Origin of the sequence: Trichocoleus sp. DQ-A3, assembly GCF_039961975.1 — a bacterium.
Taxonomy (GTDB): Bacteria; Cyanobacteriota; Cyanobacteriia; order Cyanobacteriales; family FACHB-T130; genus FACHB-T130.
In genome coordinates, this window is sequence record NZ_JAMPKC010000004.1 from 403,701 (window position 1) to 503,569 (window position 99,869).

A 99,869-nucleotide genomic window follows, 5' to 3' on the forward strand; every position below is an offset into this window, starting at 1 on the left:
CCAGACAGTCCTTCTGAAAACAAATCCAAAGATAACCATCAAGATTTCAGTCATCAGAATCTCATTAATCACGCTTCTGACTCTTGGTTTTTACAGTCGGAATTTAATCCTCAAAATCATTTCCTTGAGTCTTCGCATAACAGCTACGGAGTAGCTAGGGAAATATCAAATTTTAAAAGTCAAAATTTTCTCTACACCATCCCCGATTTATATCAAGAACCACAACTAAAATATGCAGTCCCTGCTTTTGAGACAACGCCTATTCGCTCTATTCTGATCGTGCCTCTCAGTTATCATCAGCAATGCGTGGGGTGTCTCACCATCTTCCGGCATGAGATGAATACAGAAACCCTATGGGCAGGTCGTCAGAATCCCGACGAACGGAATGTCCGCCCCCGCCAGTCATTTGAAGCATGGCGAGAAATCACCCAAGGACAGGCTAAAGAGTGGACACAAGAAGAACTCAAGCTGGCTCAATCGGTGGGAATCCACCTCTACATGGCAGTAATGCAAAGGCGAGTAGAGGATACAATCCGACATCAGGCGTCTCATGACCTCTTAACGGGTTTGCCCAACCGGCTGTTATTCAATGACCGACTCTCTCTAGCGCTGGCAAGCACTCATCTGAATTGCGGCGATATGCTGGCAGTGGTGTTTCTCGACCTGGATGGTTTCAAAACGATTAACGACACGCTCGGTCATGCCGTAGGCGATCTACTGCTGCAATGTGCGGCTCGACGCCTCACAGATTGCCTGCGAGAAACCGACATTGTTGCCCGTTGGGGTGGGGATGAATTCACCATTATGCTCTCCCCAATCACTTGTTTGGACGATGTTACCAAGATTGCGAAAAGAATTCTGGGTGCCCTAAACGTTCCTTTTCATTTTGAAGATGTAGAGACTTATCACGATACCTCTTTACACATCAAAGCGAGTTTGGGGATTGCTTTAGCTCCTTATGATGGGGAAGACGCAGAAACGCTGTTAAAAAACGCCGATGCTGCGATGTACAGAGCCAAGCAACAAGGGCGCAATAATTATCAGCTATATACACCAGCCCTAGGGGCAAAAGCACTGGAACGGCTGAAATTAGAAAACCGACTTTACAAAGCCTTAGAACGTGAGGAATTTCTGTTGCACTACCAGCCGCAGGTAGACTTAAAAACAGGTCAAATCGTGGGCATGGAAGCGCTGATTCGCTGGCAATCTCCCGAACTAGGCTTAATTCCTCCTTATCAATTTATTCCTCTGGCAGAAGAAACGGGTTTGATCTCTCCGATTGGAGAATGGGTTTTGCGAACAGCTTGCAGGCAAAATCGTCTTTGGCAATCACTTGGAGTGCCGCCAATCCGGATTGCCGTGAATCTTTCAGGGCGTCAAGTTCAGCAACCCACTTTAGTAAAAGTTGTTGAGCAAATTCTAGCTGAAACTGAGTTGGAACCTCGTTATCTGGAACTCGAAATTACTGAGAGTATTGCAATGCAAGATGTGGAATGGACAATTTCTGTGTTGCAGAAGTTGCAGGAACTGGAAATTCACATTTCAATGGATGATTTTGGGACGGGTTATTCTTCACTGAGCTATCTAAAACACTTTCCGCTCAATACGCTAAAAATTGACCGCTCATTTATTCGCGATCTCATGACGAATACTCATGATGCTGCGATTATTAAGGCAGTTATGGCACTGGGTCACGGACTCAATTTAAAAGTGATTGCTGAGGGTGTTGAAACAGTAGAACAATTGGATTTTTTGTACTCAGTTCAGTGTGATGGTTTGCAGGGTTATCTGTTTAGTCCCCCGGTTCCGGCGGAAGCGGCAACAGAGATCCTGAAATCTAAAAGGTTAAAAAATCAAAGTTAGAGATTCTCAGTTTGTAGGACAGGGCGATGTTATCAATGATTCTGGTGTACTCTAACGCGAAGAGCTGCGTCTAGCAGTATCCCTTGACGCGATCGCGTCCCTCTTTTTTCGCTTGATATAGCGCTTCATCGGCTGCTGCAATCAGCGCTGCCGGTGAAGAGGTTAAACTGGGAACTATGCTGGCGACACCCAGACTCAGCGTGACGTAGGGGCTAACTGGGGAGTGGACGTGGACAATCTCTAAGCTTTTGACCATTGAACGGATCGACTCGGCGATGTAATTGGCACCCGCAGAGGGAGTGTTGGGCAAAATTAAGGCAAACTCCTCGCCTCCATAACGGGCAACTAAATCGGTTGAGCGCTTTAGCATCAACCGAATCGCACCAGCAACCTGTCGCAAACAGCTATCTCCAGCTTGATGACCGTAGGTATCGTTGTAAATTTTAAAACAGTCAATATCGCAGAAAATCAGCGATATTGGCGCTTGTTCTCGTCCCAGCCGCCGCCACTCTTGGGCAAGATATTCGTCAAACCTGCGCCGATTTGCCACCTGAGTTAAGCCATCCAGAGAAGCGATACACTGCAACTCCCGGTTGGCTTCCTCCAGCTGTTTAAAGAGGGAAGACTGCTGAATTGCGATCGCTAACCCGACGGACAATTGTTGCAACAACTTAATTTCATAAGGCTCCCAGTGACGAGATCCAGAGCATTGATGGACGCAGAGTATCCCCCACAAATGAATTTTGGCGGCTGGATTGGATAAAGAGGGACGGAGTGGGGCGGGATTGTTGCTATTCGATTCATTATTCGCTTCTCGGTTGCTTCCTCCCTGTTCCCGAATCAAGATTGGCACCATCAAATTTGCCCGAATTCCTGCCCCTGCGAGTAACTTCACGTAACTCGCAGGCAGATCCGCTTGGTAAATATCATCCACCGCTGACACATACCCGGTGGTTTGAAATTTTTGGATATATTCCGTCTCAAAGCAGGGGTCATACAGCGAGACATCCAGAATCGATTCACAACCGGGTGCAACAGATTCGACGACAAAGCAGGCACCGCGAGCATCGAGCCGATAGAGAGCAACTCGTTCGGCTGGCAGAAAGTTTCGCACCTCTGCAACCGCTGTGTTGAGGATTTCGTTTAAATGCAACGATTGGCGGATGCGCCCTTGTATTCTTCCCAGCAAGCGCTCTCGCTCAATAGAAGAGCGTAATGCCTCCTCAGTTCGCGTCCGTTCTGTAATGTCAAGAAAACTCCAAACCCTGCCAATGATTTGTTCGCCGAGTCGGTACGGTGTGGAGTAGCGCTCAAAGATTTTCCCGTTTTTTAATTCCAGAATGTCGTATGCCTTAGTTTCTGGTTGCCTGGAAAGTTCCCAAACCTGCTTTAGAAAGGCTTCTGGCTCTTTTAACTGGTCTTTAAGAAAGACGATTTGTTCGTTAGCGCGAGGCGAGCCGATTAGGTCTTCGGGAACCTCCCACATCTGAAGAAACTTCTGATTGTAGCTGACAATATCTCCTTCTAGGCTGACTGCAACGATGCCGTCAGCAGTTGATTCAAGCGTGGCGCGCAGCAGAGAAAGCGATTTCTCAACTTTTTCCTCTGCGGTTTTACGCTCTGTAATCTCAATGTAAGCGATCGCAACGCCATAATCTTTGAGAGGAATGGGAATCGCAGTGACGTTAAGCCAGGTGATTTCATCCTGGTCATTTACAATCCCGATTTCTCGATTTTCAATCACTTGATTTTCTTTTAACGCCCGAACGCTAGCAAATTCTTCCGGTGGCATCGAGCTGCCATCCGGTCGAGCGATTCGCCATTCTTTGCTGTCGCACCTTCTATTTTTATGGTTTTCAATAGATAACTTTAGAATTCTTTCTGAAGCTTGGTTGGCTTCAACAATATTGCCGTTATTATCGGTAATGGAAATGCCAATTGGGAAGCATTGAAAAAGAATTTTATATTTTTCTTGACTTTCTCTTAACTCAGTTTCTGCTTGCTGGCGTTGGCTAATATCGCACGAAACAGCGATAATTTCTTGCACTGCTCCTGTATCCGGATGGCGGATAGTTCGGAGCGTAGTTTTAAACCAAATGTAATAACCTTGCCGATGACGAATTCGGTAGCTAATTGTGTTGATTTCTTGAAAATTTAGTTGAGTTGGATGTTCTCTTAAAGCAACCGGATCATTCTGAGCAAATTGCTCTATCAGGACTAAATCTTGCGGATGGCAAAATTCAAGCACCGAGCGTCCCAGAAGTTCATCCGGCTTATATCCCAGTAAAATACTGCATACAGGTGAAACGTAGAGGTAAACACCTTCCGGAGTATGAGTGGAAATCATGTCGGTGCAGTCTGATGCCAGCAATCGGTCACGAGTTTCCCGCTTAGACAATTCTAAGTTTGAATAGCCGAACAAGTTTTCCGGTTTTGGGTTATGGCGATCGCTAACGACTGGCATCAGACTGGTTGGCGTCATGATTCCGACCAGTTGACCGGATTCATCCTCTACAATCAACAGATGGCGAATCTGATGGTGGTAAAATAGTCGGCTGATGGTTTGAATATCTTGTACTTGGGATTCGTTCAGGGTAATCAGCGGCTGGTTCATTAGTGCAGCGATCGCTACACCTTTAATGTCTCTACCTAAAGCCGTGACTCGAACCAAATCCCGTTCTGTAAAAATTCCGATGGGGGTTGGTTTCGCTAGTTGTGTTGGTTTTTCCGCTGTTACCTGCTCTTCTACCACGATGACACAGCTAGCCTGCGCCTGACTCATCAATGCGATCGCTTCTGTGGCTAGCGTGTCAGGAGTTACCGTCAGAGGGTTGCGATCAATTGCTTGATGGAGCGGTAAAGCGTAAGGGTAGAGCATAGAGAACACATTATTAGTTTCTTTAATAGAATTAACCATTCTTATTAATTATTTTAAATTTTAATTGAACGAAGCGGAACCGTTTGCTGGGTAATGTGGTAGGGAGTAAGCATAGATGTGGCGATTGAATCGCATCTGAGTAAACGACTATGGCTTTACAGATAGCTTTTTAAGCAATGAAACAATTGTATTTTGTAATAAAAAAACCAGCTAGCTAAAAATTCTCACCAAATAAAGGGCTGAAGGCATTAACATTCTTTATCAACTTTCCTGCCAAACCCGGACAAGACAGCAATTAACTTATAAAAAAAATCTGAAATCTGCTGCCAAGGGTGCCTTAAAACAGAATGGTATTTCCTCAAAGGTTAACCCGATCCGTCGCATTGCCAACGCTAGTTAGTCAAAAATCTTCGCTCTATCACTGAAAAGCTAGCTATGTTCGTACCTACGAACCCCTTTGCCTCATGTCTCTTAGAGAATTAATTCCAGCAGCCAGCACAAAAAATCAACCGATCTAGAACAATCCTATTTGAGTTGTGAGATGCTAGCGGTTCAAATCCCCAGCTTCTCCTTCAAACTCAGGAATCTCGCCTTTCTCGAATCCTTGAGGACTGCTTTAATTAAGTTTAGATATTTCTTTCTTGAAACAGGTCGAAAAGTATTCGCTGGCTTTTATCCTCAACAATCAAAAATTTTATCAAATCTCCCTTTTAACCTTATTTTTTCGCTTTAGCATAATTTTCAAAAAACTTTGTATTTATTGGAACAAAATACTCGTAATGCTAAACGCCTATAACCTTTCACGAAGTAAACCATAAAAACTTATAATTAATAAAATTATTTTTTTAGTTTACTAAACTTATTAATATATTGTGGTTGTTGTCTTGTTTGAAAAAACGATCTAGTTTAAACAGAGGTACTCAGCCCTGGGCTTGGCAAATTAAACGAAGGCGCATTGCTGAATGCCGACAGCTAAACACATATCCAATTCTAGAAAATTTAAAAATCCTAAAATGTTTGACTTTCTTAATCCAATCCTAGGGCGTCATCCAGAACGTAACAAAGCCAACGTTGAAATCTATACTTGGCAAACTTGCCCCTTTTGCATCAGAGCCAAGATGTTGCTCTGGTGGAAGGGCGTCAACTTTACTGAGTATAAAATTGATGGTGATGAAGCAGCCAGAGCGAAGATGGCTGAACGTGCCAACGGGCGTCGAAGCGTGCCGCAGATTTTCATCAATGAGCAGCACATTGGTGGGAGCGATGACCTCTATCAACTGAATACAGGCGGACAATTAGACCCCCTACTGGCTCAACCCGCCGTTCAAGGCTAGAATCAGCCAATACAGGTGAATTTCGTTTATATAGTCGGTACGGGCACAAGCGCATGGCTATTGAAATTCCGCCACCGGAAATTGAGGACTCTGCTTACCTAGTTCACCGACAATGGATGATTCAAGCGCTGGAACTTGCCGAGAAGGCGGGTGATGCTGGAGAAGTACCAGTGGGAGCAGTAATTGTTAGTGCAGATAATAACTTGATTGCAGAGGGTGAAAATCGCAAAGAACGTGACAAAGACCCGACTGCCCACGCCGAAATTTTAGCTCTTAGAGCTGCTGGGCAAGCAATGCAGGACTGGCACCTTAACGAATGCACGCTCTACGTCACCTTAGAACCTTGCCCCATGTGCGCTGGTGCGATCGCGCTAGCACGTCTGCGACTTCTCGTTTACGGTGTGGACGATCCAAAAACTGGCGCGATTCGTACCGTTGCCAATATTCCAGATAGCGCTTGCTCTAACCACCGCTTGCCGGTCATAAGTGGTATCTTAGAGTCTGCCTGCCGCCAACATCTGCAATCTTGGTTTGCCCAGCGGCGCTTAAAAAGTCAAAAGTAAAAAGGCAAAAGGCAAAACAAAAAAATTGCTCTTATTTATGTTTACTTTTACTCTGCTAATGACAGCATGAGAACTGTCCTTCTACTAGAAGACAGATGCCGTAATCATACATAAGCTGGAATTATGGATGCTGTGAGAAGTTTTATTCGTGATGACTCAGCCCGACCCCTCTGAACAAACGATAGAGACACCAAAACCTGTCAAGGTAGTTCCTGTTACTTCCCGTGTTTTACCTTGGCTAGCTTCCTTAGGCTATAAGGTGACAAAATATCTTGTCATTCCCTTTTACTTTGGTAAAGCCGAAGTCACCGGACAAGAAAATATCCCCGCTACCGGGCCGGTGATCCTAGCTCCTACCCATCGCTCTCGCTGGGATGCGTTTGTCGTGCCTCATGCGGCTGGACAACCTGTGACGGGTCGTGACCTGCGGTTTATGGTGTCAGCGGATGAAATGAAAGGGTGGCAAGGCTGGTTTATCAGCCGCATGGGAGGGTTCCCAGTAGATACCCGAAATCCGGGAGTTGGCACTTTTCGTCATGGCGTCGAAGTTCTCCGCCAGGGAGAAGTGCTAGTCATCTTCCCGGAAGGCGGCATCTACCAGGATACGCAAGTTCACCCCCTCAAGACGGGTTTGGCGCGCATTGCCTTGCAAGTGGAATCCAGCCAACCAGAATTGGATGTCAAAATTGTGCCGATTAGCGTCCGTTACGGCAGCCCGGTGCCGCATTGGGGATGCGGTATCAAAGTTAACATTGGTGAGCCGATCTCAGTCGCGAATTATTGCAGCAATACGCCAAAACAAAGTGCGAAAAAACTAACCGCCGATTTAGAAGCGGCGCTTAAACAGATAGATGGATGCGAAGTAGAAGAGGCGGATACGCTCTCTACTGCTCCCCCTTTAAATGAAGTATCGGGCGCTCAGTCATCGTTTTAACCTTTCTATAGAAATTCTCATTCATTCGCAAACAAGAGCTTTTAGGGAATCAGTAATGGGAGACGGCTCATTACTCACGACCATTACCGCTATTTCTATCTATCCAGCAACATACTCTGATTGCCGATAAAAGACTGAGTAGGGGCACTGCTGTGCCCCTACTCAGATGCCCAAGGTTAATTCCCAGCTGTTCAAAGTTCCTGTATCCATCTGGGCATAATCCACGACCCACAACTGCCAGATGCCTGCTACGGGTTTGTTGAGAAGTTGCTGGAGTGCGGGTGTATTTTGCAGCGTGTAGGTGGCTTGCAATTGAGTTGTAGAACCCAGAGTGCGACCTTGCAACAGCACCGTAATTCCGTTAGGACTCCTCACGCTAACTTCGATATCCCCCAAAAACTGGTGTTGAATGTTGACGCTGACTTGGATATCTCGTAAGGGACTGGCGTAAGTTACGTTAATTGGGCTGGTAACGCCTTGGGAGTTGTAGTCGGGAATGGGGACGAGGTTGTCGTTGCGTCCGTGCAAGGCTTGCGAGGCTTGCGAAGGTTGGACGCGCTGCTGTTGAGCAGCTTGAACAGCTTTAAAAGCGTTGACTTTGCCATAGCCGAACCACTGAGAGAAACCGTTTGCATCGTAACTGCCCAATCGAAAAGTCAATTGGGGGTCGGGGTCGGGGTCAACGACTTTGTCAGCGGTTTGTTGCAGAATTTGCCTAACTTCTGTTGCAGTTAAATCGGGATTAGCTGACAGAATGAGGGCAGCGACACCTGCGACCACGGGACAAGCACTAGAGGTACCGCCAAAGTCACTGGTGAAGTTGCTGCTGTCGTAGCCAGCGGCTCCGAGTCGGTCAGTGGTAAAGATGCCCAATCCAGGCAGCAATGCTCTGACTTCGGGGGCGGTACTGACATAGCCGGTTTGTTCAAACCACATTCCCGGCGGGGCATTGTTACTGGGGGCACAGACAGAGACGTTGGTTCCCCAGTTACTGTAGGCAGATTTTTTGTTGAGGCTGGTACAAGCAGAAACTGCGATCGCATCTGGATGAACGGTGAAACCGCCTAGCCACTGGGTAGGGCCTTTTAGCAGGTTATTAGGCCATCCCTGCTCGTTAATCGTGCCACTGATGGGACGATTTGCATTCCCGGCAGCAAAGACGATGACGCAGCCTTTACCGTCTCGTCCTTGGGTCGCGGCACGAGTTAGGGCGGCGCGTTGCCGCAGAGACAGGGGAAAGTAGACGGCTGCTGGCCCCCAGCTACAGGAAATGACCGCAGCACCGTTGTTGGTAGCCCAGTCAAAGAGTTGTTCGATGGTTTCGTCATCCAGATAGCCGGTGGTGCGGAGGGGCATCAGGGCACAGCCTGGGGCAACTCCCACAATGCCGGTGCCGGTTTCTTCTGCGACTGCAAGCCCAGCACAGGCGGTTCCGTGGTTTTCATTGTCGTCTCCAGGTAGCGGCAAGAAGTCTTGTTCTTTGAAGTCTTTAGGAGCAACAATTTTGCCGGTTCCCTGAAAATCTGGGTGGTTGAGGTCGAAGCCATCATCTGCCACTGCGACAACGATGGAACGGATGCCTTTGGTGATATCCCAGGCTTTCTCAACCGAAATGTGAGAACCGGCTGCTATCTGAGATCCGCCAAGGTTGTTGAGATACCATTGCTTGGGATAGAGGGAATCTTTGGGTCGGTAGTGCTTTTCTTGTCGAACAACGATATTGGGTTCGGCGGTAAGTACCTCTTGTCGCCCCATTAAGCGGTTGGCAATTTTAATGGGATTTTCCCGTGCTTGCGGACTGACCTCGAAGACGAAGGTGTTGGGAATACCGCTAACGGGTCGCAGCAATTGTAAGCCAAATAATGATGCGATCGCTCTTTGGGTTTCTTCATCCACCGATGGGGCAAACTGAATAGTCACCTGATCCGTTAGGTAAACTAACGTTTGCGGATTCTCTTTAAGTTTATAGACATGACTGGCAAAGGCGACGTCCTCAGATTCTCTTGCCGCCTGCATGGCTTCGTCCCGTTGGGATGGGTCAACAATAAATTCTTGTAGGGGAGGAGTCATCCCGCTTCTACCGGGGATTTCCTGGTGTGCTTGGGCGGGAATGGTTTGCGCGAACTCCTCAGATGCAGCGTCGGAGGTAGCGGGGCGGACCGTGAAGCGATCGCTCACTTTCTCCAATGCCAGTTCTTCACCCCCCCGCTGTAAAATACGACCGACGCTTTCTTCTGGCACACTAGCCGCAGATTGGTCATTGCTCATTGGTAAACAGCTAAGTTTTAATTTTTTATTTTTATTCTCTATAGCAATTCTATTCTTTTTGTAACATCATAGTTTCTCTTGATTCTTCCTTTCTGTTTTATCAATATTGTATTTTTAATCCCAATGAAATTTTTAGATTTCTTGACAATTATTGCAAATTACTTTATTGTCTGCTAACAAGTTTTACTAAAATCAAAAAATCGGTAGTTCAACTAAAAAACAGGTGATTTTAGATTCGCTTTCCACTTTAATTGTTCCTCCTAAATAAGCTACCATTTTTTGAACCAATGCCAGTCCTAGACCAGTTCCGCCATGCTTCCACGGGTCATTACTTGGAATGCGGTAGAACTTATCAAAGATTCGGGGAATTTCATCTGTAGGAATTTCGATTCCAGAATTAGTCACTTCGAGCTGAAGCTTTTCTGATTTAGCATGGACAGCTACCTTAATTTTTTCTCCTTGCGGAGTATATTTACAAGCATTATTCAGCAGCTCGGTGAGGATGCGTGCTAAACAGAATGGATCGGAGATTAGAATCGGCAGTTCTTCGGGAATCTCTACTTGTAAGATTTGCTTGTGTTTGTGGGTTCGCTGTTCAAAAGGTTCTACGATATGGGGAATCCAGTCTTGTAGATGAATCGCTGTTTTTTCTAAAGGATGCGCCTCTGCATTGAGTTGCTGTAAGTGGAGTAGATCGTTAATCAGATTAATCTCTCGGTCACACTCATTATTTAACAGCTCAAAATAGCAATAACCTGGGTGTCTCTCCGCACTTTTATTAGCGATTTCATCCCGCCAATTGCAGGTTTCTTCCATAATCACTTCCAACATCTGAATTGCCATTTTCATGTTGGATACGGGGGTGCGTAACTCATGAGAAACCGTACTCAAAAAATCATCTTTGAGAAAATTGAGTTTTTCTAATTCCTCAACTTGAGCCAGTGAAGCTTGGTAAAGTCGGGCTTGGCGAATTGCGATCGCGCATTGATTAGCAACCTGCTGTAATAAGCGAATCTCTAGTTCGTTAAAAATATATTCCCGATCGTTTAATAACCACAGATCGCCCAAAACCCCTTGGTCATCAAAAATCGGACAAGCCAAAACTGAAAATTCACCGGAAACCGGCTGAATTGGGTTAGGGCCTATTTTGCAAAATTGTAAATGCTTTCCTTGCAATAGTTGGGAGTAAATCGCCGGATTACTTGCCATTTGGATTTCGCTTCCCTCAGATGAAGGCATGGAAAGCGTGTACTCATAGCAAACCGTGGAAGTAGCCCCATTAATGTCATATAACGCCGTATCGCAGTATGTAACTCCCAGCACTTGTGCTAATTCTTGCACGGCTGTTTGCAAAATTTGGCTCTCATCAAGGCTGTCACGCACTTTATCAGTAATTCGTTTGAGCATCGCTTCAAATTTGAGAGCTTGCTGCAACTGGCTGGTGCGTTCCTGTACCTGGTGTTCGAGGTTTGTGTTGAGCCGCTGCACCTGTTGGTAAAGTTCAGATTGTTGAATCGCGATCGCTACCTGAATTGCCAACGAACTGAGAAAATCAATCTCCCACGGTTGCCAGTGCCGAGGTTGCGAACAGTGATGAGCAATCAACAGCCCCCACAACTGAGTGCTATCCGTGCTAGGGGCTATTTGGGAACTGAGCGAAGGTTCCTCCCGGCTCGCCGGTTCCCTTTCCTCAGCCCTGTTTTGCAAGATGGGCACTACCAAATTAGCTTTGACTTGAAACTGAGACATTAAATCGATGTAACACTGTTTCAAGCCAGCGTTGTAAATATCCTCCGTAGCTCGGATACGTCCCTGTTTGTAAGGCTTGACATAGTTTTCGGCAAAGCATGGATCTACAATGGTTTTCCCTAAGATAGGAGTCCAGCGCTCATCTACAGATTCCACCTCCACCATGCCACTCCAATTTGGATTGAAGCGATAAATCACCACTCTATCGGTCTGAAGAAATTGCCGCACCTCGCTGGCTGTAGTATTGAGAATTTCCTCTAGATTCAGAGATTGGCGGATGCGCTCCAGCATCGCTCCCATTAGCCGTTGTCGCTGATTTTGCTGTCGTAATTCTTCCGCTGCTCGACTCGCTTGGAGGAGACGACGCATCCGTTGGCGCAGCACTGCCCAGTGAACCGGCTTAGTCACGTAATCGGTAGCACCTGCCTCAAACGCCTGATTGACAGATTCTCGGTCATCAAGACTGGTAATGATTAAAACAGGTGTGCGATCGCCTTGAGGAAGTGATTTTAACTGGCGACAACAACTAAAGCCATCCAGAATCGGCATCAACGCATCTAGCAACACAATATCTGGATGTAGGCTGATGTAAGCAGCTAAGCCTTCCTCTCCATCACTTGCCTCTGCCACTGTGTAGCCTTCGTGTTCAATCATGGCGCGCAGCTGCATCCGTGTGAATTTGTCATCGTCAACAATCAGGACGAGGTAGGAATCTGGTTCGGTGCAAGTAATATTCATTGCTGACTTGATTGTGCTTCCATCTGCAAAGCCGTTTTCACTTTTTCATACTCTGTTTCAATCTGTACAACAATTTTGGATGCACCCGCAATTTCTCCAGTCCGGCTCATCGCTTCTAGCTGTTTACACAAAGTAGCCAGTTGTACTGCCCCAAGAGCGGCACTGCTGGCTTTCAAAGTATGAGATGCTTGCCTGAGCGCGATCGCATCTTGGTTACTCACTGCTGTCTCCATTGCTTGCAGCAGTTTGGGAGCATCTTCTAAATAGCAATGAATCAATTGAGTCAATAAATTTGAGGCTTTCCCTCCCACTGTTTTAGCAAATGCTTCCAGGATCTTCGCATCAATAGGAGTACTGAATGATAATGTTACATCGCTACCCTGTCCGCACTCAGTATTCAGTGAAGTAGTGGCTTCGCCCTCTCTTTTTTTGACTTCCCCAATCCCCGACTTCCCTGCACCTTTGTACCCCTGCACCTCAGTGCCCTTGTACCTCAGCAAAGCCTGAACTAACTCTTCCTTCCGGAGCGGCTTGCTGATATAGTCGTCCATGCCAGCTTCCAGACACGTTTCGCGATCGCCTTGCATGACATTCGCCGTCATAGCAATAATCCAAGGTTTTGCGCTCCCATCGGTTGCCAATTCTTTTTGGCAGATGTTACGACTCGTCTCTAAACCGTCCATTTCTGGCATCTGCACATCCAGCAGCAGCAGATCGTAGGGTTGACCCCGCAAAGATTCCAGCACTTCTAACCCATTGTTAACAACATCGGCTCGATATCCCAACTGTTGAAGTATGTGCAAAGCAACCTTCTGGTTCACCCGATTATCTTCGGCGACAAGAATTCGGAGGGGAAGACTTTCGGCAAAGGGGAGCTGAAACTCAGGGAAAGTAAAGGGTGCGCGATGCACCTTGATCGGCTCTCGTACCAACAGATCGCTCAAGGTATTGTAAAGCTGAGATTGTTTAATCGGCTTATTCAGGAAGGTTGCAAATTTTACTCGATCTAACTGTTTCCCCCCCGGTTCCTTGCCAAACGTTGTCAACATCACCACGGGTAATGCTTGAGCGTTCGGTAAGGAGCGAATTTCTGTCGCTAGGCTCAAGGCGTCCATCCCTAAAATTTGCCTATCGAGAATCACCATATCAAAACGCTCTCCTTGCCGAAGCCAGTTTAACGCCTGGGCACCCGATTCAGTTGCCTTCGGCATCATTCCCCAAGATTGCGTTTGCAAAATCAAAATCTGGCGGCTAGTAACGTTGGCATCCACAATTAATAGCCGTTTTCCAGCTAACTGCGGCTGGACAGCATCGAGTTCAACAAGTGGACAGCCAGGAAAATCTCGGACGACGATCGTGAAATAAAAGGTGGAGCCGCGTCCCACTTCGCTTTCAACCCACATCTGACCCGCCATCATTTCACTCAAGCGTTTGCTAATCACCAGTCCCAAGCCGGTTCCCCCATATTGACGGGCGGTAGAGGCATCAACCTGGCTAAACGACTTAAATAAACGATTGATTCGGTCTGAAGGAATCCCAATTCCGGTATCTTTGACGGAAAATTGGATTTCGTAATAGGTTTTAGGGAATGAATCAGGGGCAATGGATGATTGGTTTTCTGGCCGGTGACTAATTGCTGACTCCTGATTAACCATTACTTCTGTTGCTGTTACAGAAACCACGACTTCTCCAGCAGAAGTAAATTTAATTGCATTACTTAGCAAGTTCACCAGAATTTGGCGCAGTCTGATTTCATCTCCTAGCACGATGCTAGGTGTTCCTGTCTCAATTCGGTAAGCAAGTTCTAAGCCTTTTTCAAAAGCATGAGGAGCCAGTAAATCTAAGGCAGCTTCAATGCAATCTAACAAATTTAAAGGTTGTTCTTCTAATTCCAGCTTGCCAGACTCGATTTTTGAAAAGTCGAGAATGTCATTAATAATTTTCAGTAAGGAATCGCCACTGCTACTGATAATCTCGACAAACTTTCGTTGCTGGAACGTTAGTTCTGTATCCAATAGCAAGCTTGCCATCCCGATGACTCCGTTCATCGGAGTGCGGATTTCATGGCTCATCATCGCCAGAAATTCGCTTTTAGATCGCGTTGCTTCCAGTGCTGCCATCCGTAGAGCGACTTCAGCTTGTACGGCTTTTTGAGCGGAGAGTCGCAGTTCCAATTCATCAATGACGATGGCGGCTAAGTCTTTGAGAGTTGCCTTTTCTGCTTCGGTCACTTGACGGGGTTGAGAGTCGATTACACAAATAGTGCCTAAGTTGAAACCATCGCGTGTCTGCAAGGGAGCCGCCGCGTAAAAGCGAAGTCCAAATTCCCCAGATACTAAGGAATTTGCTAATGTCCGGGGGTCTACTTCGGCATTCAGAACGGTGTAAACGTCTTCTTGCAAAATCGCACTGGCACACAGTCCAGGTTCGCGTTCAATTTGCTGAACTTCTAGCCCATGATGGGATTTAAACCAGATCCGGTCGTGGTCAACGATGCTAATAATGGAAATCGGGACATTAAAAAACCGGGCAGCTAGAGCTGTAATTCGGTCGAAGGCTCCATCTGGAGGTGTGTCAAGAATGTCGTAGCGACGCACTGCGGCGAGTCGGTCAGCTTCGTTATCGGGAATCATTGTTATATCAACTATCAATGGATTGTCTGGCTGACATACCTGGGGGTAGACACCACTTTCATCCTTCTCTACATTCTTGCGGTTATGTCAATTTATAATTTTTGTTTTTAGAATTGCTCGGAAACTAGCAACCCAGCCCATGCTAATTCCTGTTTGAGGGCTTTGAGTTGCTGTTGATCCACAAGTAGCGCGTCTGAGCCTAGCGTTAAATTGCAGGGGGGTTGGAATGTTGCGCGAGTAGAGATCGCTTTAAAAACGACTGCATTGGGACACCATAGTACAACTACTTTAGCAAGTTCCACGATCGCTATTTTCCACTTCTCTGCCCAGGGGAGTAAAGGATAAATAAAGTGTGTTTCCGGGTATACAACCGTCAGTAACAAAATAGCGATCGCTCTTTTGTTGTGCCAACCGAATCTGAAGCCAAGTTCGGCAATGCTTTGTTAAAGTTGGTTACAGATTGCTGAAATAGCCACTCGTCCTGAAAAACTATCCAATGACTATTAGCAAAAACTTCTACATCTCAAAAGAAGATTACCTAGAGGGAGAGCGAGTCAGCCCTATCAAACATGAGTATAGGCGAGGGCAAGTCTATGCAATGGTAGGGGCAAAGAAGCCTCATATTATTATTGCTGGCAACTTAGTTACTTTGTTCAATAATCACCTTGAACACGCCCCCTGCATTGTTCTTTCTTCAGATATTAAAGTCAGGCTTGAGTCAGCAGACTGCTATTACTATCCCGATGTTGCAGTAACTTGCGATGAGCGGGATACAAACTCTACAGACGACTTCATCCTCTATCCCATTTTGGTCATTGAAGTGCTATCTCCCTCAACAGCAGCTTTTGACAGAGGAGAGAAATTTGCTGACTATCAAACGTCGCCATCTTTACGAGAATATGTGTTAATTCATCAATCTCAGATAAGCGTCGAGTGTTTTCGCCTTTCCGATTCAGGCGATTGGGTTTCTCAAATTTACCGCCAAGGAGATGAAGTTTACTTCGCAAGTATCGATTTTCGCTGCGATATTGCTTCCATCTATCGAAAAGTCCCTGGACTTCAGAATGCTAATGCGTGAACATGAGAGCGATCGCTCTTTGGTCAAACCAACGGCATCGAAAAGAAGTTCCACAATCCTCTGTTGAAGCTAGGGTACAATTTGCCAAAATAGGTGCGAAAGCAAGGGGGGTGCTTTTCCAGGAATAACTATAACTATTCCTGCCTTGGCCCATTGTCCAAATTCCGAGCATTGTCAAAGTGTTCAATAAAAGCTGCAACAGTTAAAGGATTATCAATTCGCACCCCTAACTCTCGCTCACGGCTTTTAGCATCTGAGGCTAGAATGTTATGGCTGCCTACCATAATAAATGAATGGTCACACACCAAATATTTTTCATGAGTTCCTAATAGTTTTAATCTAAACTTCCCCCGATAGTTATGTTCTAATTTCTCTAGAGTAGGAAGAGCGCTGTATCCATCCCAGTGGCGGTGTTTTTCTTTTGCTACTGAAATAAACTCCGAACGGCTCATTTTTTTGGGTTGACTAGGAAATATATCACTTAGGTGGCCCCAACCTATATCAATCAAACCGCCTCCTTCAAGGATTCTAGTAAACTTCTGCAACACTTGAAAATCGATACCATACTGCGTGAGCCAAGGACTAACAATAATTATCCGCTCTTTAGTCTTGTCTAAAGCTTCCATTAAGAGGGTACGACTAGCGACACGGTCAATTACCAACTGAATAATTCCCTTCTGCTTGATGCCGTGCAGTTCAATATTATCTAACTTAGTGTTTTTTAAGTTAGCTCCACTTAAGTTTACATCAGTTAAATCTGCATTACTTAAATCAGTTCCTGATAAATTTGCGTTGCTTAAATCGGCGTTCCTTAAATTAGCTGAGTTGATTTTGGAGTTAGTTATATTAGACCAATCTAGTTTAACTCCAAGTAAATCCGCTTCACTGAGGTTTGAACCGCTTAGGTAAGCCCCACTCAGATTAGCATTTCTTAGGTTAGCATTTCTTAGGTTAGCGTTTCTTAGGTTGGCAAAATTGAGCCTTTCAAATTTTGCCATATTCAGATTTTCCCTTTTCAAGTTTGGAATACTCGATTTATCAAAATATATTTCACATAAATCTTCAGTAATACTTAAGTCAGCATTTCTTAAGTTGGCATTACTCAGGTTAGTATTTTCTAAGCTAACGCCAATTAAGTGAGCAGATGTCAGATCAGCATTACTCAGGTTGGCTCCATCTAAGTTGGCAAAACTCAGATCAGCATTACTCAAATTGACACCTTCTAAATTGAGTCGAGCTAAATAGGCATCACTCAGATTGGCACTTTCAAGGTTGACTTTAGTAAGATTTGTGTCTTTCAATTTAGCATAAGTGAGATTAGCACCAGTAAGGTCTGCACCACTTAAATTAGCATTGCTTAGGTTGACATTGCTTAAATTTGCAAATTTTAAACAAGCATTACTCAAGTTGACATTACTCAAATTTGCACTATTCAAGTTACATCCATTTAAAACAGCTTCCTTTAAGTCACAACCACTCAAATCTGCATGCAACAAATAAGCATTAATCAACGTGCCACGTCGTAATCTGGTACGTTGAAGCTTTGCATAGGCTAGGTTAGCCAAACTCAAGTCAGCATTCCACATATCTGCTTCGCTTAGGTTGGCACAACGCAGATTTGCACCTATAAAAATAATGCGTCGTAATTTACTTTTACTTAAATTAATGTGGCGCAGCCTAGCACCATAGAAATCTCGTTTTCCTGCTGCGTAAAGCTCTAGAATTTCGCTACAATTCATTAGGTTTTGGAAGCTAATTTTTTATAGATGCACTGACGTTGAATTTTTTATAAAAGTAGCTTTTTAATAGTATAGACATAGAGAATTCCCAATTAAGTTAGATTGTTCCTCATTTGTCATAAAAATGATGGTGCAGTTATCATAGGCTCTGAGGCTCCAAAGCTGTTTAAAGAAATGAGAAGCGATAATGCAAAATAGGGAACATCTCGATCTACTTCGTCAAAAAGATGTGTCCGCGTGGAATCAGTGGAGAAAAGAATATCCTCACATAGAACCGGATCTCATGGGAGCCAACCTGATGGGAATGAACCTCAGTAGGGCTAATTTTAGCAGAGCTAACCTCAGTCAGGCGTTCCTTGGTGGGGCAAGCCCAGAAGCAAGCCTAAGCACGGCAAATTTCAGCGAGGCGAACCTCCGTAATGCTCATCTGAACCAAGCCAACCTAACTGGGGCAGACCTGACTGGGGCAGACCTGACTGGAGCAGACCTGACTGGGGCAGACCTTGAAAATATTTCTTGGGATCAGAGTACGAAATGGAAGAATGTAAAAGGGTTTGAGACAGTCAAAAATATGTCAAAAGCCTTAAAACAAAAGCTAGGGATAGGGTAGAAGCCGCCTACTTGAAGGTGGCACTGTAGGCGATCGCATTCTTTCCCTCTAACTCCATTTTTCCAAAACCGAAACAGCACGGGAAGCGATTGCTCCTGTCTTAGTCAGGGTAGTTAGTCCTACAGCAATACTTAATCAGTTATACATATTTCTGCCCGTCTCATTGAGCAGTTGTTTTGATTAAGTTGAGGCTATAGTCATACAAGTATAAAAATAGTTTTGAGCATGACCACACAAACCTGTCCCATTTGCAAAACTGAGGTGACTCCTTCTCTTCGATACCCGGAATACATTTGTAGTGACTGTCGCAGTAAAGCGACAGATATTAATGGCAGAAAACTGCATTTTTACAATAGTTCCATGTCAGGTGGATACATCGCATATTATGCAGACAGCAACGACGAAGAAGAATACAAAAGCCACTTCTGCTATATAGATGGAATCAAATGCAGAGCTGACGAAGGAAGGGTTGGGGGTATAGTGATTGAAGTATATTCAGGCTAAGAACCTAATTGCAGAAATCGCTGCCTCACACCTTTTCCTTTTGTGGCGATGTGATGCCGCGCTTAGTCAAATTTTCTTCGAGTTCTCTAATAAATTCAAAGTCCTCCTCCGGCAAAGGCTGACTTCCACCCCCCAAGAAACCCTCACCGATAGAAGACTTCTTCTTCAGGAAAGCGAACGCCCGCCGGAACTGATCGGGAGTTGCCTCAATCGGCGCATCAAAGTGGCAGGGAATAATTCGCTGGAAATTCCAGCTTGCCACCTCGTCCGCCCAATCAAGGACTGCTTGAGGCGCTTGGGTTAAAATGAACGATTGCAGAATCGGTGCCACGAACGGGCGACCGCCCCCTCGCAGCGCCTCAAAGGACTGCTGCCACTGATCCTTCCATTTAAAGGGAAACCAACCGAAATACGCCTTCTTTGACCGATCCGGTGCTTTCAGGGCATCGCGCAAAGCCTGCCTCTGCCCGCTCATTTCCAAGGCACTAGGACGTAGGTACAGAGCAAACAGCGCAATGCGCTGCCATCCCTTGCGACGATTTGCCTCAGTATCTTCAACCCGCTCTAAGGCGCTCTCTCTGGCGTGGAACAGCAAGGGATATGGGTCAACTTGGACAATCTCTGGCGGAGACTCTGGCACCGAAAGTACCGAATCTGTCAGCAGCAGTGTGCGCGATCGCTTGTGCAATAAAGCAACTTCTTCAAAGGACCCTCGCCCCAAGTCGATGCTCAGCACCGCATAATTAAAATCCTCAGCAAAGGGCGCATCCTTACTATTCTCCGGAAGTACGTGAGTCCGTTTGCTAGGGAAACCAAGCCAACTCAGCGGCAGATTCACCGGGAAGCTCCATTGGTTCTCCGTCACAAATACCTGTGCTACAGGAAAGCGTCTGGCAAACGGCCCCACGAAAACTTTGTGTTCTAAGCCAGAAGCGGTTGGCAGGATGATGTACTTAACGTCGCCGTATTTCGCTTCTAACTCCTGAACCAGCCGGATACACTCTTTGGTCGCTGCAACTGGGGCATAGACGAGAAGACCTCCTTCTGAGAGCTTAACGACGGTCATGCGAATCGGTACGACAGTGTAGAGGATGCCCTGCATCTGGTCAAAAGTCCAGATCGTGTCCTTCACGACTTCTTTGCGGATTGTCCGCCGCCGACTGTATGGGTAGAGTGGTACAGTCAGCCAGAAAGGCCATGACCAATCCCCAGGTTTGATACTCAAACTATCTTGTCCCTGTCCAAACAATGCCTTCAATAGGTGTATCTGGTGTGCCTTTTTTAGCGGTTCTATCCACTCCACGACCCCTTCCCCTTCTTCATGAATGCTGACGCCCGTGTTTGCCGAATTTCTAGCTGCTGGAGGAAAGCAAATTTTTGACTCAATAACTTATTTTTATCTAAAATCCAGACCCGCATGACAATTAGACTTTAAACAAACGCTCGTTTTCTACCCTATTAGGATCAATCCTTCCCAGATAAAGCAGACCTAACCCCCTCACAAGGGTAGGTTTTTTAGAGGATCAAGGAGTGGGAAAGTGGAGGAGTGGGAGAAAGCCGATTTTTCCGTTGATGATTCATCCCCTTGTCCCCTTTGCCCTTAAAAAAGGTTTACAGCAAATTACCCCGACTTTGCCACCGTGAGGACAACAACGCGGCTGTCTACATTGAGAACTTGGACTCCTGGGAATAAAGTAGTCATCGGCACCTTCCAATGGGAGTGACCGCAAATGACTAACAACTCGTTCGCTGTGGCAAGTTCAGCGCGAATTGACTGATTTCCGATGAGTTTCGCGTCTGGATCGTTGGGACCTTCGTGCAAAATTAGGATATCTGGTAACTCCTTGAGCAGTTGGCGAATAGCTTGATGAAAATCCTTTTCTGAACGACGCCAAAGTTTAGTCGGTTTGCCGATAATCCCTGAGATACCAGCAATGCGGAATCCATCAACCACAGCGATTTCACCATCTAAGTAGCGGATACCTCGCCCTTTTTTAAAGGTTTGAATTTCCTCTGGCGTGTTTCCCAAAATGTCATGGTTTCCTGCAACTCCAGCAACCCAGCGAAAACGATGACTGAAAGATTGCCAGACTTCGCGGACATCTCCCTCACCCCCACGCTTATCGCTTCGTGCGTAAAGATCGCCTGCCAAGATAATGCCTGTTTTCTGTGGGGATGGAATTCGTTCCAGGTTCGCTAAAGTTTCTAATTCTTCTGCGACACGATGACCGAGAAGGCGTCCATCTGTGGGATTGATACCCTGTAAATCACTAGCGATGATGATGGCGTCTAAGCCAGGTGGAAGTGAGTCAGCTTCTGCCGATAAAATCGGTAAAACTTGCTCAACCACATGGAGATGACCTGCCGCAGCAGCGGTAATAAAGGGGATTTCATGAATGGGTTGGTCGGAAATAGAAGCAATCCGCATAGGGCTTAAGGGTAGCGTTTGCCTTGAAAAGACGTTGTCATCTTGACGCCAGTTCAACTGCGAAATTGCTGCTATTCCTGGCACTGACCAATTGGGAGCAAGATGTAGGTTTATATCAAACCTACATTATTTAAACGTTTTATAAAAGCAGGGCGTCTACTGTATTGCTCCTGAATTTGGTTTAGGCGTGTCCGAAAAGCTAGCTTTTGGTTTTTATGGAGTGCTAAATCTTGGCAGCTTTAAAAGTAACTTCATCGCCTCATCATAAGCTTGCGCCTGAGAACTTTCTAGCAGCCGTTTGACATCTTTCTAAGCATCGGCTTCCCGTTTAGCTAACGCCTCTAACGCTTTGATATGTCTTACCTCGGCTTCTTGCCTTTGCCTAATCGTTTCCTATTTCTCTTGTTCTTCTGCCGCTTTAAATAACTGCTTGATAGTCTTTTGTGGCTGGCTTCCGAGTTAAGCCACAAGAATTAGTTCAGATAATTTATTGTTAATTTTAAGGGAAAGATTCGCTTCTTCTTGAGCAAGCCGCAGCAAAAAGATAATAGATGATGCGATCGCTATCGCTGCATCAACACGTTCAATATCCTGTTCGTGTACAAGATATTGAGGTGCTGGGAAATCGCTACAGATTGACGCCGATCGCGCGATCGCTCAATCACCTGTATTTAAACCAAAAATAGCGGATCGACCCTTAGCGGAACTCCTAGCGCCAGATGAACGGGGACGGTGGTTTCAACCAGCAGGGACAAGATGCAAGTTGACGGGACAAGGCTACAAATCCAATTGAAATCCTTGACTCCGCCCAAATTCGCAGTCCTTTATCAGATTAGATGGAATTGCTCTAGGGATATTTGAGCTTTTGCGCGTAAAATTTCCACCCTTATTTTTTATATTATTAAAGAATATTCGGAAACTTTTTTATAGTTTTGTCAATCTAAACAGGGCATGACTTTGGGAATTTATCAGCGGCTGGTCTTAAACTTGGTGAGTCCGACAATGTTAAGATACCCAAAGTTTGTCATCGTTCTGTTTTCAGCCCCCCAATAGGGTTATTTTATGGTATCTTCTGGAACTGCTCGACGCCTCGGTTTTACCTGCCTTGCTGGCCTACCTTTGACAGTGTCTTTGGCTCTGCTACAACCCGTGCAGGCTCAGAACCAAATGCCTGCTTTACCAGAAGACACCAGTCAAACACAACCAGACTTAACCGATCCCAACAATCTCCGCCCGATCGATCCGGACAGTGGCTTATTGAGTATGGCCGGAGGGAACCGTTTGCTGAGTGAGGCAGATAGTGCTGTATCTTCGCAAAACTATACTCTAGCGGCTAAGAAGCTCCAAGAGGCTCGTCAGGTTTTCAACCAGTTGTCCAATTTCTATCAACAACTGGGTTCTAGTTTTTCGGGAATTGATAATCGAGTTTACGAGAGCCAACGCCGCAAGGCTGTAGAAGCTGCTCAACTTCGAGATCGGGCAACTTATCAGCTAGCGCTGGTACATCGCGCGCAAAATCAGCCAGATTTGGCAGTACCTTTGTTAATACAGATTGTTCGCAGTCAGCAGCCGACACGGGATCTCGGCAAGAAAGCTTATCAGCAGCTGCTAGAAATTGGATTTATCGATTCTCCTGATTCTGCACCGGCTAATTCTTCGAGCGATCGCTCCAATTCATCTTCCTCTGCACCTAAACGGTAGATTAGAATTAGCAACTTGAAGTGATACGGGAGTTTAAATGGTTAGCCCAGATCAGGTAGAGGCGATGATCAAAGCCAAAATGCCAGATGCCCAGATTCAAGTTCAGGATCTGACTGGCGGTGGCGACCATTACCAAGTGACAGTGGTTTCGTCGCAGTTTGAAGGCAAAAGGCTTGTACAACAGCACCAACTGGTTTACGGTGCAGTGCAGCAAGCGATGGCTACAGAGGCGATTCATGCTCTAGCACTGAAAACCTATACTCCCCAAGATTGGGAGGCTGCTACCAAGCGAGGTTGAACCTGAATAAAAATTGCGTTCTCGCGCACTGGCATTACACTAGAAAATAGAGGCATTCCAAGCAGAACTATGACGCCAGAACTAAAAGAGCGGATTGACAGCTTGCTCAAAGAGCATAAGATTGTGGTCTTTATGAAGGGCAATAAGCTGATGCCCCAGTGTGGTTTTTCTAACAATGTGGTACAAATTCTGAATACTTTGGGCGTACCCTACCACACGATTGATATTTTGGACGACTGGGAAATCCGGCAGGGAATTAAGGAATATTCTAATTGGCCTACCATTCCCCAAGTTTACGTTGATGGTCAGTTTGTTGGCGGCTCAGACATTCTGATTGAACTGTATCAAAAGGGCGAATTGCAGGAAATGGTTGAAGTTGCCTTAGCTTCCTAAAGCTTTGGGATACGAACTGAAAATTCCCTCCTGGTTCTTCAAATTAAGAATCCAGGAGGGAATTTTTACTGGGTTTAGGATAACTTGCGACTAAATTTAAAAGCTCATTCAAAAGCTGTGCAGCCTAAATCATCCTAAATAAAATTATTGACTGGACTAGGACGTAAACGATACTAAGGGCGATCGCTCTTTTTTCAAATTTTTCCTTATCGGCTGTATAGAAATTCCGAAGCTGCTGAACGTCAAAGATAAACAGCACCCGGAAGATCGCTGTTGTCTACCCAAACCCGATCCCTGTGGGCAATTTAACCACATTATCCACAGGCAACGATGGCAAGGCTGATGCTGATAGCCTCAGCTTGACCAAAGCAGCTAACCCGAACTAATAATAGTCCGATTTAGGTTGAGTCTGGGTCATGTCAAAGTTGGATGGATCGTAAATGTAACGGGTAACTTCTTCTTCTAAGCGGTGGATGAGAAAGGGTTCCAGAACGTTAGAATGACGCATAGCTGCGAGATAGCCATCTAAAAACAGCCGCAAATCATCGAAACGATAACCCCGATTCCACATTTCGACGAGGGCGTCGGTGAGTCTTTGGTAGTAGCGGATGGTTTGAGAGTCCTGTAGCATGGTCGGAAGTATCAGGTTTGAATTAGAAGTATAAGGGGTGAAGTCGCAAGAAGGAAACTTTCGCTCTAAGCGGTTAGCTTTGATTCTGGCAACTCATTAAGGGCGCTAGGCGCTAGAAAACGCAAGCGTACTTCGGGTTTGCTTCAGTTAAGGCTAGTGTCTTAACCAGAACTACAGCGGTTTGGAGTTGCGGTGCGGAAACCGAAAACGAATGCACCCCAGTTTGGTGATGAGAGAACGCTTGGTTGTGTTCCTTGAAAATTAAGGGAATAAAACCAAAACTCATCCTTCCGGGAGCAGCGAGTTGCGCGATCGCTCTCACTTTAGTTTCATCGTAGAAAACTTGATCCCCAACGTCATGCCCCTGCCGAGCGATTTGTGCCATCTTTTCTAGCAAGCACTTGAATTTAGTCGTTAGCTGGTTTAAACCGCCGGTTGACAAAGACTGTCTCTGTACTAAGCAGAATTTTAAGCTTTTGTCAATAAAATTCCGGTTTTTTAACCACATTTCCGATTACCAGGATAGAGGTGCCTGTTGTCCCGTGCCTGGTATATCCAAAACGCGATTTGTCTCATGCCTTTTGCCTCACGCATGCCTTGTGCCTCACTCAGTGGGTTTCTAGTAGGAAAGACATCCTGCTTGCTTTAGCTAGGTATACTAATTTGGTCATCGGAAGCTTTTGGCATGGCATCGTTCAGTAAACTTGACTAAACGTTACCCTTCGTTAACTTTCATTTTACTGACTGCTTGGTGAAATGGCAGCTTTGACTTCAGACTCGCCCTAAATCTGTAATATTTCTTTTAAAGTATTAAAAATATAAAACAAAAGTTTGACTTTTAATAGAATTTTTTTAACTTTTAACTTTTAATTTTTAATTGTATAGCCTAGACCCCTCGTAGCCCTGGTTACAGAATCCTGACATAAGCTTTGTTAAGCTAAATCTCACCAGCTTGAAGGGAAGCATGCCACCGTGGGATCGATTTGCATTCAGATCATCGAGGGGAACCCGCACCTGCGATCGCTACTGGGCTGGCACTTACAGCAAGCAAGCTACTGGGTGTGTCAATCCGCTGGCGTTCATCAAGGTAGAGAAACGTTTTATACTCGCCAACCCGCACTCGTAATCCTTGATTCCGACCTGCCAGATGGCGATGGAATTGAATTTTGCCGATGGCTTCATCAACAAGGACAGGTACTCATCTTGATGCTGTCCGCCCGCAGTATGGAAGCCGATATTGTTGCTGGGTTAAAAGCAGGAGCCGACGACTATTTGACCAAGCCATTTGGGATGCAAGAATTTATGGCGCGGGTTGAGGCGTTAGTTCGCCGCGTTCGCGTCACAGCCGCACCGATATCCCTAGATTATGGCGACCTAAAAATAGACTTAGTGCAGCGCCGCGTCCGCTTCAAAGAAGAATTCATTGAGCTGACGCCCCAAGAGTTCAGCCTGCTTTACGTTCTGGCACAGGCTGGAGGAGTGGCGCTGAGCCGTTCCGAACTGCTGCGCCGTGCTTGGCCTGACGCTATCGATAATCCACGCACCATTGATACTCATGTCCTCTCACTACGCAAGAAGATTGAGACCGATCCTCGACAACCCAGCATGATTCAAACTGTCCGCAACGTGGGCTATCGGTTCAATCCAGAGATTCTTAAGGGGGCGGAACCAGTTGCCTCAATCATTGATAACGATTCCAAACCGCTCTCTGCTCATGCTACCCCTAGCATGGTAGGCGGACAAAATCGCCACCGCTAAGCTCGGATGCGGATAGATTATTGCCACCCGCCTCAAATCCAAGGCACTTCAGTTGTTGGGTAGATTTTCGGGCGAGGTTCCGGGATTCCCTGACTCTGGCGGATCGCTTCTTGACGACGAGCGATCGCCCACTGGCGTTGTCGCCACATCAAAAAGCCAGTGATAAATAGAACGGTGGGTGTCAAGCCAACGAACACATACAAAATCCGCATTCCTAGCCCACCATAAATCCCAATGTGCAAAGTAAACAGCTCATTCATAATCCGGGTTCCTAAAGGTACTGTCAGCGCATTTTCCACCCGCAAGACCTTCCCGCTGTACTGGTCGAGATAGACACGGCTACGACCATCTGGGCGGATTTCCTGGGGCAATTTCTTCGTGACCCTGACGATTCCATCCGGTTTACTAGCAAGAGAAATGAAGGTGGTTTTGCCTTCTGGCAACGCCGCATCAGCTTTGGGCAAAATTTCTTTGAGTGTCAAAGGTGACTTGCCCACTTGAGGTGTGGACGTTAAGGGAGTAGGTTGTGGCATCTGTGTTAGCCAGTAGATTGCTGGTTCGGTTTCCGCGTGAAAAATCATTGCGGCTCCTGTGGAAGCAATCAGGAGCAGAAACACAGCAGACACGATACCCCCGACCTTATGGAGGTCATAGTTGACCAGCTGCCAGGGAGCTTGCCACCTGATCTGGAAGCCGGAAAGGAGCCTTCTCCAACCAGACCATAAAATCATCCCAGAGACGCTCAGCAGCAACAGCAACAAGCCACAAATCCCAACGACTTTCTCGCCAACCTTGCCAGCGAGGAGAGAGAAGTGGATGTCATACACGAAAGTCATCAACGTGCGTCCCCACTGTTGTGTGCCGAGGATCGCTCCAGTGTAGGGGTTAACGTAAGCGTAGATAAACTCATCCTTCTTTGATTCCATCCCCACCGTGTATACCGAGTCTGGCTTTCGCGGCAGATCGATATAAGACAGCGTCAAGTCTGGATAGGCTGAGCGGACGATCTGTAAAGCTGAATCTGGGGATATGCGATCGCGCAGGCTCTCAGAAGCCGATTCGCCTTGCAGAGCAACCTGATGTAAATGGGAATTGAGAGCGCGATCGATCTCTTCGTGAAAGACTAAAGCGCTTCCCGTCAATCCGATTACAAGTATCAGAAGACCGAATATTACACCCACATAGCGGTGCAGTATCAATGCAAGTTTGCGTAATTTCATCAGCAAGACTTCCTTTGAATTTTGTCTTCTGGCTTCCTCAGGGCGGGTTTAATCTAATACTTTTCAGTAAGGCTAGTTCCTCTCAAATAGAGCTGAACAAATAGAGAAACATAGTCCCCCTCAAAAAAGGCGGTTGGGAGGATCTCCGAGCAATGAAACTTACTCATCGAAAAGTATTGAGCTTTAACCAGAATGGCGTTGAGGATACCAGATTAACCGCTTAGCCAGAGCCTAAAACATCAAAATTCCACCCCAAATGTCCCCAACAAAGTTAAAGGCGCTCCGGGGTAAACTAAGAAGCCCTGAGAATCGTAATATTTGATATCAAAGAGATTCTTGATATTCAGAGCAGCGCGGTAATTGTTCCGCCGATAGAAGATAGCGGCATCAGTTCTCAAATACGAAGGGATTTCGATGGTATTTGGAAGCTCCGCTTCCCGCGCCCCCACGAAATATACTCCAGCTCCAAAACCTAACCCTTGCAAAGCACCTCTTTGGAATTCATAAGTCATCCACAAGCTAGCGCTATTATTTGGCGCGTTAACCAATTCGTCCCCTTCAGGAATGCTCTCATCTTTGCTAACAAAAGCATCCATATGGGCATAAGATGCAATAACATTCCAACCGGGTGTAATTTCTCCCCTCACGTCCAATTCAATGCCCCGACTCTTCACTTCTCCCGCTGCAATCGAGAAGTCAGTATCATTGGGATCTGTCGTGGCAACGTTTGTCTTGGTTATCTGGTAGGCTGCCAGCGTCGTAGACAATCTTCCATCTAAGAATTCGCCTTTAATTCCGGCTTCGTATTGGGTACCTCTTTCAGGTTCTATTAGCTGTCCGTTCGACGTAAAAGCAAAAATATTTGGTCGAAAAGAGCGGCTGTAACTGGCATAGAGTGAAATCGGTTCTATCGGCTGATAAACAATTCCAACACGGGGTGAAAAGGCTTCAAAGTAACGGCTGGATTTTTCAGCTTCGCTTCCATTCAAAGCGTCTGAAACATCTTCGATGTCAAGATCGACCGAATCAAATCGACCGCCAATCAATAATTTCAGATTTGGCAACAATGTTATCTGGTCTTGTACATAGATACCTAACGTATTAGTGTTTTCTTCTCTGCCAAAGGCGTCACCGAAACTGTTTGGACGAGGAAACCCGTAAACTGGATTGTAAATATCAATTGAAGGAAAAGACGCTCTGCGTAATGTGTAGCCATTTCTAATTTTACTTAACTCAAGCCCAATGAGAAGTTGATGATTAATCGAGCCAGTATTAAATTTGCCTACCAAGTCTGTTTGCAGAGAATAATCTTCTCTGTTTTCATCAGAGTCATTATATCTTCGTCGTAAGGTGCGTCCATCTCCCTCTAATTGGAAGGTACGTGCTTGGACATTTTTACGCTCTGTATCAACGATTTGAGCTGAAAAAGCATTCCGGAGCCGCCAATTTTCGCTAAAACGGTGATCCAGAACATAACTAGCTTTATGGCTTCTATGGTTGTAACTGTCGTTGGGTTCTCCTAAATAACGACTAATGGGAAGATCAAACATCGCAGTTAGCGGTGGAAAGGCTCGGTCGAAAGTTCGATCGAGATCCAGGTACTCATACTCCAGGGTTAAGGTAGTTTTATCGGTAATCTTGAAGCTTAAGACAGGTGCAACCACGAAAAGCTCGCTGTCTACGAAATCTCTAAAACTACCTGAATTCTCATAGGCAACATTCAATCGATACAATACATTTTTGTCAGGATCGAGGGGGCCAGAAATATCTATCGATGGGCGATAGAAGTCGTAACTTCCAGCCGTAAATGAAGCGGCATAATAAGGTTCGCTCAGCGGTTGCTTGGTGATGTAATTCACAACACCACCCGGTTCAATCTGACCATAAAGCACCGAAGCTGGCCCTTTGAGAACTTCGACTCGTTCGATGTTGGCGACATCCGTTAATGAGTAAAAACCGCCATCGCTGAAACCATTTCTCAGGTTACTGGAGATGGCAAATCCCCGGATGGTGTAGTTATCAGTAGCGCCTCCATAACCCTCGCTTCGCACAACGCCACTGACGTTGCGTGCGGCTTCTGTGATTCTTACGACTTGTTGATCTTCAATCACCTGCTGAGGGACAACCTGAATCGACTGAGGAACGTCGCGCAAGGGTGTATCGGTTCGCGTGGCGGTTGTGGCGTCGATGACTCTATATCCGCCTTCTTGCTGACCCGTCACTACTATTTCAATTTCTTCTGGCTCTTCAACTGAAGCATCTGTATCTGGTTGGGTTTCGTCACCAGGTTCAGCCTCTGAAGGGGTCTGGGGCGACTCAGAAGGCTCAAAGTCAGTCGTCTCTGGCGTTTGGTTAGGAGGGGAAGCCTCTGCTGTTTCGGAGGCGGTTGTTAAGCTGAGTACCACTCCTTGCGGACTCGGCACGACCTCTGCGACTGGTAGTTCTGCGACGCCTTTGATCGTTACCCGAACACTGTTGCCATACAAGCGGTTTACGGTTAAAGAAGTTATGCCGAAAGCTGGGTTGTCCTGAGTAAACGTATCCCCTTCTGGAAGGCTTAGCTGGGCGTTAAGCAGGTCAATGAGCAGGGTTTGGTCATAGCTGGATGTGACCACTTGGGGCGCTGCTCCATTTGTCGTCTGCAAAATCACTTGCAAGCCGTCGGGTGTTGAGTTGAGTTGCACACCTGTTACTACGATATCAGCCCGTACTGGCTGAGCCACTGTCATGACAACTGAGCCTGCGAGCAACAAGCCAGGAAGTAATTGCTGTAGTTTCATTCCGTTTCCACACACCTAATTTATGCACCCAGGTCTTGGTTAACAAGCCTGATTTTTATTGCAAGTAATTATCATTAGTGTGGTTAAGATAAAACGACGCCTGTGCAAAAGTCAAGTGGAAAAATTTAGAGGCATCGCCTAAGAGAAAGATTGACAAATGGCTAGTTTTGGGCATTTGTTCTTCAGTAATTGGCTCAAGCTTAACTTCTTTAAACATTGGTTAAAGAAGTTAAGCAAGCGAATAATTGACAAAACCTCATAAAAGTGTTTTCTCTAATTAAGAAAGTTATTCAAGAAAGGCGAATTTAATCCACCAGCAGGCTGGTTTAGAGTGGAGAACGATTGCTTTTCGCTTTGTTAATAGATCCGATGGCTACAAAATATTGAGTCCTAGAGAAATCACGAGGGCGATCGCAGCCAATCTCTACACGCGCCAACTCTACACGCGCCAACTCTACACGCGAAACTAGAGTGTCTGAAAAATCAGCGAAAAAACCCTAACACACTTAGTGACTCCTGAAGCGCGACTCCTGAAGCGGCGGCGCAGGTCAAAAATCTATCACATCAAATTCAAAAAAACGCTGAGAGGCTGAGCGTCGCTCAGCCTCTCGATTCAGGCTATGGCTGAAGTTTTTTGATCAGCGCCAGTGCTTCTTTGGACTCATCTGGCTTGCCTTGCGTAGCAAAGAGTTCAGAGGCTTTCTGAAGGTCTTCAATCGCTTTATTATCTTCCTCTAGCTGAGCATAAGCGATTCCTCGCTGATAGTAAGCTTCTGCTTGATCGGGCTTCAGTTTGATAACTTCGCTGTAATCAGCGATCGCTCCGGCGTCGTCTTCTAACTCAGTCCGAGCTAGTCCTCGATTCAAATAAGCTTCATCATCCTTGGGATCGAGTTGCAACACTTTGCTGTAATCAGCGATCGCTTTCTCGTAGTCCTCTAGCTCAACAAGAGCTACGGCTCGGTTATAGTAAGCTTCCGTATCATTGGGATTTACTTCTAGCACCTTCGACAACAGATCGACGGCTGCCTTGTAGTCTCCCGCATCAAGTTTGTCCAAACCCTGTTGGAGCAGCGCCTCAGGATTCCCTTGGAGGCGGGGACTGCTGGGAGCAGGTGGTTTAATTTGAGGACTGGTAGACGCAGGCGGTTTAATTTGAGGACTGGTAGGAGCAGACGGTTTAATTTGGGGACTAGTAGGAGCGGGGGATGGTTTGATTTGAGGACTGGTAGGAGTGGGGGATGGTTTAGTTTGGGCACGAACTACAGGGTTCACTCCACCCACTCCGATAACAACTCCTAGAATTGCGATCGCTGTCTTGATGTTCATAAATCTACTTAGTGACGAGTGATTGGGTATTCAACAATCAGTTCAAGAGTCTATACCCACTCTGGTTGAGAGGCAATTATTCATTGTTCGTAGTAGCTGAACCCGATGATTCTGCTGAGGAAGGTGCAGCTCTCCGCCGCCGCGCCCGTGGAGCTTGTTGTGCCTGACTTGCTGAACCGGCTTCCAGACGCCGCTGCCGCCGCGCCCGTGGGGCTTGCCGTGACGGTCTAGAGGTCGAACTAGAGGCAGATTCGACCCGCCGCCGCCGTGCCCGTGGGGCTTGCTGGGACGGACTGGCAGCCGCAGATTCGACCCGCCGCCGAGAACGACGCGGCGTTTCTGAGGCACTCCTGGAAGAAGATGCTGTTTCCAGACGCCGTCGCCGACTAATCCGGCGTGTTTCCGACGCACTTGTGGAAGAAGATGCTGTTTCCAAACGCCGCCGCCGACTAATCCGGCGTGTTTCCGAGGCACTGGTGGAAGAAGATGCTGTTTCCAGACGCCTCCGCCGAGAACGACGCGGCGTTTCCGAGGCACTCGTGGAAGAAGAAGCCGTTTCCAAACGCCGCCGCCGACTAATCCGGCGTGTTTCCGAGGCACTCGTGGAAGAAGATGCTGTTTCCAAACGCCGCCGCCGCCGGGGAGTCGATGACTCCGAGCTACGGCTGGAAGATGCCGATTCTGTGCGACGACGTTCCCGAGAACGACGCGATCGCTCCGATCCTTCTAGCTGAAAATCAACTGAAGCCACAACCCCCTGTCGTCTACCAGAGGAAGAACTGAACTTCCAATTTCTTGCCGCTCTCACAGCAGCTTCATCAAGTTCGCTGTTACCGCTGGAACGCGACAGCCGAACATTGGTGACATTCCCTTTGTCGTCAACATCAACACTGACCTTGGATGCGCCTTCGACGCCTTGCCGTCTCGCATTGCTTGGATAGTCGGGCTTGTCACATTTAACGCAACCGATTCGGCTCGATCCCGATCTTCTCGAAGGACGTTCTTCATCCCTCTGTCTTAGCTCGGTTCTCGGTTTGAAATTTTCTGGAACTATCGCTACATCCCTTCCGCTTCCCGGTTCTTTGCTGGTGCCAGTGCCTCTACCAGAGCCACTGCCGGTACCTAAGCCATTGCCGATACCTGAGCCATTGCCCGAACCATTGCCTGTACCCGTACCCAAGCCATTGCCCGAACCATTGCCTGTACCTGTACCCAAGCCATTGCCTCTACCAGAGCCACTGCCGGTACCTAAGCCATTGCCGGTACCCAAGCCATTGCCGGTACCGCTTCCTTGTCCTGAGCCTTGAGTGCTGCTGCCCGTCCCAGAACCACTGCCTAGCAGGCTTCCCAATCCGCTTGCAACAGTAGATCCGCCGACAGCACTGCTTTTATCAGTTTGACTGCCACTATTTCCTGCACTTTCTTGAGTTTGTCTGGAGCCAGTGATTCCTCTAACCAAATCTCTAAATCTTTCAGATGTTTGTTGCTGGAAAGATGGACTCGCTTGTGTTGGCGCTGCTGGCTTGTCATTTTGTGAAGACGGCGCAACGGCAACCGATCTAGGCTGGGGAATCGGCTGCGAGTTACTTGTTCGATTGGGTTCGTCAGTGCGTTCCAAAGACGTCTTTTCTACTGGTGTGGGTGGCACGCTTGCCACTCGATCGGGATCGACTCGTTGCTCGACTCGTTTGGGCGTTTGAGAGGGTCGGAACGGAGGTAAATTTACTGCAAGCGGCTGTCGCACTGGCTGCGGTACCACTTCAGGGCGTGTAGGCGCGGGTTGCGACGCTACTAGTGGAGAGCGAGCGATCGCTTTTGGTTCCGTACGAGGTTGAGATGTTGGCGCAGCAGCACTGGTATCGGGTGTACTGCTTTGACTCGAACTCTCTGCTGCAACTGAACCTTCTTCCGATTCCTGCCTAGAACCCGTAAGTATGCGAGAACCTCCGGCTGCAACTGAACTTGCTGCCGATGGCGTCTGCTCTTGTTGATCTTCTTTTGGTGTATCTTCCTCTGGTTCCAAAGCTTCAAGATTCTCAGGATCGAGAACCACAACTTCCATTGGCTCTTGTGCAATGATGTCAGATGTTTTCACCCAACGATTGCTCGTCGCCAACGCCCCTATATGGAGTGCTAGGGAACCGATAAGGCTATAGGCAATAAAAGACCTCAGAGCCTCTTCTTCTTTTTCTCGCTGCTGAACAGCAACAGTTGACAAGCCCATATATTATTGCAAGTTATTTGCACTTGTTTGGTCAAGGTAAGATGCACTGAAGTAAATGTCAAGAGGGAGAACCAGGAAAATGGGCTGTCATCACCTTAGCCAAACCCTCTCCAAACCTTTCCTTGATAGGCTTCTCAACCTTTTCAACAGTTCCGTTAAAATTACTTAATAAAAATCATTATTCCCCAAGTTGTGGAGAACTGCTTGACATAGATTCTCATTAGGTTTAATTTCTCTTGAGAACTTCTATCAGCTTTAAGACTCAAGTAAGCTGGTAGGCTAAGCCTTGTTGAGTGCCCTAGAGAAACTTAGATGGGAATTAGTAATCTTTTTGCGGCGGGCGGCGTGGTCATGTGGCCACTCCTAGCATTTTCTATATTAGCGATCGCTCTCGTAATAGAGCGTTCAAGATTTTGGTATCGCATTAACCGACGGCAAGGTCGGGTTGTCCGAGATGTGATGAAGCTTTATCAGCACGATCCCGAAGCTGCTGTGCATCGGCTAAAGCAGAATGTTGACTTGCCGATTGCGCGAATCTTTTTGGCAGCATTGGAACTGGAACAACCCAATCCAGAAGAATTTCGATTAGCGTTGGAAAGTGAAGCGCAAGCAGAGTTACCGGGATTGAAGCGATTCAATGTGGTGTTTGAAACGATTATCGCCCTTTCCCCTCTGTTGGGGTTGCTGGGAACGGTTTTGGGATTGATTACCTCCTTTGCCTCACTGACGCTAGGGAGCGTAGGAGGCAGCCAGACAGTTGGTGTTACAGCAGGGATTAGCGAGGCGTTAGTTTCCACCGCCAGCGGGTTAATTGTTGCTATTTTTGTCCTTGTATTCTCCAATGCCTTTCGAGGGTTCTATCAGAGGCAATCGGCACACATTCAAGAGTACGGCGGTCAGTTAGAACTCTTATACCGCCGCCGTTATGAAAAAGGAGAGCCTTCTTATGCGACTACCCGATGAGCCGGATATCCCAGTGCAGATCAACATCGTGCCGATGATCGATGTGATCTTCGCTATTCTCACTTTTTTCATCATGTCCACGCTGTTTTTGACCCGTTCAGAAGGGCTATCGGTAAATTTGCCGAAAGCAGCGACCGGACAAGCTCAAAAATCGACACCTGTAACGGTGTCAATTGACGAGGAGGGAGAAATCGCACTCAACCGCCAGCCCATTGATTTAGAGGAACTGGAAACAGGAGTGCGATCGCTAATTCCATCTGAGCAGGAAACCCTTGTCGTGCTAAATGCTGATGAAGGAGTCAATCACGGTCAAGTCGTGGCAGTGATGGATCAATTGCGTAAAGTTAAAGGTGCAAAATTAGCGATCGCTACGAAGAAATAATCCGTCCATTGGGTAAAAGATTATTCGTTATCAGTCGATAGTCATTAGTTTGTTGTTACTAACTAATGACTCATCACTCATGACAACTCTTTTTAACCCCAATCTTGGGCGGCTTGGGCTTCCGCTTGGATGAAGCGATCGCGTAAATTAGCCCAGTCTAGTTGCGTTGCTGAGACATCCTCAAGCAACTGCCCATCCTGCAAATACAAAACCCGATTGCAAAAAATTTGGGCTAAATCTAACTGGTGATTGACCATCACCACTGTCGTTTTTCCCTCGTTGCAAACTTGCGTTAATACTTGCAGGACGTAAGCAGCACGACCCGCATCTAGGGCAGATGTTGGTTCATCAAGTAATAAAATTTTAGGTTGGACAACGAGGGCACGGGCAATTCCTATCAATTGCCGTTGTCCTTGCGACAGTTGCACTTCTGTCCGCCCTAACCAATCTTCTGGGATGTGTAGTTGCTCGCTCCATGTGAGCAATTGCTGCTGAATTACCTGTTTTGTGGCACCTTGCAAAACCAGAGGATAAGCTAAGGCATCTCTAACAGTCATTCCCAAAAGTTTTGGTTCTTGAGAAACTAGCATTACCTGCCGCCGCAACGGAATAACTGGAAGCTTTCGATAATCTTGATTTTCTAGATAAATTGTGCCAGCAGTGGGTTCTAATAGCCGGTTTAATAGTCGCAACAGCGAGGTTTTTCCGGCACCAGAAGGGCCAATTAAACACAAGCGATCGCCCGGAAAGACCTCAAACGAAATCTCCTTCAATAAATACTGCGAACCAACTGGCGCTGCAAGACTTACCCTTTCCAGCCGCAGCAAATTTTTTTGTGCTTTCGTGTCTTCGTAGTTCAAAAAATTATGTCAATTGTCCTTGTGTAGTCGCCATCCAAATTGTCCACGCATCTGTAACAAAAAGCAGCAGCGAGAACACTAACAAAATTATATACATCCAAGGTTGAGACAAAGGACGAACATCAGTTGTATCAATTCCCGTCTTGTCTTCCACCAGTTTAACTAACCGAGCAAAGCCAACGACCCGCATCGGTAGCAAATAAGCTTTTTGCTCTGACTTACTTATAAAGTAATAAACGATTCCACCTTGCCCTGTCGAGCGAAATTTTAAATCTTTGACTTCTGCCCAAGCTAACGACCAACCCTTGCGGAAGAAACCGGGAACCCAGCGAGGATAAGTGACCTGGATTTTTTCATCATCCACAATCACTCGTTCGCTGAGGACGCCAGATAACGGGACTAACCCTAAAGCAATTCCCAGCCACAGCAACCAAGGCGGTACGGGTGACGCAGATGCCTGTGAAAAAAACGGTAGCGGAATCGTCAGTGCCAGGTAAAGTGCTATCAACGTGATGCGAATCAGGGGGGAAATGCGAAAAACGAAATGACTGGATTGCGCTGATTCCGGCTGGGCTGATTCCGACTGTAAATCAAGATTTTGTGACACGCTTTATAACCCAAAATCTAAAATTTAAAACTGAAATTGTTTTATTTTTGCGGCGTCCAAACCGTTTGAGTGCCTTGTCCCCAAAATCCATCAAATTTGGTTACTTTGACATCTCCTAAAACCTGGGTTTGACAAGCTAAGCGACGGTTTGCCGTGGGAGAATGAGGAGGAAGCGATCGCCGGGTTTTATCTTTCCAATTGGCTTCGGAAACGTTTCCTTCTACTGCCACTGCACAGGTGCCACAGGTACCAATTCCCTGGCAGTTAATGATTTTTGCCTTGCCATTGTAGAGGTCAATGCCATTTTCCAATAGCACTTTACGCAGATTAGCCCCCGTGTTGCACTCAAACGTTTTTCCTTGAGCTGTTACCTTTGGCATAATGATGGATTCAACGAGCCTCTTGAGTGACGATTTATCTTCACTTTATTTTTACAGTTCTTTACAAAATTAGCTGTTAAATTTTCTCCCTCGGCGACAACTTCCCATGCACTCAGATCAAACAAACCGAATTTGGATTTACGACACGACATTGCGCGACGGTGCCCAACGCGAAGGGCTATCCCTGTCACTCGAAGACAAGTTGCGAATTGCCCGAAAGCTAGATAAGTTGGGTGTTCCGTTTATTGAGGGCGGTTGGCCTGGGGCGAATCCCAAAGATGTACAATTTTTTTGGCAATTAAAGGAAGAACCGCTTTCCTCAGCGGAAGTTGTCGCTTTTTGTTCTACTCGTCGTCCCCATACAACTGCGGCAGAAGATCCGATGTTGCAGCCCATTCTCGCGGCGGGAACGCGCTGGGTGACGATATTTGGCAAATCCTGGGATCTACAGGTTACAGAGGGTCTGAAGACCAGCTTAGAAGAAAATCTGGCGATGATTGGAGATACGATTGAATATCTCCGCAGTCAGGGGCGGCGGGTGATTTACGATGCGGAACACTGGTTTGATGGCTATAAGCACAATCGGGATTATGCGCTTAAGACCTTAGAAACCGCGATCGCAGCCGGTGCAGAATGGCTCGTTTTCTGCGACACCAATGGCGGCACGCTTCCCCACGAAATTAGCCAAATTGTCCGGGATGTCGCCAGTGTAATCGGAATCAGCGCTCAGCAGTCAGAAGCCAACAGTGAGTTCAAAACTCAAAACCTCCCCCTGCTCGGCATTCACACGCACAATGATTCTGATACAGCGGTAGCGAATGCTTTAGCAGCCGTCATGGAAGGAGCCAGAATGGTGCAAGGCACAATCAACGGCTACGGCGAACGCTGCGGGAATGCTAACCTTTGCTCTGTGATTCCCAATTTGCAACTCAAACTGGGATATGACTGTATTCAAGACGAACAACTGCTACATCTGACAGCTGCCAGTCGTTCAATCAGCGAAGTCGTCAATCTTGCTCCCGATGAACACGCACCCTTTGTGGGTCGTTCTGCCTTTGCTCACAAAGGCGGCATCCACGTTTCAGCGGTTGAGCGCAACCCGTTAACTTACGAACATATTCAGCCAGAACAAGTCGGCAACGAGCGTCGAATTGTCATTTCCGACCAAGCTGGATTAAGTAATATTTTGGCAAAGGCTCGCAGCTTTGGCATTGACCTAGATAAGCAAGATCCCGCCTGTCGCCAACTTTTACGCCGCCTTAAGGAACTGGAAAATGAAGGCTATCAGTTTGAGGCAGCAGAAGCAAGTTTCGATTTGCTGATGCGCGAGGCACTGGGACAACGGCAGCAAATGTTTGAACTCAAGGGTTTTCAAGTCCACTGCGATATTGTCAGGAATGCAAACGCCCTTGCCACGGTGAAAGTTGCTGTCAATGGCAAAGATATTTTGGAAGCTGCGGAAGCAAATGGTCCCGTTTCGGCGTTGGATGCTGCATTACGCAAAGCTTTAGTCAATTTCTATCCAGAAATTGCTGTATTTCACTTGACTGACTACAAAGTGCGGATTCTCGACAGTGGTGCCGGGACTTCAGCCAAAACTCGCGTTCTCGTGGAATCTAGCAATGGTCATCAGCGCTGGGCAACTGTAGGGGTTTCTAGCAATATTCTGGAAGCTTCTTATCAGGCAGTCGTCGAGGGAATTGAGTACGGTTTGCTGTTGCAATCTTCAGCAAGTCGGACGACAGAAGTTGCAACGACACAATTGTAGAAACCAGAGTAACTTACGTCTTTCTCGATAAGTTTTGATGGCGATCGCGTGATGAGAAAATCCTCAGGCGCGATCGCATTCTCATCCGCCACAATAAAGCTAAACCAGTGCGAGGGAGAGAAGATGACTTTAACTGCCCAGCAACTAGATGCAATGATGCCCGACGCTAGCCAACTGTATAGTGATGAGCCAGAAATGGAAAGCTCTTTGCATTATATGCAACTGCTGTTGCTTGTCACTTGTCTGGAATGGCTGTGGCGCGAAAGAGAGGATTTTTTTATCGGTGCCAATCTCACGATTTATTTTAGTCGGCAACAACTGAGAAATCGTGATTTTCGGGGTCCCGATTTCTTCTTGGTCAAACAGACCCAAAAATCTCCTCGCAATGCTTGGGTGGTGTGGGAAGAAGATGGCAAGTATCCCAATTTGATTATCGAGTTGCTATCAACTTCTACCGCCACGACAGACCGCAGTTTGAAGAAAGACTTGTATTAAGACCGCTTCCGCACGCCGGAATATTTCTGGTTTTCCCCAGATACGCTGGAATTTCAAGGTTTTCGATTGATGGGAAATCAATATCAGGAAATTGCCCCAAATGAAAAGGGCTGGCGTTGGAGTGAGGAGCTAGGCTTGTATCTGGGCGTAGAACAGGGACAGCTACGCTACTTTACTCCAGAAGGCGATTGCGTACCGACCCCAGAAGAAGCCGCTCAACAGGCAGTAGAAGCCGCTCAACAGGCTCAAGTGCAAGCTCAGCAAGCTCAAGCGCAGGCTCAACAGGCTCAATCCCAACTAGAACAAGAACGACAACGCGCCGAACGATTGGCTGAACGACTGCGATCGCTCGGTATCGATCTACAGTAAGCGATCGCTCTTACCCTATCTATCTTTTGCTAGATGACGGCACAAAAACCGATAGAACTTGCGGAATCACCCGAAATCGGGCTGGCGTCTCCGTTGTTCTTTCCCCATCGGTATTAATTGGATAAGGTTTTCGAGTATATAACTCAATGTCTTTACCCTGGATGGTACGCACCCCCCTACCTATCGCAGATTTTCCCCGCAAAGCAGCAAATACCAACGGCAGGGTTTCCCACCAATGCTGAATTTCCAAACTATGCAGATCCAGCCTTTGGTCGTCAATGGTGGCATCATCCGCAATCACTAAGCCACTGCCGTAATAGCGACCATTCCCCACCGTAATCTGCAAAGTTTTTACTTCGATAGACTGACCTTCCCAGTGGATATCAACCCAAAACGGTCGCACAGTCGAAATAACTTGCACTGCTGTAGCAATATAAGCAAAAACGCCCCAATGCCGCTTCAATCTTTTGGAGACTCTGCGGTTTACTTCTGCACTCAGTCCCAGACTGGCAATATTGAAAAAATACTGTCCGTTCACCCAGCCCAAGTCAATCCGTTGAATTTGACCATTGGCAATGATTTGACAAGCTTCTGGCAGCGACTGGGGAATATTTAGGGTTCTTGCCAGATTATTGGCGGTGCCTAAAGGCAAAATTGCCAAAGGTAAGTCAGTATCTAGCAATCCTTCGACTGCTGCATTGACACTGCCATCTCCACCCCCAATGATGACCAAATCAACCTGTTGGCAGTGTTTCCGAATAAGTTCAGAAAACTGCTTGGGATTTTCACTCTTTTCCTCTACTAGTTCAAAACCCAGTTGTTTCAATTGTTGAACTGCTTGCCGTCTGGCGTCTTGACCTCGTCGAGCATTCGGATTCACTAACAGCAGTGCCCGCTGACTCATTTGCATTGTTTTGAGGGAAATCGGTCATTGGTAGAAAGAAATTACCCCAATCCTCCCAGCCTCAAGTATATGCTTCCGATTGCAGCCTGCGATACTGTCTAGTTGTGTTGCAAAGGAGCTTCCAATCGCTCTTAGGGGATGCGACGGTAGTAATTTCCGTACAAAACTTGTCAAAACACTTGCCAGAATACCCTAATATACGCTACAAGGATAAAGGATTGCTTCCCTAGCGCATAGAATTCTACGCATTAAATCTCAGAAGCGGGAAGCTTTTTTACTTCGTAGTATTTACAAAACTGATTTCTAGACCCTATGACTCAGCAAGTAATTCACCCAATGGTGAAAATGCAGCGTCAAATGCATTCACTTGTAACATCGAATATTATCAAGCCCACAGATAAACTCTGGAAAATCGCTCTCCTCTATGGAGATGAGTGGTCTTACTGGAAAAAAGAACTCTTGGAATTTGGATTTACCATGCAAGATCCAGTCAGCGAACTGCTGGCGGTTGAAGCTTGGGAAGACGAGGATTAAAGGCAGGCGGTTAAAGCTTGGGAAAGTTCCCATGCTGATTGATAGCGATCGCTCGGTCGGGGTTCTGTCACTTTCTCTATCACTATCCGCAGTTGGGGTGTAATTGTCGGCATCCCTTCGACATTGAATCTGTAACCCATCCCCTTTCGTTTATAAAACTTTTGGGGGCTTTCACCACTTAATAGAAAAATTAGGGTCGGCCCGATTGCATATAAATCTGATTGTGTCACTGGCTGACCCCGATCTTGTTCTGGGGCGCTATAATCTGGGGCACCAATGCGTGTGCCTGGTGGCGTGCCAATTTCTTTGACTGCCCCAAAATCCAATACAACCACCTGATTGTCCCGAAAGCGCACCATCAAATTTGCCGGTTTAATGTCCCGGTGAATGAGGGGCGGATCTTGACTGTGGATATAGCCCAAGATGTCACAGGCTTGAATCATCCACTCAATCGCCTGTTTGAGATGTACTGGTCCCTTTAGATAGGTGCGCTTTTCTAAATCCTCGCCTTGGATCAGCTCCATTGCCAGGTATTTCTTGCCAGCCTCTACAAAAAAGTCATAATACTGCGGAATCCCTGAATGATGCAGTGTCTTGAGGGTACGAGCTTCTCGTTCAAAGAGTTCTCTGGCTTTAGAATTTTGTGCCATATCGGCATTCATTTCCTTTAACACCACGAGAGCCTCCCCGCGCAAACGTTCAGGGTCCCAGGCAAGGTAAGTGGTGCCCATTCCTCCTTGTCCTAGCGTCCGCAACACCTGATACTGACGGATGTGGCGATGTATCTTTACTAGAGGTTGCCCGCAGTGGATGCAGAACAAATTCCCCGGCGGATTTCCGGCGTGAGAACAAGCTGCTTCAGAACTGACTGCTGGCTGTGGGATTGGAATACTGCGTGCTCTTTCTCCAGACTTCTGAGAGAGGGTTGCTGGCTCTTCTGTGCTACTGAGTTGAAATTTCAGTACCGGGCCTCCTCGCGCCAGTTGAATGAGGGAATCATCTGATACCATCCCCTGAGAAATCAGGATGCCATTGACAAAGGTGCCGTTCGTGCCTTGATTGACCAACAACCATTGGACGGATGGGGTGCCTCCGTTGCTACTAGATGAGTTGCCTACTCTCCGAAGTTCTAGATGGTGCCTGGAAACCATGCCATCATTCAGAACTACGTCATTATCAGGGGCGCGACCAATCCGAATCGTGGAGGCTCTTTGGAAGTTCCACTGCTGCGGAGAGGTAGACGATGGATCGAGAAGGGTCAGCGTAACCATAATAGTTTTGAGTTATTAGTTTTAAGTTTTGAGTTTTAAGTTTGAATTCAAAACTCAAAACTCAAAATTCAAAACTTTTAAAACATCTGATGTTGATCCAGGTTTGGTCGCACTTTCGCTCGGATAACCACCGCTGTGATGTTATCGTGACCGTTGTGCTGATTGGCGAGGTCAATGAGTTGCAAAAGACCCTGATCTAGGTTGGCTCTAGAACTTAAGAGAGGCAAAAGGTGAGTTTGCCAGTGAGTTTCTATGAGGTCGTTGTCTGATAAACCATCGGAACACAGAAGCAATAAAGTATCTTCATTGAGTTCCAAAAATTGGACATCAGGACGGACAAAATTTTCGTCTCGCGGTCCCAAAGCTTGGGTCAGCTGGTAAGCATCAGGTCGATCGTAGGCGATGGCAGGGTCTACCCCGCGCTGGATTTCCCGTTGACCCACTTCGTGGTCGATTGTAATTTGTTCTAAACCGCGTTTGCGGCTGAGACGATACAGGCGGCTATCCCCAACATGAGCGATCGCTACCTTCGTATCCTCAATCAAAACCATGACAAGGGTCGTCCCCATTCGTCCAGAGCCAGAGCGTTCTTGCTGTTGGTTAATATCAAAAATCGCTTTATTGGCTAAAAGCACTGCCTCTCGAATGCGGTCTTCTGTTGGTAAACGGTTTTGCCAATTGTCTTGGAAATAGCGCCTGACAGTGTCCACCGCCATCACACTTGCTACTTCGCCCCCAGCGTGTCCTCCCATTCCATCGCAGAGAATATACAGCCCCCGCGCTTGGACGGTTCGACCTAGTGGAGTTTCCTGCTTTTTAACTTCTGTGTTGATGCCGAAGTTGTCTTCATTGTGTTCGCGTTGCCGCCCGATATCCGTGGTACCCGCATCGTCGAGACTGAGCAACTGCATCGGTAGGATGATGGTAGGCATATCATCGCCCTCGCTGGTGTCAGGAACGCGATCTTCTGAGGTGAGGGGCGGCTGAATCCGAGTTTTTGAGGTTTGAGAATCTTCTTGTTCTTGAGCGATCGCTTGTAGCTGCGCTCTCAGCTCTAAGGGGGTTTGAATCTTACCGCTTTGTAGGTTAACCAATAGTTGATCCAGAGAATCTAATTGCGATCGCCCTGATAGTTCAAATAATTTTTGCCACACTTGCCCCAAATTTTCGAGTGACAGGGTTGCGTTGGCTGGCTCTTTATACAAGCGTTGCAGGCACAGTGTCTGATCTTCATCCACCCGCAGATTTGATAGCTCCAGCAGACTCTGACGCATTTGCCAGGGTTCTAGTGCTACCCACAATTTCGTCATTTCATCTAGCCAGTACAAAATCTGCAACAGCGGAATTTGAGCATCATTGTCCAAGTCATTAAGGAGAGGCCACTGGGAACGGTCTTCTAACAGCACAACGGAAGTTCTGTCCTGCTGCCATGCATCGTGAATCGCTGGCAGGGTCGGGGACAACTTATTCTGTAAATCCAAATATGCTTGTGCAATATTGGGAATACTTTTGGCGGCTAAAGAATTTACATTCAGCGTCTGGTCAATAAAATTACGGTTTTTGACCGATTCCGCCGAAGGAGACATCGATTCCGAGCTACTTGCAGCATTTGCTGCTTCAGCACCTTGTAGCTGCTCCATAATGGCGGTCAGCGGAGCTTTTTGGAACGGCTGGCAATCCAAAACTCTCACCATCACCTCAGCGCTGTCCGAATTGGTCGGTAGGGAGTCTAGCAATTGATAACGCTGTTGAGGGTCTAAATATACAACCTGTGGCGTTAATTGAGTCGTTTCCCCGCTACTGCTATTTTCAGGGGTTGTCTGTGTGGAAGTGTCCGCAGCCGAGCTTGAGGAGGTTAATTCGTTCTCCGCCATTGGAGTCTGAGCATCTGTTGATGAAACAGATGCGGAGGGTGACATTGTAGAAGCTGAAGAATTTGCTGACAAAGTGTTTTCCTCTAGTGAAGAGGTTGCCTGCAACTCCCCGGCCCCTGAAGCGTTTGGCAAGGGTACAGTTGCCCCGTCCAGGTCAACTTCAACTGTAAGGTCTGCTGGCATTGTAGCTGCGTCTGAAGCCGCAGCCGGTGACGACGGTGTTGTTTCAGCAGTCGGAGCGCTATGTGCAACTTCCATATTTTCGCGAGAATCAGATGTTGCCGCTTCCTGCCCAAGCGTGGGAGTGGCGGCTGCGGCGACTTGCGAGTTTAAATCTTTCGAGAGAATTGCCCACCACACCGTTCCCGTCGTGGCACCACATTTGGGACACTCTACGAGATTAAATGGCACTTGAGTTGTGCATTCAGGGCAAACTTTGTGGGTTAGGGAAGTTCCACATTTTTGACAAAACTTGTTGGTATTTGGATTTTCAAACTGACACTGGGGACAGACAAGCATGGCGGAACTTCCTCGATTCCCGTGTGGTGTTTTAACTTAAGGGAGACAAAGTAACTGCGATCTAGTTTGCCACGTCACAATCGAAGCTTCCAACTTCAACGGGTAGAAGTCTTAAGGTCAGCGTTAGCAGACGGGGATGCCATACGCACGTCTTGCACCCTCAATGATTCGTGCTACGTCTACATTACGCGATCGCTACCTACTTCCGCGATCGCTACTCGTAACTACTGAATGCGACTAGCATCAGTTTGACACAGCTTCTTTAATAGTTCTAACTCAATTGAAGTTAGATCGCGCCACTGTCCGGGTTCCAGTCCCACAAGAGACAAGTGAGCGATCGCAACTCGCACCAGCCGCAGCGTCGGAAACCCTACCGCCGCCGTCATCCGTCGTACTTGCCGGTTCCGTCCCTCCGTCAAAGTCATTTCCACCCATGCTGTCGGCACATTCTTGCGAAAGCGAATCGGTGGATCGCGAGGCGGTAGTTGTGGTTCATCGGGTAACAACTGCACCAATGCCTTTCGCGTCCGGTAATCTTGAATAACCACACCTTCGCGCAAATGTCTCAGCGCCTCTTCATCCGGAATACGTTCCACCTGCACCCAGTAAGTCCGGGGATGCCCAAATCGAGGATTGCTCAAGCGATGCTGCATTTGCCCGTCATTCGTCAACAGCAACAATCCTTCACTATCCCAATCCAAACGACCGACTGGATAAACCGAGGGAACGGGAATGTAATCTTTCAGCGTGCTGCGTTTCTGCTCAGTTGGAGTGTTGTCCGTAAACTGAGTTAAGACGCCATAAGGCTTGTAAAAAATCAGATATCGGTACACAAATCAAGGTGTTGGGAATTGGAAAATGGGTAATTGGTAATTGTTCATTCCGATGACCGATTACCCACAGCCCATTAATTGATTTTGACGCGGAAACGGATAAAACCAAAGTTACTACCAGCAACATTAGAAACATCACCCAAATTTACAACAACCGACCCGTCAGGATTAGTTTGGTTAGAGCAAGCGTTTCCCGTAGACAATGGAGCCAAAGGTGATAAGAATACCCCAGCATCTGTATCTGAGGCATTCGTTTGGTTAGTAACTGTTCCCGCGCGATTCAGCGAAATCCCGCTACCTGACCCAAAATTATTGCTAATAAACGTAGTCCCGGATGGAATCGCGTCGCAGAATCTAACGTTATTGACTGGGCTACCACCATCCGATAGGAAGTAGATGGTGTATTCAACTTCATCGCCGCTAGTCAAAGCATTCTCTGATGGTACTTTGACAACTCCTACTGGGGACAGTTGAGCAAAGCCCGGAACATCATCATTTTGGTCATTTGGATCATTTACAAAGCTGCTGAAATTAATTCCGCTAATCGGAACGCCATTTCTCGTTGCATTGGTAATTCGTTTCACCAAACGTAAATTTCCAGCACCGAGTGTAGCCTGCCGGAAGCCAAAATCGGCGTTAGTGACCGTCTGATTGGCGGTGACAGTAACGCGGAATGAGGCATTGTTAGTGGTTAGGGTCAAACCAGGGGGATTGCTGACTTCTACCGTATAAGTGCCTGCGGCAAGACCGCTGAAGACGTAGTTTCCATTGGCGTCAGTGATGGTGGTGGCAATGATGTTGCCGTTGGCATCTTTTAGCGTGAGAGTAACACCACCAATCCCGGTTTCACCAGCGTCTTGAGTGCCGTTGCCGTTAGTATCGTTAAAGACGCGATTGCCAAAAGAAGCACCCGGCTTGCGGAAGCCAAAGTCGATATTGGTGACGGCTTTACCAGGAGTGAAGGTTACAGGAACTGAGTCGTTGCTAGTCGTCAGCGTAAAGCCAGCCGGATCTGTGACATCGATAATGTAGTTGCCGACTGGTAGATTGGTGAAGCTGTAGTTGCCGTTAGCATCCGTGGTGGTGGTAGCAATGATGTTGCCGTTGGCATCTCTCAGCGTGACGGTAACGCCGCTGATTCCTGGTTCATCCGGGTCTTTAGTACCATTACCATCCAAGTCATTAAACACTAGGTCACCAATAGAACCATTGGCCTGGCGGAAGCCAAAGTCCACGTTATTGACAATTGGTGCTGCGGCTGTAAGGCTGACCGGGGAAGAGTCGTTGTTAGTCGTCAGCGTAAATCCAGCCGGATCGGCGACTTCGACGATGTAGTTGCCGAGTGGTAGACCGCTGAAATTGTAGTTGCCGTTAGCGTCCGTGGTGGTGGTGGCAATGACAGCACCGTTGGCATTTTTTAGTGTAACGGCGACACCGCTAATTCCTGGTTCACCCTCATCCTGAATGCCGTTGCCGTTAGTGTCGTTAAAGACGCGATCGCCAATCGTACCTCCCGCAAGGAAGCCAAAGTTGGCATTAGAGAAGTTTGGATTATTAGGTGAGATAGTAACGGAAAGTAAATCGTTGTTACTTGTTAGCTTAAAGCCGGTCGGGTCGGTGACATCGACAATGTAGGTGCCATTTGGCAGATTATTGAAGATGTAATTGCCGTTGGCATCTGTTGTAGTGGTGGCAATGACGTTACCGTTGGCATCTTTCAAAGTAACGGTGACACCACTAATGCCTTTCTCGCCAGCATCCTGAATGCCGCTGCCGTTCAAGTCGTTGTAGACAAGAGTACCGATAGAATTGTTCGGCTGGCGGAAGCCAAAGTCGGCGTTGTCAACATTTTGACCCGTTGCCAGAGTGATGGCAGAAGGAGTGGCAGTGGCAGTGAAGCCAGTCGGGGGGGTGTTGACGGCAACGGTATAGTTGCCTGCTGGCAGATTACTGAAATTGTAGTTACCATTGGCGTCCGTCGTCGTGGTGACGGTGCCATTTGGGCCTGTTAAAGTGACGGTAACGCCGCTGATGCCTGGTTCTCCAGCATCCTGAATGCCGTTACCGTTGGTGTCATTAAAGACGCGATCGCCAATCGTTCCCTGTGGTTGGCGGAAACCAAAATCGGCGTTGGTGACGTTTTGACCCGTTTCTAGATTGATGGCGGCAGGAGTGGCAGTTGGATTGAATCCAGGGGGAGGATTGTTGACGGCAACGGTATAGTTGCCTGCTGGCAGATTGCTGAAGATATAGTTCCCGTTAGGATCAGTCGTCGTGGTAACGGTGGTGCCGCCTGGGCCTGTTAAAGTAACGGTGACGCCGCCGATGCCTGGTTCGCCAGGGTCTTGAATGCCGTTATTGTTCAAGTCATTAAACACTGAGTTGCCGATGGAGGCGTTGGTCTGACGATAGCCGAAGTCCACGTTATTGACAGTTTGACCCGCTCCCAAGTTAACCGAGAATGGATCGTTGTTCGTGGTCAGGGTGAAGCCTGTCGGATCGGTCGCTTCCACCGTGTAGCTGCCTGCTGGCAGATTGGTAAACGTGTAGTTGCCATTAGCGTTCGTTGTTGTTGTGGCGATCGCCGTACCATTGGCATTTTTCAGGGTAACGGTAATATTTGCTAAACCGGGTTCGCCAGGGTCTTGAATGCCATTCCCGTTAGTATCATTGAAGACTAAGTCGCCAATTGAGCCTGTCTGGCGGAAGCCAAAATCCACGTTGCTGATGGTCTGACCTTGAGCGAGGTTAACGTTGAAGGGTTCGTTGCTAGTAGTCAGGGTGAAGCCAGTTGGATCGGTAACTGTGATGCTGTAGCTACCTGCTGGCAAATTGCTAAAGTTGTAGTTGCCATTGGCGTCCGTCGTCGTGGTTAAGGTGCCGCTTGGGCCTGTGAGAGTAACCGTGACACCGGCTAAACCGGGTTCTCCAGGGTCTTGAGTGCCATTCCCGTTAGTATCATTGAAGACTAAGTCACCAATCTTCCCCCCCGGCTGACGGTAGCCAAAGTCCACATTATTCACAGTTTGACCCGCTGCCAGATTAACAGAAAAGGGGTCGTTGCCCGTAGTCAGGGTAAATCCAGCCGGATCGGTCGCATCCACCGTGTAACTGCCAGCAGGGAGATTGGTAAAGCTGTAATTGCCGTTGGCGTCCGTTGTAGCGGTGGCAATGACGTTGCCGTTGGCATCTTTTAGTGTAACGGTAACGCCGCTCATTCCAGGTTCGTTAGGATCTTGAGTGCCATCGCTGTCCAGATCGTTGAAGACGCGATCGCCAATCGTACCCCCTGACGGCTGGCTATAGCCAAAATCCACATTGTTAACCGTCTGTCCCGCTGCCAGATTAACAGGGACTTGGTTGCTACCCGTAGTGATGTTCAAGCCTGCTGGGTTGGTGGCTGTAACCGTGTAGCTGCCTGCTGGCAGATTGGGAAAGCTGTAGTTGCCGTTGGCATCTGTTGTAGTAGTGCCAATGACGTTACCGTTGGCATCTCTTAGAGTAATAGTGACATTTGCTAAACCAGGTTCTCCAGAGTCTTGAGTTCCGTTTGCATTCAGGTCATTGAAAACTAAGTCGCCAATCGAGCCAGTGCTGCTTGGAGTAATGGTAGTAGTTTTATTAACAGATTGCGTAGTGTTATTAGCTGGATCGACCTTGTTATCCATAAAGGAAACAGCATTTATCTGCGTAGTGTCAGCAGTAGTTGCCCCAGCATTTGGAGTCACGCGCAAAATAAAGTTCCCAGTTTGCCCTGGAGTTAAAATTCCCGTGTCAAGAACTCCATTGCTATCAGTATCTAGTAAAGGATTACCCGAAGCATCCAGCAATTGCACCGTGTAATTCCCATTGGTTCCTGTAGTTGTCAGGTTGATAATGTCATTTGTAAAAAAGTTATTCTTGACAGTGAATGGATGATCGACAGGGGTACCAACTGTAGTCGAAAGCGTATCGCTTGGCGTAATCGTGAAGTTACCTGCTGTTGTAGGAGACTGGTCAAACAAAGGTAAGCGGCTGCCATCTGCGTTTGACTCAATAAGGCTTTGATTGTTAGGAGTGAAATTGTTGATTGTCAACTTCCATATTCCAGCATCACCACCTGTGGCTAACTTAGTATTCGTTGCAGTTACGTTGTCGCCTCCATTGTTGAGATTGTTGAGTCCACCGTTCCAAACATTATTATTTGATACTGTGCCTGGTATTGTAGTAGTGCTGTTGGGACGAATATAATCTATGGTTCCGCCATTATCTAAGTCAAAATTTCGCAAGAATAAATTACTCGTCCCATTACTCGTAGGACCGAGTAGAAAATAAAACGGGATTGTCAGGTTATCTCCAGTGTTTTGCTGAACAGTGCCTTGGAAGTTACCAACTAATCCATCACTCTGAGAAACAATTACTTTAAAACTATTGTCATCATTATTGAGGTTAATTGCATTATTGCCAAAGATTGGCTCCGCTCCTGTCTCACTCGTGACTTGGTATGTACCGGGTTGCTTGACGGTAAAAACAACAGATGTATTATTGGTAGCATTTGTGCCCGTATTCGTCCCAATTACTTGACTCTGAAGAACGTTTGTTCCAGTTGCATCCCGTAATTGAAAGCGAGTCGGGTCGCAACTGGTAGCTCCAGTTGTTGGACAAGTAAAGGTTCCTATATTAGCACCATTAACCTCATCTAATGCTCCGTTACTCTCTGCATCCTCGACCGTAATAGTAACGCTTCCCCCTCCCGCAGCAATCATTGCTGGAGTAATGCTTACGCTGATGCGATGAATTTTATCGGTACTGGTGGTTGGAGTGATACTGGTAGGCGAACAGGGAGTTAAGCCATTTGTGGTATACCAGTCACCAACATTAGCGCAGCGTTGTCGCGCGCTTGTTTGGAAGTTTAGTCCCGGTACAGATGGAAAGGTAGTTTGAGCCGAAGTGACGCTGGGATTTCCAATTAAGGCTGCAATAGTTGCTGTGCCACCAACTAGCCAAAGCTTAAAATTCTGTAGAGGGCAATAAGAGTTGGATGATAATTGCAAAGGCTGCCTGAATCGTAGTTGCATGAGTAATTTTTAAAGCTGTAACAAATAATGTTGTCGAAGGCAGCGGGCAATAAAATCTTGGTGTTGCAAAACCCTGGAATAATATAGCCCCTAAGAATTTTTAATTTTTAATTTTAGCTTTAAAGTCGATTTTTTTTGTTCCATGTACCCTCTCCAATCAGAAATATACACTTTGCTCAGTTTATTTTGGCGCGGAAGCGGACAAAACCATAGTTGCTACCTGTTGCATTAGAAATATTACCCAAATTCACAGTTACCGCTCCATCAGCATTATTTTGATTCGGACAACCATTCCCCGCAGGTAAAGGAGCAAGTGGCGAGAGAAATGTCCCTTCGTCTGCATCTAAAACATTAGTCCGGGGGGCAATTGTTCCAGCACGATTCACCGAAATTCCCGCACCCGAACCAAAACTATCGGCGATAAAGCTTGTCCCTGTTGGAATCGGATCGCAGAATCTGACATTGTTAGCTGGAGCCGTTCCATCAGAGAGAAAATAAATGGTGTATTCGACTTCGTCGCCGCTTCTCAAAGCTGTTTCAGCCGCTATGGTAGAAACTCCTACTGGCGACAATTGCGACCAGCCAGATGCATTGTCATTGTCGCTGTTTAGGTCATCTACAAAACTATTAAAGTTAATCCCACTCAGCGGCGCACCGTTTCTAGTCACAGATGTGATTCGTTTCACCAAACGCAGATTCGCGTTCCCAAATGAAGCGACCGTCAGCACAGTCGGGTCATCATCCCCAGTATTTGGAAGGTTTCCTTGATTAATTCCATCATCTACAATTTGAGGCAAGTCACCATTTCCTTGAATGGCATCTGTAACCGATGAGTTAACCGTGCCACCTGTTGATGTAGCAACAGCTTGGTTGCTAATCTGCACGCCAGCAGCCGCTGTAATAATTGCCTGAAACTTGATGACTACCCGACCACCATTTCCACTTAATGTGCCCAAAGCTGTCGGATTGGTAAGGTTCGGGTCAGTTGTACCGTTGTAGTTGGGATTTTGTGTCACTGTTGTCCCCGTACCGGAGGCTGTAAAGCTATAACTGCCAGCAACAAAACTCAACTTAGTGGCATCAAGGCTGTCGGTCGCTAGGAAGTTAGTGACAGGGGTCGCGGAGTTATTAACATAGGTAATCGTGAATTCAACCGTATCTCCAGTGGTGACCGAAGCGCTAGCATCTGCGTCTGTGACCAGACGAACTGATTTGATGCCAGTGGGCGTAACGGGGTTAGGTTGAATGGTAGTTGTAGAGCTTGATGTGTTGTTGTTGGGATTGGGGTCGGTCACATCTTTCGGTCGCGTGACCGTTGCCGTATTGCTCAATTGCTCAGATGGGGCGATCGGAGAGATGGCACCTGTGACGGTATAGGTAGCAACAGCTGCACTGTTGAGATTGACCGTGGTGTTGATAGCATTTCCCGTACCGCTAGCTTGTCCGCAACTACCAGTCCCAGTTGTAATGGCGCAAGTCCAAGTGACTCCAGTAATTTGAGCTGGGACGTTGTCTGTCACCGTTGCTCCAGTTACGTTAGAGGGGCCGTTGTTGGTAACGGTGAGGGTGTAGGTGACAGGGCTACCTGCAACCACTGGGTTGGTCACCAAGGTTTTTTGAATCTGCAAATCGGCTTGTGATATAGTGATGCCTTGCTTAAGATCGGTGATAGTAGACGGGTAGTATGTCCAGGTATCAATGCCTCTGTCATTACCAAAGAGGTTAGTAAACTCATGAGCGCCATTAATACTGGAAACCCCTCCCAGAGCGTTCACAGGAGTGGGCGCTCCTGCAACCTGTTGATTATTGGTTAAAGGAGCGTCGTTATAGTAGACCTCATAAGGATCGGGAGCCGGTAGTGTTGCCACCTTTGGCTCATTGAGCCGCTGGATAATCAGACCTTCTGGGTTGTTTTCTGGGTCTAGAAACGGAAAATGAATTTCACCTGCACTGAGTACGATTTGCGCTCCGTAAGGGATAGCGCTAGCAGAAACATTCACTCCATTGGCATCTAATCCATCCCAAGGTACTGTGTTGAACCCAGACTCTGCTATACCAACCAGTACGCGATCGTTAGCGTTGCCGAATTCCTTGTCTCCATTGAGATCGAGAACAATTCTGTAACTGCCCTGTGCGGGGGTGTCAAAGCTGAAAGTACCTCCTAAGGGGTCAGTAGTACCAGCTTGATTGTTAGTCCCCTCTGTGCCTGTAAATGTAAAATTCTCGGGCTGAGGGGGCTTAACGGCTTCTGTCAGTAGCCATGTCTTACCACCACTGGCTGGACTTATGGGTGCTTCCAGTGGCAGCTTAGAAAGGGGATTATCAGGTCGATTAAAGAAGATTTTATAGGTGACATCCGTCCCGACATCTGGCTGATCCGGGTTATATACGTTACTTCCTGCAAGTGGAACGGATTGGTAAATCGGACCGCCGTTTGGATTTGCTGTGAAACCTTTGTTATTCGCAAAAAAGATAAATCCAAAGGGGTCGATACCATTCAGGTCGATTCGGTACAGATAGCCTTCATCGGTGAGAATAATGGCTTCGGAACGCAACTCTGCTGGCTGATTGGCTCCCAAATTGAGAGACAAATAATTTGCATAAGCTCGACCGGTGATAGCGGTATTTCCATTGACGACGGTGACATCCCAAGCTGTCACCACACCCAGATTGGGCTGAGTCCAGTTAGCTTGGGCAAGAACCGGGGGCGGGTTGGTATTGATAGCAGCATTAGTAGGATTTGGGCTGACAAAATCAATTTCCCAAATTCCTGCTCCTGTTGCGGCAGTCTGAGCCGCTGTAATTGTACAGGGAGTGTAGCCTGCGGGATTGAGCGGCGCTGGACCTGCAACCTCTTGCGCTCGGTTGACGATCTTTCCGATACCTGCACCACAAGAAGTAAAAGTAGTGCTATTAGGCGGTCTATATCTGATCTCGCCAACTCCAACACCAACGGCACTGGAACCAAGATAGATCGTTTCCCCTGGATTAGCGAAAACTCTAATTCTGCTTCGACGCGGTATTGGAGTATCTAGAAATGTAGCCGTTTCATAATATTCCAAGTAAGGGCGATAGCCTGAGTTCTCGGTCAGTTCCCGACTGCCTTCAGCAAATGCCGCTTGAGTCCAGCCGCTAATCGCGCAAATGGATAAGGCAAGGCTGCCGAAGCGACAACTCCAGCGGCTAACGGAGGCGCTAATTTTTTGCAAGTGTTGGGATTTTAACGGCGAACTCACTCTGCTTTCTCTCGCTAGGGGTGAAGACATCAAGATGGGAGGGAACAGATAACGGGTTAATGGCGGTTAGAAATCGATGGGTAACGATTCTTACTCCAACTGCAAATCTTCTTCTTGGACAAATAACTCGATGCCTCTGGCATCTTGGAAGATAAATTCGACCCGGCGATTCCGGGCATAATCTAGACGGTTTCTTCCGGTTACTCGTGGTTGAGATTCACCCAAGGCGCGAATTGTCATGCGTTCTGGGGCAATGCCTTGACGCAGTAAATAATTTCTCACTGCGATCGCTCGCCGATTTGACAAGTCAAGATTATAAGCATCGCTAGCACGAGGGTCGGTGTGACCTCGAAGCTCAATCACAATCGGGGGATTTGCTTGTAAAACTTCGGCAATTCGATCCAGAACTCTGGCACTTTCTGGACTAATCGTGGCTTTGTCGAGGGCAAAGTGGACGTTGGTTGGCACCTGGATGCGGATGGGTTCTGGCGGCGGTTCTTCCGGCGGCACTTGTACTACTGGCGGAGCGGGTGCGGTGGTACATTGAGGAATTGTCCGCAGTCTGCTTCGCAATATATTCGTGCTGGTAAAGTTGGTGGTAGAAGAGACGTTTACCCGGTCGCCGACGGGTGACACAATTTCAGCATTGGCAGCCGGTTCAGAGGTGCCGTATTTTGGGATGGTAGCGATCGCGCTGACTCGATCTCCGGGTTGTAAATTATCGAGCGTGAGGCTAAATTTTCCCTCGTCATCTGCTTCACCCGTTGTCAGCGGTTCTCTTAAAGGGGCATAGGGCGTCTCGCTATTCTCCTCCACTCGATAAATTGTCACTTGAGAACCCGGATCGGCAGTTCCAGACAGATTGGTTTTATTGCCTAGTACAAAAAATTCGCGGCTAATGAATTGGGGGGCATTAATCGCTGAGTTAGCCGTATCCAAACGACGATTGGGCGAATTCCGGGGTGGATTGGGGCCATCTCCCCGTTGATACTCTTGGACACCCGTGTTTTGTTGAGCAATTAAGTCGATGCTCAAACCGTCTAAATCGAAGTAACGATTGGATTGAATGAGATTGCGATCGCTCTTGGGATACGATGCAACCACGACACCCGGTCCGGTTTGATGACCGATTTGGTTCTCGATCACCTGATGATCGTTCCCCATTAAGTAAACGGCTGCCCGACGCAAGCGACGACCATTATAAATAATTTGGTTATTATTAATCTGCGCCGCGCCTTGGGGTTTAAATAAAAAGACACCACTACCATCGTTGCCGCAAATCAAATTAGCGCTAACCTGCGTGTTATCAATCCTTCCTTCTAAGCGAATCGCATCGGGCATTCCCTCAATCCCGTTGCCAACAATAATGTTTTCTGTCACCTGCAAATTCTCAGCTTGGACAGAGGTAATAATCCCGCTACCATCGTGGTTGGCAATTCGGTTGCGTTGAATCGTTGTTCCTAAGCTGTTAAAGACAAATACCCCAAATGCCGAAGTTTGCTGCGGCACACTTTGATCGGGCAAAATCCCTAACCAGTTGTTTTCAATTACTACATTTTTGGGGGAATTGGAAATTGGTGATGGTTCGCCTTCCCGATTCTCCATTAACTTTTGACCGTTCGCAGCTCCTTTAATCGCAGCAGACTGAGGATTATCGATAAAAATATCTGCGGGTGGCAAGGTAGCCGTGGCGCGATGGCGAGAGGTGAAACCATAGAGGCTTAATCCTCGAATCGTCACCCCATCCGCAACAACTGTTAAGCCACGGAAGACTTCTCGATTGGCAGCGGGAGCGATCGCGACTACCGGAATCGGAATTGCAATCTCGGCAGTTGCAGATCCTTCGGGGTCATACTCTGGTTGAGTTGTACCATCAACAATTAATCCCGGACGAGCTAATGGTGGCAACACCTCAACGAGGCGGATGGTGGTATCTGCTGACGGCAAATTAAAAGCAATCAGCGTCGTCCCAACATTACTTGAAACCAGACTTTGTTCGGCACTACTAAGACGATCTAAAGGTAATGTCCCATTAACAATCTCAATCGCTTCCCTCAGCGTTAAGGCATCATCTGGATTAACGGCTCCATCCTGGTTGCTATTAACAACAACTTTTAAATTTTCTGTCTGAGCAGTTGCAGAAACAGGCAACAGTAAAAAAACAAAAGGTAAGAGAAATTTTTTAGCGTTCATTTGTAGTCATTCGTGATTAGCGATCAGCGATCGATAATTGGTTATTCTTTACCGATTACCCATTACCAATTACCCCTTTCTCATTCCCCATTACCTCTCTACCGCGACTGGTTGCACCTGGGACTCTTGCTGCTGTGGCGGTGATACTTTTTGTCGCCCGAAGCCGCCGAGTAATTCATTTACCTTCAGCGTTAAGCCAAAATAAACACCACCCTCCGACCGATAACCGCTAAAATCGCGGTCATCTACACTGCCAAAGCTATATCCCAGAGAAGCTCGCAAGTCTGGCGTCACATAATAACCTGCCTCTAGAGCAAAGCCGGTTTCATTAAAATTTGTGTCGGGTTGTCCAATCCAGCGAGCTTCCCCTGCTACATCCCAGCGATATCCCAGCCGGTACATCGTCCGGAACTGTGCCAGAAACACAGTCGAAGAGTTGCTGAAGTTATTCGCTAAATCGGTAGTGCTGTTTCGCATGGCATATTTGCCATAAAATTCCCACCGCCAGGAAGGAGCATAAATCGCCTCCGCAGCGATGATGTGATCTCTGTAACCCGTACCACTCCCTAGTAGCAACGTCTCTGGGATTGTGGAGGGGTTGCGGCGATATTCATAACTCAACAAACCATTCCACTTGTCAGAGTTGGGATTGCGGTAAGCCATGCCCAGCTTGACATTCATCGTGTCTCCCAAGGCGTATAACAACTGGTTAGAAGCACTTGCCTGTTGATAGCGCACCAAAGCAGTCAAGGAGGGAGAGAGTTTACCGGCAGCAGCGCCAGAAATCACGGTGTTACTGCCGCCGGAGCCGGTACGATGCTCGAATCGGGCGGATGCTTGGAAATTGGGATTGTCGGTATATTCCGCCCCAACACTGTAAGCGTCGCCGCCGCTGAGTCCTAAGGCGGAGGCACCTTGCCCAGTCGCGTAGGGCTGTTCAAATCGAGGTCCGGCGGCGGTGCGGCTAAACAGGTCGCTGAAGATATGCTCGTAACCCAGATGTACTCGCAATCCGGGGGCAACAACCCAACGGTGGTTTAACCCGACCGCCCCTTGTCCGGTGATGGTGTTGAAGCCGCTGATAATCGAGTAGCGACCTGTAATCGAGGTGTTTTCGCCGAGTTTTTGTTCTACCAGTGTGTCCAGACTGGTGATGGAATTGCGACCAAAGACTCTAGTGTCTACAAATTGGTGGGCGAGTCGCAAAGCTACTCCTTCCATCACTGCCCAATCCAGCCCAAAGGTAGTACGGTCGGGATAAAGGGCATCGCTACCGTTTCCCAAGTTCAGTTCATTTTGTGCCCGAAAGGTGAGGGCATCATTTAAAGCAACGTTGAGGCGAGAGACAATTTGGCTGGCGTTGCTGTCGAAGGTGTCGCCGATACGGTCGTCGCGGGAGCGATTGACGTATTCTAGGCTGAGGTCTGAAGCCCCAAACTTTTGTAGAATTCCGGCGCGAATCGTGGTCAGAGAATTATCAACTTTTTCTCCGGGTGTGGGTTGGGGTTGAGGGTTAAAAATATCAAAAAATTCCACCCGTTCTAAGGGCGCAGTGCCGAAATTTACCTCGTGGTCGTAGCCAGCAGTTAGCGAAGTGGTTTGGCTAAGTTGGGCGGCAATATTTGCGCCGTATCTCGTTTGACCGGGGGTAAAACTGGTTGTCGCATTATTGGAGAAATTTTCCTCGACAGAACGGTAATAAGCGCGGGCGAGGATGCTTTTAGCGATCGCACCATACGCTTCTAGTCGATAAGCATTGCCGTTCACATCTCCGTTAAAGGGAGAATTATGAGCTGAGCGGGCATATTCCCCAACAATTTGACCGCTATTCCCTAAAGGGAACAGGAAATCCGCACCCAATAGCTCAAAATCCTGCAATCCCTCATCTTGCCGAAAATAGCTACCTCCCACCCAAGCTTGGCGATTCAAGTCCTGTGAGAAGTTATACTGCGCTCGTCCCGCATAAATATTTGTCTCTTCGCTATCAACCCCTTCATGCTGGTAAGTGACGACAATTCGCTGCACCTGAGTCACGCCAAACGGGTCAAATCGCGTGGCAAAGATGGGACGACGGAATAGCAGCGTCCCCCGGTCGTAGTCAATTTCGTAGTCAGGCCCACGAACCAGGGGTTTGCGCGATGTCACCGTTCCCGGACGATTAATTTCTTCTGTTTCTAGGAAAACACTTTCACTACCAGGGACAAGCAGACGACGAGATAGAAAATAATAGCCGCTGGTGCCATTGGGAGCAACGGTATCTCGCTGGAATCCTTCGACATCCGGGCTATAGAGGGCAGTGATTTGCAGATTGCCCAGGTTATAGTTGCCTTTGAACCCGTGTAGCTGGCGAGACGTAGCGCTAAATAGCTGGGAGGCGCGGGCGAATTCTGTGGTGTTGTAATCTCCCCACATTACATAGTCTGGTTCGGCACCAAAAACTGGGGAAGTGCGTTCCAGACGGAAATACAGGCTATCTTTTGAGGGGGTTAGATAATCAACGGTGGAGCTATCGCCATAGACGGGATATTGTTGCTCGCAGAATTGCGGCCCCCGGAACAGGGTGGTGATGCCATCGCAAGTTTGGTTGAGCGGACGAGCGCTATTATATGCGCCGGTGAGCAGCCATTCCCCCACTTTACCTGTGGCGAAAACAGCAGCACTCAAATCGATATTGGTGCCCTCGTCGATCGTATCCGGATTCAGAAACTCCCGGCGCGGTCCCCAGAAATTTGTTCCTTTAGGACCAATCCGCAGATTCACCACGCCCGAAACCAAGGAAGGGCGGAGATTAGTGATGAATTCTACCTGCGTATAAGTTTCAAGGGTATCAGTGCTTAGTTGGTCTTGGGTATAAGCAACTGGGTGGTCAGTCGGAGGGACTGGCGGGTATTGGGTATTAGAGGGGATTGGATATTGTTGGAGATTGGGAGACAGGGGATTGGCGTTGGGGGATTGATTAATTGGTGTAGGTAAGTTGTCTTTTCCAACCCGAATTCTTTCTGACGTAGTACTCCTAGTCCCCTCTGTAGCAGCTCGAATCCGCACTTTCTGCGCTTCCAAACTCGATTGCAGTTGGGCGGTAAATTGCCCTCCTCTGGCAATTACCTGAAATCCGGCTCGATCCTTGTCCTCGTCAGCACCGACAAACTTACCGGCGCTAGTGGTTAAAGTTACGACGGTGTCTTCGCGAATTAATTCTCCATTGTCATTAGTGATTCTTCCTGCCAGGGGCAGTAGCGATCGCCCATCAGCGGGAATCCGAGCATCGCTCACCGGAGCAATTTCTAAGGTTTGGGCAGTTGTCCTTTTTACAGTTAGCTTGACACTTGCCGAGGTGCCGTTATTCGCTTGCACTGTAATTGTGTTCTCTCCCTTCTCTAGAGGGACGTTGTACCAAACCTGAGTGATGATGTTTTGGGCTTCGTCTTGCTCTATCTGTGTAGGTGTTTTGGCATCCAGTGGTTTTTTGTTGACGCTGACTTTTACCTGAGCTTGGGTGTGGTACTGGACGACGAGGTTTGTAGAAGCCTCCCCCAATACTCCACTTTCAGGAGTCAGAATCCGAACTTCGGTAGGTGCCAGAGTCCCATCGGAAGTTTGCTGAGAGGTTTGCTGGGCATTTGTTTGAGGGATCGACTGTCTCAGCTCGCTGGCGGTTGGTACGGTCGTTGTCGAGTTTTCAGAAGCTGACCCAACCTCTTCTCGAAGTTTGGGAAGAGGTGAAGCTGTCGGTGCGGTATTTTCAGGCGCTACGAGGCTGGGCGCTGCTGTTGCTGGTTTTGCCGATTCCTCTACCGTTACCGTCTCTACTGAAGGGAGGGGTGAATCCGTCGGTATAGTATTTTGAGCTAAATCTAGAATTTCTGCTGAATCTTGGACGGCGAATTCAGAATTTGTGCCCAAGACTTCTGAATTCTCTGGTGTCCTCTCTAGGGCAGCCGCCTGCTCGATTGCAGGGAGAGTGGTGGAATTTTTAATTGCAAACTCAGAATCTTCTGCGAGTCCACCTTGAGGGGGTGCAGACAGTTCATTTGCCTTCGCGGAGCGAGGAAGTAAGAAATAAAAAGTAAACAGTAAAAAGAACGAGAAATACGTCAAAATCCCATCTTTTGGCGGCTGCTTTTTGCCTTTTGCCTGGTTCATCACTGCTTGCCCTCCCGATAGGTGGGTGTCACCCCGAAATTCATCCGTACTAATCCTCCCGGTTCGAGTTGCACCAGGCGGGACTGACTATTGCGCTCAATAAATTTTTGGTTGGGAGCCAGAGTGTAGCCCGGTAGACTGGTTAAATCCAGCGTTCCGGTGCGGTAGCCAGAGATAACATTGGCAAGTGAGAATAAACCGTTGGCATCGGTCGTGATGCGGTTGCCGTCATCCATAAAAATTACAGCATTGGGCACTCCTGGTTCTCCTGGCTGCTGTTCGCCATCAAAGTTTTTATCGACAAATACTCGCCCAATCAGGGTGCCGCAGTCTGACAAAATGCCCGGTCGAATCCGCAACTGATGGCTGGCAATGTTGCTCCTGGTTTCTTGTGCCTGATTTCTCCCGTTACCGCGAATAGCGTCTGGCGTTACCACGGCGGCATAAACCACGTTCAGGGTTTGGTTCGGCTCAAGTTTAGGAAAATTAAAGGTAACTGTCCGGTTGGACGTAGTAGCGGGTTGTATAGTGGTTTGGGCAGTACTGGAGCCATTGGTCAGCGAGGCTTGCAAGGACTCCGGCACATACCGTAAGCCCACAGGTAGGGTGTCTGTAATGCTGATATTGCTGGCAGTGGCTGTGCCGGTATTTTTTAATGCCAAGCGATAAACAACCGTGTCGCCCGGTTCTGCTGCGGCGCGATCGCCTGTTTTGATCAGTTCTAGAGCCGCTTGACCTGCTGTGACTGAAGTTTCATTGGATTTCACGCCTTCGGGGGGGAGATTGTCACCCGCAGCAGAGGCGGTATTCAAGATGTCTATTGCGCTAACGGGCAACGACTGAAAAGCAAAAGCAAACGAACACGTTAGGATAGCTGTTAGACGCAGGTAGGTACGCCCCAACAGAGGTTGCAGGGATTTCATTCTTCAGAGATTAACTAAACAAAACACCCCATTGCTGGACTGTTAGAGAGATAAAGAAATTGTGGTGGTAGACTCCCTGATGCTCCCTGAGGGGTATAGACCCTGATTAGGTGAAACTTACACTACCAGGTTTCTACGATCTACGACAATACCTGTATCTGAGTCGCTTCCGCAAGAGAATTTTATAAGGAATATTGCTAGAGGAAGAGTTTCCTTTTAAGCTTTAATAATTTTTTTATAACTTTTGGTAGATGAAATTAACTAAAGATTATTAATATTTGTTTTTTACCTTTGCATCAGCCTGTTCTTGAGCGCGAAATTATCAATAAATTGCCAATTTTACTCAAAATCTGAAGTTTCTAAATTTAGGGCAAATTTGAGCGGCGTTGGCTACTTTGACGCCATGTGATGGTGAAGAATCTATACTAATTGCTCATCATAAAAGAACCCCACCCCTAACCCCTCCCCGCAAGCAGGGAGGGGAACTGGAAGCGTAGGGGATGGTAGGGTGGAGAAAAGAACGTAAGGTCTTAGCCGAGGCGAAGCCATCGCTTTTTGCGATCTAAAATTCACCAACCAAAGCAGGAATACAACGTTCGCACAACAGGGGATGCTCAGCAGATTCGCCGACATGAACCGAGTAGTTCCAGCAGCGATCGCATTTTTCCCCGTCTGCTTTCACTACGCCAATCGATAAAGCTTCTGTCTGCGAACTGTATTTTAAGCCTTGCAATGCTTCCGAAGAATCTAGCAGCTCTACTTGGGAGGAGATAAACAAGTATCTCAGCTCATCTACTCGATTACCCAATCCTGAAGACGGAGAATGAGAATGGAAAGCTGAAGTCAAATTCAAGGCTTGCAGTAAAGAGCGGAACTCAGCATTTGGGACATAAAGTAATACCTTGGCTTCCAAAGAAGAGCCAATCATTTTTTCTGCCCTTGCTTGCTCCATCACCTTATTCACCTCAGTGCGGATTTGTCGCAATTGTTGCCAAAATCCTGCCAATTTTGGAGCTTTCCAATGCTCCTCTAACTTCACCCACCCCGATTCAAACACGGATTTGTAGGGTGTGGGATAGGGGAGATATTGCCAAATATCTTCTGCTGTATGAGAGAGAACTGGCGCGATCGCGCGCGCTAAATTTTCCAGAGCGATCGCCAAAACTGTCTGACAACTACGGCGACGGAAGCTATCTGGAGCGCTAATATAAAGCCGATCTTTGGCAATATCTAGATAAAAATTGGACAAGTCAACAACGCAGAAGTTCTGCACTGTTTGAAAAAAGCGGAAGAACTGGAAACTCTCAAATGCTTGCGTGACTTCCCCGAAGACTTCTGTCATCCGGTGCAACATATAGCGGTCGAGTTCCGGCAGTTTATCGTAAGACACCGCATCTTTAGTTGGGTCAAAATCGTGTAGATTTCCTAACAAGAACCGCGCCGTATTGCGAATCTTGTTTCTAACATCTCCCATCTGTTTGAGGATGTTCTTGCTGATGGGGACATCCGAAGAATAATCCACCGAGGAAACCCACAAGCGCAAAACGTCAGCACCGTAGGGTGGCTCTTCTTTTTGATTTTTGCCCCCATTGATGACAATCGAGGGGTCGATGACATTCCCCAGAGATTTACTCATCTTGCGCCCCTGCTCATCCAAGGTAAAGCCGTGGGTCAAGACGGTTTTGTAAGGCGCGATGTCGTTCGTTGCCACACACGTAAGCAAACTGGATTGAAACCAACCCCGGTGCTGATCGGAGCCTTCTAGATAGATATCCGCTGGATATTGCAATTCTGGTCGCTGTTGCGCTACCGCCGCCCAAGAGGAGCCAGAGTCAAACCAGACATCCATCGTATCGGTGCCTTTGCGGTAGGTGCGACCGTTATGGCGATAACTTTCTGGCAAAAGTTCTTCTACCGGCATTTCCCACCAGACATCCGAACCCTTTTCAGCAATGATTGCCTGGACGTGGGCGATGGTTTCCTCGTTCAGTAGCGGTTCGTTGGTTTCTAGGTCGTAGAAAACGGGAATTGGCACGCCCCAGTTGCGTTGACGGGAGATACACCAATCGGAACGATCCGCGACCATTGCCGTGATCCGATTTTCACCTTGAGCGGGAATCCAGGTCACGGAAGCGATCGCTTTTAGCGCCTTTTCTCTAAATCCCTCCACCGATGCGAACCACTGTTCTGTGGCTCGATAAATGGTCGGCTTTTTCGTGCGCCAGTCGTAAGGATATTTGTGAACGTAGGGTTCCTCTTTCAGTAGCGATCGCGCTTGGCTGAGCGCATCAATCACTGCCTGATTTCCATCACCCAGGACGTTCAACCCCGCAAACTGCCCTGCTTCTTGCGTGAAGTTGCCATCGGCATCTACTGGCGACAGCAGCGGCAAACCGTAGCGTTGACCAACCTTGTAATCCTCATCCCCATGACCGGGAGCCGTGTGAACCAATCCGGTACCAGAATCGGTGGTGACATAATCGCCTCCAATCACAATCGGACTCTCGCGGTCGAAGAGTGGGTGCCGGTAAGTGCTGTGTTCTAAATCTTTACCTGCTACTGTCGCTTTTACCGTGAGATTGGTTGAGAGCGTCGTTGACAAGCGTTCCACCAAATCCGCAGCTACTAACAGGTATTTGGTCGAAATTGGTAGAGCATCCGCCTCCACTTCCACCACTGCGTAGGTCAAGTCTGGATTCAGGCTTACCGCTAGGTTTGCGGGAATCGTCCAAGGCGTCGTCGTCCAAATCGCCACCCCCAGATCGGGCAAGAACGGTTGTAATTGCGATCGCACGGCTGGCCCCAGATTCGTCATCTGGAAAGCTGCATAAAGACTGCGCGAGGTGTGAGCTGGGCGACCTTCGGAATCTTCGGGATACTCTAACTCTGCCTCAGCCAGCGCCGTTTTAGAACTTGGACTCCAGTGAACTGGCTTTAAGCCGCGATAAATGTATCCCTTCAACACCATCTGACCGAAGACGCCAATTTGAGCGGCTTCGTACTCTGGTTTTAAAGTCAGATACGGATGCTCCCAGTCGCCCCAGATGCCATAGCGTTTAAAGCTTTGACTCTGCTCGTCTACTGTCTTGAGGGCAAAGTCTCTCGCTTTGTGGCGGAGATCCAGCGGCGTCAGATTTTGGCGCTCGGCTGGCTTCATTTGCTGAAGGACTTTCAACTCAATCGGCAAGCCGTGACAATCCCAACCCGGAACGTAGCGAACTTTGCGCCCTTGCAGGAGCTGGTAGCGGTTGATGATGTCTTTGAGGATTTTATTTAAAGCATGACCAATGTGGAGTGAACCATTGGCATAGGGCGGCCCATCATGCAAAACAAAAATTTCGCCGGGATTGTTCTGCGACAGTCGCTCGTAAATTTGCTGGTCTGCCCAAAATTTTTGCAGTTCCGGTTCCCGCTTAATAGCGTTCGCCCGCATATCAAATTGGGTTTTGGGCAGATTAACGGTGTCTTTGTAGTTCCCTGTTTCTGTCACAGTTTAATGCCGAGAAATGATTGAGTTGCTTTCAATTATTATCGGTTACAAATCGCAATCTCTTCAAGTTGCAGCGGAAAAATGAACCGCAAAGATGCACAGAACACAAAGCAAGAAAATGGAATAAGCAGCGATCGCAATCCGATTTTAGCTGTAAGATGCCCGTCCTTCAGATCCCAAACTTCAAGAGAGAAGTCTGGGATCTCGCTTTAGAAAGCATTCAAGACTGCTATATCTTCCGCTGCTTTTTTGGCGCTATGCAACATCTTCGGGATTCATTTTCCTCCTAACCTTTATTTTTAAGTTGGGTTGGGTGGATTTTCTAACGGCTGATTTACCTGCTCTGTTCCACTCACCGAGTCACTTGTTTCTTCATGGGCTGGTTCTGGAGGTGAAGCTGGAATATGCTTTTCTTCAGCATCTTCTAGAGCAGCTTCCACCAGTTCGGGGTCGGGTGGGTTCGGACGAACGGGTTCGGGCACATTTTCTGGGTTAGCTTCTGGGTTAGCCTCCACCTCTGAAGGTGAGGATGGGGCAGTCTCTGGTGTTATGACTGTTTCTCCTGTAGTTGCTTCTACAGATGCTGGGGGTTCCAAGTCATCCAAGTCTGTGTCTTGGACACTTTCTTCAGATGGGACGGATATTACTTCCATCTGAGATTCCGGCTGGGATTCCGGCTTTGAGGGTGCGGGTGAAACGGGTGGTTGATTGAGTAACACCGTTTCATCCTCATCTTCATCCGTCCGGTTATCCAGCACGGTAACACGGGGTTTTCCGGCGTCGGTGGAGGTTGGCGCAGGTGTCGTCTTGGATGCCCCTGATTGGGGGGTTCCAGTGCCCGATTTGCCCTGAGTCACTTTACTTGCCGTCTGCTGAGCTTTGTCCTTAAAAGTTGCAAATAGACTGGTTATCCGCTGCGGTATGGATAAACTGGTCAGTTTTTCCTGCAATGCTTCGGGACTCGGAATCTCAGTTTGCTGCGCTGCGGGGGTGAGACTGCGTCGTAATGTCAGGGTTTCCCAACCTAACCAACCGACTAGCGCTACGCTAGCGATTTGACCTAGCAGCACACCGCCGGTGATGCGTCCAGCACACACCCATAAAACCAGGGCATAGAACAATCCCACCGCACTCCAGATAAAATCACTCTTTCGGTGTACTTCGGGGAAAAAGAAAGCCGCCATGTAAAGGGCGAAGCTACCGACTGCAACAGCGATCGCTAGGATATATGCCAGCATTTCGTGGATGCTCCAAAACTTGTGTCTATGTTTCAATTCTGCTAGAGATTGTTGACTTAGATACAAATAAAAACTAAATCTGCTGTTTCAATTGTTGATTCTTCGCCGAAGGAGGCTGTACTACTTTTGCGACTCTTAATATCTTCTTTAGGGAAAACTCTCAGGATATCGGGCTACTCTGAAGGAAAAGCAACTGTTCAAAAGCATTGCAGAGTTGAACATTGAATCTTATGACACAGCAGAGCTTTGGTGTGATTGGTTTGGCGGTCATGGGCGAGAACTTGGCGCTGAATGTGGAGCGTAATGGGTTCCCCATTTCCGTCTATAATCGCACTCCAGAAAAAACGGATGCCTTTATGGCTGAGCGAGCGCAGGGCAAAAATGTCTATGCTGCTTATTCCATTGAAGATTTTGTCCAATCCTTAGAACGCCCTCGCAAAATCCTGATTATGGTGAAAGCGGGTGCGCCGGTAGATGCGGTGATTAACCAGCTCAAACCGTTACTGGATGAGGGTGACATCATTATTGATGGTGGCAACTCCTTATTTGACGATACCGCTCGTCGCACCCGCGAATTAGAGCCATCTGGGTTCAGATTTATCGGGATGGGCGTTAGTGGAGGTGAAGAAGGAGCGCTAAATGGCCCTAGTCTGATGCCGGGAGGTACGAAAAGCTCCTATGAGTATCTGGAACCAATTTTGACGAAAATTGCGGCTCAGGTGGATGATGGCCCCTGTGTCACCTACATCGGCCCTGCGGGTGCCGGTCACTACGTCAAGATGGTACACAATGGCATTGAGTACGGCGATATGCAGCTGATTGCAGAGGCATACGACTTGCTCAAGAATGCGTTGGGGCTAGACGCGAACCAACTACACCAAGTATTCGCCGAATGGAATACGACTGATGAACTCAATTCTTATTTGATTGAGATTACAGCTGATATTTTCAATTACCGAGACCCCGACACTCGTCAGCCTCTGGTCGATGTGATTCTCGATGCGGCTGGCCAGAAAGGGACGGGTCGCTGGACGGTGCAGAGTGCGCTGGAGCTGGGGATCGCTATTCCAACGATGACGGCGGCGGTGAATGCCCGGATCATGTCTGCCTTTAAGAAGGAACGGGTGGCTGCTTCGGAGATATTAACGGGTCCTAGTGGCAAGTATGAGGGAGACGCCAAAACCTTCATTAACCAAATCCGTGATGCTCTGTATTGCTCGAAGATTTGCTCTTACGCTCAAGGGATGGCGCTATTGAGTTCGGCGTCGAAGGCTTATTCCTATGACCTGAATTTGAGCGAAACTGCCCGGATTTGGAAGGGTGGTTGCATTATTCGAGCCGGATTCTTGAATAAGATTAAATCTGCTTTCAAGGACAATCCAGAGTTGCCGAATTTGCTCTTGGCTCCTGAGTTTAAGCAGACCATTTTGGATCGCCAGGATGCTTGGCGGGAAGTATTAGCGCAGTCGGCGAAGCTGGGGATTCCAGTTCCGGCATTCAGCGCGTCGCTAGATTACTTCGATAGTTACCGACGCGATCGCTTGCCGCAAAATCTTACCCAAGCTCAGCGCGACTACTTTGGTGCTCATACCTACGAGCGCATTGACAAAGCAGGCTTCTTCCATACCGAGTGGACTCAAGTCGATGAGGAAAGCGTTCAAACCTCTACGCCTGAGCCACTGCAAGCCCAAGACCCTGTGGAAGCTGTACGCACAACGATTACATAAATAGGAGTAGTCGGGCGGGCAATGCCCGCCCGACCGTCGTTGTCGCGATTTCAACAGCTTTTGGCTCCGGACGCCAAAAATTTAGGAAATTTCCAGATGGAGGGTCGTTATTCTTCTGGGTAGACGCTGCGCGATCGCGTCTTTCTCCAGCGTTTTCAGGTGAAAATTGAAGGCAACTCCTCAGATCCTTTTTCTTTGCGATTCATGAGCCAGATTTTTCTAATAAAGAACTCTGCCTACACGAATTCATGCACAAACTGGATCTGGGGTATTTGAATCCAGCATCCAGGGGGCAGAGAATGGGCGATCGCTATTCTGAGAAACAGTTAGGAATTTGAATTGATGCAAAATCCTTTACAAACGCCTCACAGTGGCTACCACTGGGACGGCACCAGTCAGCGTTTCTTTGAAGGTTGGTACTACCGCGTCACCTTACCAGATTGCGGACATACCTTTGCTTTCATGTACTCCCTCGAAGATCCCCTAGGCAATCAACCCCACAGCGGCGGTGCTGCCCAAATTCTGGGTCCAAAAGATAGTTACCTTTGCCGGACTTTCCCAGATGTCAACAAATTCTGGGCATCGCGGGACGTTTTAGCCTTGGGACACTGGGGCAAAACCGATTTATCCACCAAACCCGCCTACCTCCCTCCAGAGGCTTTTGAGCGTCACGTTCAAGATGGCTATCAAGCCACCGCTACTTGGCATCAGGGAGCTTTACACGATCCCGGCACAGGTTCCCAAGCGCGTTGGCAGTATGAAATTAAACCTGTATATGGATGGGGGAATCCAAATCAGCCACAACAATCAACAGCCGGATGGTTATCTTCTTTCCCGATTTTTGAACCGGGATGGCAAATTTTGATGGCTCACGGGCTAGCAACTGGCTGGATTGAGTGGAATGGAAAACGCTACGACTTCACCAACGCCCCTGCCTACGGTGAAAAAAACTGGGGGCGCTCTTTTCCTCAAAAATGGTTCTGGCTGAATTGCAATGGTTTTGATGAGTCTCCAGATATCGCCTTAACGGCTGGTGGAGGCAGACGCAGGGTGCTGTGGTGGATGGAATCGGTAGCGATGATTGGCTTGCACTATCAAGGAAAATTTTATGAATTTGTACCCTGGAACTCGAAAGTAAGTTGGAATATCGAGCCTTGGGGCAGCTGGCAAATGCAAGCTCATAACTCCGAGTTTGAAGTTGAGTTAACCGCTATTACAAATCTACCGGGGACTCTCCTGCGTGCCCCCACGCAAAAGGGTTTAATCTTTTGTTGTCGCGACACGATGAACGGTCAAATTGACCTGGAACTGCGCCAACGGGGTGACAAATCTAAAATCATCCTGAAAGCTGGCAGTTCTCTATGTGGATTGGAAACAGGCGGTGGCCCTTGGGAAGAAACCTGGCGGTCTACTTAAATTCAACTGGGTAATGCTGCCCTTGGGCTGCTATGATCGCCTTAGAATTGGGGCTGTAGCTCAGTTGGATAGAGCGAGCGCCTCCTAAGCGCTAGGTCGCCGGTTCGAGCCTGGCCAGTCCCGTTGTCTGCTACTCTCTAAAACAGTTAGTCGCCCCGTGGAGTGTATCTATGTGGACGCTAGCTAGGATAGGGAATTTTAACCAGTTAGCGATCGCGCTTCGTGCGTATCGTTTCCCATGTAAACACGGCTTTTTCAATTGATTGATGATCCTGAAAATTGGTGCTAGCCGACAAAAACACTTGTCTTCCAAGCCTTCGCGCTCTAAAAGTAGATATTCTCGGCTGCTAATGCTCGCTCTACCCGTGGCGCTGTGGTTTGGTTACAAGGAAGTTAAAAAAAGCCTGGTCAAACCCCAGGCAATGTTAGTTTTGGGTGGCTCTACCTCAGCCTTGGAGCGGGAGAAGTTGGCAGCAAGAATGGCTCGTCAGCATTCAGATTTGCCCATCTGGGTTTCTTCAGGTAGCACTAACAAAGCTTACGTTAAACGGGTTTTTGCCAAAGCTGGGGTTGCCCCTAGTCGCCTGCATTTGGACTATCAGGCGGTGGATACGGTTACGAACTTTACGACGCTGGTTGATGAGTTGCAGAGTCTTGGGATCACCAGCATCTATTTAATTACCTCTGACTATCATATGCGCCGCGCCAGAGTCATTGGAGAGATTGTTTTAGGCAGTCGGGGCATTACTCTAAAGCCCGTGGTCGTGCCTTCGGACATACCGCAGGAGCCGATTGAGAAATCAATTCGGGATGGAGCCAGAGCCATTCTTTGGGTGACTACCGGCTATACGGGAGCCACCCTCGGTCAGTCATCAAATCAGATTAAGCAGGAATCGTTGCCGTTTCTTTCACCAAGACATAAGGCGACACAATCAGAGCACTGAATCGCTTGTTTTTGTTGTCGTTCCAATCTTGTTTCTGAGCTTCGGAGGGCTTGTAAATCAATTGTTCGCTAATCCAGTGCTGCACAGAGGAAACATCATCATTAGCGATCGCTACCCCAACATCTAGCAAGTCCAGCTCTTGAGCTACGATAACCACAGCCTCCCGTTCCGCATGAGGCATCAGCCAGTTCCACTCAGCCTCATCTAGCAATTCTGCTAATTCTTCTCTTAAACCCTGCATTTTTACTTGTTTTGATTCCAGTAAATTTTATTTTAATCCATTTTATAGAAGCTGCTACTCTTCATGTCATTCCTCTAAGATTCTGCTTTCATTTCGTCAATTTCAAATAAACTGACAATGACTCCAGTAATCGGAATTGCAATAAAAATTCCGAGTAATCCTGCTACTCTAGCACCTACTAGTAAGGCGAAAAATACGACAACTGGATTAATATTAAGCGAATTTTGCATAATCCGGGGCGTGATGAAATTGTCTTGTACTTGCTGGATTATGATACAAACAACAACTACTTGAACGGCTAACCAAACACTCTGAGACAATAAAATAAGAAAAACAATACCCACCCCTAAAGTAGCTCCAATCCCAGGGATTAAATCGAATAATCCAGCAATAATTGCCAAAAGTAAGGGAAATGGTACATTTAAAATTAAAAAAACCAAAAAAGTAGTCGTAGTCAGAAATAAACATAAAACCATCTGTCCTCGAAAAAATCCGAGAAACTTGCGTTGAATGACAATGGTAAATCTATTTTGTAAATGTGCAGGAACAAGCTTAAGAATAAGCTTCCAAAGCTTTTCTCCATCTAGCAACATAAAAAAAGAAATAACAGAAATTAATATCAAATTAAGAAAATTGGCAAAAAATACTTGTATAGTCGTTAAGCTATAACCGATTCCTAACCCCAGCGATGAGACGATTTGATTCTGAAATTGTTCTTGAATTATGCTCAAATTTACTTGAACATTGAATCTTAAAAGGAATTTTTCTATTTGATAAGCCAAAGGAATTAAAGAATTTAAAAAGGTTGTTAAGCTAGAAATTAATTGTTGCCCTTGCGATACAACTGTTAAACCAACTGTGACAGTAAGACTAGCAATCACGATCATGCCTAGAATAAAGACCACGGTAACAGCAACACCGTGAGGCACAAAACGAGTTAGCGATCGCACGGGATAACTCAGTAGAAAAGCGACAATAGCTGCAAATGTAAAAATGACAATAACTGTTTCAAAGTAAGCTAAAATTTTTACAAACGCCCAGCCAGAAGCAACGAAAAGCAAAAATCTAACCAATGCCAAATTGTTCAGACGCTGCAAAAGATACTTGGCAGAAGGTTCGCTCATTTCTTTTTGGGATGGTGATTTAATCCAGAATCCTGGTGATTGACTCATTTCTTTATTGAATGAAGCAATAGCCGGATATCCAGACAGATTTGGAACAATCTAATCCTACTGAAAGCGCAACTGTCAGGACATCATCCCAACGTTTTAATTTCGCCGAAAAAATCTTGTCTTTTGAAATTCTTTAACGGCCTAAATCGTGTAAAGCATGAATCGCTGTGGCGCATTTTTGCGTTACCGCCTGTAACTCATCCCGGTCTGTTGAATTAGGAGGCTCAATTACCTGACCAATCCGCACCGTTACTGGCACCGGACGCGGAACCAGCGAACCTTTCTTAAAAATCGCTTCCGTACCCCACAAACTAACGGGCAGCAACGGCACCTTCGCCTTAGCGGCAATCAGCGCAGCACCTAGCTTTGGGTCTGAAATTCTGGCGTCTGGCGTCCGCGTTCCTTGTAAAAAGACACCGACTGCCCACCCTTCCTCTAGGAGAGACAGCGCCGAACGAATCGCACTCCGGTCTGCGGAACCCCGCTTGACGGGGTAAGCACCATACAACTTAATTGCCTGCTTCAAAACAGGGACTCGAAACAGTTCTTCTTTTGCCATATACGCTACGGGTCGTCGCACGCAGCAGGACAAAATCGGCGGATCGAAATCACTGGCATGATTGCTAACCACTAGAAGTGGTCCAATCGGAGGAACGTGTTCGCATCCATAAATCCGACCTCGCAGGTAGGCATGAAGCACGGGGCTGACCACCGACCACTTAAACAGGTGGTATAGAACTAAACTCGAAACAGGCTCGCGGCTTCTGCCCAGATTAGATAATTCGCTATCCACCGTACTCTCGCTGTAAACCTTTAACCACCTTGTCTGATTTTTCTCGTTCCCTGGCTGATGAGGGAAAGAGGGAATTTTTCCATTCTCTCACTCGCACGCGCTGTTGCTGTCGCCGGACTTTATTCTGCATTCGGCAACTCTGCAACACTACCCACGTTTTCCAAAGTTAAATCGGGGCAAGTACGTTTAATTAAACCCGTAAGAACTTTCCCTGGACCAATTTCTACAACCTGCGAAATTCCTTGTACAGGCAATTGTAGGGAAATTTCTCGCCACCGCACCGAGCCGGTCATCTGACGGATGAGGCGCTCTTTTAAAATATCAGCGTCCACAGATGGGACGGGTTCCACATTTGACAGCACTGGCACTTGAGCCGAATTAAATGGAACTGACTCCAAAACTACCTGGAACTCAGCGGCAGCTTCCGCCATTAAGGGAGAGTGGAAGGCTCCTGAAACATTCAAGCGGACAACACGCTTAACCTTTACTTGACTTAGCACTGCCTCCACCGCTTCTGGCGTTCCAGAGATGACGACTTGGGCGGAACTGTTGTCGTTGGCTAACACAACGTCGGGGGTCTGCTGAATTTGTTGTTCTAGCTGTTCGCGGTCGAAGCCAATCAGCGCTGCCATCATGCCATCGGACGCACTATCCATAAATTCTGCCCGACGTTTCACTAGGCGCAACCCCGCCTCAAAGTCAAAGACACCGGCGACGTAGAGAGCAACGTATTCTCCCAGACTGTGACCGGCAACGAGGTTAGGTTGATGTCTCCCAGCTTGCATTCGATCCGCTAAAATGCTTTCTACCACATACAGGCTGGGCTGGGTATAAAGAGTGCGGGATAATTTATCTTCCTGACTCTGACAGATTTCTGGTACAGACCAGCCTAAAATTTGCTCGGCTTGCTCAAATTTAGCCTTTGCCTCTGGCAAGTCTAATAAATCCACTCCCATTCCGATTGCCTGAGAACCTTGCCCAGGAAACACCCATGCGGTCTTTGTCATTGGTCATTGGTAATTGGTAATTCGTAATTGGCAATTAGCAATAGGTAATTGGAGAAAAGCTTTCAGTTTTAGAGGCGCAATTGATCGCGTCTGAGTTTTGACTTCAAGAATTTCTTTCTTGCCTTAAAACTCAATCCTTAACACTCCTAACTTTCATTACCCATTACCGATCCACCTATCGAAAATTATTGGAGGCAGAGAATCTCCGACCTCCGCAAAATTAAAAATCTAAAATTGATTTATCTGCCCCATTGGAAAATCGCTGCGCCCCACGTTAGACCCGCGCCAAAGCCGGAAGTTGCAATCATGTCTCCTGGTTTAATTTTGCCTTCTCGCACAGCTTCATCCAGCGCTAAGGGAATGGAAGCAGCAGAAGTATTGCCGTAGTTAGCAAGATTGCTAATGACTTTTTCAGCAGGAATCTTTAAGCGTTGGGCGACGGCATCAAGAATTCGCTGATTGGCTTGATGTAAAAGCAACCAGTCAATTTGTTCAATGCTGATATTTGCGCGAAACATTGCTTTTTCCAGCACTTCCGGCACTTTTTGCACGGCAAAGCGATAAACTTCCTTGCCGTTCATGGTGATGGGGTGGTAAGTGCCAGCTTGGACGTTGATCCCAGGAACCAGTTCTTTAGGCTGTGCCGTGTAGGCTAGGCTGAGGGATTTGTGCTGGGTTCCATCACTGCGGAGTTCAAATCCCAGCAGGCGATCGCGATCGCTCGCCTGCATGACAATGGCACCAGCACCATCCCCAAATAACACGCAGGTTCCCCGATCTGACCAATCTACCCAGCGCGACAGAATATCAGCCCCAATCAGCAAGACATTTTGATAGACGCCGGTGCGGATAAACTGCGATGCCGTAACTAGACCAAAGACAAATCCAGAGCAAGCGGCTGTTAAATCAAAAGCTACCGCCCTAGATGCTCCCAGTTGAAACTGAATTGCTGAGGCACTCCCGAACAAATCATCGGCAGTTGAGGTTGCCAGAATAATTAAATCCAGGTCTTCTGGGGCGATCCCAGCCATTACGATCGCTCTTTGTGCCGCGAGTGTGGCGATCGAACTTAAGGATTCCTCACCCGCTAGCCGTCGCTGACAAATCCCGGTGCGGCTGGCGATCCAATCATCGGAAGTATCTACCAGCTGAGTGAGTCCATGATTATCCAGAGAACCTGAGGGGATCGCAGAGCCGCTTCCGGTAATGGCGACGCCGACGCCTGTTTGTTGCAACATTGCTCTCCATGCTTGCTGGGGTCTTTAGGTATCAGCTATCAGCATTTTAGCTTTTAGCTAAATCGATTAATTCTAAACGATCGACGCTGGAATGTCACATTTTACACTTCATCCTTCCTACTTGTTGCTATTCGCCGATTGCCGATTGTTTAGCACTGATATCTTGAGACTGAATTCGCTCCAGTACCTGGTTATCAACAGCTTCTTTCGCGATGCGAATCGCGTTGAAAATTGACGGAGCCTGGGAGCTACCGTGGCTAATAATGCAAATGCCTCCTACCCCTAACAACAAGCAACCGCCATGTTCTGCGTGGTCTACCCGCTGCTTTATTCGCCGCAAGTTTGGTTTCAACAGAGCCGTGCCGACTTGCCCGCGCAGTCCTTGAGGTAACTCTTCCTGGAGGATTTGCAATACTGCCTCGCCAACGGCTTCAGCAAATTTCAACAGAACATTCCCGGCAAAACCATCGCAAACGACCACATCAAAATTACCCGTCAGGACATCTCGCCCTTCGGCATTGCCAGTAAAGCAAATTTGCGAATTCTCTTGCAGCCTTTGGTAAGTGCGAACCGCTAGATCGTTCCCTTTACATTCTTCTTCACCAATGTTGAGTAAGCCGACTTTAGGAACGTCTACACCCAGCACATACTGGCTGTAAATCGATCCCATCAGTGCGAACTGCTCCAAAAATTTAGGACGACAATCGACATTTGCGCCGACATCGAGAATTAGCACTGATTTACTAGCTACCATCGTTGGCAAAACTGCTCCGATGGCGGGGCGGTCGATCCCCCGAAGGCGTCCCAGTCGCAGCAGAGCAGATGCCATAGCGGCTCCTGAATGACCCGCTGACACTACTGCTTGGGCTTGTTTTTGTTTTACCAAATCCATTGCTACGTTGATCGAAGCCTTGGGCTTGCGTTTTAAACCACTTAGAGGCTCCTCGTGCATTTCAATTGTGCCCTCAGAAGGCACAATTTGAGGAAGATGAGAACTGGTGTGTTGCCCTAGGGAAGCTTCAATCTGATGAGGATCGCCCACCAGCAAAACCTCTACGTCTAATTCTTCCTGTGCCCTAAGCGCTCCAGCAACGATTTCGGCGGGGGCGTGGTCGCCACCCATAGCGTCAATTGCGATCCGTGCGCGAGTCGATCCCATTGATCAAAGTGATATAAACCTTAAAAATTCTACCAGTACCCGATGACTCGTGGAGAAACCGGGGCCAATCCGGGAGGATGAAACAGGACGCAGGAAGGATAAATAAAAGAATGTTGAAAAAAATGGTACTCCTAAATAGGTAAAGATAGAGAACTAGTTGTCCCACGGGAGAGTTTATCCATTTTCGCTTGCTCACCGATTACTCATTCCTTGTCCCTGCTTGTGCTTTACCTATACGCGAACTCCCGAAAAAATATCTTCATTCTGGCGGAAGCAATTTCCGCCTTGGGCTTTTTTTGTAGCTTGCACATCCGGCAGGCTCTTTGTTTAGTGAATAAAGGAAAGTGAGGAATGTTGCAATTATTTGGCTCTGGATTGGTAGCGCTGTGGATGAATATGGCTGGGGTAAAAACAACAGAGATAGATACTACCCAACTGGCTGCGTGGCGGGGAGTTCCTTTGTTTTCCCTCTCGATGGCGACCGATCCGGTAGCTGAAAACACCATGCGGCAATATTTGAAGGGCTGGAGCGCTAAAGGCATGGGGGAGGCGGCCCAAGGGGTGTGGATTCAGTCGGGTTCTATGCCCTTGGCAACTCATCAGGGAAATATTCCCTTACCGGCAGCTTCTTTGACCAAGATTGCGACTTCTGCTGCTGCGTTGGAGACTTGGGGTCCAGGCCATCAGTTTGAAACCTCAATTGGCACAACCGGGCCAGTAAGAAATGGAGTTTTGCAGGGAGATTTGGTGATTAATGGCAGTGGCGATCCCTTTTTTGTGTGGGAAGAAGCGATCGCTCTGGGGAATGCTTTAAATAAACGGGGCATCCGCCGCATCAACGGCAATTTGGTGATTGTGGGCGATTTTTACATGAATTACCAATCTCACCCTTATATGGCGGGTCAGATGCTCAAGCAAGCATTTAATCCCACCTCATGGCCCAGAGATGCCCAATATCTATACAACTTAATGCCGCCAGGAACGCCAAAACCGCAAATTGCGATCGCGGGTTCGGTCAAAGTTTCTTCCATTGCAATTCCTAAGCAAATTTTGTTGTTGCGTCATCGCTCAATGTCCTTGGCACAAATCCTCAAGGAAATGAACATTTACAGCAACAACGACATGGCGGAGATGCTGGCAAAATCTCTTGGGGGGGCACCTGCCGTCGCTCAGTTGGGGGCTACGTCTGCCGGTGTCCCCCAACAGGAAGTTCAGCTGGTAAATGGCTCTGGTTTGGGGGTGGAAAATCGCATCTCGCCCCGCGCTGTTTGCGGAATGCTGACGGCGATCGAAAGTTATTTACAACCCCATCAGCTAACGGTAGCCGACCTCTTCCCGATATCGGGACGCGATCGCCGGGGAACGATGGTATCCCGCCACATCCCTTCAGGCACGATTATCAAAACTGGTACGCTGCGCGATGTCAGTGCCCTGGCTGGGGTAATGCCAACACGCGATCGCGGTCTGGTTTGCTTTGCGATCATCAACCGGGGTGGTGATGTCGATGGTTTTAGAAAACAGCAAGACCAAATACTTCAAAAACTGGTGCAACGATGGGGCGTTCCCCCCACTCTACCAGCAGCGATTCTTCCTAGCACTGGGCGAGCTGATATTGCTGGATTTCTCGGTGACGCCAGTCGCAATGAAATTCTCTCAGATTTTCAAGCGCGACGATAATATCGCACAGCACTCCTAATGATTCGTGAAGGCGAGATCCCCGACTTTCCAAGAAGCCGGGAATCTCAATCACTGGCATTTCACAACTCAAATAGGATTGCTATACCATTTTGGTTATTATGACCCTCGCTTACCGATTCAAGGAATAATTTCCGTCACCACCCGGCTACTACCACCGCTAGCACCACCGCCACCCGTGACAACAACCGTTTGACCTTGAAACTTACCGACTGCTCTGGAACCCGTCAGGTGCAGCGGCGGGTCAACTTGTTGATGATAAATTACATTGCCTTGAGCATCGAATTCTTCAGTTGGAATATTCCAAGTCACCTGATTGGCGTAAAGTTGGGATTTATTCCGGCTGCCAACGCCTTGGACGCCACCAACTAGACGAGCCACTTTTCCCTTCAGATCCACCTGACCCCGGTTCCCCGTCAGCGTCACTTGCTGCTGCTGATGCACCACTTTCACAGGTTGGTCTGATGTAACCATTTGTGTGTTTAAGTTCCAGGTAACAGAATTCCCAGCGATTTGCACTGGCGGCTCTAAAGAAGTCATTTGAACATTCTTTGTCAGCGTTGCCATCTTCGTTTTCAGGTTTACCTGACCAGAATCTCCTGCCGCTTGCTCTGTCACGCGATTGCCTGTGTAGCGGTCAATCTGGATGCGGCGATCGCCAACTACCATCTGCTGGGGAATTTGCCACACTAAATGCTCGGTTCTCATTTGTACCGCTGGGTCTTTCGATGTTGCGACAATTTGACCCAATAATTCCATATGCTGCGACCGACTAAAATATCGTCCTTCCTTCGCTGTTGCCACCATCTTTTGATGGGTGCCGACGAGATTTTGACGCACGATCACAACGTCTTCCTTTGGTCGCCACTCTAATTCATTCCCTTTTAAAACTGCCCCATTCCGAGGGTCTGTGGCAACAATCTGACCCTTCAGAAAGATTTTTTTACCATCCTCTTGAACTTCGCCACTATCTGCGGTGATTTGCATAATCATTTTTCCATCTTGGAACAAATCCCCGCTAGGATTTTGGATGCGAGCAGCTTTCTTATCTTTGGTATAAACTGCCTGCTTTGCTTTCACTTTCCACAAAGGTCGTCCCTGCTCATCTGCCTGATCCAGGGTCACATTTTGGAATACTAAACTCCCCTCGAAATCCGTCACGGAGGCAGTATCTTTCTGCAATTTTTTTTCCGTGCGTTTTTCAGTATTACAAGCACTAACTAAAAAAGTGAATAGTAAAAAATAAATAGGCAAAAGAAATAATTTTTTGCGAGAAGCTACTTTTTTCATTTCTTTTGCCTATTTATGTCTTTATTTCTTAGGTTGCGTTATCTATCTTCTTGGTCATCCATAAAGCCAATGCCCGACAACGGACGATAAGTATAATTTTGTCTGGGCGTCTTTTGGATATCTTCTTTGATGCTATCCAAGTCAATGTATCGATCTGATACATTGATTAAACTATCGCTAGTCATGGAGCGCAAACTGACCACTTCCACGCGGACACCCCGATAGCTAACGGCATCGACAGCGTAAGCTAAATCCCCATCCCCGCTGACGAGAACAGCGGTATCGTAAGACCCCACTAAAGCCATCATATCGACAGCAATTTCCACATCCAAGTTGGCTTTTTTCGAGCCATCCGGCAGCTGTACCAAGTCTTTGGCAATGACTCGGTATCCATTGCGCCGCATCCACAACAGGAAACCCTGTTGTTTTTCATTCGTGCGATCGACGCCGGTGTAAAAGAAAGAGCGTAACAAGCGAGATCCAGCGGTTAAGCGGCACAGCAACTTGGTGTAATCAATTTCTATACCGAGCTGTAGTGCTGCATAAAATAGATTTGATCCATCGATAAAAATGGCTACACGACCGCGATTTTCTAAAACCTGTTCTGGCGTGAATACAGAGTCGTTACTGCTGAAATTATTCAACATGATTGTTATGCCTCGATTTTTTTATGAAAAAAGCAATTAGCGATTTTGATGAACTTTTAGCTTTTGAGAGAGCGGTCTGTACCAGAGTTTTTACTTTTGTATGTATCAGCACCCGATGGTCAATCCGCCAACAGCCAACAGCTATTAGCTACTAAGACGAAACTCTTCAGGGGAGTTCCAGCCTTGGAAAAACAGGTCTGGCTTCACCTAAAGCTTGTCTTGCAGTTAGTGTTCCCCAAGTGGCATGAGCGGAAAACGCAGCCGAAACATCTATTAACGTTTTGTTATTAAAGTCAATTGAAAAACCTAGCTGTTGGTAAATGTCACTACTGATGGTAGGAATAATCGGTGATAGCAGATAAGCTGCTAGTCTAACAGATTCTAGAACCGCATACAGGACTTGTTCGACGGCCTGTTGTTGCCCTTGCTTATATAAAGTCCAAGGAGCTTGATCGTCTATAAATTTGTTGCTGGCTCGAATTAGAGTGAAAATATCTGCGATCGCATCACTAAACGCCAGAGATTCATAAGCTTGAGCAACGCGATCGCCTAAACTAAGGCCAATTGCTTTAATTGTGTTATCTGCGGGGATGTTTTCAGCTAAGCAGTCAGGCACGATGCCATTGCAATATTTCTTTGCCATGTTCATCGTCCGATTGAGTAAATTGCCCAGATCGTTTGCTAAGTCAGCATTGAGGATATTGATAAACCGAGTTTCGTTGAAATCTCCGTCTTGCCCAAATTCAATCTCCTTGAGAAAATAGTAACGAATAGCCTCAGCTCCGTAACGTTCGACTAAAGCGATGGGATCGATCGTATTACCAACCGTTTTACTGATCTTTCGCCCGTCTTTTGTCAGGAAGCCATGTCCAAATATTCGAGCGGGTAGCGACAGATCCGCTGACATTAACATGGCAGGCCAATAGACCGCGTGAAACCGCAGAATGTCTTTACCAATCAGGTGCATATTAATCGGCCACCACTTGGATAAAGCATTCTCTAGCGTCGGTTCGCTATCTGGTTCGAGCAACGCCGTGACATAGCCCAGCAAGGCATCAAACCAGACATAGATGGTGTGGCTGGGATCGACGGGTATAGGGAAGCCCCAGTCTAAATTCACTCGCGAAATGGAGAAATCTTGAAGCCCCTGACTGACAAAGCTCAAAACTTCATTGCGGCGAATTTCTGGCTGGATAAAATCTGGTTGCTGGCGATATAAGTCTTCCAGCTGGCTTTGGTACTTAGAGAGGCGAAAAAAGTAGTTTTGTTCATCCCGCCACTCGACTTCTTTGTTGGGGTGGAGGGGGCAGTGGTGTCCTTCTAGAAGGTCGCGTTCCTCTTTGAATTCCTCGCAGGAGACGCAATACCAGCCCTTTTGTTGCCCCAAATAAATGTCGTTTTTTTCCCAGACGCGCAGGAAAAACTCTTTAACAATGGCTTGATGGCGAGAGTTCGTCGTGCGGATAAACCGATCGTACTGGATATTGAGTTTTTGCCAAAGGACATCGAATCCAGCCGCAATTTCATCCGAGTGAGCTTGCGGTGAAAGCCCTTTGGTTTCTGCTGTGCGCTGAATTTTCTGCCCATGCTCATCCGTGCCGGTAATCAACAGCACAGACTTTCCCCGGAGCCGTTCAAACCGAGCCACCACATCCGCCGCCATTGTTGTATAAGCGCTGCCAATGTGGGGTACGTCGTTCACATAATACAGTGGTGTAGTAATTGCAAATGAATTTTTACTTGTATGATTAGCACTCATAAATATAAAAAACAACCCCTTTCTTGCTTTTGATCATATACTTCGGGCTGCAATTTTGTATCTTTTCGTTATCTTGTCTTGAGAGTTCCACTTAGCTCCGGGAAATATAAGTATAAAATGTTACTTTTTCTTGACAAAATTAAAATCGTAAAAAATCTTTACCAGCGATTTCCACCCTGAGAGATTCGTATAGGTGAGGAAGTTACGTTAATAATTGTATTAAGAAAAGTTAAGTTATGGGGCGATCGATCGCATCTGCTCAACGAATAAAGTCCAGGCTTGGTAAAAAGTGGAGAATGAACTCAAGAGTCAAGATTCAGTCTACCTCTAGACTCTAGCCATTTATAATCAAGCCGATTGCCTGTTGACTGTAGCGATCGCGCTTCCTGCAAGAAAGCCTATAGAAAGCATGTCTTCAGATAACCCATTACAGATTTCTCGCTTGCTGATGAAGGCATTGGGAACGCAGATGTATATATACCATCAGGATCGCGTTCCTCAAGAAGGTGGCGTTTTAGTGGTGAGCAATCATCGCAGCGTCATGGATGCGCCAATCCTGATGGCAGCTTTAAATCGTCCGATTCGCTTTGCCTGTCATCACTACATGGGACAAGTGCCCGTGATGCGGGAGATTGTCAATCAACTGGGTTGTTTCCCTTTGGAGACGCCAGAACACCGCCAGCAAGATTTCTTTAACAAGGCAATCAGCCTGTTGCAGTCCCAGCAGGTGGTTGGGATATTTCCCGAAGGTGCCCAACCAATGGTAAGCCTAACCCAGCCGAATGAAATGAAAACCTTTCATCGGGGATTTGCTCATTTAGCTTTGCGAGCGCCGGTGCAAAATTTGGCAATTTTACCCGTGGCGATCGCATCCCAGGAAGAAACAAATAACTCGGCAATCCCTCTGCGATTATTAAGTTTATTTGACCCTTCCGAACCCCTATTTAAACAGGCAGGCTGGCATCCGATGGTCGTTTACCGTCGATCTAGCATCCTAATTGGGCGTCCCTGTTGGATTACGTCTCAAGTGCGGGAACAATATCAAGGAAAACAAGCCAAAACTGCTGTTGCCAGTCTTATCAATTACTGTCAGGAAGAAATTGCTGGTTTACTTCGTCAAGTTTGGTATTAGTTCGCAAGGATGGGAGTCTGCCATAGAATAAGAATTAATACCTACGTCTACAGGTAGATGGCTTAAGGGTAGGCAAATGGGCAAAGCCCGCTCTCAGTAACCTTCGCCTTCAAGAATTTAGACTTGCCTAGTTTTTCACCGAAGTGTCTTGAGTCCTCGAATCGTTCGCATCCGCCCCAAAGAAAGCAATAAATTTTTGACCTGTTGTTTTTAAATGGACATTACGAAATGCCAGACGTAAAAAGCCATCCTTGTTTTCTCACCCCCAGGCTGTTTAATCCAGACTGCCCGCTGTTCGTGTTCCTTCCAGGCATGGATGGCACGGGTCAATTGTTGCGAGCGCAGACAGAGGGGTTAGAAGCAGCCTTTGATATCCGTTGTTTGGTCATCCCAGCCGATGACTTAACCAGCTGGGAGGATCTAACCGATCAAGTGGTAGCGCTGATTGAAGCAGAAGTAGGAAAACAACCTAATCGGTCAGTTTATCTGTGCGGCGAGTCATTTGGGGGCTGTTTGGCGATGAAAGTAGCGCTGCGATCGCCCGAACTATTTGACCGAATTATTTTGATCAACCCCGCTTCTTCCTTTAATCAGCGACCTCTGCTAGCTTGGGGATCGCTGGTGAGCGGCTGGATACCGGAAGTCCTCTACCGAGTGGGATCGGTGTGGTTATTGCCGTTTTTAGCTCATTTAGAACGGGTTGCACCGCGCGATCGCCGCGCCCTTCTAGACGCTATCCACTCCGTACCCCCAAAAACTGTCCTTTGGCGACTGTCCCTCATCAGAGATTTTGATGTTGATGCTTCTCAATTACGTCGCATCACCCAACCTACCCTGGTGATTGCCGGAGGTACAGACCGACTACTGCCCTCTGTAAGTGAAGCTCAGCGCTTAGCTTCTTGCCTACCCGATGCGGAAATGGTCATACTGCCGAAGAGCGGTCATGCTTGTCTTTTAGAAGCTGATGTCAACCTCTACGCAATTATGAAAGCTGAAAATTTTTTAGAAAGTCGGGATAAAGTTTCCCTATTGGCGGTTTCTTAGCGAGCCGTCATTCAGCAGGAGATATGAATTGAATAAAAGCTTGTCATTTTGTATGGCGGGAACCGACCCCCGTGTATGATTGTTCTGCGCGTTAAGCCCCTGCTGTTTGAAGTCCCAAACTGAATACTCAAACGGGTTTGATGGAAACGGGTTTGATGGGTATAGCGGCAGGAAAACTTATCCTGAAAACAATTCAGTTTGTCTACTTTGTGATAAGTCATTTGCTTTTACCAAGGATTGCCAATCATTGTAAAAGCAGACCAGTAATAAGGATGGGAGAGGACTTGATTTCCGATTCCTAGCAATTGGGGTGGCAAAGAGATATCCCCATTGCGAGTCCGTAACTTTCCGCCCTCCAGTCGCACTTGCCCCCTGAGCATCGCTAACTGAGATTGACGTAACGCCTCTGTCTTAATCGGAGCTGTTTTTAGTTCCTCGTAGAATTCTGCCATCAGTCCTAGAGTTCCCTCATCGCTGACGTACCACAAACTTGCCAACGCCGATTTCACTCCTGCTTGCACCGCTAATCCCGCAAAGCCTAACTCTGCCTGCTCATTCCCCACTGCTGTGCGACAAGCACTCAGCACTAATAGCTCTACTGGTGGGTTGTCCCAACCCAGTTCCCGCCACTGATCGAGTCGCAATTTGGTGTCCCATAACTGAATGTAGGAGTTGCTGGGAGAACCTGAATTAAACTCTCCGTGAGTTGCCAGGTGTACAATCTCAAACGGCTGTTGTTGACGCTGCGCCTTCAGATTCTTTAGCGTAAAATCCTCATTGAGAAAGGACTTGCCTTTCCACAGATAGGGGACGATTGCTGATAATTCCCTTGGTACTGCTGGTAAAGGATTTTTATCCGTAAATTTTGAGATGCCCATTGCCAAAACTTGAGCATTTTTCAAACTCTGGTAGTGAGTATCGGTGAGGCTAAGGCTGGGCATCAAACCAACGCTGTAGCGCTCAAGGATAAACCCTTTACCATCGTGGAGAGCAGCGATGGGGATCGTGCGTAGACCCTCGTCCATGAGGAAGACAAGATTTTGAATATCGAGTCTTTGCAGATCTTTCTCTAGCGGTGCTAGCAGCCATTGATACATCTGCTGAGAGGATGCTAGGTAGCCACGAGCGCTTTTAAGGTTGGTCACTTGCGTCTGGAATTGGTTAGCAAGTTTGAGAACTTTTTGGCGGGTTGCGCCTGTGACTCTTTTCCGAATCGGTTGTCTATCTGCCGTCACTAGTACGAGTTCCAGCTGATCTTGATAATTTTCCGTTTTTTGCGGTTCCAGACTTTCAGGATTAATGGAATGATCAATTGAGGAAGATGGGCTTTTTGCCTCATTTGCTACCGCAGTTGTGGGAGTAAAAACAGCGTAAATGAGTGCCGCTTTGATACCGCTAGATGCTTCAATGCTTTGCAGAGTACTACGGGCATCGGAAAGGCTCCTTGTGGGGGTATCGCTTACGCCTAGATATTGTTCATATTCCTGGGTGAAGGGTTCGTCAATTTGAGCCAACGCAGAATCAACTTCAACCAAGGACTGACTGGTATTGGCTGGAGGGGAAAGCGAAGTAGTCTCCTGCGGTTGTGATGCTTCTTGCTGTGGGATTTCGACGGGCAGTGAGGGGGTTTGAGCAGGGATAAAATCGGGAGTAGGGCTGAAGGTGATGATTTTAATGTTGCCCTGGATGTAAGTGTCCGGCGGTACGGGTACTGAAAAGATTGTGGCAATCGTATTCGTTGCCCCACTGGTTATCGATCCAGCTGTCCCATTGATGGTGGCATCCCCAACGACGAAGGGAGTTGTCGTGCTGCCACTGTGACGGATGGTGATGTCACCGCCGTTGGTTCCACCAGCGGTCGAAATACTGGAATTTAGGCTATTGCGGTCTGTAAACGTGCCTGTAGCCCGAAAGAATTTACCAGCAGTAATATTAACAGTTCCGCCAGTGCCACTTCCCAGACTTTGGGCATTGATGGTACGGGTAGTAATGTTGCCGTTGTTAGCACTTAAGCCGATCGCTGCCCCATTCCCACTCTGCGAGTAAGAAGACAACTTTTCAGTATCGATCGATCCCGTAGTGCTGTTGAGCGCGATCGCGCCCCCATTCCCACTCTGCGAGTAAGATTCTAGATTGCCGGTGGTGATGTCCCCGGTGGCAGAAAAGGTTATCGCACCCCCCGTAAAGGTTGTCGAGGCGTTAATGACCGATCCAGTGCTGATGCCTCCCCTTCCTGATATCAGCGTGATGTCGCCGCCTTTGCCAAAACCACTATAAGATCTTGCATTCAAATTGCTGGTGGTAATGTCGCCCTTGGCAGAAAAGTTGAGCGCCCCTGCATCGCCATACTGAGAGTCAGAATACACCTCTAAAAGTGAAATTTTTCCAGTATTACTCGTGAGGGTGATGCCACCCCCCGTCCCGAAACCATAAGTACCAGAATCTAGAGTGCCAGTTGTGATGTCACTGTTGGTAGAAACAGCGATCGCTCCTCCATCGTTATCAACTGACCAAGATTCCACGTTACCTGTCGTAATATTGCCATTGGCTTCGAGGGTGACAAATCCCCCGTAGCCTTCAGAGGAGGTTGTATCTAACAACCCAGTATTAATGGCTCCTTGGTTACTGTAGATAGAGATATCACCGCCATCACCCTTCACTGACCAAGATTCCACTTTACTGGTGGTAATGTTGCCATTGGCTTCAAGGCTGATCGCGCCCCCAAAACCTTCCAAGGAAGTTGCATCTAGCGCCCCAGTTTGGATAGTTCCCTGGTTACTGTAGATAGAGATATCACCGCCATCACCCTTCACTGACCAAGATTCCACCTTACTGGTGGTAATGTTGCCTTTTGCATCAAACGCGATCGCGCCCCCAAAACCTTCCAAGGAAGTTGCATCTAATGCCCCAGTTTGGATAGTTCCCTGGTCACTGTAAAGATAAATATCACCAGCATCCCCACTGTTTGAGAAAGCGTTCAAGTCAGCGGTAGTAATGTTGCCTTTTGCATCAAATGCGATCGCGCCCCCATCACCACCCTTTGAATTTGATCGTACTTGTTGGGTGTCGATCGTTCCTGTATAGCTTGTCAGAGAAATTTTTCCCCCATTGCCATACCCATTTGAAAAAGCATGAATGTAGCTGGTGTTAATGTTGCTACCAGCGGTAAGGGTGATGTTTCCCGTAATGCCTGCACTCAGACCATAAGAGCCTGTGTTGAGGATACCAGTGGTAATGTTGCCCTGAGGGGCAAATAAGTTAATCGAACCCGCATCATTAGTCTGGGAGTAGGAGAATAAGTCTCCACTTGTGATGCTTCCCCCACTGCTAATAACGGTGATGTCACCCCCAATCCCAGAATCATAGGAGCGAGAATCTAGACTGCCCGTGGTAATGTTTCCATTAGCAAATAGAGCAATCTCTCCAGAAAAACCATAATCCGACCACGATTCCAAGTCTTTTGTGGTAATTTCTCCAAAAGCCGTCAGCGCGATCGCACCGCCATTGCCGTCAAAAGTGGTTGCGTCTAAGATGCCAGTATTAATGCTTCCTGCTTTGCTGGAGAGGACAATATCCCCGCCATCGCCTTCAACTGACCAAGATTTCAAGTCACCAGTGGTAATATTGCCGAAAGCATTCAAGGCGATCGCGCCGCCGTTATTGCTATAAGCGCTAGTATCAAGCTTGCCTGCACTGGTATTGATACTGCCGAGGAAGCTGGTTAGCGTAATCTGACGACCGGAATTGATAATATTGCCAGTTGCGATATTTTGGTTGGCTAACAGGGTAAGCGTCGCGTTATCATCTCCGGCGAGAGTATAACCTGTCGTGGTTATAGAACCAGAACCTACGGGCGATCGCACGGTGACTGGATCGAAGAAGGTGGTGTTGCCAGCCAAAGTGATTGCACCGCTGCTATCTGCCCGTCCGATGATGATTTGAGAAAACCCATTTTCTAAAAAATTGAGTTCGCTGGTGTTGAGATTTAAGCGGTTGTCGTTGACTGTCCCGCCAATGGTAATACCCAAACTGGAAGTCAGAGGCTGCAATTGAAGCGTACCGCTGCCCTTAATTTGCGGGGTGCCAGGATTCGTGGAGTCAATAAAATTAATTTCATTAGCGGTAAGAGTGATATTACCGCTACCCCCAATTCCAGTCGGATTAATGCTGCTGTCTTGTAAGAGAATGCCTGCTGCATCAATCGCACCAGTGCCATTGAGGGTAATCGCCCCTGTCCCAACAGATTCCACGACGCTTTCAGAGACAATAATAATCTCGTAGCTGTCGCTGCCCGTTCCCTTGACAGTGCCAGACAGATTAATATTTCCAGCTTGCGATCGCACTCTGCCGCTTCCATAAACAGCGGTTCCATCCTGACTTCCCGCCCCAGTGCCGCTGGTGCCTGTCAGGGTAAGATTCCCGCTATTGGATTGGACAATGCTGCCAATCGTGCCAATCGAAATGCCGTCATTGTTGAAACCCTTTCCGTTACTGGTACCGATTAGGGTAACGTTCCCCGCCCCAGTGGATGCTACATTGCTACCTGTAGAGACCTGAATTCCATGATTGGCAGCACCAGTTCCGTTACCAGTACCCTGAATATTAATATTTCCATCCACGGAACTCACTTTAGAGTTTTGGATGATTTCTATGCCGTCATTTGCATTTGTTCCACTTCCCGCCGAACCCGTTAGGGTAATCGTTCCGGTTCCGGTTGATTGCACTGCACTGTTGTTTTGAAGCGAAATCCCGTTGTTGGTAGTACCAGTAACACTAAGAAATCCTGTGCCCGTCAGGTTAATATTGCCGCCTTGGACATTAATAATGCTGTTGTTGAGCAGAATGCCATTGGTGTAGGTGGCATTTCCTCGACCAACTCCTGTAAGATTGCCGCCGTTTGTACTAATCGTGGCATTGGTGAGGGCGATCGCGCCGCTACCGTTGGTGTCATTATCAGCAAAAAGATTGACATTCAACTTGCCGCTACTGGAAGCGATCGCTCCATTTAGAATAATGTCGTTGTTAGCTTGTAAAGTAAGCGCGGCATCTCCCCCAGATGTCTTGCTAATAAAAGCATTGCTATTTTGAGTAATATTCCCGGCACCTGGAGAACCAGAAGCAGTTGCCGTGTCGAGGATGACGCTAGTGCCAGTATTCAGGGCAGCATTAATATTGGCAACATCCACCGTATTCGTGCCAATCGCACCGCCGCCACTATTCACAATCGTGATATCGGTCGGGTCAATCAGCCAAGTACCACCGATTCCCTGAGGCGCACTTGCATCCGGCGTACTGGTGAGATTGAGAAACTGTTTGCTAGAAGTTTCAATCAACCCACCATTTCCAGAATAAATGCCTCCCCTTGCCGTTAGTGTCCCGTAAATGCTGGCTGTATCATCTGCAAAAACAATGACTTTTCCACCATTCCCGTTGTGCAGTGCGTCGGCAGAAATCACCGAGTCGCTGCTAACCAATGTTTGTAAGGCATTTGGCACTTTGCCTTGACCCTGATAATCACCGCCAATCAGTACCGCACCGCCGCCATTGGTGCCCGAAGCGTTAATATTGCCACTAATGACACTCGCTTGGTTGCCCAAGACATAGACAGTGCCTCCGGTTTGACCCGATACATTCAGGGTGCCAGAAGCAATCGCAGTACCCGGTTGTGTGCCAATCTCAGCACTAGAAGCAGTCAACCGTACCGTGCCATCGCTATTGACGGTTAATCCCGTGGCATTCGCGAGATTTCCGCCCGTTAGCAGCGAAGGGAGGGATAAAGGAGTAAAGGGTAGCGTGGCTGTATTTGAGGTAGGTAGCGGTTGAACTTCTAAACTTAGAGGGCTGCCGGGTAGACTCAGCCGCACTAATTTCTCACCCGGTACACCGACTACAGCAATTTGCCCCCCAGTCGCCCTCATCTGCCCCGTAGTAACTGCCGTGCCACCTAACAGGGTTAAATTCCCCGATACTGCCAAATTCCCCGCATTGATAATGCTTCCAGGTTGAGGAGTGTTAAAAATAAACTGGTTGGGCGTTCCGACCAATGTAGCGTAGTCATTCGCCCCAATTGCATTAAACCAATTGCTGCCAAAACCGATACCTGTGGCAGTGGTGACGGTAAATGAAGCAGGAACATTTAGGCTGGCATGAGAACTGAAGATAATCCCCGCTGGATTCATCAAGAACAGGTTAGAGTTTCCCCCTGTGACTTGGATTAATCCATTGATATAAGAAGCATTCCCACCTGTAACCCGCCCTAAGATATTTTGAATATTAGGGTTAGAAAGAAAGTTCGCAATTTCCCCAGAATTTAATCCTAGCTGCTCAAAGCTATGAAAAAGATTTGCTTGATCTTTTGAAAGCGTGCCGCCACTAATGTTAAAACGGTTCCCCTCTGGAGTAACAATTGTGCCGGTGCCGTCAGCCGCTGGGGTAATCGGCTGTGCTTGTACTGGTTGAAGCGAGTTAGCGATCGCTGTTAGTGAAAACACTACCAGTAACAGCCTTATATTTCTAACGGCTGACATAGTTATGCACTTACCCTGTTGTCAATATCCCTAAAGTAACATTGACAGATTCAACGTGTTAGGAATGCTTTTATTTGTTTTAGCTCCTAAGAGCGATCGCCATCTGTAAATAAATAAAATTGTCTGGCTTCCAGACGGCTCAATATTGGGAAGCCAAACAATTTTGTATCTTCTCTATTCTATTGATTGTGCCGATTATGCGATCGCAGGTTTGAGTCCCCGATCACCCATCAACAATTTTTAACGGAAGTTGCCTGGATTCAGTCGAGGATTGGCTCGATTCGAGCGCATAGGCACTCCGCCTTTCAACTGGGTGCCGGTGCCACCATCAGCTCGATCTAAGAAAGGTCGCAGGTTAACGCTTTGTGACTTACGGCTGGAGCGATTCGTGGTCCCGCCAAGGGAAGATAAGCCCAAGTTTAAGAGATCGTTGAGCATCTGAGCATCCCGACCTCCAACAAAGGTATTGACGCCCTCTGTCACCTGTCCGCTGTCAGCAGTGCTGATATTTTGGAAAACGCGATCGCGGATTAACTGCGGATTTTCACCAGGAGGCACAGTCAGCACAATCCGACAGTCTGGGTTTTTCTGAGTCGTGATACAAACAACGTTGTAGTTATTTTCCACCGATGCCCGCATTTCCTGAAGACCATCGGGTCGATAAGATTCTAATCGGCGACTAATTTCGTTACAACGTCTCTCAGCCGTCCAGCCACCGCCTAAAGGACTGGGAGTTGCCCAAGCATAAGCTTGATCGGGTTGGCTCTTCGGGTGATACATCACCATATACTGACTGTTCGTTAGCTGGCAGGTAAACCGTGGCTTGTTAGCAGTTGTACTATTCTCCGATTCCGTTCCTGAGCTAGTCGTGGTATCTGGACTCCCATCGGTGTCTACCACAACATCTCCATCCGAGGTTTGAGTATTTTCATCTTCGACACCCGGCAGTTGCGCTTGCTGAACAGAACCGGCAAAGGCAATACCGCTATTCAGTAGAATTGCTAAACCGGCAGATAAAGCCACACTTTTGACCACTAAGGACTTTGCTTCAAACGCGAACCTAGACAGATGTGGTGACATATCAACAATCCTCCTGTATATTTTTTGACTATCGTTAGCATCATTTGAATTAAATGAGCTAATTTCATAAATCTTTATAAATCGGTCTTCGTAGCGTATACTACGAAAGCACGACTAGAATCCCCCGCTTCCCTGGTAGGAATAAGGGTAAGAAGTCAGGAAAATAGAGCGTGTTTTTTGAAAATTGTCAATCAGTGGGTACTGTTTATCCTGTATCCAATGTTGCACAACATACCCCCCTAGATGCCATAGTGACGGGAAAACCGAAGCAAAGTTCCCGCAGAACCCTTAAATCATTCAAAAGGAGAAAACAATGTTGTTGGAGGCACAAAAGCCGCTGACAGTTCCCAGACATTTCCTGGAACCGCCTGCGTCCCTAAGCCCAACGCTACTCATGTTTCTAGCCGCCGTAGCGATGGTTGTGCTATCAAACTTTGGTTATTGGCTCTGGGAGTGGCCTCACTGGTGTTGCTTTATCACAAACACGATCGCCTTGCACATTTGTGGAACGGTGATTCATGATGCTTGTCATAATTCTGCCCATCGTAACCGAGTCATCAATGCCATCCTGGGACATGGCAGTGCGCTGATGTTAGTCTTTGCCTTCCCAGTATTTACTAGGGTTCATTTGCAGCATCATGCCCATGTCAATGACCCGGAAAACGATCCAGATCATTACGTTTCTACTGGCGGACCCCTGTGGTTAATTCCGGTGCGGTTTTTATACCACGAAGTATTTTTCTTTAAACGTCAGCTGTGGCGAAAATACGAACTTTTGGAATGGTTCTTAAGCCGTTTGTTTGTCGGGACGATTTTCTATATTTCAATTCAGTACCACTTCTTAGGCTACATTCTCAATTTTTGGTTTATCCCTTCTGCCCTGGTAGGATTGGCGCTGGGATTGTTTTTTGATTATTTGCCGCATCGCCCTCATCAAGAACGCGATCGCTGGAAAAATGCCAGAGTTTACCCCAACCCCATCCTCAATTTGCTGATCATGGGGCAAAATTACCACCTCATTCATCATTTGTGGCCTTCCATTCCCTGGTATCACTACCAGAATGCTTATTACGCCACCAAGCCCCTCTTAGATGAAAAAGGCTGTTATCAAACTCTGGGAATCTGGCAAGGAAAAAATTTCTGGAGCTTTTTATATGACGTTTTTTTAGGCATCCATTTTCACAACAAATCACCTAAAAACCTAGAAAATAGCTAATAAATGTCATTAGTGATTCGTCAATGACGAGGGACGAATCACTAATGACAAAAAACCTCAGCGATGAAACGACTGAATCGTTGACTGCGAGGATAAGCTAACCTGAGACAAACTCCAATCCGGTCTTAGGCTTTTAGCTCCCCGCAGATAAGGATGGTAAATCGGTGGATGGGAAGCTGGCAAATTGACGTGAATTAAGAAGCGGATGCAACGCTCCAGCCCTCCCTCCACGTGCATTTGCTGGACATCGAGCAGAGGAACATTGTCCCAGTGGGGACGAGAGCGAGCGATCGCAGCGGGAAAGATCGCATCCAGATCCCGCGTTACCGAGAACGTGGCACTAATAATTAGATCGGGATGTAGTTGATTGTGTACTTCTAATTCATCGAGTAGTTCCGCTACCACTTCTCGAATTGCCTCAGCCGTGTTTTGTGAGGCAGTTGTTGCCCCGCGAATCGCTCGAACTCGCCACTCCACGCAAGCATCCTCCATTTTATAATTGGGATTTTGAATTTTAGATTTTGGATTTCAGAATCATCTAAATCATCTATAATCTAAAATCTAAACTTCAGACTAGGGTCGGTAAAGCCACAACGGCTGACCACTGGTAGAAAGTTCAAATTCTAACCAGTCTATCCCAGCTGATAGACTAGATGCCCCTTGAACTCTGCTCGATACCACACGATTCCAGAAAGGTTTGCGTTCTTCCAGGGTGTAACACTTCGTTTTTTCGGGATCGAGACCGACCAGTTCCGCAGCCCAACGGCGGGCATCTTCCTCAGTGCCGAGCCGGTCAACAACCCCCAGTTCTAACGCTTGTTGACCTGTGAAAATGCGACCATCGGCAAAACTTTTAACCGTTTCGGTTGTCAGCTTCCGAGCCTCAGCAACCGTTTGCACAAATTGCTGATAACTGACGTCAATCAGGTCTTGGAGAATATTCTTTTCCGGCTCGGTGAGTTCCCGGTCAAAAGCCAGAATATCTTTATAAGGACCCGATTTGATCACCTTGAAAGAAACGCCAATCTTTTCTAGCAAGCGCTCCAGGTTGTTTCCCCGGAGAATTACACCGATACTGCCGGTAATTGTGCCTGGGTTGGAAACAATGTGTTCGGCTCCCATCCCGATATAGACTCCTCCAGATGCGGAGATATTGCCAAAGCTGGCAACAATTTTCACCTTTTTTTGCAGGCGAGTCAGGGCTTCATAGATTTCTTGCGAATCCCCGACCGTACCACCAGGACTATCAATGCGTAGCAGTAATGCTGGAAACTTTCGTTCTTCAACCGTTTTCAGGCTTTCTAGAACTTGTTTTCGGGTAGTACTGCCAATCGCACCAGTCACTTCAATCCGAGCAATTTGTTTACGAAACTTAGGCTGAAAAGGCCAGATCATGAGCAGGCAAGCAATGAATCGTGAATGAATGAGCGAATTAGAGAAGGAAGCAAATCCTGCAAAACAGTAAATGTTTCCCTAGTAATGCTGGCTCTTTCTCTAGTTTGCACGATCTGCATCGGTTTCGTTGGCTTGCGGGTGAAGCCTGAAAGCTTATCAGAAAGAAGGTTTTCCCTAGCTCTCCGAATTTAACAGGTACTTAACAAGTAAAAACTTACCCTTTTGTCGGCATCCCAACAATTTGCCAAAGCGCCTTAACAGAACTACATATTAAGTACAATTAAGTAAATAAACGCGCAACCAGCCAAAAAAAGAGCGAGAAACTGGAAAAATTTTTGATAAATCCGGTTGCGACTTCTGGAAGGGCAGCTCGTGATGACCTGCTTCAAGAGTGCTGATCTGGCTTTGTTATGTACGCCCACAAAGAACTTTTATGCAGCTAAAACTCACAGAATCCAAAATTCCGTTGGCACCCTTGCTGCTGATTGCCCCCTTTTTCTTGTGGGGAACGGCGATGGTGGCAATGAAGGGTGTTATCCCAAACACGACGCCCCTGTTTATGGCTGGTGTCCGGTTGGTGCCTGCTGGGGTACTGGTATTAGTTGCTGCCTTTTTGATGGGCAAACCTCAACCGAAAGGCGTTCGGGCGTGGCTGTGGATTAGCTTGTTTGCCTTGGTTGACGGCGCTTTGTTTCAAGGCTTTTTAGCCTTTGGATTAGTGCGAACGGGTGCCGGGTTGGGTTCGGTGATGATAGACTCTCAACCCCTAGCAGTGGCTTTGCTGTCCTGTTGGTTGTTTGGAGAAACCATCGGGCTGTGGGGCTGGCTGGGGTTGGCATTGGGAGTGCTGGGGATTAGTTTGATTGGCTTGCCGGATGATTGGATTATCAATCTTTTCCACGGCAACGCGATCGCTGGCTCGTTTAGCTTCACGCACTTGTTTGAGAGCGGGGAATGGCTGATGCTGCTGGCGGCGCTGTCGATGGCTGTCGGAACAGTGCTGATTCGTTTCGTTTGCCAGTATGCCGATCCGGTGGTGGCGACTGGCTGGCACATGATTTTGGGCGGATTACCTTTGTTTGCACTCTCCCAAGTGTGGGAATCTGACCAGTGGGTGCATCTAAATACGTCTGGCTGGATAGCATTGAGCTACGCAGCCGTATTTGGGAGCGCGATCGCCTATGGTTTATTCTTCTACTTTGCCTCTAGCGGCAATCTTACCAGTCTTAGTTCCCTCACCTTTTTGACACCCGTGTTTGCCCTCTTTTTTGGCAATCTACTTTTGGCTGAAGTTCTCAGCCCTCTTCAATGGCTGGGAGTGAGTCTAACCCTTGCCAGTATCTATCTAATTAATCAGCGCGAGAAGATAGCCGAACAAGTGCGTTTGCAAAGCCTGCGCTTCGGGCAACCCTCTACATCTGTTGAAACCAAGGTGACACAAGAAGAAAGCAAAACCGAGCAAATTTCTCTCTTAGAGCCATCCGAGCCATTACCCTATCAATCACTGCCAATACAAGCGAAAGAATCCGAAACCGAGATTTGGCAAAATCGGTAGAAATGAATAGGATGACAGACAAGTTAGCCGCTAAGATTTGAGAGCGAGTTGAAACTTTCTGTTATGATCAGCCCAATATTCACACTAGCTCCCAGAGCTGCTCGCCCAAAACATAGGGATGAATTGCTCGCTAACTATTTAGAACGAATAACTTCATGCTGGTACTAGAAGCTAAGCAGAAAATTATCAGCAAAGGATCTTGTCTGGTTGTATTCACTTAGACAGGTTTCCCCAAAACTATGTTCTACCGCTCCACATGGCTTCTAGTTACCTGGATTATCTGTCTGGGCTTTATCCCCAGTTCGGGTGAGAATTCCACAGGATTGCCGTCAGCGATCGCCACTTCCCCCCCCAGTTTACCCGTCTCCCTAGAACTGGCTCAGGCGAGTTCCCCAAACCCTAAAAACGATTTGCCTATCCTCCAAGTAGGCTCTCAAGGCTTTGAAGTCGCAGAACTGCAAAAGTCACTAAAGCGTTTGGGACACTACAATGGGCCAGTAGATGGCGTTTATGGCCGAACGACAGCAGTTGCTATCTCTAAATTTCAAACATCTGTCGGGTTAACGCCTGACGGAGTTGCTGGTTCCACGACTCAAGAGCGCCTTCAGGCAGCCGAAGCCGCAAAATCTTCACCGGCTCCCACCCCAAAACCCAAGGCGGCTAAACCGAGTTCTGAAGGGAATCGCTTCTGGTGGTTATTAGGTTTAGCAGCAGCATCAGCTGGGGTCGGATTAGGAGTTTACTTCTTGTTGAAATGGTTAGGAAACCTCAACAGAGAGGAAGAGCCGGAGTCTGGAGCTGAGGAATCGCATGAAAGCCACTACAAAGACCCTAAAGATGCCAATCATCCCGCAGATATCCATTCTCACTCGATAGAACATGACAATGGCAATAACGGCTATCATGCCTCTGCTTTGACCCTTTCAGAAACAAGCAATTTAGAAAAAAGCAATTTAGACGGGAGAACAACCGCACAAAAGCCAACAGAAGCAGTTAGCGAAGCGAAGCCGTTAGCACGGCTGCGAAGCAACGAGGCAAAAGCGATAGGAGAAACCACTCGCCTCCCCAAAATTGATATTGTTAATGAATTAATTAAAGATTTACAGGGAGCCGATCCGACAAAACGACGCAAGGCGATCTGGGAACTGGCACAATGCGGCGACTCCAGAGCAATTCAGCCCTTGGTGGATCTGATGATCGACTCGGATTCCCAGCAGCGCGGCTTAATCTTAGAGGCGCTGTCGCAAATTGGCACCCGCACCCTCAAACCGATGAACCGGGCACTCGCGATCTCGTTGCAAGATGAAAACCCTGATGTTCGCAAAAATGCAATTCGGGATTTGACAAGAATTTATGACACGATCGGTCAAGTCAGCAATTTATTGCGTCACGCTGCTGAAGATCGGGATTCCGAGGTTCAGGAAACAGCGCGGTGGGCGATAGGGCAGTTAAATCGGCTTCGCTTGAATCCTGGCACGGATAATAATTTGCCCGCTTTGCCAAATTCCCAAAATTCCTCTAATCATCCGCCAGAGGAGTCAGAAAACCGCTAAATTGGCGTCTTGACAAGAGTTTAAATTTATTGTTTATCGTTTAGAGTCTAAAAGTTGTCCATCTTGCATCGTCCATTGAAACTGTTGTTGCTCTCAACCTCGGTGGGCGCTCTCGGCACGGGGTTGGGGGGCGGCGTAGAACTAACCCTGCTCAACGTTGCCCAAGAGCTGCTCCGGCGGGGACATACCCTCAAAATTGTGGCTCCCCAAGGCTCTCTGCTGGGAGATATTCCAATTGTCGAAATTGCTGGAGAACTCCAGACAACGGCTCAGACTCAAGGACGAAGTGCCCCGATTGTGATGCCGGAGAATTCTGTGCTGGGCAATATGTGGGATTATGCGCGGCAAGTCCAAGCCGACTACGATCTGATTTTCAACATTGCCTATGATTGGCTACCGTTCTATCTAACGCCATTTTTTAATCGAGCGATCGCCCATTTCGTGAGTATGGGTTCTCTCTCGACCGCGATGGATCGCATCGTGGAACAGATTGCCAGTCAGTTTCCTGGTACGGTTGGCGTCTACACATTGACACAGGCAGAAACATTTCCCAGTCCGTCGCAATATCGGATTCTCGGAAGCGGTCTGGATTTATCGCTTTATCAATTTTGCTCAGAAGCCTCATCCTGCTTGGCTTGGGTGGGTCGGATTGCTCCAGAAAAAGGTCTAGAGGATGCCGTTGCCGCTGCCAAAATTACCGGCATTCCCCTAAAAATCCTTGGAAAAATGCAAGACGAATCATATTGGAAGCAGATTTGTCAAGATTATCCCGATGCTCCTGTAGAATATGCAGGATTTTTCTCCACATCCGAACTGCAACAGCATTTAGGCAATTGTCGGGCGTTGTTGATGACACCTCGCTGGGTGGAAGCGTTTGGCAATGTGGTGATTGAGGCGCTTGCGTGTGGAGTCCCCGTCATTTCTTATTCCAGAGGTGGCCCGACTGAAATTATTCAGGATGGGAAGACGGGCTTTTTAGTGGAGCCGGATAGCGTGGCGGGGTTGGTCGAGGCTATTGGACGCATCAATCAACTTGACCGCTATACTTGCCGCCAACAAGCCGAAGCAGAATATTCTCTGGAAGCACTGGGCGATCGCATGGAAGAATGGTTTCGGGATATCTTGCAAAATTAAAACTTAAACCAGAAGAATTTTGGATTTTTCCGCGTACCAACTACCCCCGCCTTTACAAACTGGCGACTTGCTGCGAGTCATTGCTCCCAGTGGTGCCTTGCGAGAACAGGAAGCGTTCCACAAAGGTGTGGAAATATGGCGATCGCGCGGCTACCGAGTCGAAATTAGCAGCGGCGTTGAGGAACGGTGGGGCTACCTTGCGGGTCGCGATGACAGCCGCCGCCAACACCTCGCAGACGCTTGGAAAAACCCTAAATGTAAAGGCATTCTCTGTGCCAGAGGCGGTTATGGTAGCGCCCGCTTACTAGAAGATTGGTCTTGGCAGGGTGGAGAACAGAAAAAGAAAATCGGAGATTTTTTACGCAGCACTCCCAAATGGCTGATCGGCTTTTCTGATGCCACTGGCTTGCTGTGGAGCCTCGGTAAAGTTGGCATTGCAGGGGTTCATGGCCCGTTGCTAACTACCCTTGCCGCAGAGCCAGAGTGGTCGATTCAGCGGCTGTTCGATTGCGTAGAAGGTCGCCCTCTAGAACCCTTAAAAGGAGTCGGCTGGGGCGGCAGTAAGGTCAGCGGCATCTTAATCCCCGGCAATCTGACTGTAGCCACGCATTTTCTGAACACGCCCGTACAGCCCCAGCTAGCGGGCGTCATTCTCGCCTTGGAAGATGTGACTGAGGCTCCCTACCGCATTGACCGAATGTTAACGCAGTGGCGGATGACAGGGGCTTTTCGGGAAGTCAAAGGGATTGCCTTGGGGCGCTTCAGCCGCTGCGAAGCTCCGCCGAACATTTCTAGCTTGACGGTGGAAGAAGTATTGCGCGATCGCTTGGGGAATCTTGGCATTCCCATTGTCTCCGATCTCCCCTTTGGTCACGATGGCCCTAATGCAGCTTTACCCTTGGGAATCCCCGCTCAGTTAGATGCAGATCGCGGCAGTTTGAGTTTTTCCTCTACCGAGCAATAATACTTAGGTGCTTCTAGATTGCATCAGTTGAGCAGGCATTTCAAACCGGCTTTACAAGTTTGAGGTGCCTGGACTCTGGGAACTATGGATGGATATCATCTGTCCAAACAGAAGGAAGCAGTTCTTGTTTATAGGAAAACGGGTCTACCATGATGGGTCGTAAGTTTATTAATAGGGTTGCGGCAAGTGTCGCGATCGCCGGGATGATGTTTACGGGGATCTCCGATATCGCTGGAGCAGCAACCGCACTAAAAAATGGTGAAAACGTTAACGGGTTCATCCGTACTAACTCTCCCACCTTCACCTTTAAAAACCAATCTCTAAGGGGTACTCCTGTCCAGAAAGCCTATGGTGAGGAATTCCTGATTAATGCTAAGCAAGGTGATGCAATCGTTGCCGCTGTTGATGTAGAAGACGGTAGTACTCTTTTGCCTATTCTAGTTCTAGTTTCCTCACAGAGTGGGGCGCAGGTTGCCTACGATGACCGATCGGGTTTGGTGAGGTATCGAGTGCCAACGACTGGAGAATATAAACTTCGCGTGTTGGGTAAGAACAACACTAGGGGGAGATACACGCTTTCAATTTCTGGGATTAGCCAGACAACAACTTCCCAAAATCCACCGGCTCAAACTCCCGCGGGTCAAAAAGATGCGCGACAAAAATTTCTAGAAGATGAATATGGATTGAGAGTCCTAGAAAATTGTCCGGCGGTAAGGAGTAATGTTGTTGTTGTCACCTTCCCCGAATACGGTCAAAACTATACCTACTGCGCTAATCCTAACCGCAATATCAAGGCAGGCGAATATCGTTACGACGTTAGCAGCAATGATATCAAGCCAGGGGGTGCTGTTGCCCAAAATCCACCGGCTCAAACCCCAGCTCAAAATGACCCCCGGAAACAAGCTCTGCTCAATGAGTATGGGTTGAGGGTTCTGGATACCTGTCCAGAAGTAAAAACTTCTTTGGTTGTTGTCACGTTTACCGAATACGGTCAAACGTACAATTACTGCGCCAATCCTAACCGCCTTGTCAAAGCAGGAGCGTACACCTTTGACATTAGCAGTGGTGACTTAAAGCCGAAAACAACGACTTCCCAAAATCCGACTCAACCTACAGCTAACGATCAAAGAAGCCAACTGCTGCGAAATGAGTATGGCTTGACGGTTTTGGATAGTTGTCCTCCGGCAAAGAATTCTTTGGTGGTCGTGAACTTTACCGAAGCGGGTCAAACCTACACTTACTGCGCCAATCCCAACCGCGTTTTCAAGGCGGGGGAATACACCTATAACCCCACCACCCGCAACTTAGATACGGCTAAGAAACCGACGCGATGCACCGTTGAAATTAGTGGCATCTGCATTGTCAAATAACGTCAATAACGTGAGTTCGGGTTAAGTGGGCGGGAGTAAATTGTAATCAATCGCAATGGATGGCTTCTTCGGTTGGTGAGCATAGGCAATCAGTCCACAAACAACATTCACCAAGCAGT

70 protein-coding genes, 1 tRNA gene and 1 pseudogene (1 of these 72 only partly in view) are annotated in these 99,869 nt (G+C 47.6%); 30 read left to right on the forward strand and 42 right to left on the reverse strand.

The annotated features are described in order from the left end of the window. Positions 1–1,863, forward strand: the 3' portion of a protein-coding gene (locus NDI44_RS10570; RefSeq protein ID WP_190415541.1) for an EAL domain-containing protein. Its footprint begins 909 nt before the window's first position; only the last 1,863 of its 2,772 coding nucleotides appear in the window; the start codon falls outside the window, past its left edge; it ends in the stop codon at positions 1,861–1,863. A gap of 70 nt (positions 1,864–1,933) precedes the next feature. On the opposite strand, the gene NDI44_RS10575 is transcribed toward NDI44_RS10570, so the two are convergent. Next, on the reverse strand, positions 1,934–4,741 hold the full coding sequence (locus tag NDI44_RS10575) for a diguanylate cyclase (RefSeq protein WP_339380817.1): 2,808 nt from the start codon (positions 4,739–4,741) through the stop codon (positions 1,934–1,936). A gap of 1,013 nt (positions 4,742–5,754) precedes the next feature. On the opposite strand from NDI44_RS10575, the gene grxC reads away from it, so the two are divergent. The 3 genes from grxC (at position 5,755) to NDI44_RS10590 (ending at position 7,572) form a co-directional block, all read left to right on the forward strand. Continuing rightward, positions 5,755–6,075 (forward strand): glutaredoxin 3, encoded by a 321-nt coding sequence (gene grxC / locus NDI44_RS10580; RefSeq protein WP_190415551.1) that lies wholly within the window; start codon positions 5,755–5,757, stop codon positions 6,073–6,075. A 53-nt stretch (positions 6,076–6,128) separates the two neighbouring features. After that, positions 6,129–6,638: a tRNA adenosine(34) deaminase TadA gene (gene tadA / locus NDI44_RS10585; RefSeq protein WP_190415552.1), complete on the forward strand. Its 510-nt coding sequence runs from the start codon at positions 6,129–6,131 to the stop codon at positions 6,636–6,638. A gap of 151 nt (positions 6,639–6,789) precedes the next feature. Further along, a complete protein-coding gene (locus NDI44_RS10590; RefSeq protein WP_190415554.1) occupies positions 6,790–7,572 on the forward strand; it encodes a 1-acyl-sn-glycerol-3-phosphate acyltransferase in 783 nt (260 codons plus the stop codon). A 162-nt stretch (positions 7,573–7,734) separates the two neighbouring features. Here NDI44_RS10590 and NDI44_RS10595 read toward each other — a convergent pair whose 3' ends face one another. The 4 genes from NDI44_RS10595 to NDI44_RS10610 form a co-directional block, all read right to left on the reverse strand. Then, positions 7,735–9,840 (reverse strand): S8 family serine peptidase, encoded by a 2,106-nt coding sequence (locus NDI44_RS10595; protein WP_190415556.1) that lies wholly within the window; start codon positions 9,838–9,840, stop codon positions 7,735–7,737. A gap of 192 nt (positions 9,841–10,032) precedes the next feature. Beyond that, entirely contained in the window at positions 10,033–12,327 is a 2,295-nt protein-coding gene (locus tag NDI44_RS10600; protein WP_190415562.1) for a GAF domain-containing protein, read from the reverse strand. Further along, positions 12,324–14,960, reverse strand: coding sequence for a response regulator (locus NDI44_RS10605; RefSeq protein WP_190415564.1), 2,637 nt, complete (start codon positions 14,958–14,960; stop codon positions 12,324–12,326). The genes NDI44_RS10600 and NDI44_RS10605 overlap by 4 nt, the downstream gene beginning before the upstream one ends. Before the next feature lie 107 nt (positions 14,961–15,067). After that, positions 15,068–15,343, reverse strand: coding sequence for a hypothetical protein (locus tag NDI44_RS10610; protein WP_348235273.1), 276 nt, complete (start codon positions 15,341–15,343; stop codon positions 15,068–15,070). Between the two features lie 113 nt (positions 15,344–15,456). On the opposite strand from NDI44_RS10610, the gene NDI44_RS10615 reads away from it, so the two are divergent. Further along, positions 15,457–16,038 carry a Uma2 family endonuclease gene (locus tag NDI44_RS10615; protein ID WP_190415568.1) on the forward strand — a complete coding sequence of 194 codons (582 nt, stop codon included), beginning with the start codon at positions 15,457–15,459 and terminating at the stop codon, positions 16,036–16,038. A gap of 134 nt (positions 16,039–16,172) precedes the next feature. On the opposite strand, the gene NDI44_RS10620 is transcribed toward NDI44_RS10615, so the two are convergent. Further along, positions 16,173–17,777, reverse strand: coding sequence for a pentapeptide repeat-containing protein (locus NDI44_RS10620; protein ID WP_190415570.1), 1,605 nt, complete (start codon positions 17,775–17,777; stop codon positions 16,173–16,175). Between the two features lie 187 nt (positions 17,778–17,964). On the opposite strand from NDI44_RS10620, the gene NDI44_RS10625 reads away from it, so the two are divergent. Continuing rightward, positions 17,965–18,387 (forward strand): pentapeptide repeat-containing protein, encoded by a 423-nt coding sequence (locus NDI44_RS10625; protein ID WP_190415572.1) that lies wholly within the window; start codon positions 17,965–17,967, stop codon positions 18,385–18,387. 529 nt (positions 18,388–18,916) lie between these two features. Here NDI44_RS10625 and NDI44_RS10630 read toward each other — a convergent pair. Together NDI44_RS10630 and NDI44_RS10635 are read right to left on the reverse strand one after the other, a co-directional pair. Continuing rightward, the gene (locus tag NDI44_RS10630; protein WP_347276917.1) at positions 18,917–20,149 is read right to left on the reverse strand and encodes a DUF4336 domain-containing protein; all 1,233 of its coding nucleotides are present in this window, start codon (positions 20,147–20,149) and stop codon (positions 18,917–18,919) included. Between the two features lie 363 nt (positions 20,150–20,512). After that, complete coding sequence (locus NDI44_RS10635) at positions 20,513–21,376, reverse strand: metallophosphoesterase (protein ID WP_339380818.1); 864 nt, start codon at positions 21,374–21,376, stop codon at positions 20,513–20,515. A gap of 494 nt (positions 21,377–21,870) precedes the next feature. On the opposite strand from NDI44_RS10635, the gene NDI44_RS10640 reads away from it, so the two are divergent. The 4 genes from NDI44_RS10640 (at position 21,871) to grxD (ending at position 23,711) form a co-directional block, all read left to right on the forward strand. Next, on the forward strand, positions 21,871–22,005 hold the full coding sequence (locus NDI44_RS10640) for a hypothetical protein (RefSeq protein WP_277877689.1): 135 nt from the start codon (positions 21,871–21,873) through the stop codon (positions 22,003–22,005). Positions 22,006–22,381: 376 nt separating this feature from the next. Continuing rightward, positions 22,382–23,020, forward strand: a complete 639-nt coding sequence (locus NDI44_RS10645; protein ID WP_199292123.1) for a hypothetical protein — start codon at positions 22,382–22,384, stop codon at positions 23,018–23,020. Between the two features lie 37 nt (positions 23,021–23,057). Then, entirely contained in the window at positions 23,058–23,318 is a 261-nt protein-coding gene (locus NDI44_RS10650) for a BolA family transcriptional regulator (RefSeq protein ID WP_190415578.1), read from the forward strand. Between the two features lie 69 nt (positions 23,319–23,387). After that, entirely contained in the window at positions 23,388–23,711 is a 324-nt protein-coding gene (grxD, locus tag NDI44_RS10655; protein ID WP_190415580.1) for a Grx4 family monothiol glutaredoxin, read from the forward strand. 382 nt (positions 23,712–24,093) lie between these two features. On the opposite strand, the gene NDI44_RS10660 is transcribed toward grxD, so the two are convergent. Both NDI44_RS10660 and NDI44_RS10665 read right to left on the reverse strand, forming a co-directional pair. Next, positions 24,094–24,342 (reverse strand): DUF6761 family protein, encoded by a 249-nt coding sequence (locus NDI44_RS10660; protein WP_190415582.1) that lies wholly within the window; start codon positions 24,340–24,342, stop codon positions 24,094–24,096. 112 nt (positions 24,343–24,454) lie between these two features. Then, positions 24,455–24,850 carry a hypothetical protein gene (locus NDI44_RS10665; protein ID WP_339380819.1) on the reverse strand — a complete coding sequence of 132 codons (396 nt, stop codon included), beginning with the start codon at positions 24,848–24,850 and terminating at the stop codon, positions 24,455–24,457. A 464-nt stretch (positions 24,851–25,314) separates the two neighbouring features. Between NDI44_RS10665 and NDI44_RS10670 the strand changes: the two genes are divergently transcribed. Continuing rightward, positions 25,315–26,100, forward strand: coding sequence for a winged helix-turn-helix domain-containing protein (locus tag NDI44_RS10670; protein ID WP_190415586.1), 786 nt, complete (start codon positions 25,315–25,317; stop codon positions 26,098–26,100). A gap of 32 nt (positions 26,101–26,132) precedes the next feature. Here the strand turns inward: NDI44_RS10670 and NDI44_RS10675 are convergent, their stop codons facing one another. From NDI44_RS10675 to NDI44_RS10690, 4 genes are all read right to left on the reverse strand, one after another. Then, positions 26,133–27,320, reverse strand: coding sequence for a PepSY-associated TM helix domain-containing protein (locus NDI44_RS10675; RefSeq protein ID WP_190415588.1), 1,188 nt, complete (start codon positions 27,318–27,320; stop codon positions 26,133–26,135). Between the two features lie 239 nt (positions 27,321–27,559). Then, the gene (locus tag NDI44_RS10680) at positions 27,560–30,100 is read right to left on the reverse strand and encodes a TonB-dependent siderophore receptor (RefSeq protein WP_190415590.1); all 2,541 of its coding nucleotides are present in this window, start codon (positions 30,098–30,100) and stop codon (positions 27,560–27,562) included. Positions 30,101–30,718: 618 nt separating this feature from the next. Further along, positions 30,719–31,429, reverse strand: coding sequence for a tetratricopeptide repeat protein (locus NDI44_RS10685; protein ID WP_190415592.1), 711 nt, complete (start codon positions 31,427–31,429; stop codon positions 30,719–30,721). Positions 31,430–31,505: 76 nt separating this feature from the next. Next, positions 31,506–33,653 carry an energy transducer TonB gene (locus tag NDI44_RS10690; protein ID WP_190415594.1) on the reverse strand — a complete coding sequence of 716 codons (2,148 nt, stop codon included), beginning with the start codon at positions 33,651–33,653 and terminating at the stop codon, positions 31,506–31,508. A gap of 312 nt (positions 33,654–33,965) precedes the next feature. Here NDI44_RS10690 and NDI44_RS10695 point away from each other — a divergent pair, with 312 nt between their 5' ends. Continuing rightward, positions 33,966–34,616, forward strand: a complete 651-nt coding sequence (locus tag NDI44_RS10695) for a MotA/TolQ/ExbB proton channel family protein (RefSeq protein ID WP_190415596.1) — start codon at positions 33,966–33,968, stop codon at positions 34,614–34,616. After that, positions 34,600–34,998 (forward strand): biopolymer transporter ExbD, encoded by a 399-nt coding sequence (locus tag NDI44_RS10700; protein WP_190415598.1) that lies wholly within the window; start codon positions 34,600–34,602, stop codon positions 34,996–34,998. Before NDI44_RS10695 ends, NDI44_RS10700 begins: the two co-directional genes overlap by 17 nt. Before the next feature lie 92 nt (positions 34,999–35,090). On the opposite strand, the gene NDI44_RS10705 is transcribed toward NDI44_RS10700, so the two are convergent. The 3 genes from NDI44_RS10705 to NDI44_RS10715 are packed head-to-tail and all read right to left on the reverse strand — an operon-like array spanning position 35,091 to position 36,845. Next, the gene (locus tag NDI44_RS10705; RefSeq protein ID WP_190415600.1) at positions 35,091–35,858 is read right to left on the reverse strand and encodes an ATP-binding cassette domain-containing protein; all 768 of its coding nucleotides are present in this window, start codon (positions 35,856–35,858) and stop codon (positions 35,091–35,093) included. A gap of 4 nt (positions 35,859–35,862) precedes the next feature. Continuing rightward, complete coding sequence (locus NDI44_RS10710) at positions 35,863–36,465, reverse strand: hypothetical protein (protein ID WP_190415602.1); 603 nt, start codon at positions 36,463–36,465, stop codon at positions 35,863–35,865. 41 nt (positions 36,466–36,506) lie between these two features. Continuing rightward, on the reverse strand, positions 36,507–36,845 hold the full coding sequence (locus tag NDI44_RS10715) for a 2Fe-2S iron-sulfur cluster-binding protein (protein WP_190415603.1): 339 nt from the start codon (positions 36,843–36,845) through the stop codon (positions 36,507–36,509). Positions 36,846–36,951: 106 nt separating this feature from the next. Between NDI44_RS10715 and cimA the strand changes: the two genes are divergently transcribed. Beyond that, entirely contained in the window at positions 36,952–38,613 is a 1,662-nt protein-coding gene (gene cimA / locus NDI44_RS10720; protein WP_190415605.1) for a citramalate synthase, read from the forward strand. 123 nt (positions 38,614–38,736) lie between these two features. Then, positions 38,737–39,477 (forward strand): annotated as a pseudogene (locus tag NDI44_RS10725) (Uma2 family endonuclease). Positions 39,478–39,496: 19 nt separating this feature from the next. Here NDI44_RS10725 and NDI44_RS10730 read toward each other — a convergent pair. Then, positions 39,497–40,381 (reverse strand): lipid kinase, encoded by an 885-nt coding sequence (locus NDI44_RS10730; RefSeq protein ID WP_190415742.1) that lies wholly within the window; start codon positions 40,379–40,381, stop codon positions 39,497–39,499. A 312-nt stretch (positions 40,382–40,693) separates the two neighbouring features. On the opposite strand from NDI44_RS10730, the gene NDI44_RS10735 reads away from it, so the two are divergent. Beyond that, positions 40,694–40,915, forward strand: coding sequence for a DUF4327 family protein (locus NDI44_RS10735; RefSeq protein ID WP_190415607.1), 222 nt, complete (start codon positions 40,694–40,696; stop codon positions 40,913–40,915). Here the strand turns inward: NDI44_RS10735 and NDI44_RS10740 are convergent. Together NDI44_RS10740 and NDI44_RS10745 are read right to left on the reverse strand one after the other, a co-directional pair. Next, positions 40,912–42,186, reverse strand: a complete 1,275-nt coding sequence (locus tag NDI44_RS10740) for a protein kinase (RefSeq protein ID WP_190415609.1) — start codon at positions 42,184–42,186, stop codon at positions 40,912–40,914. The genes NDI44_RS10735 and NDI44_RS10740 overlap by 4 nt on opposite strands. A gap of 77 nt (positions 42,187–42,263) precedes the next feature. Next, positions 42,264–44,579 (reverse strand): serine/threonine phosphatase, encoded by a 2,316-nt coding sequence (locus tag NDI44_RS10745; RefSeq protein ID WP_190415611.1) that lies wholly within the window; start codon positions 44,577–44,579, stop codon positions 42,264–42,266. Between the two features lie 66 nt (positions 44,580–44,645). Between NDI44_RS10745 and NDI44_RS10750 the strand changes: the two genes are divergently transcribed. Beyond that, complete coding sequence (locus NDI44_RS10750; protein WP_190415613.1) at positions 44,646–44,810, forward strand: hypothetical protein; 165 nt, start codon at positions 44,646–44,648, stop codon at positions 44,808–44,810. Here the strand turns inward: NDI44_RS10750 and NDI44_RS10755 are convergent. The 8 genes from NDI44_RS10755 to NDI44_RS10790 form a co-directional block, all read right to left on the reverse strand. Beyond that, a complete protein-coding gene (locus NDI44_RS10755; RefSeq protein WP_190415615.1) occupies positions 44,804–45,412 on the reverse strand; it encodes a pseudouridine synthase in 609 nt (202 codons plus the stop codon). The two genes, NDI44_RS10750 and NDI44_RS10755, sit on opposite strands and share 7 nt — an antisense overlap. 74 nt (positions 45,413–45,486) lie before the next feature. After that, positions 45,487–50,469 (reverse strand): SdrD B-like domain-containing protein, encoded by a 4,983-nt coding sequence (locus NDI44_RS10760; protein WP_190415617.1) that lies wholly within the window; start codon positions 50,467–50,469, stop codon positions 45,487–45,489. A gap of 176 nt (positions 50,470–50,645) precedes the next feature. Beyond that, positions 50,646–53,705 carry a DUF11 domain-containing protein gene (locus NDI44_RS10765; RefSeq protein ID WP_190415619.1) on the reverse strand — a complete coding sequence of 1,020 codons (3,060 nt, stop codon included), beginning with the start codon at positions 53,703–53,705 and terminating at the stop codon, positions 50,646–50,648. 90 nt (positions 53,706–53,795) lie between these two features. After that, entirely contained in the window at positions 53,796–55,898 is a 2,103-nt protein-coding gene (locus NDI44_RS10770; protein ID WP_190415621.1) for an OmpA family protein, read from the reverse strand. Between the two features lie 90 nt (positions 55,899–55,988). After that, complete coding sequence (locus NDI44_RS10775; RefSeq protein ID WP_190415623.1) at positions 55,989–60,041, reverse strand: hypothetical protein; 4,053 nt, start codon at positions 60,039–60,041, stop codon at positions 55,989–55,991. Beyond that, entirely contained in the window at positions 60,041–60,964 is a 924-nt protein-coding gene (locus NDI44_RS10780) for an isopeptide-forming domain-containing fimbrial protein (RefSeq protein WP_190415625.1), read from the reverse strand. The genes NDI44_RS10775 and NDI44_RS10780 overlap by 1 nt, the downstream gene beginning before the upstream one ends. A 562-nt stretch (positions 60,965–61,526) precedes the next feature. Then, entirely contained in the window at positions 61,527–64,454 is a 2,928-nt protein-coding gene (ileS, locus tag NDI44_RS10785) for an isoleucine--tRNA ligase (RefSeq protein WP_190415627.1), read from the reverse strand. 299 nt (positions 64,455–64,753) lie between these two features. Continuing rightward, positions 64,754–65,692 (reverse strand): Ycf66 family protein, encoded by a 939-nt coding sequence (locus NDI44_RS10790; RefSeq protein ID WP_190415630.1) that lies wholly within the window; start codon positions 65,690–65,692, stop codon positions 64,754–64,756. 230 nt (positions 65,693–65,922) lie between these two features. On the opposite strand from NDI44_RS10790, the gene gndA reads away from it, so the two are divergent. The 4 genes from gndA (at position 65,923) to NDI44_RS10810 (ending at position 69,779) form a co-directional block, all read left to right on the forward strand. Continuing rightward, positions 65,923–67,419: an NADP-dependent phosphogluconate dehydrogenase gene (gene gndA / locus NDI44_RS10795; RefSeq protein WP_190415632.1), complete on the forward strand. Its 1,497-nt coding sequence runs from the start codon at positions 65,923–65,925 to the stop codon at positions 67,417–67,419. A gap of 342 nt (positions 67,420–67,761) precedes the next feature. Then, positions 67,762–68,835 (forward strand): tocopherol cyclase family protein, encoded by a 1,074-nt coding sequence (locus tag NDI44_RS10800; RefSeq protein ID WP_190415634.1) that lies wholly within the window; start codon positions 67,762–67,764, stop codon positions 68,833–68,835. Positions 68,836–68,884: 49 nt separating this feature from the next. Continuing rightward, positions 68,885–68,958: transfer RNA gene (locus tag NDI44_RS10805), tRNA-Arg, on the forward strand. A gap of 143 nt (positions 68,959–69,101) precedes the next feature. Then, on the forward strand, positions 69,102–69,779 hold the full coding sequence (locus tag NDI44_RS10810; RefSeq protein ID WP_190415635.1) for a YdcF family protein: 678 nt from the start codon (positions 69,102–69,104) through the stop codon (positions 69,777–69,779). On the opposite strand, the gene NDI44_RS10815 is transcribed toward NDI44_RS10810, so the two are convergent. From NDI44_RS10815 to plsX, 7 genes are all read right to left on the reverse strand, one after another. Continuing rightward, on the reverse strand, positions 69,718–70,020 hold the full coding sequence (locus tag NDI44_RS10815; RefSeq protein WP_190415638.1) for a DUF2288 domain-containing protein: 303 nt from the start codon (positions 70,018–70,020) through the stop codon (positions 69,718–69,720). The two genes, NDI44_RS10810 and NDI44_RS10815, sit on opposite strands and share 62 nt — an antisense overlap. 74 nt (positions 70,021–70,094) lie before the next feature. Continuing rightward, complete coding sequence (locus tag NDI44_RS10820) at positions 70,095–71,144, reverse strand: AI-2E family transporter (protein WP_190415744.1); 1,050 nt, start codon at positions 71,142–71,144, stop codon at positions 70,095–70,097. Between the two features lie 181 nt (positions 71,145–71,325). Then, on the reverse strand, positions 71,326–71,964 hold the full coding sequence (locus tag NDI44_RS10825; protein ID WP_190415746.1) for a lysophospholipid acyltransferase family protein: 639 nt from the start codon (positions 71,962–71,964) through the stop codon (positions 71,326–71,328). Positions 71,965–71,977: 13 nt separating this feature from the next. Further along, positions 71,978–72,115, reverse strand: coding sequence for a hypothetical protein (locus tag NDI44_RS10830; RefSeq protein WP_190415640.1), 138 nt, complete (start codon positions 72,113–72,115; stop codon positions 71,978–71,980). Further along, positions 72,105–72,992, reverse strand: a complete 888-nt coding sequence (fabD, locus tag NDI44_RS10835) for an ACP S-malonyltransferase (protein WP_190415641.1) — start codon at positions 72,990–72,992, stop codon at positions 72,105–72,107. The genes NDI44_RS10830 and fabD overlap by 11 nt, the downstream gene beginning before the upstream one ends. Before the next feature lie 239 nt (positions 72,993–73,231). After that, positions 73,232–74,230, reverse strand: coding sequence for a beta-ketoacyl-ACP synthase 3 (locus NDI44_RS10840; RefSeq protein WP_190415643.1), 999 nt, complete (start codon positions 74,228–74,230; stop codon positions 73,232–73,234). Positions 74,231–74,357: 127 nt separating this feature from the next. Then, positions 74,358–75,389, reverse strand: a complete 1,032-nt coding sequence (gene plsX / locus NDI44_RS10845; RefSeq protein WP_190415645.1) for a phosphate acyltransferase PlsX — start codon at positions 75,387–75,389, stop codon at positions 74,358–74,360. A gap of 351 nt (positions 75,390–75,740) precedes the next feature. Here plsX and NDI44_RS10850 point away from each other — a divergent pair, with 351 nt between their 5' ends. Then, positions 75,741–77,066 carry a D-alanyl-D-alanine carboxypeptidase gene (locus NDI44_RS10850; protein WP_190415647.1) on the forward strand — a complete coding sequence of 442 codons (1,326 nt, stop codon included), beginning with the start codon at positions 75,741–75,743 and terminating at the stop codon, positions 77,064–77,066. Positions 77,067–77,204: 138 nt separating this feature from the next. Here NDI44_RS10850 and lptC read toward each other — a convergent pair whose 3' ends face one another. The 3 genes from lptC to metG form a co-directional block, all read right to left on the reverse strand. Beyond that, a complete protein-coding gene (gene lptC, locus NDI44_RS10855; RefSeq protein ID WP_190415649.1) occupies positions 77,205–78,374 on the reverse strand; it encodes an LPS export ABC transporter periplasmic protein LptC in 1,170 nt (389 codons plus the stop codon). Positions 78,375–78,412: 38 nt separating this feature from the next. Next, on the reverse strand, positions 78,413–79,021 hold the full coding sequence (locus NDI44_RS10860; protein WP_190415651.1) for an NYN domain-containing protein: 609 nt from the start codon (positions 79,019–79,021) through the stop codon (positions 78,413–78,415). A 166-nt stretch (positions 79,022–79,187) separates the two neighbouring features. Further along, a complete protein-coding gene (gene metG / locus NDI44_RS10865; protein WP_190415652.1) occupies positions 79,188–80,780 on the reverse strand; it encodes a methionine--tRNA ligase in 1,593 nt (530 codons plus the stop codon). A 409-nt stretch (positions 80,781–81,189) separates the two neighbouring features. On the opposite strand from metG, the gene NDI44_RS10870 reads away from it, so the two are divergent. Continuing rightward, entirely contained in the window at positions 81,190–81,912 is a 723-nt protein-coding gene (locus NDI44_RS10870) for a lysophospholipid acyltransferase family protein (protein WP_190415654.1), read from the forward strand. Between the two features lie 228 nt (positions 81,913–82,140). Next, positions 82,141–82,956 carry an alpha/beta hydrolase gene (locus NDI44_RS10875; protein WP_190415656.1) on the forward strand — a complete coding sequence of 272 codons (816 nt, stop codon included), beginning with the start codon at positions 82,141–82,143 and terminating at the stop codon, positions 82,954–82,956. Between the two features lie 227 nt (positions 82,957–83,183). Here the strand turns inward: NDI44_RS10875 and NDI44_RS10880 are convergent, their stop codons facing one another. Both NDI44_RS10880 and NDI44_RS10885 read right to left on the reverse strand, forming a co-directional pair. Beyond that, positions 83,184–89,483 (reverse strand): CHAT domain-containing protein, encoded by a 6,300-nt coding sequence (locus NDI44_RS10880; RefSeq protein WP_242037187.1) that lies wholly within the window; start codon positions 89,481–89,483, stop codon positions 83,184–83,186. 240 nt (positions 89,484–89,723) lie between these two features. Further along, on the reverse strand, positions 89,724–90,563 hold the full coding sequence (locus tag NDI44_RS10885; RefSeq protein ID WP_190415658.1) for a COP23 domain-containing protein: 840 nt from the start codon (positions 90,561–90,563) through the stop codon (positions 89,724–89,726). Positions 90,564–90,876: 313 nt separating this feature from the next. Here NDI44_RS10885 and crtR point away from each other — a divergent pair, with 313 nt between their 5' ends. After that, on the forward strand, positions 90,877–91,779 hold the full coding sequence (gene crtR, locus NDI44_RS10890; RefSeq protein ID WP_190415660.1) for a beta-carotene hydroxylase: 903 nt from the start codon (positions 90,877–90,879) through the stop codon (positions 91,777–91,779). A 57-nt stretch (positions 91,780–91,836) separates the two neighbouring features. On the opposite strand, the gene aroH is transcribed toward crtR, so the two are convergent. Both aroH and sppA read right to left on the reverse strand, forming a co-directional pair. Further along, positions 91,837–92,256: a chorismate mutase gene (aroH, locus tag NDI44_RS10895; protein WP_190415750.1), complete on the reverse strand. Its 420-nt coding sequence runs from the start codon at positions 92,254–92,256 to the stop codon at positions 91,837–91,839. 96 nt (positions 92,257–92,352) lie between these two features. Continuing rightward, positions 92,353–93,174: a signal peptide peptidase SppA gene (gene sppA, locus NDI44_RS10900; protein ID WP_190415662.1), complete on the reverse strand. Its 822-nt coding sequence runs from the start codon at positions 93,172–93,174 to the stop codon at positions 92,353–92,355. 433 nt (positions 93,175–93,607) lie between these two features. Between sppA and NDI44_RS10905 the strand changes: the two genes are divergently transcribed. The 5 genes from NDI44_RS10905 (at position 93,608) to NDI44_RS10925 (ending at position 99,750) form a co-directional block, all read left to right on the forward strand. Then, the gene (locus NDI44_RS10905) at positions 93,608–94,729 is read left to right on the forward strand and encodes a DMT family transporter (protein WP_190415664.1); all 1,122 of its coding nucleotides are present in this window, start codon (positions 93,608–93,610) and stop codon (positions 94,727–94,729) included. 239 nt (positions 94,730–94,968) lie between these two features. Next, the gene (locus NDI44_RS10910; protein WP_242037188.1) at positions 94,969–96,282 is read left to right on the forward strand and encodes a HEAT repeat domain-containing protein; all 1,314 of its coding nucleotides are present in this window, start codon (positions 94,969–94,971) and stop codon (positions 96,280–96,282) included. A gap of 60 nt (positions 96,283–96,342) precedes the next feature. Beyond that, positions 96,343–97,416 carry a glycosyltransferase gene (locus NDI44_RS10915; RefSeq protein WP_190415754.1) on the forward strand — a complete coding sequence of 358 codons (1,074 nt, stop codon included), beginning with the start codon at positions 96,343–96,345 and terminating at the stop codon, positions 97,414–97,416. Positions 97,417–97,432: 16 nt separating this feature from the next. Then, a complete protein-coding gene (locus NDI44_RS10920) occupies positions 97,433–98,380 on the forward strand; it encodes an LD-carboxypeptidase (protein ID WP_190415756.1) in 948 nt (315 codons plus the stop codon). 149 nt (positions 98,381–98,529) lie between these two features. Next, positions 98,530–99,750 carry a hypothetical protein gene (locus tag NDI44_RS10925; RefSeq protein ID WP_190415666.1) on the forward strand — a complete coding sequence of 407 codons (1,221 nt, stop codon included), beginning with the start codon at positions 98,530–98,532 and terminating at the stop codon, positions 99,748–99,750. The last annotated feature ends 119 nt before the right edge of the window (positions 99,751–99,869 follow it).

What these genes read in the sequence shown, in the direction of transcription:
- NDI44_RS10575 (WP_339380817.1), bottom strand. Translation starts at nt 4,741, where the DNA reads ATGCTCTACCCTTACGCTTTACCGCTCCATCAAGCAATTGATCGCAAC.
- grxC (WP_190415551.1), top strand. Translation starts at nt 5,755, where the DNA reads ATGTTTGACTTTCTTAATCCAATCCTAGGGCGTCATCCAGAACGTAAC.
- tadA (WP_190415552.1), top strand. Translation starts at nt 6,129, where the DNA reads ATGGCTATTGAAATTCCGCCACCGGAAATTGAGGACTCTGCTTACCTA.
- NDI44_RS10590 (WP_190415554.1), top strand. Translation starts at nt 6,790, where the DNA reads ATGACTCAGCCCGACCCCTCTGAACAAACGATAGAGACACCAAAACCT.
- NDI44_RS10595 (WP_190415556.1), bottom strand. Translation starts at nt 9,840, where the DNA reads ATGAGCAATGACCAATCTGCGGCTAGTGTGCCAGAAGAAAGCGTCGGT.
- NDI44_RS10600 (WP_190415562.1), bottom strand. Translation starts at nt 12,327, where the DNA reads ATGAATATTACTTGCACCGAACCAGATTCCTACCTCGTCCTGATTGTT.
- NDI44_RS10605 (WP_190415564.1), bottom strand. Translation starts at nt 14,960, where the DNA reads ATGATTCCCGATAACGAAGCTGACCGACTCGCCGCAGTGCGTCGCTAC.
- NDI44_RS10615 (WP_190415568.1), top strand. Translation starts at nt 15,457, where the DNA reads ATGACTATTAGCAAAAACTTCTACATCTCAAAAGAAGATTACCTAGAG.
- NDI44_RS10620 (WP_190415570.1), bottom strand. Translation starts at nt 17,777, where the DNA reads ATGAATTGTAGCGAAATTCTAGAGCTTTACGCAGCAGGAAAACGAGAT.
- NDI44_RS10625 (WP_190415572.1), top strand. Translation starts at nt 17,965, where the DNA reads ATGCAAAATAGGGAACATCTCGATCTACTTCGTCAAAAAGATGTGTCC.
- NDI44_RS10640 (WP_277877689.1), top strand. Translation starts at nt 21,871, where the DNA reads ATGATGCGATCGCTATCGCTGCATCAACACGTTCAATATCCTGTTCGT.
- NDI44_RS10645 (WP_199292123.1), top strand. Translation starts at nt 22,382, where the DNA reads ATGGTATCTTCTGGAACTGCTCGACGCCTCGGTTTTACCTGCCTTGCT.
- NDI44_RS10650 (WP_190415578.1), top strand. Translation starts at nt 23,058, where the DNA reads ATGGTTAGCCCAGATCAGGTAGAGGCGATGATCAAAGCCAAAATGCCA.
- grxD (WP_190415580.1), top strand. Translation starts at nt 23,388, where the DNA reads ATGACGCCAGAACTAAAAGAGCGGATTGACAGCTTGCTCAAAGAGCAT.
- NDI44_RS10660 (WP_190415582.1), bottom strand. Translation starts at nt 24,342, where the DNA reads ATGCTACAGGACTCTCAAACCATCCGCTACTACCAAAGACTCACCGAC.
- NDI44_RS10665 (WP_339380819.1), bottom strand. Translation starts at nt 24,850, where the DNA reads ATGTGGTTAAAAAACCGGAATTTTATTGACAAAAGCTTAAAATTCTGC.
- NDI44_RS10675 (WP_190415588.1), bottom strand. Translation starts at nt 27,320, where the DNA reads ATGAAATTACGCAAACTTGCATTGATACTGCACCGCTATGTGGGTGTA.
- NDI44_RS10680 (WP_190415590.1), bottom strand. Translation starts at nt 30,100, where the DNA reads ATGAAACTACAGCAATTACTTCCTGGCTTGTTGCTCGCAGGCTCAGTT.
- NDI44_RS10685 (WP_190415592.1), bottom strand. Translation starts at nt 31,429, where the DNA reads ATGAACATCAAGACAGCGATCGCAATTCTAGGAGTTGTTATCGGAGTG.
- NDI44_RS10690 (WP_190415594.1), bottom strand. Translation starts at nt 33,653, where the DNA reads ATGGGCTTGTCAACTGTTGCTGTTCAGCAGCGAGAAAAAGAAGAAGAG.
- NDI44_RS10695 (WP_190415596.1), top strand. Translation starts at nt 33,966, where the DNA reads ATGGGAATTAGTAATCTTTTTGCGGCGGGCGGCGTGGTCATGTGGCCA.
- NDI44_RS10700 (WP_190415598.1), top strand. Translation starts at nt 34,600, where the DNA reads ATGCGACTACCCGATGAGCCGGATATCCCAGTGCAGATCAACATCGTG.
- NDI44_RS10715 (WP_190415603.1), bottom strand. Translation starts at nt 36,845, where the DNA reads ATGCCAAAGGTAACAGCTCAAGGAAAAACGTTTGAGTGCAACACGGGG.
- cimA (WP_190415605.1), top strand. Translation starts at nt 36,952, where the DNA reads ATGCACTCAGATCAAACAAACCGAATTTGGATTTACGACACGACATTG.
- NDI44_RS10730 (WP_190415742.1), bottom strand. Translation starts at nt 40,381, where the DNA reads ATGAGTCAGCGGGCACTGCTGTTAGTGAATCCGAATGCTCGACGAGGT.
- NDI44_RS10735 (WP_190415607.1), top strand. Translation starts at nt 40,694, where the DNA reads ATGACTCAGCAAGTAATTCACCCAATGGTGAAAATGCAGCGTCAAATG.
- NDI44_RS10740 (WP_190415609.1), bottom strand. Translation starts at nt 42,186, where the DNA reads ATGGTTACGCTGACCCTTCTCGATCCATCGTCTACCTCTCCGCAGCAG.
- NDI44_RS10745 (WP_190415611.1), bottom strand. Translation starts at nt 44,579, where the DNA reads ATGCTTGTCTGTCCCCAGTGTCAGTTTGAAAATCCAAATACCAACAAG.
- NDI44_RS10760 (WP_190415617.1), bottom strand. Translation starts at nt 50,469, where the DNA reads ATGCAACTACGATTCAGGCAGCCTTTGCAATTATCATCCAACTCTTAT.
- NDI44_RS10770 (WP_190415621.1), bottom strand. Translation starts at nt 55,898, where the DNA reads ATGAACGCTAAAAAATTTCTCTTACCTTTTGTTTTTTTACTGTTGCCT.
- NDI44_RS10775 (WP_190415623.1), bottom strand. Translation starts at nt 60,041, where the DNA reads ATGAACCAGGCAAAAGGCAAAAAGCAGCCGCCAAAAGATGGGATTTTG.
- NDI44_RS10780 (WP_190415625.1), bottom strand. Translation starts at nt 60,964, where the DNA reads ATGAAATCCCTGCAACCTCTGTTGGGGCGTACCTACCTGCGTCTAACA.
- NDI44_RS10790 (WP_190415630.1), bottom strand. Translation starts at nt 65,692, where the DNA reads ATGCTGGCATATATCCTAGCGATCGCTGTTGCAGTCGGTAGCTTCGCC.
- gndA (WP_190415632.1), top strand. Translation starts at nt 65,923, where the DNA reads ATGACACAGCAGAGCTTTGGTGTGATTGGTTTGGCGGTCATGGGCGAG.
- NDI44_RS10800 (WP_190415634.1), top strand. Translation starts at nt 67,762, where the DNA reads ATGCAAAATCCTTTACAAACGCCTCACAGTGGCTACCACTGGGACGGC.
- NDI44_RS10810 (WP_190415635.1), top strand. Translation starts at nt 69,102, where the DNA reads ATGATCCTGAAAATTGGTGCTAGCCGACAAAAACACTTGTCTTCCAAG.
- NDI44_RS10815 (WP_190415638.1), bottom strand. Translation starts at nt 70,020, where the DNA reads ATGCAGGGTTTAAGAGAAGAATTAGCAGAATTGCTAGATGAGGCTGAG.
- NDI44_RS10820 (WP_190415744.1), bottom strand. Translation starts at nt 71,144, where the DNA reads ATGAGCGAACCTTCTGCCAAGTATCTTTTGCAGCGTCTGAACAATTTG.
- NDI44_RS10830 (WP_190415640.1), bottom strand. Translation starts at nt 72,115, where the DNA reads ATGCAGAATAAAGTCCGGCGACAGCAACAGCGCGTGCGAGTGAGAGAA.
- fabD (WP_190415641.1), bottom strand. Translation starts at nt 72,992, where the DNA reads ATGACAAAGACCGCATGGGTGTTTCCTGGGCAAGGTTCTCAGGCAATC.
- NDI44_RS10840 (WP_190415643.1), bottom strand. Translation starts at nt 74,230, where the DNA reads ATGTTGCAACAAACAGGCGTCGGCGTCGCCATTACCGGAAGCGGCTCT.
- plsX (WP_190415645.1), bottom strand. Translation starts at nt 75,389, where the DNA reads ATGGGATCGACTCGCGCACGGATCGCAATTGACGCTATGGGTGGCGAC.
- NDI44_RS10850 (WP_190415647.1), top strand. Translation starts at nt 75,741, where the DNA reads ATGTTGCAATTATTTGGCTCTGGATTGGTAGCGCTGTGGATGAATATG.
- lptC (WP_190415649.1), bottom strand. Translation starts at nt 78,374, where the DNA reads ATGAAAAAAGTAGCTTCTCGCAAAAAATTATTTCTTTTGCCTATTTAT.
- NDI44_RS10860 (WP_190415651.1), bottom strand. Translation starts at nt 79,021, where the DNA reads ATGTTGAATAATTTCAGCAGTAACGACTCTGTATTCACGCCAGAACAG.
- metG (WP_190415652.1), bottom strand. Translation starts at nt 80,780, where the DNA reads ATGAGTGCTAATCATACAAGTAAAAATTCATTTGCAATTACTACACCA.
- NDI44_RS10870 (WP_190415654.1), top strand. Translation starts at nt 81,190, where the DNA reads ATGTCTTCAGATAACCCATTACAGATTTCTCGCTTGCTGATGAAGGCA.
- NDI44_RS10875 (WP_190415656.1), top strand. Translation starts at nt 82,141, where the DNA reads ATGCCAGACGTAAAAAGCCATCCTTGTTTTCTCACCCCCAGGCTGTTT.
- NDI44_RS10880 (WP_242037187.1), bottom strand. Translation starts at nt 89,483, where the DNA reads ATGTCAGCCGTTAGAAATATAAGGCTGTTACTGGTAGTGTTTTCACTA.
- NDI44_RS10885 (WP_190415658.1), bottom strand. Translation starts at nt 90,563, where the DNA reads ATGTCACCACATCTGTCTAGGTTCGCGTTTGAAGCAAAGTCCTTAGTG.
- crtR (WP_190415660.1), top strand. Translation starts at nt 90,877, where the DNA reads ATGTTGTTGGAGGCACAAAAGCCGCTGACAGTTCCCAGACATTTCCTG.
- sppA (WP_190415662.1), bottom strand. Translation starts at nt 93,174, where the DNA reads ATGATCTGGCCTTTTCAGCCTAAGTTTCGTAAACAAATTGCTCGGATT.
- NDI44_RS10905 (WP_190415664.1), top strand. Translation starts at nt 93,608, where the DNA reads ATGCAGCTAAAACTCACAGAATCCAAAATTCCGTTGGCACCCTTGCTG.
- NDI44_RS10910 (WP_242037188.1), top strand. Translation starts at nt 94,969, where the DNA reads ATGTTCTACCGCTCCACATGGCTTCTAGTTACCTGGATTATCTGTCTG.
- NDI44_RS10925 (WP_190415666.1), top strand. Translation starts at nt 98,530, where the DNA reads ATGATGGGTCGTAAGTTTATTAATAGGGTTGCGGCAAGTGTCGCGATC.